The 115,343-nt window shown below is 61.7% G+C and carries 104 protein-coding genes and 1 pseudogene (1 of these 105 running past the window's edge); 31 read left to right on the top strand and 74 right to left on the bottom strand.

What is annotated here, in order from left to right:
• The 5 genes from CH281_RS00720 to CH281_RS00700 form a co-directional block, all read right to left on the bottom strand.
• Positions 1–5,565: the start of a non-ribosomal peptide synthetase gene (locus CH281_RS00720; RefSeq protein WP_254923896.1), read on the bottom strand. 6,048 nt of this gene lie to the left of the window's left edge; only the first 5,565 of its 11,613 coding nucleotides appear in the window; it begins with the start codon at positions 5,563–5,565; its stop codon lies beyond the left edge, outside the window.
• Between the two features lie 108 nt (positions 5,566–5,673).
• Positions 5,674–6,858 carry an NAD(P)/FAD-dependent oxidoreductase gene (locus tag CH281_RS00715; protein ID WP_015586168.1) on the bottom strand — a complete coding sequence of 395 codons (1,185 nt, stop codon included), beginning with the start codon at positions 6,856–6,858 and terminating at the stop codon, positions 5,674–5,676.
• Positions 6,859–7,204: 346 nt separating this feature from the next.
• Positions 7,205–7,867, bottom strand: a complete 663-nt coding sequence (locus CH281_RS00710) for an FMN-binding negative transcriptional regulator (RefSeq protein ID WP_202902192.1) — start codon at positions 7,865–7,867, stop codon at positions 7,205–7,207.
• Entirely contained in the window at positions 7,864–9,138 is a 1,275-nt protein-coding gene (locus CH281_RS00705; protein WP_015586166.1) for a lysine N(6)-hydroxylase/L-ornithine N(5)-oxygenase family protein, read from the bottom strand. Before CH281_RS00705 ends, CH281_RS00710 begins: the two co-directional genes overlap by 4 nt.
• 4 nt (positions 9,139–9,142) lie before the next feature.
• A complete protein-coding gene (locus tag CH281_RS00700) occupies positions 9,143–9,454 on the bottom strand; it encodes an MbtH family protein (RefSeq protein ID WP_015586165.1) in 312 nt (103 codons plus the stop codon).
• Between the two features lie 203 nt (positions 9,455–9,657).
• Between CH281_RS00700 and CH281_RS00695 the strand changes: the two genes are divergently transcribed.
• Positions 9,658–10,611: a UbiA family prenyltransferase gene (locus CH281_RS00695; RefSeq protein ID WP_080730065.1), complete on the top strand. Its 954-nt coding sequence runs from the start codon at positions 9,658–9,660 to the stop codon at positions 10,609–10,611.
• A gap of 12 nt (positions 10,612–10,623) precedes the next feature.
• On the opposite strand, the gene CH281_RS27180 is transcribed toward CH281_RS00695, so the two are convergent.
• The 20 genes from CH281_RS27180 to CH281_RS00595 form a co-directional block, all read right to left on the bottom strand.
• Complete coding sequence (locus CH281_RS27180; RefSeq protein WP_080730074.1) at positions 10,624–10,884, bottom strand: helix-turn-helix domain-containing protein; 261 nt, start codon at positions 10,882–10,884, stop codon at positions 10,624–10,626.
• Between the two features lie 611 nt (positions 10,885–11,495).
• Positions 11,496–12,062: a peptide deformylase gene (def, locus tag CH281_RS00685; protein ID WP_015586162.1), complete on the bottom strand. Its 567-nt coding sequence runs from the start codon at positions 12,060–12,062 to the stop codon at positions 11,496–11,498.
• 145 nt (positions 12,063–12,207) lie between these two features.
• Positions 12,208–12,375, bottom strand: coding sequence for a hypothetical protein (locus CH281_RS26695; protein WP_155289036.1), 168 nt, complete (start codon positions 12,373–12,375; stop codon positions 12,208–12,210).
• A 25-nt stretch (positions 12,376–12,400) separates the two neighbouring features.
• Complete coding sequence (locus CH281_RS00680; RefSeq protein ID WP_015586160.1) at positions 12,401–13,291, bottom strand: hypothetical protein; 891 nt, start codon at positions 13,289–13,291, stop codon at positions 12,401–12,403.
• A 168-nt stretch (positions 13,292–13,459) separates the two neighbouring features.
• The gene (locus CH281_RS00675; protein ID WP_015586159.1) at positions 13,460–13,768 is read right to left on the bottom strand and encodes a hypothetical protein; all 309 of its coding nucleotides are present in this window, start codon (positions 13,766–13,768) and stop codon (positions 13,460–13,462) included.
• A 36-nt stretch (positions 13,769–13,804) separates the two neighbouring features.
• The gene (locus CH281_RS00670; RefSeq protein WP_015586158.1) at positions 13,805–14,236 is read right to left on the bottom strand and encodes a hypothetical protein; all 432 of its coding nucleotides are present in this window, start codon (positions 14,234–14,236) and stop codon (positions 13,805–13,807) included.
• Positions 14,237–14,314: 78 nt separating this feature from the next.
• Positions 14,315–15,064, bottom strand: a complete 750-nt coding sequence (locus CH281_RS00665; RefSeq protein ID WP_015586157.1) for a hypothetical protein — start codon at positions 15,062–15,064, stop codon at positions 14,315–14,317.
• A 76-nt stretch (positions 15,065–15,140) separates the two neighbouring features.
• Positions 15,141–15,920 carry a hypothetical protein gene (locus CH281_RS00660; RefSeq protein ID WP_015586156.1) on the bottom strand — a complete coding sequence of 260 codons (780 nt, stop codon included), beginning with the start codon at positions 15,918–15,920 and terminating at the stop codon, positions 15,141–15,143.
• On the bottom strand, positions 15,910–16,590 hold the full coding sequence (locus CH281_RS00655; protein ID WP_052049379.1) for a hypothetical protein: 681 nt from the start codon (positions 16,588–16,590) through the stop codon (positions 15,910–15,912). Before CH281_RS00655 ends, CH281_RS00660 begins: the two co-directional genes overlap by 11 nt.
• Before the next feature lie 727 nt (positions 16,591–17,317).
• Positions 17,318–17,650, bottom strand: a complete 333-nt coding sequence (locus CH281_RS00645) for a hypothetical protein (protein WP_015586153.1) — start codon at positions 17,648–17,650, stop codon at positions 17,318–17,320.
• 40 nt (positions 17,651–17,690) lie between these two features.
• Positions 17,691–19,940: an FtsK/SpoIIIE domain-containing protein gene (locus CH281_RS00640; protein ID WP_052049378.1), complete on the bottom strand. Its 2,250-nt coding sequence runs from the start codon at positions 19,938–19,940 to the stop codon at positions 17,691–17,693.
• Positions 19,940–20,215, bottom strand: a complete 276-nt coding sequence (locus CH281_RS26515) for a hypothetical protein (RefSeq protein ID WP_141214633.1) — start codon at positions 20,213–20,215, stop codon at positions 19,940–19,942. The genes CH281_RS00640 and CH281_RS26515 overlap by 1 nt, the downstream gene beginning before the upstream one ends.
• A gap of 819 nt (positions 20,216–21,034) precedes the next feature.
• Positions 21,035–21,634 (bottom strand): hypothetical protein, encoded by a 600-nt coding sequence (locus CH281_RS27175; RefSeq protein ID WP_015586149.1) that lies wholly within the window; start codon positions 21,632–21,634, stop codon positions 21,035–21,037.
• Positions 21,634–23,100, bottom strand: coding sequence for a peptidoglycan DD-metalloendopeptidase family protein (locus CH281_RS00625; RefSeq protein WP_072692242.1), 1,467 nt, complete (start codon positions 23,098–23,100; stop codon positions 21,634–21,636). Before CH281_RS00625 ends, CH281_RS27175 begins: the two co-directional genes overlap by 1 nt.
• A 119-nt stretch (positions 23,101–23,219) precedes the next feature.
• Positions 23,220–25,394, bottom strand: a complete 2,175-nt coding sequence (locus tag CH281_RS00620; protein WP_052049377.1) for a hypothetical protein — start codon at positions 25,392–25,394, stop codon at positions 23,220–23,222.
• Entirely contained in the window at positions 25,388–27,913 is a 2,526-nt protein-coding gene (locus CH281_RS00615; protein WP_015586146.1) for an ATP-binding protein, read from the bottom strand. Before CH281_RS00615 ends, CH281_RS00620 begins: the two co-directional genes overlap by 7 nt.
• A complete protein-coding gene (locus tag CH281_RS00610) occupies positions 27,913–28,644 on the bottom strand; it encodes a hypothetical protein (protein ID WP_015586145.1) in 732 nt (243 codons plus the stop codon). The genes CH281_RS00615 and CH281_RS00610 overlap by 1 nt, the downstream gene beginning before the upstream one ends.
• Positions 28,645–28,705: 61 nt before the next feature.
• Positions 28,706–29,038: a hypothetical protein gene (locus CH281_RS00605; RefSeq protein ID WP_015586144.1), complete on the bottom strand. Its 333-nt coding sequence runs from the start codon at positions 29,036–29,038 to the stop codon at positions 28,706–28,708.
• A 33-nt stretch (positions 29,039–29,071) separates the two neighbouring features.
• Positions 29,072–30,181 (bottom strand): conjugal transfer protein, encoded by a 1,110-nt coding sequence (locus tag CH281_RS00600; protein WP_094631017.1) that lies wholly within the window; start codon positions 30,179–30,181, stop codon positions 29,072–29,074.
• The gene (locus tag CH281_RS00595) at positions 30,178–30,459 is read right to left on the bottom strand and encodes a hypothetical protein (RefSeq protein ID WP_015586142.1); all 282 of its coding nucleotides are present in this window, start codon (positions 30,457–30,459) and stop codon (positions 30,178–30,180) included. Before CH281_RS00595 ends, CH281_RS00600 begins: the two co-directional genes overlap by 4 nt.
• Before the next feature lie 334 nt (positions 30,460–30,793).
• Between CH281_RS00595 and CH281_RS00590 the strand changes: the two genes are divergently transcribed.
• Genes CH281_RS00590 through CH281_RS00580 form a run of 3 tightly spaced genes read left to right on the top strand, consistent with a single transcriptional unit; the run spans position 30,794 to position 33,716 of the window.
• Positions 30,794–31,639, top strand: a complete 846-nt coding sequence (locus CH281_RS00590; protein WP_015586141.1) for a hypothetical protein — start codon at positions 30,794–30,796, stop codon at positions 31,637–31,639.
• 46 nt (positions 31,640–31,685) lie between these two features.
• On the top strand, positions 31,686–33,116 hold the full coding sequence (locus tag CH281_RS00585) for a cutinase family protein (protein ID WP_015586140.1): 1,431 nt from the start codon (positions 31,686–31,688) through the stop codon (positions 33,114–33,116).
• 39 nt (positions 33,117–33,155) lie between these two features.
• Complete coding sequence (locus CH281_RS00580; RefSeq protein WP_015586139.1) at positions 33,156–33,716, top strand: hypothetical protein; 561 nt, start codon at positions 33,156–33,158, stop codon at positions 33,714–33,716.
• A gap of 48 nt (positions 33,717–33,764) precedes the next feature.
• On the opposite strand, the gene CH281_RS00575 is transcribed toward CH281_RS00580, so the two are convergent.
• The 20 genes from CH281_RS00575 to CH281_RS00480 form a co-directional block, all read right to left on the bottom strand.
• Positions 33,765–34,967 (bottom strand): phthiocerol/phthiodiolone dimycocerosyl transferase family protein, encoded by a 1,203-nt coding sequence (locus tag CH281_RS00575; RefSeq protein ID WP_032365006.1) that lies wholly within the window; start codon positions 34,965–34,967, stop codon positions 33,765–33,767.
• A gap of 129 nt (positions 34,968–35,096) precedes the next feature.
• Positions 35,097–36,401, bottom strand: coding sequence for an NtaA/DmoA family FMN-dependent monooxygenase (locus CH281_RS00570; protein ID WP_015586137.1), 1,305 nt, complete (start codon positions 36,399–36,401; stop codon positions 35,097–35,099).
• A gap of 106 nt (positions 36,402–36,507) precedes the next feature.
• Entirely contained in the window at positions 36,508–37,089 is a 582-nt protein-coding gene (locus CH281_RS00565) for a TIGR00730 family Rossman fold protein (RefSeq protein WP_202902193.1), read from the bottom strand.
• Positions 37,090–37,103: 14 nt separating this feature from the next.
• Positions 37,104–38,420, bottom strand: a complete 1,317-nt coding sequence (locus tag CH281_RS00560; protein WP_032365005.1) for an FAD-binding protein — start codon at positions 38,418–38,420, stop codon at positions 37,104–37,106.
• Positions 38,417–39,184: an adenylate dimethylallyltransferase Fas4 gene (gene fas4, locus CH281_RS00555; protein ID WP_015586134.1), complete on the bottom strand. Its 768-nt coding sequence runs from the start codon at positions 39,182–39,184 to the stop codon at positions 38,417–38,419. The genes CH281_RS00560 and fas4 overlap by 4 nt, the downstream gene beginning before the upstream one ends.
• 28 nt (positions 39,185–39,212) lie before the next feature.
• Entirely contained in the window at positions 39,213–40,151 is a 939-nt protein-coding gene (locus CH281_RS00550; RefSeq protein WP_015586133.1) for a transketolase family protein, read from the bottom strand.
• Between the two features lie 6 nt (positions 40,152–40,157).
• On the bottom strand, positions 40,158–41,072 hold the full coding sequence (locus tag CH281_RS00545) for a 4Fe-4S domain-containing protein (protein WP_080730063.1): 915 nt from the start codon (positions 41,070–41,072) through the stop codon (positions 40,158–40,160).
• 13 nt (positions 41,073–41,085) lie between these two features.
• Positions 41,086–42,285 carry a cytochrome P450 gene (locus CH281_RS00540; RefSeq protein ID WP_015586131.1) on the bottom strand — a complete coding sequence of 400 codons (1,200 nt, stop codon included), beginning with the start codon at positions 42,283–42,285 and terminating at the stop codon, positions 41,086–41,088.
• A 95-nt stretch (positions 42,286–42,380) separates the two neighbouring features.
• The gene (locus CH281_RS00535; protein WP_032365004.1) at positions 42,381–43,232 is read right to left on the bottom strand and encodes an SAM-dependent methyltransferase; all 852 of its coding nucleotides are present in this window, start codon (positions 43,230–43,232) and stop codon (positions 42,381–42,383) included.
• 39 nt (positions 43,233–43,271) lie between these two features.
• Positions 43,272–44,123, bottom strand: a complete 852-nt coding sequence (locus tag CH281_RS00530) for an SAM-dependent methyltransferase (protein WP_015586129.1) — start codon at positions 44,121–44,123, stop codon at positions 43,272–43,274.
• A gap of 610 nt (positions 44,124–44,733) precedes the next feature.
• Positions 44,734–45,042 carry a helix-turn-helix transcriptional regulator gene (locus CH281_RS27495; RefSeq protein ID WP_368665489.1) on the bottom strand — a complete coding sequence of 103 codons (309 nt, stop codon included), beginning with the start codon at positions 45,040–45,042 and terminating at the stop codon, positions 44,734–44,736.
• 874 nt (positions 45,043–45,916) lie between these two features.
• Positions 45,917–47,077 (bottom strand): bifunctional glutamate N-acetyltransferase/amino-acid acetyltransferase ArgJ, encoded by a 1,161-nt coding sequence (argJ, locus tag CH281_RS00520; protein ID WP_032365003.1) that lies wholly within the window; start codon positions 47,075–47,077, stop codon positions 45,917–45,919.
• Between the two features lie 32 nt (positions 47,078–47,109).
• Positions 47,110–48,576: a class I adenylate-forming enzyme family protein gene (locus CH281_RS00515; protein WP_032365002.1), complete on the bottom strand. Its 1,467-nt coding sequence runs from the start codon at positions 48,574–48,576 to the stop codon at positions 47,110–47,112.
• Positions 48,569–49,312 carry a TauD/TfdA family dioxygenase gene (locus tag CH281_RS00510; protein ID WP_015586125.1) on the bottom strand — a complete coding sequence of 248 codons (744 nt, stop codon included), beginning with the start codon at positions 49,310–49,312 and terminating at the stop codon, positions 48,569–48,571. Before CH281_RS00510 ends, CH281_RS00515 begins: the two co-directional genes overlap by 8 nt.
• Positions 49,309–50,469 carry an asparagine synthase C-terminal domain-containing protein gene (locus tag CH281_RS00505; protein WP_179274072.1) on the bottom strand — a complete coding sequence of 387 codons (1,161 nt, stop codon included), beginning with the start codon at positions 50,467–50,469 and terminating at the stop codon, positions 49,309–49,311. Before CH281_RS00505 ends, CH281_RS00510 begins: the two co-directional genes overlap by 4 nt.
• Positions 50,466–51,290, bottom strand: a complete 825-nt coding sequence (locus CH281_RS00500; RefSeq protein WP_052047791.1) for an enoyl-CoA hydratase/isomerase family protein — start codon at positions 51,288–51,290, stop codon at positions 50,466–50,468. Before CH281_RS00500 ends, CH281_RS00505 begins: the two co-directional genes overlap by 4 nt.
• On the bottom strand, positions 51,287–51,865 hold the full coding sequence (locus CH281_RS00495; protein WP_032364999.1) for a formyltransferase family protein: 579 nt from the start codon (positions 51,863–51,865) through the stop codon (positions 51,287–51,289). The genes CH281_RS00500 and CH281_RS00495 overlap by 4 nt, the downstream gene beginning before the upstream one ends.
• The gene (locus CH281_RS00490) at positions 51,862–53,049 is read right to left on the bottom strand and encodes an argininosuccinate synthase (protein WP_015586121.1); all 1,188 of its coding nucleotides are present in this window, start codon (positions 53,047–53,049) and stop codon (positions 51,862–51,864) included. Before CH281_RS00490 ends, CH281_RS00495 begins: the two co-directional genes overlap by 4 nt.
• Positions 53,046–54,563 (bottom strand): argininosuccinate lyase, encoded by a 1,518-nt coding sequence (gene argH / locus CH281_RS00485; RefSeq protein ID WP_052047792.1) that lies wholly within the window; start codon positions 54,561–54,563, stop codon positions 53,046–53,048. The genes CH281_RS00490 and argH overlap by 4 nt, the downstream gene beginning before the upstream one ends.
• 204 nt (positions 54,564–54,767) lie before the next feature.
• Complete coding sequence (locus CH281_RS00480; RefSeq protein WP_032364998.1) at positions 54,768–55,391, bottom strand: LysE family translocator; 624 nt, start codon at positions 55,389–55,391, stop codon at positions 54,768–54,770.
• 75 nt (positions 55,392–55,466) lie between these two features.
• On the opposite strand from CH281_RS00480, the gene CH281_RS00475 reads away from it, so the two are divergent.
• Positions 55,467–56,429: a LysR family transcriptional regulator ArgP gene (locus CH281_RS00475; protein WP_015586118.1), complete on the top strand. Its 963-nt coding sequence runs from the start codon at positions 55,467–55,469 to the stop codon at positions 56,427–56,429.
• A 322-nt stretch (positions 56,430–56,751) separates the two neighbouring features.
• Here the strand turns inward: CH281_RS00475 and CH281_RS00470 are convergent, their stop codons facing one another.
• Positions 56,752–57,390: a TetR/AcrR family transcriptional regulator gene (locus tag CH281_RS00470; RefSeq protein WP_015586117.1), complete on the bottom strand. Its 639-nt coding sequence runs from the start codon at positions 57,388–57,390 to the stop codon at positions 56,752–56,754.
• 98 nt (positions 57,391–57,488) lie between these two features.
• Here CH281_RS00470 and CH281_RS00465 point away from each other — a divergent pair, with 98 nt between their 5' ends.
• From CH281_RS00465 to CH281_RS00435, 7 genes are all read left to right on the top strand, one after another.
• Positions 57,489–59,690: an MMPL family transporter gene (locus tag CH281_RS00465; RefSeq protein WP_052069823.1), complete on the top strand. Its 2,202-nt coding sequence runs from the start codon at positions 57,489–57,491 to the stop codon at positions 59,688–59,690.
• A gap of 55 nt (positions 59,691–59,745) precedes the next feature.
• Positions 59,746–60,828, top strand: coding sequence for an alpha/beta hydrolase (locus tag CH281_RS00460; protein ID WP_015586115.1), 1,083 nt, complete (start codon positions 59,746–59,748; stop codon positions 60,826–60,828).
• A gap of 271 nt (positions 60,829–61,099) precedes the next feature.
• Positions 61,100–62,071, top strand: a complete 972-nt coding sequence (locus CH281_RS00455; protein WP_015586114.1) for a ScbA/BarX family gamma-butyrolactone biosynthesis protein — start codon at positions 61,100–61,102, stop codon at positions 62,069–62,071.
• Positions 62,072–62,073: 2 nt separating this feature from the next.
• Positions 62,074–62,775: an HAD family hydrolase gene (locus tag CH281_RS00450; RefSeq protein ID WP_052047793.1), complete on the top strand. Its 702-nt coding sequence runs from the start codon at positions 62,074–62,076 to the stop codon at positions 62,773–62,775.
• Entirely contained in the window at positions 62,772–64,415 is a 1,644-nt protein-coding gene (locus tag CH281_RS00445; protein ID WP_015586112.1) for an MFS transporter, read from the top strand. The genes CH281_RS00450 and CH281_RS00445 overlap by 4 nt, the downstream gene beginning before the upstream one ends.
• Positions 64,412–66,073: an FAD-dependent monooxygenase gene (locus CH281_RS00440; RefSeq protein ID WP_015586111.1), complete on the top strand. Its 1,662-nt coding sequence runs from the start codon at positions 64,412–64,414 to the stop codon at positions 66,071–66,073. Before CH281_RS00445 ends, CH281_RS00440 begins: the two co-directional genes overlap by 4 nt.
• Complete coding sequence (locus CH281_RS00435) at positions 66,070–67,068, top strand: aldo/keto reductase (protein WP_015586110.1); 999 nt, start codon at positions 66,070–66,072, stop codon at positions 67,066–67,068. The genes CH281_RS00440 and CH281_RS00435 overlap by 4 nt, the downstream gene beginning before the upstream one ends.
• Before the next feature lie 842 nt (positions 67,069–67,910).
• Here CH281_RS00435 and CH281_RS00425 read toward each other — a convergent pair.
• Entirely contained in the window at positions 67,911–68,378 is a 468-nt protein-coding gene (locus CH281_RS00425) for a hypothetical protein (RefSeq protein ID WP_139278538.1), read from the bottom strand.
• A gap of 101 nt (positions 68,379–68,479) precedes the next feature.
• Entirely contained in the window at positions 68,480–68,644 is a 165-nt protein-coding gene (locus CH281_RS26685) for a hypothetical protein (RefSeq protein WP_155289035.1), read from the bottom strand.
• Between the two features lie 307 nt (positions 68,645–68,951).
• On the opposite strand from CH281_RS26685, the gene CH281_RS27170 reads away from it, so the two are divergent.
• Together CH281_RS27170 and CH281_RS27165 are read left to right on the top strand one after the other, a co-directional pair.
• On the top strand, positions 68,952–69,575 hold the full coding sequence (locus CH281_RS27170) for a hypothetical protein (protein ID WP_230591901.1): 624 nt from the start codon (positions 68,952–68,954) through the stop codon (positions 69,573–69,575).
• 38 nt (positions 69,576–69,613) lie between these two features.
• Positions 69,614–69,979: a histone-like nucleoid-structuring protein Lsr2 gene (locus CH281_RS27165; RefSeq protein WP_015586104.1), complete on the top strand. Its 366-nt coding sequence runs from the start codon at positions 69,614–69,616 to the stop codon at positions 69,977–69,979.
• Between the two features lie 351 nt (positions 69,980–70,330).
• Here the strand turns inward: CH281_RS27165 and CH281_RS00415 are convergent, their stop codons facing one another.
• Entirely contained in the window at positions 70,331–70,960 is a 630-nt protein-coding gene (locus CH281_RS00415) for a TetR/AcrR family transcriptional regulator (protein WP_015586103.1), read from the bottom strand.
• 311 nt (positions 70,961–71,271) lie between these two features.
• Here CH281_RS00415 and CH281_RS00410 point away from each other — a divergent pair, with 311 nt between their 5' ends.
• The gene (locus tag CH281_RS00410; protein ID WP_015586102.1) at positions 71,272–71,793 is read left to right on the top strand and encodes a hypothetical protein; all 522 of its coding nucleotides are present in this window, start codon (positions 71,272–71,274) and stop codon (positions 71,791–71,793) included.
• A gap of 78 nt (positions 71,794–71,871) precedes the next feature.
• Here the strand turns inward: CH281_RS00410 and CH281_RS00405 are convergent, their stop codons facing one another.
• The 4 genes from CH281_RS00405 to CH281_RS00390 all read right to left on the bottom strand — a co-directional run bounded on the left by CH281_RS00405 (position 71,872) and on the right by CH281_RS00390 (position 75,151).
• Entirely contained in the window at positions 71,872–72,891 is a 1,020-nt protein-coding gene (locus CH281_RS00405) for an ATP-binding protein (protein WP_032364995.1), read from the bottom strand.
• A complete protein-coding gene (locus CH281_RS00400; RefSeq protein WP_015586100.1) occupies positions 72,888–73,958 on the bottom strand; it encodes an ATPase AAA in 1,071 nt (356 codons plus the stop codon). Before CH281_RS00400 ends, CH281_RS00405 begins: the two co-directional genes overlap by 4 nt.
• Positions 73,959–74,021: 63 nt before the next feature.
• A complete protein-coding gene (locus CH281_RS00395; protein ID WP_015586099.1) occupies positions 74,022–74,651 on the bottom strand; it encodes an RES family NAD+ phosphorylase in 630 nt (209 codons plus the stop codon).
• Positions 74,648–75,151, bottom strand: coding sequence for a hypothetical protein (locus CH281_RS00390; RefSeq protein WP_015586098.1), 504 nt, complete (start codon positions 75,149–75,151; stop codon positions 74,648–74,650). Before CH281_RS00390 ends, CH281_RS00395 begins: the two co-directional genes overlap by 4 nt.
• Positions 75,152–75,464: 313 nt before the next feature.
• On the opposite strand from CH281_RS00390, the gene CH281_RS00385 reads away from it, so the two are divergent.
• Positions 75,465–76,085, top strand: coding sequence for a hypothetical protein (locus CH281_RS00385; protein ID WP_032364994.1), 621 nt, complete (start codon positions 75,465–75,467; stop codon positions 76,083–76,085).
• A gap of 21 nt (positions 76,086–76,106) precedes the next feature.
• Here the strand turns inward: CH281_RS00385 and CH281_RS00380 are convergent, their stop codons facing one another.
• The 3 genes from CH281_RS00380 to CH281_RS00370 all read right to left on the bottom strand — a co-directional run bounded on the left by CH281_RS00380 (position 76,107) and on the right by CH281_RS00370 (position 77,389).
• Complete coding sequence (locus CH281_RS00380) at positions 76,107–76,355, bottom strand: type II toxin-antitoxin system RelE family toxin (RefSeq protein ID WP_371828030.1); 249 nt, start codon at positions 76,353–76,355, stop codon at positions 76,107–76,109.
• A 26-nt stretch (positions 76,356–76,381) separates the two neighbouring features.
• Entirely contained in the window at positions 76,382–76,669 is a 288-nt protein-coding gene (locus CH281_RS00375; RefSeq protein WP_230591632.1) for a type II toxin-antitoxin system Phd/YefM family antitoxin, read from the bottom strand.
• Between the two features lie 177 nt (positions 76,670–76,846).
• Positions 76,847–77,389 (bottom strand): hypothetical protein, encoded by a 543-nt coding sequence (locus tag CH281_RS00370; RefSeq protein ID WP_015586094.1) that lies wholly within the window; start codon positions 77,387–77,389, stop codon positions 76,847–76,849.
• A 64-nt stretch (positions 77,390–77,453) separates the two neighbouring features.
• Here CH281_RS00370 and CH281_RS00365 point away from each other — a divergent pair, with 64 nt between their 5' ends.
• A complete protein-coding gene (locus CH281_RS00365) occupies positions 77,454–77,753 on the top strand; it encodes a hypothetical protein (RefSeq protein ID WP_015586093.1) in 300 nt (99 codons plus the stop codon).
• A 34-nt stretch (positions 77,754–77,787) separates the two neighbouring features.
• On the opposite strand, the gene CH281_RS00360 is transcribed toward CH281_RS00365, so the two are convergent.
• Positions 77,788–79,416, bottom strand: a complete 1,629-nt coding sequence (locus CH281_RS00360) for a hypothetical protein (RefSeq protein WP_052049375.1) — start codon at positions 79,414–79,416, stop codon at positions 77,788–77,790.
• Between the two features lie 110 nt (positions 79,417–79,526).
• Here CH281_RS00360 and CH281_RS00355 point away from each other — a divergent pair.
• A pseudogene (locus CH281_RS00355) lies at positions 79,527–80,233 on the top strand (transposase); the annotation flags it as partial.
• A gap of 241 nt (positions 80,234–80,474) precedes the next feature.
• Positions 80,475–81,743 (top strand): thiamine pyridinylase, encoded by a 1,269-nt coding sequence (gene bcmE / locus CH281_RS00350; protein WP_032364993.1) that lies wholly within the window; start codon positions 80,475–80,477, stop codon positions 81,741–81,743.
• A 636-nt stretch (positions 81,744–82,379) separates the two neighbouring features.
• On the opposite strand, the gene CH281_RS00345 is transcribed toward bcmE, so the two are convergent.
• From CH281_RS00345 to CH281_RS00275, 15 genes are all read right to left on the bottom strand, one after another.
• Positions 82,380–82,568 carry a hypothetical protein gene (locus CH281_RS00345; RefSeq protein ID WP_015586087.1) on the bottom strand — a complete coding sequence of 63 codons (189 nt, stop codon included), beginning with the start codon at positions 82,566–82,568 and terminating at the stop codon, positions 82,380–82,382.
• 9 nt (positions 82,569–82,577) lie between these two features.
• On the bottom strand, positions 82,578–83,207 hold the full coding sequence (locus CH281_RS00340; RefSeq protein WP_139278539.1) for a hypothetical protein: 630 nt from the start codon (positions 83,205–83,207) through the stop codon (positions 82,578–82,580).
• A 46-nt stretch (positions 83,208–83,253) separates the two neighbouring features.
• Entirely contained in the window at positions 83,254–84,768 is a 1,515-nt protein-coding gene (locus CH281_RS00335; RefSeq protein ID WP_015586085.1) for a hypothetical protein, read from the bottom strand.
• Between the two features lie 1,060 nt (positions 84,769–85,828).
• Complete coding sequence (locus CH281_RS00330) at positions 85,829–86,452, bottom strand: hypothetical protein (RefSeq protein WP_015586083.1); 624 nt, start codon at positions 86,450–86,452, stop codon at positions 85,829–85,831.
• A 115-nt stretch (positions 86,453–86,567) separates the two neighbouring features.
• Entirely contained in the window at positions 86,568–90,230 is a 3,663-nt protein-coding gene (locus CH281_RS27465) for a LysM peptidoglycan-binding domain-containing protein (RefSeq protein WP_015586082.1), read from the bottom strand.
• A 124-nt stretch (positions 90,231–90,354) separates the two neighbouring features.
• Complete coding sequence (locus CH281_RS00320) at positions 90,355–90,822, bottom strand: pilus assembly protein TadG-related protein (protein ID WP_015586080.1); 468 nt, start codon at positions 90,820–90,822, stop codon at positions 90,355–90,357.
• Entirely contained in the window at positions 90,822–91,280 is a 459-nt protein-coding gene (locus CH281_RS00315) for a TadE family protein (RefSeq protein WP_015586079.1), read from the bottom strand. The genes CH281_RS00320 and CH281_RS00315 overlap by 1 nt, the downstream gene beginning before the upstream one ends.
• Complete coding sequence (locus CH281_RS00310) at positions 91,277–91,702, bottom strand: type II secretion system protein (protein WP_015586078.1); 426 nt, start codon at positions 91,700–91,702, stop codon at positions 91,277–91,279. Before CH281_RS00310 ends, CH281_RS00315 begins: the two co-directional genes overlap by 4 nt.
• A 38-nt stretch (positions 91,703–91,740) precedes the next feature.
• Entirely contained in the window at positions 91,741–91,971 is a 231-nt protein-coding gene (locus CH281_RS00305) for a hypothetical protein (RefSeq protein WP_015586077.1), read from the bottom strand.
• A 169-nt stretch (positions 91,972–92,140) separates the two neighbouring features.
• Entirely contained in the window at positions 92,141–93,064 is a 924-nt protein-coding gene (locus CH281_RS00300; protein ID WP_032364991.1) for a type II secretion system F family protein, read from the bottom strand.
• Positions 93,061–93,939, bottom strand: a complete 879-nt coding sequence (locus tag CH281_RS00295; RefSeq protein ID WP_052047795.1) for a type II secretion system F family protein — start codon at positions 93,937–93,939, stop codon at positions 93,061–93,063. The genes CH281_RS00300 and CH281_RS00295 overlap by 4 nt, the downstream gene beginning before the upstream one ends.
• Positions 93,939–95,567: a CpaF family protein gene (locus tag CH281_RS00290; protein WP_015586074.1), complete on the bottom strand. Its 1,629-nt coding sequence runs from the start codon at positions 95,565–95,567 to the stop codon at positions 93,939–93,941. Before CH281_RS00290 ends, CH281_RS00295 begins: the two co-directional genes overlap by 1 nt.
• Positions 95,568–95,599: 32 nt before the next feature.
• Complete coding sequence (locus CH281_RS00285) at positions 95,600–96,424, bottom strand: hypothetical protein (protein ID WP_015586073.1); 825 nt, start codon at positions 96,422–96,424, stop codon at positions 95,600–95,602.
• Between the two features lie 3 nt (positions 96,425–96,427).
• Positions 96,428–96,976 (bottom strand): SAF domain-containing protein, encoded by a 549-nt coding sequence (locus CH281_RS00280; protein ID WP_254924251.1) that lies wholly within the window; start codon positions 96,974–96,976, stop codon positions 96,428–96,430.
• Positions 96,977–97,144: 168 nt separating this feature from the next.
• Complete coding sequence (locus tag CH281_RS00275) at positions 97,145–97,705, bottom strand: hypothetical protein (RefSeq protein ID WP_139278540.1); 561 nt, start codon at positions 97,703–97,705, stop codon at positions 97,145–97,147.
• Between the two features lie 689 nt (positions 97,706–98,394).
• On the opposite strand from CH281_RS00275, the gene CH281_RS00270 reads away from it, so the two are divergent.
• The 10 genes from CH281_RS00270 (at position 98,395) to CH281_RS00230 (ending at position 110,961) form a co-directional block, all read left to right on the top strand.
• Positions 98,395–99,093, top strand: a complete 699-nt coding sequence (locus tag CH281_RS00270; protein ID WP_015586069.1) for a hypothetical protein — start codon at positions 98,395–98,397, stop codon at positions 99,091–99,093.
• Between the two features lie 877 nt (positions 99,094–99,970).
• Positions 99,971–100,885, top strand: a complete 915-nt coding sequence (locus tag CH281_RS00265; protein WP_015586067.1) for a ParA family protein — start codon at positions 99,971–99,973, stop codon at positions 100,883–100,885.
• The gene (locus tag CH281_RS00260) at positions 100,882–101,601 is read left to right on the top strand and encodes a hypothetical protein (RefSeq protein ID WP_032364990.1); all 720 of its coding nucleotides are present in this window, start codon (positions 100,882–100,884) and stop codon (positions 101,599–101,601) included. The genes CH281_RS00265 and CH281_RS00260 overlap by 4 nt, the downstream gene beginning before the upstream one ends.
• A gap of 460 nt (positions 101,602–102,061) precedes the next feature.
• The gene (locus CH281_RS26680; RefSeq protein ID WP_015586065.1) at positions 102,062–102,232 is read left to right on the top strand and encodes a hypothetical protein; all 171 of its coding nucleotides are present in this window, start codon (positions 102,062–102,064) and stop codon (positions 102,230–102,232) included.
• A 223-nt stretch (positions 102,233–102,455) separates the two neighbouring features.
• Positions 102,456–107,828 (top strand): telomere-binding protein, encoded by a 5,373-nt coding sequence (locus CH281_RS00255; protein WP_032364989.1) that lies wholly within the window; start codon positions 102,456–102,458, stop codon positions 107,826–107,828.
• Positions 107,829–107,831: 3 nt separating this feature from the next.
• Positions 107,832–108,482, top strand: coding sequence for a helix-turn-helix domain-containing protein (locus tag CH281_RS00250; RefSeq protein ID WP_015586063.1), 651 nt, complete (start codon positions 107,832–107,834; stop codon positions 108,480–108,482).
• A 103-nt stretch (positions 108,483–108,585) separates the two neighbouring features.
• A complete protein-coding gene (locus CH281_RS27145) occupies positions 108,586–108,711 on the top strand; it encodes a hypothetical protein (RefSeq protein ID WP_254924250.1) in 126 nt (41 codons plus the stop codon).
• A 6-nt stretch (positions 108,712–108,717) separates the two neighbouring features.
• Positions 108,718–109,356: a hypothetical protein gene (locus CH281_RS00240; RefSeq protein ID WP_015586061.1), complete on the top strand. Its 639-nt coding sequence runs from the start codon at positions 108,718–108,720 to the stop codon at positions 109,354–109,356.
• 265 nt (positions 109,357–109,621) lie between these two features.
• On the top strand, positions 109,622–110,341 hold the full coding sequence (locus CH281_RS00235) for a CPBP family intramembrane glutamic endopeptidase (protein WP_032394817.1): 720 nt from the start codon (positions 109,622–109,624) through the stop codon (positions 110,339–110,341).
• On the top strand, positions 110,341–110,961 hold the full coding sequence (locus tag CH281_RS00230; protein WP_015586059.1) for a DUF2637 domain-containing protein: 621 nt from the start codon (positions 110,341–110,343) through the stop codon (positions 110,959–110,961). The genes CH281_RS00235 and CH281_RS00230 overlap by 1 nt, the downstream gene beginning before the upstream one ends.
• A gap of 13 nt (positions 110,962–110,974) precedes the next feature.
• On the opposite strand, the gene CH281_RS00225 is transcribed toward CH281_RS00230, so the two are convergent.
• Together CH281_RS00225 and CH281_RS00220 are read right to left on the bottom strand one after the other, a co-directional pair.
• Positions 110,975–111,976 (bottom strand): hypothetical protein, encoded by a 1,002-nt coding sequence (locus tag CH281_RS00225; protein ID WP_072692241.1) that lies wholly within the window; start codon positions 111,974–111,976, stop codon positions 110,975–110,977.
• A 40-nt stretch (positions 111,977–112,016) separates the two neighbouring features.
• Entirely contained in the window at positions 112,017–112,544 is a 528-nt protein-coding gene (locus CH281_RS00220) for a hypothetical protein (protein ID WP_015586057.1), read from the bottom strand.
• Between the two features lie 287 nt (positions 112,545–112,831).
• On the opposite strand from CH281_RS00220, the gene CH281_RS00215 reads away from it, so the two are divergent.
• Positions 112,832–113,755: a DNA processing protein DprA gene (locus tag CH281_RS00215; protein WP_052047799.1), complete on the top strand. Its 924-nt coding sequence runs from the start codon at positions 112,832–112,834 to the stop codon at positions 113,753–113,755.
• 352 nt (positions 113,756–114,107) lie between these two features.
• On the top strand, positions 114,108–115,103 hold the full coding sequence (locus tag CH281_RS00210; protein WP_015586055.1) for a DUF4192 family protein: 996 nt from the start codon (positions 114,108–114,110) through the stop codon (positions 115,101–115,103).
• Positions 115,104–115,343 lie beyond the last annotated feature (240 nt).

Here is a 115,343-nt window from a genome sequence, read left to right as displayed (position 1 = left end):
AGTGCCGGAGCCAGCGGCACCGATCGGCACTGCCCCTGTAGGGACTAGCGGTTCGGTCATCGAAACGTAGACGGTGCACTCGGTCGGGCCATAAGCATTGATCACGGCTCGCTCAGGCGTCACCCATCGCTCGATTAGCTGGGCTGGGCACGTCTCTCCCCCGAGTAGAAGTAGCGCGATCGACGGTAGCCCCTCGGGAGACAGCCGTGCCAACGCCGACGGTGTCTGGGTCAGCACCGTTACTTCTTCGTTTACGAGCAGGTTATGGAAATCGGAAGGAGAGTAGGCAACCTCTTCGGGAACCACGACCAGCCGTCCCCCGTGCAGAAGCGCGCCGCACATCTCCCAGACCGCGAAGTCGAATGCGTATGAATGGAACAGCGTCCATACGTGGTGGTGGGGTTCCAGAGTGCCGGTGGTCGGGTCCTCGACATTGGCGAGGCGCGCGATGTGGGTAGCGATGAGGTCATTGACGCCGCGGTGGGTGACCGAGACGCCTTTGGGTGTGCCTGTCGTTCCTGAGGTGTAGATGATGTACGCGAGGAGGTCAGCATTCGGCACCGGCAACGTCGTCGTCGGCTGTTCAGCGACCTTGGGATCCTCGACATCTATCAGTGGGACCCCGGACTTACTGACGCGACCAGCGAGGCTCACCGTGGTCAAAATCGCGGCCGGCGCAGCGTCTTGTAGAACGAATGCCAGGCGCTCGTCAGGGGTGTTGATGTCGATCGGCAAGTAAGCAGAACCCAGCTTCAGCACCGAAAGTATGGCTATCACAGTGTGTTCCGAACGTGGCAGCAACAGTGCAACAACGTCCTCTACTCCCACCCCACGCCCAGCCAACAAATGAGCCAACTGCGTCGATGTGTCGTCCAACTCCTGATACGTCCACGACCGACCCTCGAACACCACCGCTATGACGTCCGGCCGCACCCTCACCTGCTCGGCGAACAACTCCGGAATCGACACGCCAGCAACGGACTCCGTCACAGCCGACCTGTTACCCAGTACGTCCAGCTGCGTCAGCTCATCCTCACCCAGGATGTCGAACGAAGCCAAAGGACGATCCGGGCCCGCCGCCATCGCAATCAATAGCTGCTGCCACCGAGCCGCCATGCGCTTTACGGTCTCGGCGTTGAAGATGTCGGTGCGGTACTCGACGATTCCGCTGATCCCATCGGGCTGACCGTCCGCAGTGAACCGCTCGCGCAGGCTGAATGCCAGGTCCATTCGAGCGGCTCCGATGTCGACTGACGCCGTCTCCACGTCGAGACCCGGCACCGAGATGTCGGGGACCGGGTCGTTCTGCCAGGCGAACAGGATTTGGATCAACGGATGGTGAGCCTGCGTACGGACCGGATTGAGGCGCTCGACAAGCGCATCGAACGGCACATCTTGGTTCGCGAACGCGTCCAGGCTCCGCTCCCGTACCTCCTCCAACAAATCACCGAAGTTCATCTCGGCTGAAACCCGCGTACGCAACACCAGCGTGTTGACGAAAAACCCGACCATGCCGTCAAACTCGGTTCGCCCCCGCCCCGCCGTCGGCACCCCGAACGCCACATCCGCGCTCCCGCTCAAACGCGCCAACAGCACCGAAAGCGCCGCCGACATCACCATGAACGTCGTCGCATTGCGTTCCCGCGCGATCCGCTGCGCCAATTCATGGAAATCCGCGGGCAGGTCGACGACGACTCGACCCCCATTCGTGTCGGTCTCCGCCGGGTACGACCGGTCCGTGGGAAGCTCCAACCTGCTGGGTAGATCTTTCAGGGCGTGTTCCCAGAATTTCAACTGCCCGGCGAGCACGCTTTGCGAATCCGCTTCGTCACCCAGCAGAGCGTGTTGCCAAAGCGTGTAGTCGGCGTACTGGACGGGAAGTGGCGACCAGGAAGGCGACTCGCCCGCAGCGCGGACTCCGTAGGCGCTCCATAGGTCACGCAGGAGCGGAGGAAGTGACCCCCCGTCGACTGCAATGTGGTGCATGACCACGACCAGACGATGGTCAGTGGCAGACACGACAAACAGCGCCGCGCGGAAAGGAAGGTCTTCGGCTAGGTCGAAAGCATGCTGACCCCGAACACGCGCTGCGTCGGATATTTGAAGTTCCGTCCAGGTGGTGGCGTCAATGATGTCCCAGTCGAAGTCAGTCTCAGCTGCAAGGACACGCTGCTCCGGCACACCAGCCACCGCTGGAAACACTGTCCGCAGACTCTCGTGCCGCTCCACAACATCAGCGATCGCCGCGCGCAGCGCACAGACATCCAAAGAACCGGTAATCTGAATCAGTAGCGGTATGTTGTACGTCGCCGACTGCCCTTCCATCTGGTGGATGAACCACAGCCGACGCTGAGCGAACGACAACGGCAATCGCTTGGGACGAGCTACTGGGACCCATGCCACGCCGCCACCCGGCGATCCACCCACCAACCGTGCGAACCCCGATACCGTTGAGGCTTCCCAGAGCGCCTTCACGCCGATCGATGAATCAAACGACTCCTGCACGGCCGCGATCACTCGCATCGCCGATAGCGAATTTCCGCCGAGGTCGAAGAACGAGTCGTCCACCCCTACCCGCGGTAGGTCCAGCACACGCGCAAAGATTTCAGCCAAAATTCCCTCAACCAAGGTCGACGGATTTCGGTAGGATCCGCCTGCGAACTCTGGATTCGGCAATGCCTGCTTGTCTAACTTGCCGTTGACCGTAAGCGGTAGGTCATCGACGATCATCACCACTGTGGGGACCATGTACTCCGGTAGGTGCGCGGCCACATCACCACGCACCACAGCACCATTTACTTTTGGACCGGTCTCCGCAGGTACGACGTAGCCGATCAGCTGCTTGCCCGAACTCGAAGACCTCACCACGACCGCGGCGCGCTCCACCCCCGCGACACGGGAAAGAGCAGCCTCGACCTCACCCGGTTCAACACGAAAACCACGGATCTTCACCTGGTCGTCCGAGCGGCCCACATACTCCAGCTCGCCCTCGCGGTTCCACCGCACTACGTCACCCGTCCGGTACATCCGCGAGCCCGGCGGGCCGAGCGGAGAAGCAACAAACCGCGACGCCGTCAGCCCCATGCGTTTCAAGTAGCCCAGGCCGACACCATGACCTGCCACATACAACTCTCCGACTACTCCTACCGGCACGCGGCGGAGACCGGTATTCAATACGAAGAAGGCAAGGTCAGCAAGCGGACCGCCCACGGGACTGACATGGCTGTCGAGGTCAGAAGAAACGATCCTCCGGAACGATGCGTGGACGGTGGTCTCTGTGGTGCCGTACATGTTGATCAGGTGCGGCCAGGAATCCAGCTGATCTAGCCAAGGTCGCAACTTCGACGGTTCGAGAGCTTCGCCTGCGAAGACAATCGCTTCTAGACCGCTCAGCCGAGACTCGCCCGGCCGGCGCATGTCGACTGCCTGCAGAGCATAAAATGCTGACGGTGTCTGACTCAGAACGGATACGTTCTGGTCTCGCAGTAGTTGATGAAAGTCGTTGGCGGACTGGGCAATTTCTCCAGGTACGACAACCAGTCGGCCACCGTGTAGCAGCGCGCCCCACATCTCCCATACCGACACATCGAACGCGTAGGAGTGGAAGAGTGACCACACCTGGTTTGAGGACGGCACGAACCCCGGAGCCGTCGAGCTGAACAATCGCGTGACGCTCGCCTGGGTAACGGCAACCCCTTTGGGGACACCGGTGGTACCGGAGGTGTAGATGATGTACGCGACTTGGCCGGCCTCTGGCGCAGGCAGAGCCGTAACCGGCTGCACGGCAATCGCGTCGTCGTCGACATCCACAACTTCGATACCAAAACAGTCTACCCGGCAAGTCAGTTCGGCAGTGGTCACGAGGGCAGCTGGAGCGGCATCGCCCAAGATGAACGCCACCCGCTCATCGGGGTGCTTGATGTCAATGGGTACATAGGTTGCGCCCAGTTTCAACACTGCCAGGATCGCGATTACTGTCTTGTTGGAACGCGGGAGCATGAGAGCAACAACTTCTCCTCCGCGTACCCCACGAACGGCTAGTAGATGTGCCAGTTGCGTGGAGGCCTCGTCAACTTCCCTGTAAGTCCATACCTGATCCTCGAAAACCATGGCGTGCGCTTCCGGCGCTCGATTCGCCTGTGCTGCAAACAGTTCGGCTATGGATATACTGGCGGCAGTCTGAGAGTGCGCAGAACGATTGCCCAGGCGGTCAAGATGAGTGTGTTCGTTTCTGTCTAGTACGTCGATCGAGATGACTGGCTGGTCGATCACGGCGATCATCTCGGCGATGATTCGCCCAAGCCTGACGATCATGGTCTCGACCGATGCAGCGTCGTAGACATCAGAGCGGTACTCGACCACTCCGTCGATTCCCTGCGGCTCGCCGAACTCGGAGTACCGCTCCCGGAGACTGAAGGTCAAGTCCATCCGGGCCTGTCGAGAAATGGTGGGTACCGCCTCTGCCAGCACCCCCGGCAAGTCCAACTCCGTGGAGATCTGGTTCTGCCATCCGAGCATGACCTGGACCAGTGGGTGATGCGATTGTGACCGAGCAGGTTTGACGAGATCCACCAGCGCGTCGAACGGGACATCCTGGTGGGCCAATGCGTCCAAAACCGCGTCCCGTACTTTTTGCAAGAGGCGACGGAACGTCGAACTGGCAGACACATCAACGCGGAGCACTACTGTGTTGGCGAAGAAACCGACCATCTCCGCAAGATCAGCGTCACGTCGGCCCGTAGTTGGAACACCGAAAGCGACATCGGAGGTGCCGCTTAGTTCGGACAACAGCACCGCCAGCGCCGTCGAAATCACCATGAAGCCGGTAGAACGATGCTCCCGGGCCAACTGTCGCACCTGCTCTTGCATCGACACGGGCCATTCGATGGGGATTCGATTGCCTCGATAGTCGGCCACGACCGGATAAGGGCGGTCGGTTGGGAGCTCAAGCCGCCCCTCGTATCCGGCTAGCGTGTTCTTCCAGTAAAGGAGGTGCCGGCTCAGCGCACTGTCGGGGTCGGACTCGTCGCCGAGCGACTCACGCTGACGGAGCGTGTAATCCCGATATCGCAATGGCAACGGCACCCAGGCAGGCACCTCTACGCCCACATGGGCCCTGTACGCCAGCCCGACGTCGCGTACGAGGGGCGTGAGGGACTGGCCGTCTGACGCGATGTGATGCATCAGGAGCACCAATACATGCTGATCGGCCGATAGTCTGAAGAGCTGCGCTCGGAACGGAATCTCAAAGCTGAGGTCGAATTTGTATCCCACTGCCTGTGCGACTGCATCGTTCAACGCGTCTGTCGACCACCCTGACGCTTCGACTACGTCCCAGCCGAAGTCTGCGTCGGCCGAGCCAAGAACACGCTGCTCCGGCACACCCTCATGGGAGGGGAAAACAGTCCGCAAACTTTCGTGTCGACTCACGACATCGCCGATTGCCCTGCCCAGCGAATGAACACTGAGCTCACCAGTCAGGCGTAAGACCAGAGGAATATTGTAAGTTGACGACAATCCCTCCAACTGGTGGATAAACCACAGCCTACGCTGCGCAAAAGACAACGGGATCAATGCTCAACCCTTTCAGCGCCCAGCAAAACACTTCCTTGCGAACCACTCGGGTGACCACCCTCAGCGTTAGATTCAGACCCGAAATATTTCATCAGCAAGCTACAACAAGTCGACGAGCTCGGCCGACATAAATTCGCGCATCCCGATGGCCCCCGAAACCAAACCGAAGTACCGAGATGTAAGTTCGGGCGAATTGGCAATGGCATGCAGCATGCGCAACCGGGACTTCGTCGGTTGAAGCTTCGCCAGGGCGAGAGTACTCATGTACGGCTCCTCTAGAACAGCTCCTGTCGACAGTGCAAAGTGCACCATCGCCTCATCTACTGCGACCGAGTTCCCGACATCCACCCCGGAAATAGAATCGGTGAGCAGGTCGGCTTGAATCAGCGCATTGGTGATGCCGCGGGCGCTGATCGAGTCAAGGTGGTGAGCCGCATCCCCCGTCAATGCCCAGCCCGGACCGTGCGATTTACGGAAATAGTTGCGTTGGTCCCCCGTACCCCACCACCGATCCACTCGGTCGAGTGCCATAATTTGTTCGTATAAATCCGGCGCTGTCGATTCGATCGCGGACAAGTACGCCCTCTGCGGGTCCCGCCGAACGACCGAGAATTCGCTCTGCGGCAGGTAAGCTGCCACAATTGTCAGGTCGTCATGTGTTGGAATACGGGCTATCCAGCGGCCGACTCGCTCATGGAATCCGAATCCTGTTCGCAAGCCTTGCCAGAAGGTGTAGTACACGCAGCTTGCTATGGGTGCCGATCGGAGGATCGGTGCCTGAACAAGTTCCGCGACCTTTGATCGCATACCGTCGGCCCCAATAACCAATCGAGCAGACACCGATGTGGTCGAATTTCCACTCCGGAGGCGAACTCCGGCGACGCGTTCGTCGTGCCAAATCAATTCTAGGACCGACGTCCGATCCGAGAACTCCGCGCCCGCTGACACGGCAGCTCGAATGAGTAGATCGTCGAGTATGTACCGCCGTGGTGCGTAAGCGGCATTAACACCGTCCTTCGCCGGGGTAGCAGCGATCAGACTCAGTCCATCCACATCGTGACTAATAGTGCCCAAAGGCGGACAACCGGAGGCCACAACATCATCGAGCATCCCCCACTGTGCGAGTCTCACGACCCCAGGGTGCTGGATATACAACGTGGACATGGTGTCCGCCGGAAAGGAGGCCCTATCGACCAGCAGAACACTTCGCCCCTGTCTGGCTAACAGCAGTGCCACCGAAGCGCCGGCACATCGCGCCCCAACAACAACAACGTCGTAATCCATTACCAACCTTCTGGCTTTCTCTGGCGATGACACCGACTTGGTCACGTTCGCCGGTCGGCTCTTTTGCCGGATTTTGGTCCGGAAGCAATCCCCCGGAATCCCAACTTCATTCCGAAGGTAGAACGATTGACCTGCTCGACGAGTCGGAATGGCGGCGGACAAGGTGCGTGAGAGCAGTAGCACAATTTATAAACTCCGCTTGCATCCGTAAACCGATGAACAGACCAGGCCGAAATGGCTGAGCCGGTGCGAAATTGAAGGTTTACAAATGGCGGGCACGGAATGCTCTTTTGGCGCAAAAGGCTCCCGGGCCGTGGGTTCCGTCGGTGCGTCCGACATGTCCCCATCAGAAGTTGTTGTAGTCACCATGGCTGTACTCCCGCATGAACGAAGCTAGTTCTTTGCCTCGCCCGGCGTGGTTCGCGCTGAAGTGGTCCGCCACCCGTCGCCTGGTCTCGAGGTTCTGCTCCTGGCTGAGCTTGAACATGCCATCCGCCGATTCCACCTCAAAACTGAATGCACCCACAGCCGGACCGATCCTTCGGTAGTGGTCCAGCGAACTGTCCATCTCCCACCCGCTGCCGAATTTCTGCTCGTACGTACTGACTGTCAATTGAACGACCTTGAGCGTCTCCTCGAAATCGGCAACAGGTTGCAGCTTTCCTCGGAGATGTACCGAGACGTAGTTCCAGGTCGGTGCTACAGAATCGCGTTGGTAGACACTTGGGGTGACATACCCATGAGGCCCGGTGAAAATAAGTTGGGCATCCGCACCGTCGACGAGCGAGTCCCAGTGGGGATTGGCCCGGTTCATGTGCCCAAACAGTGTCGATCCTTCTAAGTCCTCGCTCTCTGAAGGGGCGCAGGGAGCACAGATGACTGGCAAATGGGTGGCGTACGGGGCCTTGGGGCCGTTTGAGATCAGAGCCGCAAAAGGGTACTGCGCAACCACGCGGCGCAGCCATGTCCGATCACTTGCCTTGTAGATCCGGGGGACGTACATGGTCATCTCCTGAGAATGGATTGGGCGATTTCACCGGATCTGACTGCAGTGTTGGACAGGAGACCAGCAGAAAGTCCATGGCTGTGTTCGGTACTGGCACCGTGCACATAGATACCGGCGCGCACCGCATCCGACGTCGTCACTCGGTAGTCGCGTCCCACGCTGAGCCGTCCCTGCTCGTCGTGCTTACATTCGCGCATCAGGCCCTGGAGTAGCGGTGCCGGGTCACTTGGCCGGTAGCCGGTGGCGTAGACGATCACGTCTGCTTCGATGGTATGGGTCAGACCGGTGGCCGAGGATGTGACCTCGACCCGTACGCCGTCTGTGTCCTCGTCGACGGATGTGACGCGCGAGGTGTTGATCATCCGTAACCGCTGTTTGCCCAGGACCTTCTCCTGGTAGCTCTTGAGATACAGCGACTGTGAAATATCGAGATCGACCACTGAGTAATTGGTGTTGGCGTGGTATTCGAGGAGCCTCTGCTTCTCGTCGGTCGGAGCGGAGAAGAACCGGTCAACTCCCTCCGGATCGAAAATTCCATTCGCATACGGGCTGTCATCGGCGACGCTGTAGCCGTAGCGGGACAGGACGGTGTGCACATTGGCGCGAGGGAAAGTCCGATGAAGGTAGTCAGCAACTTCGGCGGCACTTTGGCCAGAGCCCACGACGACAAAATTTTGAGGGACGTATGTAACTGCGGCTGCTCTGCCCAGCAGTTGGGAGCTGTGCCAGATCCGCTCAGATCTGTTGACACCATCGGGAAGTCGAGGCGTCAAACCCATTCCGATCACGATGTTCCGCGCCCGCTGAACAACGTCATCTGGGCCGACTACATCGACGTACTCCACCACGCCATTCTCGACTACTGGTCGGATGTCTTTGATCTCGGACCCGTACGAGACGTTTGACTGAAATTGGCTAGCTGCCCACTCCAGGTAGTCATGAAACTCCACCCGCAGTGGGTAGAGAGTTTTGCTGTTGATGAACTCAGCAATTCTCTCTTTCTCTCGGAGGTAGGACACAAACGTATACCGACTCATCGGATTGCGCATGGTGGCAAGGTCTTTGAGAAAAGAGACCTGCATGGTCGCATCCTCCATGAGCATCCCACGGTGCCAGCCGAAACGAGGCTGGAGCTCGTAGAACTTCATGCTGAACTTTGCCGGCACCGGTCCGGGCTGGATGGACTCTTGAAGAGCTATCGCGAGAGCGAGGTTGGAGGGTCCAAAACCGACCCCAACAACGTCCGCGACGGACGAGCCTGACTGTGCTCCCATCGAGCTACGACCTAATTTCGTTGTGGTAGGCATCGGCTGGGATGCCCTCAACCGAATTGGTCGTTCCCGGCCGCATAGTTGGTCCGACATTAGTTGTCTGGCTGCGGTTTTCGGCCTGAGCAATGGCGAGTGACTTGGGGCGCAAATCGGTCCAGTGGGTGTCGACGTACTCCAGACAAGCAGTCCGCTTGGCCTCGCCGAACACTCTTGACCAACCGGCCGGGACGTCGATAAAGACCGGCCAGAGAGAGTGCTGCCCCTCCTCGTTGGTGAGAACGAAATAGCTGCCGTCTTCATCGTCGAACGGATTGCTCATGGTCCTCGCTTACTCGGAGAGTTGCAGTACGCCTGCTGTGCATTTCGGTACCAGTCGAGTCTGCCTAGCAGCGAATACGTTGGTCCCCTTTGTGGCACGAAGGGAGTAGGTAATACCTCAGAAAACTACAACTTTGGATGTAGTTTTAGCGAAGACAAGTCCGGGCAGAAACCTTCGTGCACTGCGACAGCTAGGCTCCGGCTGTGTCAGATGGGTGGTCGTATCGGTGTGAGTCGGTCAAGCACGGCACACAGGTAGGTCGTCCTGGGGGCGCGTCGAGTCCCGCAAGAAATGCATGGTTGTGCTTCGTGGAGGCCAGACCGCAGGTCCAAGGTGTCTATCTGCTTCGATTCGCGGTTGGAATTGCCGGCGTATCAGCGACTGCAGGGCCTGTCGGTGTCGGACAATTAGCGGCCGGCGCGTTGACCTGGTGGGCCGTCGTGATATCGACGTACTTGTTCAATGGTGTGACTGACGTCCTTGAGGATGTGGCAAACGCGTCGCAGCGACCGATTGCGCGGGGGGAACTGGCAGTCCGTACAGCCCGGTGGGTCAGCGTGGCTACGGCGATCACAGCCCTGCTGATGGCTGCAGTTGCGGGGCGCGAGATGTGGTGCTGGACCTTCGCCTTCCTGACGCTTGGGTGGGTGTACTCGGCACCGCCACTGGCTGCCAAGCGTTGGAGTTTGTCTTCTTCTGTAGTGATATTCGGCCTCGGCTGGGCAAGTTATGCTGCCGGAGCGGCCGCCGGCGGCGGAGGATTTGGGCGTACGGAACAAGTCTTCTGCGCATCGATGGCAACATGGATGGCGTTGGTGGGAGCGGTCGTGAAGGACCTATCCGATGCCCACGGGGACGCCATTGGTGGGAGGCGCACTCTGGCAGCGCAACGTGGACTCAGCTCTGCACGGCGGCTGGCCATATTCGGAACGACTGTCGTTGGAGTATGCGCACCGATCGCCTCACTGCTATGGGCACCGCTCGCACTGTTCGGAACATTGCCGTTGACTGCTGGAGCTCTCTGGGTGATGGCGCTATGCGCGCGGGCGAACGACTATGACCTGAAGGCACGGCGCTGCGGGTACCGCGCTTTCATGGCCACCCAGTACGCAGCAAACCTCGCGATGCTCGGCACCCTCCTGGTGCGCGCGGTATGAAATTGCGGGCCGCTAGATGCGGCTGCCGAATAGCCTGTGCAACGCGTCCATACGGGACGACGCCCCAAGTTTCAGATAGGCGTTGGACAGATGCCGCTTGACTGTGAGCTCTGAAATATTCAGAGTGCGAGCGATCTGCCGGTTGGTCATCGCGAACGCCACAGCCTCCAAGACTTCAAGCTCCCGGTTGGTCAAAGATGCGTCTGACGCGGCCTCAAGCACTCGAAGTTGCCTGTCCCTCAAATGGCCTCGGGTCTCCTCGTAGCTGAGCATGCCCGTGTGAAGGCGGCCACCGGCAGCAAGGCGAAAAGCGGCGTTGATGCGTCTCCAGACCCCAGGTCGGTGTGTCAAGGGTGCCTCTTTGGCGGCCAGCTCTATTGCAGGCTCAAGGGATGACCACAGAATCTCCACAGCTCGCACGGACTCCGAAGCCGGTATTGCCTGTAGGGCTCGATGCGAGCCGAGCAACCGGGTGTACTCGTCTGGAATCGCCGACCGAGTAGTCGAAGACGTGGGAAGGCCTAATGCATCTACGCACTCGTTGAGGATTGCCAGTGCTTGGCGGCGGCACTGTGACCACACCCCCGGATTGATCCCGAGGGGACTATTCTCGCGTAGCAAAGTGGTTCTGTACGCCGTCACTACCTCTGGAATCGCGGCCCGTAGCGACGCCGCAGCCATTGCGTAAGGCATATGTTCCCCGAACTCCTGTTCCCTAGCCCAGGATACAAGACCATATGGTCCGTTGCCGTGCAATAGCGAGCCATGGATGCGTTGAGGGTTCGACCTACTGTTTCGTGTAGATGAATGTCAGGCTTCGTGAAGGTCTTGACGTCACCGGGTGGGTAGGCGGAGCAGAGCGGTCACTGCTTCCGGAGCAGAATCTATCGTGTTGGCCAATCGTTGCTGTACTGCTCAGAGACCGTCTCGTGGTCACGATAGAGCTGTTTACGTTTGCGCTTCGAGAGGCGGTCGCCGAAAACGATACCGTTGATGTGATCGGTTTCGTGTTGGAAACAACGCCCGAGCGTGCCGCCTGCGTTGAGTTCGATCTGGTTACCGTACTGGTCCTGTCCTCGACAGATAGAGAACTCTGGCCGTGCGAGGTCGGTGTATGCGCCGGGGAGGGACAAGCATCCTTCACCGAAATCGATGAGGTGTCGATCGTTTCCTTCGGCGAGTTCGACTACCGGATTGCAGACGACACCAGTTCGCCGTGTCCCGGTCTCGTCACTGCAATCGTAGATGAACACCGCAAGGTCGATGCCTACCTGCTGAGCGGCGAGGCCGGCACCGTCCGCAGCAGTATTGGTCGCGAACATATCGGCAAGCAGACTTTGCAGATCAGGACCGAAGTCGGTCACCGGTCGAGCCGATGTGTGCAGGACAGGGTCGCCCCATCGGACGATTGGTCGAGCATTGCCGAGGCGCAGAAGTTCAGAGACAGGCATGACTCGTATGCTCCACCCTGGCTACGTTAGAAGCAACCGATGAGGTTTGTTTTGGGCGCGTATCACGTTTTGTGGCCGTCATCATGGTGCGGAGTGGCTCGACGAGAGCATCCGATCGCGCAGGGCCCATGACAAGTGACCGTCTCTATTCCGATTCTTCGCCGGTGTCGATGGCTCCGTCGATGGGTCCGGTCTGGGGGTCTTCGGCTTGGACGGCGCGAAAGTCGGCGCGCGGCATGATGTCTGGATGAAATTGCCATGGTGCGCGGCGTTCTCGTCGGTGTGGTGGCGGTGAGGCCTTTTCGGTGGGCATGTCTGTTTGTTCCTTTCGCTGATGGTCAGTCCGTGTCGATGTCTTCGAGTTGCACGACGAGCCTTTCCCTGACCCTCTGACCTGGTCGCTCGTAGGGGACGAAGTGCGAGTTGACGACTCGGTAGCGGGTGCCCCGTGGGAGGAGGTGGCTCGTGTCGTCGCCCTTGTCCGATGCTCCGAGGTACAGCCCTCGTGTTGTTTGGATCTCGAATACGGCGTCCGTCGGATGGCTGTGTGCGTCGAGTTCGTGGATCGAGTGGCGGGCGCCGGTGAAGCGGTCGAAAGCTATGACCGAGCCGGGTGAGAGGGTCTCGGGTAGCTCGGATGGATGGATGACGGCGTGGGGCAAGCTCACAACGGTGTAGACCAGGTGTCCACGTCCGGACTCACGCTCGTATCGCTGGATTGCGCGGTCGACTCTCTGGATGTGGCGGCGCTGGTCGTCGTCGAGCCGAACTGCATCACCGTTGACATCGGACAATGCGTCGTTGGTGCGTTTCCAATTTTCTGGATCTCCGATCAGTGTGCTCATCGCACGGTGCTGGGCTCGGGGAACGCTCTGCTCGACAGTCCTTTTGGTGGCTGATCGCGCATTGCGCTGGCGGGCGCTGAGGCTTCGACGGAGTTCGATCGCGGCCGGCAGCGAACGTCTTTTTCGTTCGTTCGTGATCGGCGCGGCGGTGTTGCGGGGGAAGGCGCGTTCGAGGTCGCGGCGCGCGCGTGTCAGACCGGGCAGTCCTTCGATGTCGGTATCGAGGCCGCGGGCATGCTCGCGATTCGCGGCTCGGTCGGCGAAGGATGCGTGCGGGAGCACCACCCCTTGCTTCTTCTCCAGCTCTCCGCTGGATCCTCGATCGGGGTCGAACGCGCCCCCGTCTGGGGTGACGCGGTTACGACTACGGCGCGCGGAGGACATCGGACCTCACCCGGAGGGGGTCTTGCGGTCCCGGATACAGAGTCGGTACTGCGGCCCCGCGGGGGGCGGCGGTACCGACTCGACCTGCAGCGCCGCCGAAGTATTCGACAGCGCTGCAGCAAGTGCACGCTCGGCGGACGCCTCCACCGAGCAGTGCGACAGCTTGGGTCATCGTCCCGGCCGGCCGGGCAGGTCGGTTCCGGTTCCTATCGTCCATGCGACATCGACGACGTCGGACAGGGTCCGGCTCAGGTGGCCACAACTCGTGCATACGCCGGGCAGCTTCTGTGAAATCAGATCGAAGAAGTGCTCGTCGCACGCGAGGTGGGCCATGAGCTGTCCGCCGGCGCAGCAATCTTTCATGGCCACCGCCCACCATGCGCCCCGCGGTCCCGCTCCCCCGTCCCTGGGTTCCAGCGCGCAGACGTCGCAGGCCAGCTCGATATGGGTGATCGCGTCGGTTCGGTCGGTGCTCATCGCACAGCCCCCTCTGGTTGTCGACGGGATGTCATGTCAGCTCGCCATGGCGTCGTGCTCGCCGTGCTCGTTGTGGTGATCACTCCGGTGTTCCTCCGACGCCGGTGCGGCATGGTTCTGCTGCCCACTGTCGTGCCCGTGGGGTTCGCCGCCGGTGGCGGCGGTTTCTGCCGGCGGGGTCTGCGTGGGTTCTTTCTTGCTGGTGGCCGGTTTTGCGACTCCCTTCAGTGATGGCCGGACGTAGCCGCCCTTCTTCAGTTGGGCGGTGGTGAAGCCTGCAGCTTTGGCGGCGTCGTAGGCCACGATGAATTCGGCGGTCGAGTCGACATGTTCGGCCTGCGCTTTGGCGACTGCTTCGGCCTTCTGCCGGCTGTTCTCGGCTGCTTCGACAAGGTTGCGCATTGCGGTGAACTGCGGGCCGAGGATCTCGCGGGTGGTTGCATCGGCCTGGTCGGCGGTCTTGGGCATGAGATTCCTTCTTTCATGTTGTGTGCGAGGGACTTTCATTTCCTCTTGGGGAGGAGATTTGTGTGGCCGATCGTGTGGTCAGTTCGCCGGTTCGGTCTCGCCCGCAGTTGTCACCGCGGTGTTGCCGAGACCGCAGAGTTGCGTGGCCGCGACAGCATCACCGCGGGTGATGGGCAAGGCGTATGTCTGCGCCACACGAAGATATTTCGCCGCAAATGCACATGCGAGGTCGTCGTTGCTCGGATGCCACTGAGAAAGCCCACGTTGGGCTCGATGTTCAACTGCCTGCGCGCTGGCGACGATGATGTTGGTCTGTACGTCGCTGACAAAGCGTTGCTGCTGTTCGGGTGCCCATGCAGCAGCACCCAACGCCCACGCCGCGTCCAGCGGGTAGACGTAATCGCTTGCTGCAGCATCTTTCTCAGATGCTGCATCGAATTCGACGGTGACACCGGTGTATGGATCATTCAACACGCCCTGTGCCACAACGCAATTGTCCGTTCCGGCAGCGAATGTGACGGCCTCGAGCTCCGCTGCCAATGCGATGTTCCTGGTGTCGCATCCGTGATCGCTGCCTGGCGGCCGCACGAGAAGTTCCGCCAAGCGCTGACCGTCGGGCCACCTGGCCGTGCTGTCGATATCGTCGACGACGGGCAGGGCGTCGAGAAGGCTCGCAACGGTGATGACGTCGTGGAAGACCTGGGGTGGTGGTGGCGCAGTGTCGGCCTCGTGGTGATCCGTCGTGATCACCACGGCAGCCGCGGCCGCCACAGCGACCATCACGGCTGCGGCAATGGCTGTCCATGCGGTCTGATGTGTCTTCGCCATGATGGCAATCACCTCTTCGGGAGCTGTCGAGTTCGGGGAGGGAAGAAAAAGCAGGACGCAACTGCGCGCAGGCGGATCAGGATGCGACGAGAGTGAGCGCGGTGCCGAGTGCGAGGTACGGGCCCAGCGCGATATGCGACCGTGCAGGCTCGGATCTGATCGCTCGAAGGACCCGCACGACTATCACTCCGACGAAAGCCGTCAGGATCGAGAACACCAGCGCCGCACCGAGGGATGTCCAGCCGACGTAGCCTAGGACCATCGCGAGCGAGACCACCAGTCGCGCATCGCCGATACCGATTCCGCCGCGCAGAAGCACTGCAAGCGCGAAGAACAATATGCCGGCGGCCAGGCCGGCCAGAAGGGCGCGACCGACCGCGCCCCAGGTGCCGTGAACGACACCGGTGAGCAAGATCATTGCTGCAGTTCCGCTGGCGGCCAGATACGCAAGAGCAGTCGGAATCCGTTGCACGCGTTGGTCGATCCACGCAATCCAGGGCACTACCAGAGCCAAGAACAGCATTGCCGCCGGCGGCGCACTCGTCGGAGTACTGACGAAAGCGGAGATGACGCCCCACACGACACCGGAGACGATGACGGGAATTTTCGTCCCCAGCGCCGCCTCGTCGACGGAGATCTCGACCCGTGCACACACCGCGATGACGGTGGTCCGCAGCGCGGCCGACAGAGCTACCCCGACGATCACTGCTATCGCGACAATCGAGACGCGGCCGACAGTCGCAGCAGTTGATGCCTGAGTGCTGGCCCAGGATGCCGACGACGCCTCGATCAAGGCCCATAGGACGCCTGCCGCCAGAGCGACCACGACACTTCTGACGTAGTCGCTACGCAACATCGGCTTCTCGTTCACCATCGGAGCGAGCGGCGTGCACGGCCATCCGGGCACGGTAGCGGACCTTCTTTTTCACCGCTGAGTCGAGATCGATTCCGAGTACGTCGGCCAGGTGCTCGGTTGACCACCGCCGACGGAGCGAAATTCCTACGATCTCGGCTTGCTCTGCAAGAGTGAGCGGCAGTCTCCATTCGCCGCACAGGCGACGGTAGACGGCCGCCTCGTCCACGCCGCGGATGCCTCGGGGCGAATGTGGACGTGCTCGGGGGTCGTCGATTTCGTCATCGTCCCAAGCAAGAGGCGTCGCCCATCCCTGCTCACGGGCTGCATTCCGGACCTGCTCGTCGGGGCCGGGTGTCATGGAGATCTGGTCGTAGACGTCGTTGATGACGGACCAGAGTTCACTGGGGACAACTTGATCCGATGGCAACGTCGAAAGCTTGGGCACCGACAGCCCGGTCAGTTCGGACAGCGCTTGCACCGAGTAGCCCATCGCGACGAGGGCCCGGATCCGTCGCTGAGCTCCGACACCTAAGGTCATCGCCCGTCCCCGGGTGGGGTGGAAGGTGACGTCGAGAATAGCTTTCGAGATGCTTGCGGTGGTCTCGAAGCATTTGTGGTTGGCGACTGTCTCCACATCACTGAGGCTGAGCTTCGTGAGATCGAGGATCATTTGGTCGGGCATACCGCCGAGCCGCAACGACAGCAGGTGGCGGCGGGCGGGTCCGGAGGGTACCGACGAGGCACTCCCGCGGCGGGATGTTCTGTTAGATCCCGCCGCGGGAGTGGAGCGACGTCGCGCACGCGCAGCGTCACTGCCGTCGCTCGTCGGGCCGAAGGAACCACCCCTCGACGTCGTCGAGCGACTCCATGAACCGGTATTCCGGTCAGGATTCATTGTATTGCTATCGGGCACTGCATCACACAGTGCGGGGGAAAGATTGTTTTGCGTACGCGAAACCACGTCGACGTCAGTCATGGTGCATCCCTTTTCAGTTGATGCGGTTGGTCAGACCGCACATCAGATGTTGGGGACACTACCTCGCGGGAGTGCATCGCGTCCAGACCGTCGGGTCGTTTTTCTTCGGTGATGAGAGTTCCTCGGTCGTACAGTCCGCCTGCCGCGACGCCGGTATAGCTATCTGCCTCGGCTCTTGTGCGGCATGCGACGAAGGCCGCGAGCGGGCAGGTCTCGCACGATTCGAGGAGATGCGCTGCAGCGACGGTTGCTTTCCGGCGCCGTTCGAGACGTGGGATCCGTGACTGCAGCAGCTCTGCGACCGCCGTTTCGCGGGCGGCCCAGTTGCTGTCTCGGACACACTGACCGAGCGGCATCGTGAACGATTCTCTGCTCGCGATCGCGCGTAGTTCTGCGCGGCGACCACTGGTGGCTTTCGTTCTCATCCCCGGTCTCCTCGGTGCAGTCGAGCCTGTCGGGCTGAGTAGGCCGAGCGGCCGGCGCTGATCGCGACGGCACCGAGGGCGACGACGACGGCGAGAGCGATGATCAGTCGTCGACCGTCGAGCCCGGCACCGTCCGATGCTGGGATCTGCACCATCGGGGATGCCTCGCTGGCGATCAGAATGGAGTGCTCGACCAGCCAGGCGATTGCCGTCGACCACCACAGGCCTGCGGATCCGAGAGCCATGGTGGCTGCGAGTGGGGCGATCCAGATCAGCGCCATCTGATCGTCGTCGGAGAGGGCTTTGCTGTTGTTGCCGTGTTGGGACATGTGGTTGTTCCTCTTCTGATCGTGTGTGTCGCAGAGTGATTCAGGTGGCGAGGGCAAGGGGGCGACGAACTTGAACAGTCGCGTCGAGAGGAATGTCGAGCACCCCCTCGTCGTCGCCGTCGCCACGCCAGGTCAGCCCGACCATGTCGTCACCCGACTCGTCTCCGTAGATGTCGGGTTCGTTGTCGACGACGACCCAGATCCCGGCGTCCTCGTCGAGGAGAACTAGGTCGCCGGCAACGAGGTCGACCGGAGCAGTGTCTTCGGATTCGCCGTAGCCCTCCCAGTCGTCGACGTCGGTACCGGCGTCGGGGACCACCTGCAGGTGCGGGCGGTCCTTGTGCATCGGAGAGCCCGGGACGCCGGACACGGCTTTTTCTTTCGGCGTCTGCGCGTCGGGCTTGGGCTGGCGAACGGTGGGGGTGTCGAGATTGAGCATTGCCATCGGCGACGATGCGCGACGAGCTGAATCACTGTCCGCGCGCGTCTTTCGCCTGGCGACGGGATCGAGATTGGGATGGTCCGACGCGCGCGCCCAGGGCGCGCCGGAGACGTGATGGAAACGGATCTCTTCGTCGCCGTCCACGGTGCCGCCGGGATCCGGGTCGAGGATCACCAACCGCTCGTGCCGCACTTCGAGAGGACGCAGGCGGTCCAGCACCGCTGCGTCGTCGGCCCCGGGCTCAGTCTTGCGGGGGTCGGGAGTGAAGTAGGTCTGAATTTCGACCGCTTGGTTGTGGTCGTTGACACTGGTCGCCCGCCCACGACATCCGCGCGGGATACCGACTCCAGTGGTTGCCGATTCCCACATCATCAACGCGCCCTGCGGACTCAGACGGCCCATCGATACGCGCTGGCGAAAGTTGTCTCGCATGTCGCCGCCGAAGTACTCGGCATCGGGTCGCTGCGTTCCCAGCACCATGTGGCACTTCGCTGTGCGGCCTTTTCGTCCGATCGACGCCACTTCCTGGAGGGTCTTCGGCTTGGTGGGATCACCCTTACCTTTGATGCTCGAGTACCAGTTGAGCAGGTTGCCTCGGAAGTCGGCGTACTCGTCGATGAACAGAACGACGGGCTCAAAGTCGGCCTCGGTAGCTTCTCCGTTGACGATCAGCGAGTACCGGGTTTCCATGAGATTCCAGAACCGATAGATGACCGCGACCTGGTGCTCCATGTGGCTGGCGACGATCTGTACATTCGGCCAGTCCTGGAAGCCCAAGAACTCGACCCCTTTTCCGTCGACGACCCATACCGGCCAACCGTGCGCGGTGAGCTGTGTCAGCAGGGTGTGTGCGGTGACGGTCTTTCCGGTTCCGGATGCACCGACGAGCATGAAGTGTGGGTCGATCGCCGGCCGCCACACCATGGGGTTGCCGTCCTCGTCCTCGCCGTACGAAATCGCGACCGAGTCGTAGTCGGAGTGCGCGAGGTCGCCGAGATCGGTCGTGGATTCCGCGTCGCCGAGGCCGGCCGGGTTGTAGAGCTTCTTCGGAAAGGTCGGGCGCACCTCGAAACGCACCCAGTCCGTTTCGAGGTTCCAGCGAGCACGCCACCGACCGGGCAGATTGACGCTCACTACTCGTTGTACTCGGGCCCGATAGCCCTCGGACTCGAGTCGATGTCCGACCTCATGGGTGGCTTCGACAGCTACAAGATCCCCGGTGCTCGGGTCCGTCTCGTGTCTGGTGATCTTTCCGGTCGGCCCTAGCAGCGCGAGAATCGTGCGCGTGGCTTTGACGAGTTCGGGCGAGACATGCGTCTCGGAGACGGACCGTGTGTCCGGGACGAGAACGAGACGGCGTTTGCGTGTGTTGTGCTTCTGGATCCGGTACCGGCCCCAGCTCTGCTGGGAGAGCAATTCGACGACGCGGGGCTCCCACTGTTCGTCGAGAAGGAGCGCGGCCGACTGGTAGCGGACGGTGATTCTGCCCGGACGGCCGGGCCACTGGCCGCTCCACCGAGTCGCCGTCAGGACATCACGGGTCGGCGGTGACGCGGTCAGCCGGCAGAGCTGCTCGATCGCACGATCGGTCTCTTCGGCTCGGATCGTGGCGCGATAGCCGTTGTAGCTGACGGCCGCGCCCGCGCCGACGCCGAGTGCTGCTCCACCCCATGCGATCGCTGTGTCGAGGTTCAGGATCGGGCCCAGTGCTGCCGACACGACTCCACCGGCAACGTAGAGCACACAGTTGCGGATCCACGGATTGTTCTGGGGGTCGAGCGAGGGTGCATCACGTAGCGACCGGTATCCGTCGAGGGGTGCCTGAGTCGGGTTGGGTAGCGCGCACATCATGCATCCCGGGTGATCGTGATCAGGATCCCGTCACCGGAAGTTGGGCGCATCGTTGCGGTCAAGGCCACGCTGCGTCGGCCGACTTCGTTGTTGAGATGGGTCGGGTTGTAGTCGAGGGTGAAACGGCACGCGGCGTGAGGCTGGCAGTGCGCAGCGCGGAGAGCCGCATCGACAAGTCTGATCAATCGTTCGTCTTCGGTGTCGACGAGCAGGTTGCTCGAATTCCACTCGACGACGAGCGACCAGACCTCGTCGGTGGTTGCGAGGGTCACGATCCGGTTGGTGGGATCGTCGAGCCTGAGGGTCTCGATCCGAGCGAAGTTCGGCAGCGCTCCTCGATCGATGACAGGACTCAGGGGGCCGGCCGTAGATCGACTGCTCCTCGAACGTGCCCTCGCTACGTGTAGTCGTGTCGGTGCGCTCATGGGGACTCCCTGTCTCGTCGTGCCTTCTCGAGAACAGGTAGATCCAGGTGCGTCGACTTCTGTGACAGCCGCGGTGAATCTTTTTCCGACAACCTTTCATCTCGCGCTGCAGCGCATGCGTTCATGGCCCCATCAGTGGCGCACCGATCGGTCACCAGTGCTCTATCGGTGAGGGTGCGATTGGGGACGGGCAAGTCGCGTTCCGTGTTGCGACTGACCGTCGCGGGAACAGCTATGTGCGCTCGACACCCCTTGACATGGGGGGTACGCTGCAAACGGCGATGCGAAGCGAGTAAGGCTTGCAGCGACCTTCCCACATCCGGGGCATATAACCACCAATTCGCGGCAGCATCGGCGCCTCATCAACTGCTCATCGGATGCGGTTCGATTCCTCTCTTACGCACCCTCGGGCAACGTCCATCCGCCAACCCCAGCGTCGGCGTGACTGCCACGAGATTCGGTATACGCAAGCCACCCCGACCGGCCTGGGGTGGGGCTCCTCCTCGCGGATCCGCGAGCTAAGGGCCGACGGAAGCCGGTTGTCACGTAGCGCGACAGGGCTATGAACGGCGGCACCGATCACGGGAAATAGTGCGTTCCATGTTGCCTGTACAGGGCGATCGGTTCAGTGGCCGGCGACCCTCTCCGGGTCATGTGCGGCGAGGGTCAGAAATCGAGAGTGTCCACACTCCACCCGGCTGCGGTCGGCACTGCCGATACCCACACGGTCGTGGTGGAGTCGACGGGGACCGTGGCATCCGAGGTGACGGCCGATTGCGTTATCTCCGCGACTCGATAGATGCGCTCGGCGGTATCTGCCGGGCATCCGGAGCAGCCGATCGAGACGGTTGCGGTGATTTCGGCGTCTTCTTTCTTCCACTGTTCCCACTGGGCACCGGGGCCTCGCTCGGTCGTTGCAGGGGTGGAGAGTTTTGCAGCGAGGTTGTCGGTGAACCATCGGCGGGCGCGTAGAAACGCGTCGGTCGAGCTCGTGTCGGTGCTGGGGTACCAGGTGAAGGCGGTCGTCAGTGCTTGACGGATTGCGGTCTCCGCGTCTGTGGCGGCGCTGCTGATCGGAGCGGGTACAGCGGTTGTCTCGGTTGGCTGTGTGTTGATTTCGGGTAGCGACGGCGCGGTTGGCGCGCTCGTTGTCTCCGGTGCCGATTCCGGCTCATCGGTGGCGGGTGAGCTGCAGGACCAGGCGATGGTCACCACGGCTACAACGACGAGGAGGACGGCTATAAGACGTCGGCCGGCAAGGGACATCAGATCCTCCGGGCTTTCATTCCAGCCATGAGTGGAGCTTGTTTGACGACGTCTCCGGTGGTGGGGGCGTGGATCATCTGACCGCCGCCGATGTAGATACCGACGTGCCCAGGGCCGTTCGCCTCGAATGATCCGAAGACGAGATCACCGGGCATCGCTTGATCGATCGGGATCTCCGAACCCACTCCCCATTGGGCCTCGGATGTGCGGGGCAGGGTGATGTGCTTGCCCGCGAAGTAGGCGAAACTGGTCAGTCCTGAGCAGTCGAATCCTCCTCGGGAGGGGCCGTTGATATCTCCGCCGCCCCAGACGTAGGGGGTTCCGAGGTACTGGCGTGCAGCCTCGACGACATTGTCTCCGTCAGCTCCGGTCGGCACGAACCGGCCTGTGGAACCTTCGGATGTGTACTGCGCTTGGCCGGCCAGAATCTTCGCCACATAGGGCTGTGTTTGTGTGGTGTAGTCACCGCCGGATGGCATTCCACCGGCTGCGAGCACCGCGGCGGGGCCCGCGTTGTAGGCGGCAATCGTCAGTGCAGTTGGGTCGCCCTTCACTTTTCTCGCGGCGATGGCTGCGGTGATATCTCCGTTGATGGCGCACATGAAGTGGGCTTGTGAGATCACTGCATCTCCGATGGAGTTCGGGTCGGCTCGCCCGTCTCCGTCGTAATCCTTGCCCCACGTTGCCCAGGTTCCCGGCATGAATTGTGCGGGCCCCAACGCTCCGGTGCTCGATACCGGAGCGGACGGGCCGTAGCGGAAACCGTTCTCGGCGGAGAGTTGGGATGCGATCAGGGGAGCACCCACGCCTGGGCACACGGCTCCTGCTTTGCGGATCCACGGCTCGAACTCCGGCGGCACGGATCCGGTTCGGAGATCTCCGCCGGCCGTGCCGAAGCCACAATCGACAGCGGTACCGGCGCCGGTCGGTGAATCAGCGCCGGACGATTGGGGGCTTCCCGCCTGACCGAGTTTGCTCATCGGGTCGATAGCGGTTCCGCCCTGTAAACGGCCGCCTTCCCAGTACTCGAAGTGCAGATGTGGTCCGGTGGAGCCGCCGGCGTTGCCGATGTCGGCGATGTGGTCGCCGACCTTGACCTGTTGTCCCTCCTTGACGAGGACGCCGTTGGGATACATGTGCCCGTACACGGTGGAGACCGGTTTTCCGTCGACGATCGAGTCGAGGACGATCCACATTCCGAAGCCTTGAGCGGGTCCGGCTTTGACCACAGTGCCGTCGAGGGCTGCGTAGATCGGGGTGCCGATCGGGCCCGCGAAGTCGACGCCTTGGTGCATCGTGCCCCACCGCTGCCCGAAGGGGGACGTCATCGTGGTCGTGCCATCGCGGGTCGGCTTGCCGATGGGACCGGACGGGGTCAACGGCGATGCATCATCACCACCGGTACCGGACGAGACCGTGGGGGCACAACCGCTGGAACCTGACGATGTGACGAGTACGACGACCATCAATGGAATGACGACGAGTACACCGAGAGCGGCGATACCGACCGCCAGGGCGAGTTTCCACCATCGACGTGGCGCTTTCGAGTTCGGCGACACCGCTGTCTCAGGCGGGGCCACCAAGGTCATCGCCGTGCGCCTGACGCAGCTCGATGGAGGATTTCCGTCGGATTCGTGGTGGCACCTGGTTGGACGGTCGGTCGGGCACGACGCGGAGCACTCGACGGCCGCGTGGACCGGTCGGGAAGCAGAAGCGGCGAGCCCTCATCGGTGGAGTACTCACGGAATCGTCCGCCTCCAGGGCCGGTCACCGTGGCGCGGCTGGCCCGAACTTCTCGGTTTCCTGGAGTCGACAGTGCGGGAGCGGTGGCCACCGGCCGCTTGATACCGGGTGCGTTCGTTGTCTTGTCGCCGTGAGAGCGGACCGCCGATCGGTCTCCGACGGGGCTGGAGACCGGAGTGTGGGAGTGACCGGAGCCGACGACCGACTGCGTCGGGGGAAGGTCGATGTTGATCGGTTTGCGAAGGCTGGGGTGGGTTTCGGAAGCATTGGTGGTGTCGGTGGCCGCCTGGGTAGCTTTGGCGTCGCTCCGTCGACCGACGACCTTCTTGACGCCCGCGGTTGCAATCTTCCCGGCCGAGTAGACCACGGCAGCAGTTCCAAGTGTGGCTGCGCTGCTGGCGGCTGCCGTCCCGTCGACGAGAGCTTTACTCGCCTTGGCGGTTCGGGCCGTTGCATGGCTGGCTGTCTTGGCCAGTCCCTTTCCACCTTGATAGGCCTGGCGGGCCACTTGTCCGGCGTAGGCAGCTTGGGCGAGGGGGCTGGTCGGTGTCTTGGTCGATATCGCGGTGGGCGCGGCTCCTGGTCTGCTTCCGAGCTTGCGTGCGAGGGCGTCGGAAGCTTTGCGTAGTCCTTTCACTGCGCGGCGGTAGAGAATGATGCCCGCGATCAGAACGATGTCGGTCAGGATGAATTTCATCATCAGCGGAGAGTCGCCGTCTCCTCTGAACAACTGTCCGATCACGATCATGTATCCGACGAGGAACACCACCGCGAAGATAACGATGACCATCGACATCAGCACCGCGGCGAGGGTTTTCCACAATGCTCCGCGGCCGGATCCGGGCAGAATTCCAACGACGGTCACCACAATTCCCTTGACGGCCGATGCGAGGGCGGTGAGTACCGCGAGGATGAGGGTGAACGCCAGAATTGTGGCGAATCCGAGCAGGATGACACCGGCCAGTAGCATCGCGACCCCGGACCCGACCTGTCCCGGTCCGGGGTGATCGGCGAAGTCCTTCATCTGTTTTGCGCCTTCGCCGCCGCAGCCTTTGATGTTGTCTTTGAGGGTGTCTCGTGTGTTGCCGTCTGCTTTTTCGTGGCCGGCGTCCCAGGCTTGAGTGCAACGTTCTCCGTCGGGCGAGCCGTCGATGACTCGGCCGAAGTTCAGCAGTTGGGTGGGTTGCCTGATGAACGTGTCGGCCATCTGTTCCGAGATCTGGTCGATGAGTTCGTCGGAACTCGACGTCGTGTCTCCCTTGTTGGCCAGGCCTGCCGCAAGCTGCACGCCGGCGTCGCGCGCCTGCATGATCAGGCCGTCTTGTCCTGCGACCCGTTCGACTGGATTGGACAGGATCCCCACTGCCGCAGCGGCGATCGCTGCTGCCATCAGGAGTTCGTACACTCCCGTCGTCCACCGTCCGCGAATGACCCACCACGCTCCGATGCCTGCAGCAGCGGTGAGAAGAAGGCCCGTGAGCTGGAACTGATCGGTGACCGTTTGCATGGCATCGCCGATCGAACGGAACGGCGCAGTCAACAATTCGAGCCACTCGAACCGCAAGGCGTAGGTGACGAACCAAATCGCGAAGCCGGTCACCCCGCGGTACACCTCGTACTCGAGCATGATGAAGGTGGAGAACACGGTGTACATCGGGTGCCCGACCGAGCCTTCGTCGATGGACATGAAGTAGTCCCAGACCAGAATTCCGTGAGAGTCACGGACTTCCATCCAGCTGAATGTGCTGTTGGTGGGCAGGGTTTCACCCGGGTCGGCATGAGCCGGTGACGCCAGGGCGATCGCCAGCAGACCGATCATGTGCCAGACAGCGACACCTGTGACGATCGCGCGGCGGATTCGAGATGCCACTACCCACTTGAAGACAGGGCCGAGGAAGCGAGCGAGAACACTGCACCACGACCGCGGGATCCACGACCACAGCACGAGCTCGAGAACCATCTTGACGCCGCCGCCAATCGAACCTGGCCGGCGCACAACTCGTTTCGACATCACCATGTCGCCAACTCCGCAGCGCGCTCGGTAGTCGATTCTTTCGGAGTCGTACTCGCCGCTTGGTATCTCGCTTCCGATGCCGGAAGTAAGACCTTGATGCGGCCGACGTTGCCGGCGGGATCGCGCATGTAGCCCTCTCCGCGGCGATGCGGTGCGACGTATCCGTCTTTGCCTTCGACGGGCGATGTGTTCTCCATCAGCTCTTTGAGCAGTCCGAGATCGTCTTCCCCGACGCCGAGCCACTTCAACGATTTTTGCGCTAGTCGTCGATCCGTCTGCCGGAACACGAGCCGGGTGGGGATGAGCCCTCGCAGCGTCTCGGAGCCGAAGTCTGCTTCGGGGTCGTGCGATCCGAGCATCACCGCGGCGTCGTGTTTGCGGCCGTCTCGAATGAAGTCGATGATGATCTCGACACCTTCGCTCGAGCGCGTCAGGTGATGGCATTCGTCGAGCAGGAAGACCGCGAGGGTGTTGGGGTCCGCGAAGCAAATGCCGCGGGCGATCTGCGCGATGAGGGTGTACATCATTCGCCCTACCCGCTTCTGGAGCGACATCTGCTTGAACAGATGCTCGTTCTCCACTTCTCGCTCCGAGGGCAATTCCAGTGTGTGAGTGCGGAAGACGATGGCTCCTGCGCGTGGATTGAACGGCTCTAGGTCCGGCCGAAACAGCGCTGCTGCATAGGATTTGGTCGCGTAGACCTTCAACTTTCCGGCAAGCTCGGCAGCTCCGTCGAGGGTGCAGTCCTTCTCGAGGTGCGAAACCAGGCCTGGGGTAGTGAAATTGCCGAAGCGAGCGCGGTATTCCGGCTCGAGCACTTGAGACAGCAGTACCCCCAAACGGTCGTCGGGCTGAAGTTGCAACAGCGGCAACAGAATAGACACCGCAACTTCCCCTCCTCGTGCGGGCGAGAACAGCCGAAGAGGGTCCATCGTGACGTCCGGTGCTGCGGTATCGACGACCACCGCGTCGGTGATCGCTTCGGCCCACAGTGCGTATTCGCCCAGAGGGGTCCGGTCGACCACGATGACTTGGCCGCCGCGGTCGACGACCTGGTTACCGGTTGTTTTCAAGTAGCCGGACTTGCCTGATCCCAAGTTGCCACACACTCCCACCGAACCCGAAACGTCACGTGACGCTTTCTTGGCGATGTCGTGGTGCACGACGCCAGTGCGGGCCGAGGAAATGTTGAGTGCGATCAGCGGGCCGTCTCCGTCGCCGAGATCGTTGCGGGTGACCGGTACGTACGCGGCGAAATGTTCGGATGTGGTGATCTGCGCGAACTCGTTGCAGATCGCCGGCGTCGGCACGCCGGGTGTCATTGCCCAGAACAGCTCCTCCTGGAATCCGATCGGTGACTGCAACCTGTAGGTCGAACCCTCGAACTCCTTCGCCAGCTCGCGCTGATATGCGATGGCCGTCTCTTCGTCCGCGGCGGCGACACAGAAGACGGTGGTGGATTGCACTTCCATCTCCATTGCGTCCGCCTCCAGAAGCGCGTTGTATTCCGCGAGGGCGACGGCAGCGTCGTCGAGGACGCTGCCGGTGCTCAATTCGTCTTCTCGCTGGGTGTATTGATCGTTCATCTGCACCAAGGCGCGGCGGTTCTTCTTCAGAACCTCCGATGCAGCGGAGTTCTTGAACCGAATTGCCCAGTCGACATCGACGCCGCCCAGGTTGTCCGCGAGGGTCAGGTACTCCGAGCCTGGAAACAGCGTGCCGCCCGAAGGAGTGGCGGCGAGCACCAGGAAGCACTGATAGCTGGCCGGCGGTGGCGTTACCTCCCACGGCTGGTCGACTTTGAGCACACGCGACAAGGTCGGCGCCTTGGCCCGCCAGCCCGATTCGGGGCGATCGCTTTGAGCCCCTTCGTCGAGCCGCGCGGCAGTGAAGGATCCTCGAGCAGTGCCTGCCGGATGATCTAGAGCGGTGGGCATGTCGGTATCGAGGCCGAGGCCGCGCTGCAGAGCATGTTGGTGCAGCCACACCATCTGGGAGGGGGTTGCGGGGGTCGCATCGTAGAAGGCAGGGATGGCCGCGGCGATCTGCGCGGCCTGAGCTGCGCGGCGTTCTCTCTCCTCGACGGGAATCGACGAGGGCGGCATCCCCAGCAGATCGGCCACCGAGGACCATGCGGCGGACGTTGCGGCCTTGACGGTGTCACCGAAGCCGTGGTTGGCCAGGGGGATGGACAGCCAGTAGATTCGCTGGCCGGGTCGGATCTCCTCCAGGCGGTCGATCGTGGCGTCGCATTCGTCTGCCCACGCGGGATGGAGATCGAGATCGACACCCCGTTCCATGCGCTCGACGATGGTCATTGGGTCCAGACTGACCGCGACACTGAGCAGGAGAGATTCGCCAGGAAGAGCGCGCAGCAACATCTTGTGCATCGCCCGCGCGGTCTGTCGGTCTTCGATCGGCCGGTACCCGTACGGGATTCCGGTCAGGACGTAGTCCGCCCAGACGACTCCGGAGCGGGTCCAGCGCAAGTTCGAGGTGACGAGCCGGTTCGGTTGTTGCATTACGCCTTCTCTCGGGTCGGGGTGGGGGCCGCTGCAGCCATGGCAAGCAGCTGCTGAACGCTGCTCGCCGGTGCCAGGTTGGCGACGCCGAACGCTTCGGCCAGGGCTGGACTCTGCGAGCGCTGGCGTTCGCCGTCCGATCGCGGCCGGGCTGGCGCTGGTGCGATCTTTCGCTCCGGCCGCGGTTGGGTCAGAGGTCTGAATGCTGGTGCGGCCGGCGCTGCGTTGTCGTCGAGCTCCACCGGTGCCGCGGCGTTCTCTACTCGATCGCTGGATGCTCTGATGACTGCTGGTTCACTGATAGCAGCGTCGTGGCTTGGCGGGGTGTCGAGGATGATCACCGACCCCAGTACCGCGTGAGGGCGTTTGATCCGGATCGGCTCGCCATTGATCCTCGACGGTGACATCGCCCCGGTAGCCGCGCGCCCGACACCCCGGACTACTGAGATCGGATTCCGTGCTCCCTGCGGCAGCCTCCCCAACGCCCACAGGGTGCCGCCGGTGACACCGAGGAAGATGACACCGTTGGTGATGACACTGCCCTGCGCCCACAGCGACTGGGTCAGCCACAGCAGTCCGCCTGCAATACCCGCGCCGACGAACTGGGTCAGGGTGTAGGGGCCACCGGGGATCTTTCGGCCGTCTGGCGCTTTGCCGATCAGCTGCGGAAAATTGCGCGCTTTGGTGAACATCTTGACCACGCTCCGCGAGGAGGCCTGCTGTTCGGTCATGGTCGGTCACACTCCTGCGGGGGTCGTTGAATCGAGGTGTTCGTGAGTTGGCCGAGCAGTGTCAGATGAACGCCGCGATCGGATCGGGCACCACGACGACCTCGCTGCTTTGTGGCGAGGCGGAGCCGGGAAGCTCGTCGCCGACACTGTCTTTGACGGCGGTGATGTTCCACATCACCCAGATCAGTGCCCCGCCGACCACGATCGCCACCAGTGTTTTGGCAATGGCGAAGTGACTTTTGAAAGCAATCGCGGCGATGAACCCGGCGACGCCGACGCCCACGAGAGTGCGGATGAGGCCCTGCACCTCCGCACCTTTGTTGTTGGCCCATTCGATGATTCCTTCGGCGACGACGGTCGACGACGGATCGGCCAGGATCGAGGTAATGGTCATTGTTCGTACCTTTCGGATAGGGGGAGCAGAGCGTCAGTTCGGTTGAACGGGCGCTGCGGGAACGGAGGAGGTAGTGCTGGCACCAGTCGAGGTCGGCACCGCAATGGTTGGGGTTGCTGCGCTGAGTCCGGTCGAGTTCGCGAGCAACGGCATCGGGTCGAGCGCGGATACTTCCCACCGGCCACCCCGGGCGATCGCTGTCAGCGGGTATTGCACGGTCGAGGTCTGCGCTCGGTCCGTGGCTGTGACGGTCGCGGTGGCGAGCACCCGTACCGTCGCACCATCTGCCGGGGATCCGGACGCACCCGCCGAGAAGTCGGTGTCCGAGACGAGGTCGTTGATCTGGACACTGGTGTACGGCGCGGGGGTGACGGCACGGATCGGTGTGCCGGGTGAGGTGTAGCGAGAAATTTCTCCGGCACCGGCAACCATTGCCGAGAGGAACTGGCTGATCGACTGGGTGAGCGAGTGATCGAGGCCGACTCGGAATCGGTAGCCGAGTGTGAGGTCACCGCCGGTTGCCGGGGCCGCCACAGCAGCAGGGACTGCTGCAGCCCGCGCGTCGTCTCCCACGAACACGACAGGGACCGAGAAGTATCGACGTTCCGGCTTCGTCGCCGGGTCTGCCCCGATCGGAACCACCGAGACCGACACAACGATCGCGTAGTTCTGGCCGGCCGCCTGTAGCGGTCCTCCTTGCGATGTCGATCCTGTGGGACCCTGATTTCGCGCCGGCGGGTCGATTGCTTTCACGCTCGCGATTCGAGGTTCGGACGCGGTATAGCTCGCCTGAGCCGGAAGCGACATGCCGTCGGTGCGGACGAAGCGCGCGAGGGCTTTCTCGTCTCCTCGCTTGGATTGCAACCACGTCAACACGAAGTCCTGCGCGAGGTCGGTCGCTGCTGCTTCGCGGGCTGTGTCGATGACCGTCTGAGGGTTTGCCTTGCTCTGGATCGGCGTCGTGGACCCGACGCCGGCCAAGACGAGAACCAGTGCCACCACTCCGGAGCCGATCGCCGCGAACAGACCCCACTTCATCGCCTTGGTCGCGACCGCTTGCTTGCCGGCCCACTGATGAAGCTCGGTGGCCGGCGCAGCTTCTGTCGGCTTGTTCGAGCCCTTCTTACGGAGATGGATCTTCATGAGATCTCCTCGTGCCGAGACGGCTCGACCGTGGCGGGTACGAAGCCCTCGTCGACCAATCGCAGAGCGCCTCGACCCCGGGTCGCCATCATCCGTTCGAGCGCTGCCCGCGCCTGCTCGGCCGGCTCACCGAGCACGACCTCGCGGACGCGGCTGGCGATCTCTGCGCTGAGCGGATTGTCGCCGAGTTGCGCCGCGAGGCCGCGGATCTCTTCGGACACCGAGTGCACGCGAGCGGTGTCCGAGAGCAATGCGGCCGACGGATCGTGGTCGTCCATCCGGGGTCCTCCTGTCGGTAGCCCGCCGTGTACGGGCTTCTGAGAACAGGTAGATCCCTTCGCGGGCGGGTCTGTGACAGAGGCGACCGGAAATTTCTCGAACTTTTTTTCACCGCCCCGCTGCGATTCGTCGGGCTGTTATCACCGTCGCCGTGTAACCGCAGGTCACAGCGGTCTATGTCGAACGCGGGGCGCTGCCGTTTTCTGGTTCCGCCGGACCCGGCGGGTATAACAGCTCCGCCTTTTCGAGTAAGAATCCGCAGCTCAGCGGATATAAGGCGCTGTTTGTGTCAGAGGCGATCGAACTTCAGTTGCCTCTATCAGGAGCGCCCCAGTGACCTCGCCGCAGCCTTCCTCGCATTCCTCCACCCCACTCGGATACAGCACATCGCTGTTTACGACGATCAACGCCGAGTGGACCAATCTCTGTGTCGACGCTCTCGCAGGCCGCGAAGTCCGCACGTGGGCCGATCGACACCCCGCATGGTCGTCCGCTCGCTCCGTGGCCGACATCGCTGAGCTTGCCGCTCAGGACAGTGACGCCACCCTGTCCCTTCTGCTCACCGAGCACAGTGCAGGCAGCGCCCTCGCCGGCACAGTTTTGGTCCGGTTGATGCTCCCCAAGCTGGTCCGAATCCATCGCTACGCGCGGCTGGACGGAACCGATCACAGCCGCGAAGAACGTGCCTCGCGTACCATCGCCGCGTTCTACGAGGTGATCGCTTCGCACCGTCCCGGCGGCACTGGGATTGCCGGGGCACTCTCGCTTCGGACGCTGGGTCTGATCACCAAGACCTGCGAATCTGCGGTGGAAACGCCGGCCGAACCCGACCAGCTCCACCGGGTTGCCGACGGATCCGATGACCGCACGACCAGCAATCCGGGGGAGGTATCGGCACGGGAATTGCATTCGGTTCTTGCATGGGCAGTGCAGTCCAAGACCATCACTGCCGACGAGCACTCACTTCTGATCCGTGCATATCTCGTCACCGAAGGTGCCGATCTCGCATCGCTCGCCGTCGAGGAGAACTGCTCACCGGCAGCCCTTCGACAGCGCTTGAGCCGCGCTGTCGCGCGAGTCCGCGACGGAGTAGCAGCACGCACCGGCAACACTCCCTCGCCGGGAAAGCGGACGTTCTTCTACACCCGATCACACCATGAGTCCGCCTTGGCGAGCTGAAGTCCACCTGCACCAACCCCGCTCTCACCTACAAAGGACGCACATCATGACCGCATCTCGTACACGCAAGAGGATCGTTGTCAGCGCAGTCGGGCTCGCCGTCGCTGCCAGCATCGTCGTCATTCCCTCCGCCATTGCCGATCCGCAAGCCGGTGCTCCGGCATGCCCGGACAACATCTTGGTGGCCATACCCGGCACCACGGAAACCAACGAGCAGGCCGATCCGAATGTGCCGGTCGGAATGCTCCGCAACGTCGTGGACCCACTCGACTCCGAGTTCTCATCCCAGGAACTGCAGACATACACAGTTCCCTACGTCGCGACGATCGTGAACGACAAGGCCCAGACCTACGGAACCAGTAAGAAGGAAGCGATCGATCGCGCATCGCAACACATCTCCGAGAAGGCAGCCGAATGCCCGAGCACCAAGTTCGGGCTGACCGGCTTCTCCCAAGGGGCCGACGCCGCGGGAGATCTAGCCAGCAAGATCGGAAACGGCGAGGGCCCGGTGAGCGCCGATCGCATCTTTGCCGTGGGCCTGATGGCCGACCCCGGCCAGAGCCCGACCGCCGGCGTTCAACTCGGAACCAAGACCACCGGCAACGGCTTCGTCGGTGCGCGACCCAAGGGATTCGGAGCTCTCAACAACGTCACCGCCAGCGTGTGCGATCCCGACGACACGTACTGCAACACCCCCGACGACGCCATCGCCACACAGTTCATCGGGCAACTCGGATCGAAGATCGACGCCACCGATCCCGCGTCTTCGGTCGCCGGAGTCGTCACCACGCTTCTCGGTCTCGACGGCCAACCCCTGACCGACACGCTCGGCAAACTGAACACCGCAGTGACCACAGGCAACATGCTCACCGTGCCGCAGCTCGCACTCGACCTCGCCGGCAACGTCTCAACACTGAGCGCAAAGGTCGCAGAAATGACCATCCCCGGGGCAGACATCGCCCCGATGGCCACCACCGTCTCGCAGCTCACCGATGCAATCCACCGCGGTGACATGTTCGCCGTTCCGGCACTGCTGGCGACCCTCACACCCCAAGTCATCAGCTTCGCGAGCCAATTCAGTTCGATGATCGGGACCGTGGTGTCCAAGCTGCCTATCAACGAGTACATCGCGATCGGCACCACCGCAGCGCGGATCTCCACCAACGCCGCGGCCCAGAACTATGTGGCTCTACCGGCCGATCTCGGCAAACTCGTGGGCCAGGTCAACAACGCGGTCCGCAAGACCCTCCGCGCACTCCCCCTCGACGAGTTCCCCCTTTTGAACCGGCTGGCCGATAATCTCACCCCAGGCCGCGTGCTCGACGAGGTGCTCAACTACGCCACCTCGCTCGCCACCGATTCGCACAACTCCTACGCGAACGAACCGATGGCCGACAACGGTCGAACCGGAGCGGACGAGCTCACCAACCTCTTCCGCACCCGCATCACCAACCCCACGGCACAGATTGCTTCGTAGCCGACCCACCTCCCTACTCGAACACAAGGAACCGTCACGATGCTGACAGAGCTGGACGACCCCGACACCGACATCGCTGTCCGCATCGACGTGCACGACGCTGGGGGTACCAAAACGTGGCACCCCCAGCGCGACGGTCATCTCCTCCTGAACGCCGATCCCGCGGCGTCGACGCACCTCGCACACACCCTCGCCGACACCCTCAGCGGCCACTCTCCGCACGTATGGATGATCACTGGCCCGTCCAGAACCCCCACGTTCTCGACCACCGCGGACACCGACCCGGACCCTGTCGACATCATGGATTCCGTTTGGCGATTCACAACCCAACGCAAAACTCTGATCGACAACGGTCAAGCCACAACCCACGACTTCACCCCCGCATACCTCGTCATCGACTCCCTCGAAGGCGTCGTAGACACCCTCCGCCTCACCTGCAACCGCAGTCTCCAACTCCTGTCCGTCCTCGCTCACCGCGGACACCGCGCCAACGTCTACCTCGCCACGATCACCGATCTCAACGCCCCACGCATCTCCGAAGCGTTGCGGAATTTCGCTGAGCCTCGTCTGCGAGACCGGGACTGTCTGAATAACGGTTGATCCGCTGACCTTGCGTGGCGCGGCCTCACGGAACCGGTGCCTGGTCAATCACGCCACGGAACGAAGGTGGGATTCGAGCGTTCTGATCCGTTCCCGGCCTCGGCCGATGTCGTAGCGGGAAGCTCCGTGCGGCAAAGCAAACTCGATGTTCAGTCGACCGCCATACCCATGGACGATGTAAACAGGAAAGGAAAACCCAGCTGGCGCGGGCCGGCAGTCCTCGAGTTTGAGTCCTGCGGGCGATCGCAATGGTGGAACCGTGCCTCCATTGGTGCAACGAACCTCGTTGGGTTCAGGCAACAGCACTGCCATCTTCGCGGCTGTCAGGGCTTCACTTTGGAGGTGGCCGGCGGCGAGATCGATGTGCAATTCCTCATTTAAACTGCGAGCCAGATCCACGATTTCTACGGACTCGGCCGTAGCCCGATAGACGGGGAAGCCGACAATATTTGTTCCCGCGGTGGAATCCACTGCAGGTGTGACGTGAGGCCTGAGGTCCACAATAAAATGGTAGGCGATGTCGGCGAGCCGAACACTTCTCAGATCTGACTCGGTCCGCATGATAGCGGCAGATACTAGGCCGTTTACCGTAACTCCATGGTGACGTCCGAAGTCGATGAGCCCGGTCGTGACTCGCCTGCTCAAACGACAACGCAGTTGGGTCATCGCACGATGTGGCTCGGTATAGCCAGCCGTCGGCGGCCTGTTTAATGCCGACTCTAATGGTTCGTCATTGCCGACATCGGGTGTGTCGATTCCTCTCTCGGAGAACAGCTTTTCCAGCGACTCGGGATAGCCATGAACAACCGCGTCAGGGGTCTTTCCTTCCACAATGTCGGTGTAGAAAGACCACAGATCGCTGAGCAAATCTACAGAATGGCGACCGTCGGCTATGCAGTGGTGGGTTAGTAAAGTCACACTCGCGCAGGCGGAATCGCCGACGACGTGTAGCCCGGAAAGGGCGCGGCCCGCACTGAGGTTCACCCCGCTCAGCGGCTGACCGGGATCCCCTGTGTGCACGCTGAGGCCGGGCAGCGGACCGGATGGTTTGACGATCATATGGTCTCCATCGATCGTCTCCACGTGCGCAGCCAACACAGGATACGAGCGTCGCAATGTCGCAAATGCCGCCGAGAGCCCCGATATGTTCAAATCGCCGCGAGCCCGCACCGAATACCCGATGAAAACTCCCAAGTCGACGTAGAGCGCCTCACTGGGAGCGAGCCCCCGAATAGAGTAATCCACAGTCACCACAAATTCCTGTCACTTAAATTGCTGTTCGATAGGGGACGTGCAGCTCGATGATCACGAGCCCGGCACCACCAGGAGCGTTTCTGATCATGGGATGGCCTCGGGAGATGGCGCGAACGAGCACCAAAACTAGAACTCACGAAGGTTGTCACGTAGATACACCGACGAATATCCCACCCGCGTTCGCCCAATTCGTTGTAAAGCTGGCACGAGGCCGTCGGTAATCTCAGCGATGAATCGGCGGGTGAGCGAGTTCGACCCGGTATAAATCAAGAATCCGTCACCGCCTACCTCGTCGACGATCTCCCCCATGCGCTCCGCTACGTGATCAGGCGTCCCCACCAGTTCGATAGACGGAGCGAGGTAATCAATGGTCAGCTCGCGCAGAGTTTTACCGCTACCGTGCTGCAGGAAGCTCTCCAGTGATGACTGCTCGCCATTGGTTGTCAAGTCTTGCGGAGGTACTTCGTCGAGCGGAAACTGAGAGAAGTCGATGTCGGTGACGAAAGACAGTTGCAAAAGAATGTTTTCGATGGCCCGGTCGCTGGTCATTCTCCGTTTATTCGCGGCCTGAGCCTCATCCATAGTGGCACCGAGTACTGGCATCGCGATGAAGAGAACCTTGATGTCGTCAGGGTCTCGACCGTGTGCCTGCGCCCGGTTACGGACATCGTCACGAAACTCCCGCATCGTCTCCACGGTGTTGACGTTGGCAACAATCGAGTCGGCGTACTTCGCGGCGAAGTCGCGGCCCTTGGGGGATCCGCCAGCTTGGACGAAAACTGGTTGCCCATTGGGTGGGTGCACCGTGTTGAGCGGACCCGCCGAACGGAAATGCTCCCCAGTGTGGTTCACTGCCCGAACAGTGCCGGGCGCAACATAAGTCCCTGACTCGCGGTCACGGACGATGTTGTCTCGATCCCAGGAATTCCATAGATCTCGGACAAGGTCGACGTACTCATGTGCTACCTCGTAGCGCTTGTCGTGCGGCAGCAGACGATCCATGCCGAAGTTGCGCGCGGCCTGATCTTGACCGGTGGTGACGATGTTCCATCCAAAGCGCCCACCAGCGATGTGGTCGACCGTAGAGACAGTGCGTGCCAGCATGTATGGGGGATAGAAGGCCGTCGACATCGTAGCGATTACGCCTATGCGGTCGGTCGCGGCCGCGATCACCGACGCCAACGGCACTGGGTCGTGTTTCGGCACCCACAGGGCGTGTTTCAGGTACGCATCGAAGGATCGCCCGTATGCATCGGGTACCGACACCGTGTCCTCGAACATCATGTAGTCGAATCCTGCGCGCTCTAGCGACTTCGCCATCTCGACATAGAATCGGCCATCCCATGGCTCTTCAGGCGGCGAGAAGTCGCCGGTGAAATCGTTAGCAAAGAAACCGACAAACCAGCCTAGGTGAAATTTTCGTACAGACATCGACGTGCCTCCAAATTTCGTATACGGACGAACTGGGTGGAACGTGAGCGATATAGAATGCACCGAGGACGGAGCAGATCTACCGGCCAGGCAGAAGTCCCACTAATTAGGGTGAGCGAATGGCCGCGATAGCCCCCTCGATGTCTTTGCAGACGATTACGCGAGACCGGGTTGCGGGGGTGATAAATCCTTCGACGGCAGCGTGCTCGATGTAGGAGAGCAAGGGGCGGTAATACTCGTTGTCGTTCAGCAGTACACAGGGTTTATTGTGAAGCCCCAGGTGTGACCACGTAAGGACCTCGAAGAACTCTTCTGCGGTTCCGACACCGCCGGGGAGGGCAATGAATGCGTCACCGAGTTCGGCCATGAGAGCTTTGCGTTGGTGCATGTCATGGACGACGTGTAGTTCTGTCAGTCCATGATGCGCAGCCTCGGGTATCGCAGTGAAGCTCTCAGGGATCACGCCAACGACGGTTCCGCCGGAGTCCAAGGCCGCGTTCGCGAGGGTGCCCATGAGGCCGACTCGGGCGCCACCATAAACGAGGCGCAGCTTCGATCTAGCAATCGCACGCCCCATCCCCTCTGCGAGCTGTCCATATTTGGTCCCGCGCCCTGGCATAGCTCCGCAGAAGACCGTGACGCTCTTGGGGGTCGGGCGGGCCTGTGCCGAGACCGTAGTCGCGGGCATTGGTCGAAGGTTCATCAGTCGAATGACATTCTGTATCCAGGGGCGAGGATCCTGTATGGGTCGAAGCGACGCTTAGCCCGTGCGATGGCCTGCCATCGCGAACCGAAGTGCGTACACCAATCTCCCGGTGACATGGGGACAGCATTGACTGCGTAGGCCACCCCGCCTACATCCCGAGCCTGTTCATAGAGCAGGCGGTTGCTGGCAATCATTCGGGCTTCGGCCCCTGGGGATGCTGTTCGAAGTACGGCCAACATGAAGAATGTGTCGCAGTGAGGAATCGGAATGAACGGTGCGGTGATCGGTGTTGTTGGAATCGGGTAAACCATGATCAGCCCGGAGTTTCCTAGGTCATCCGTCAATGAGGAGCTGGTAGTTTCGATGAACTGCTCGATCTTGTCTGCCGGGATCAGCAGGCTGGCCCATGGATGTGGATAGAACCACTCACCTGTGTGCCGAAGATCAAGCTCCTGATCCGCCATACGGTTGATAAAGTCACCATAATCTACGTCCGAGTTGTATTCGGCGCACGAATCGTATTGGAGCGATGACAACAGCGCATCGTCGTCTGGCCTTCGTGGTGGGGTGAAGTACTTGGCTAGGTCCAGTCGATAACGTAAGTGGCCGTCGGCATCGACACGAATTCGTCCTTGTACATGGTCGAATAGTCTGTTGGACATGGCGCGGAGTTGGTCGCCAAGGAATACGCCGAGGTTGGAATACTGCAATTTGTACTGTCGAACCGACTCGTGAGCAGCGGTCAGACGGATTGTCGCGTTGACGATTACGCCGAATTGACCGAGGCCGCCGCGCACGGCGTCGAAAAGTTCACTGTTCGATACGGCGGAGCATTCCCGAAAATCTCCCGATCCGGTAACTACAGCAAGAGAGTCCACGTTGTCGGTTTGCAAGCCAAAGCCGTGACTCGATCCCCCGAAGCCGCCGACCGAAAGCGTTCCGCCGACGGTGGTCCCGAGATAGTCGGTGAGTACCGGAGGGGTTTGCTGGCGGCTGAGCGTGGCAGCGACCACGTCGCTCCATCGCACACCCGCATCGATCGTGGCCTGCCCCGATCGAACGTCGTGGACGGTGTTGAACCTTTTCATGTCCAGCACGACTCCGCCATCTGCCTGGCATTGCCCGTAAGTCGAGTGTCCGGATCCGCGCACCGCGAGCGATAGGTTCCGCGCCGCGGTGTAGCGCAGGGCTTCCTGCACGTCGGCCACGGTCCGTGGCACGACAACGACGGACGGTTTCGCATGGATGCAGTTTCCGAAATCAGCCCCGGCGGATGTCAGGTGCACGTCGTCGGTGTGCCAGATCCCGCTCATCTGGCGGTCACACCTGGGGCACCGAAGGTTCTTAAAAATATTTCCTGCTGAAGGACGCCGTGCTCGACATACCGGCCACCCATTGATGCCGCCAGTTCGTCGAGCACCTCCGTGGTGAGGTCTCGGTTGGCCAACTCCTCTGGTGTTACGGAATGCGTGGCGCACCAGTCGAGTACACAGTCCAGACCCGCAACCGAGGCTATGAAGTTGTGCTGATCGCCTAGAACCCACGCTTCCGCCAGTTCGGTGAGTAAATTCCTGCCCGTTGAATCTCCCCGTAACATTTGTCGTGCCCTTGCGCACTGCTGGGCAAAGTAGTGTTGCCTATCAGGAATAGGCATAACATTCACGACAGCTGGGAACGGTAGGTTGGATATCGTTTGCGCGAATCGAAGAATGAGCGATATCGAACCGCCCTCCATTACCACCGCTTCGCCGCGATCAACGTACGAGGTCAGTACTTTTATCAGCCGGTCAAAGGCCTCGTCCGGATCGAAGTTGCCCTGATGTATGGTCCGGTTGTCGAGCCAAACGCGGTTGAGCCCTTCCACTTTCGCGTCGAACGCTCGACCACTGGTGACCAGGAGATCGGAGTAACACTGGATACGGTCGGCAACAACAATCGGAGCCGAGTGACTCAATGCCAACTTGCTCGCTTCGGCGCTCTTTCCAATTCCGGTGGCACCGACGATTGCGTATACGCCGGGTTCCCATCGCACCCGATCAAACCTTGCTTGCGTCTGTGCCATGGTTGATTCCTTCATCCCGATTCCTTTCTCTCGCGGGTCGTGCTCAGCCGAGGAAGGAATTGATCGAATTACTCAGGGAACGGGCGTCAAGTCCGTGAATGTGGTCGTGGTCGTCGGGGGTTCCGTAGTGGCGATCTTCCATCTCACGTCGAACGCCCAGGGAGAGCAGCCGATGGGGATGGCTGACGAGACTGGACGAGACTTGGTGCGCCGAGGTGCCTGCCAGATAGGGCTCGACCAACACGACGTTCGGACGGTTCACGGCTTGCACCGCGGCACACAGGCCCGTGGCGTCGAAGGGGCGAATCGTCGCCGCGTAGAGGATGGTTACGTCGAGCATGGAGGTTGCCGACAGCACCGCATCTAAACAGGGCCCGACTGCGAGGACGACTCCGCGGGTGCCGTACTTGATAGGTGTGAACGATGTCCCTCGGACCGCATGGGGGTAACGGTTGACCTGACTCGACAGCCGTAGGTAGACCCGTCCATCGCCTGGTAGCGATTCGAGGAGAAGATCGGCGGCCTCCTGTGGATGGCCTGGCACGTGAACTGTCCAGTTGGGCATCGAATCGATGACGGTGATATCGCCCGGGGTGAAATGGGAGAAGGCGAACTCCGACAAGTCGTAGGAGGCTCCCCAACTGACCAGGACTGCGCCGACATCTTGCTGGGCGAAGTTCAGCTTTATTTGTTCAAGAGGCCGCTCGACGAGAAAGGCGGCGACTGTGTGTACCACGGGTCGCATGCCACACATGGCGAGCCCGCCGGCTACCCCCATCATCAGCTGTTCCCTGATCCCTACGTTGATCACGCGGTTGGGATCTGCGATCGCGGCCGCTTTGAAGAGGTGGGCTCCGATGTCGGCCAGCACAACTACGGCGCGGGGGTCTGTTTCCAATGCACCAGACATGGTCGTTCCGAATGCGGTCCACATGTCAGTGTGGTTGAAGGACTTTGGTTCTTGCGTGTCTGCGGAATTCATGGCGATTCATCTCTGCTGAATGGACGAACGGGCCGATTGCCGAGTCACGGTGGCGACCACCGCGAGCGGTCTGTCGTTGTGATCTCGATTCAGTGCCGCAGCGATCTCCTCATGGTCAGCACCGTTGATGTTGATTGTGTCCCAACCCTCACCGTCGAACCGTTTATCGATTCCATGCGGCCAACCCATACTTGCCGTGCCGTTGTCCAGGACGATGACCGTCAGTTGGTTCAAGCGCGCGCGTCCTGCAAAAGCCATCGCCTCGTGGTTGCTGCCCTCATCGAACTCTCCATCGCCGATGAGCACGAAGACTCTCGGTGCGTGACGATTTTGTATACGGAGTCCCATCGCGACGCCCACTGCGAGCGGCAAGCCATGGCCGAGCGAGCCACCCGACATTTCTACACCCGAGATTTTGGTTCGATCCGGCGCGAAGCCGAGTGGTGAGTTCTTTGTCGCCCAGGTATCGAGGAGCTCTGGTCGGAGGAACCCTTTGGCCGCAAGTACCGCGTAGTAGGCCATCGGGCCGTGACCTTTGGACAGCAAGAAGCGGTCCCTGTCGTCGTCGTCGGGGCTCTCGGGGGATACGTTGAGGATTTCGTCGTAGAGTACCCACAGCACGTCCATCGTCGATGAGGATGAGAACGAGTGCCTTTCGTCTCCCCGCATACGGGAGATCAGAGCAGGCAGATCGTCATAGCTGAATTCGGTTGGCTCTTGTCGCATCGCATTCTCTTCGAAGCGGATAGCAGTAGCTGGGCAGGAACGTGCAGCCGCGCGTACCAGCGAATGGTTGTCTGGGGAAGGTTTGTCCACGAGCAATGTGACTGTGCCGTCGTTACTCTGCTCGAAGACCTCGGGCGCGACGAGCACGCACTGACCGGAGCCGAAACACCTCCGCTCGTTCACGACGACTTTCATGACCGCTCGCTTCTCACCACGTCAGCTGTAGTTCTTCGAGGCCGAGAACAATGCTGGCGGAGCGGAGCCGAACGTCGTGCGAGGGTGAGAGGGCTAGGTCGGGAAAGCGCCTCAGTACCGCCGGCACGGCCGTGCGCAGGGTCATCCGAGCGAGTGAATGCCCAAGACAGAAATGGACGCCATGCCCGAAGGCGAGGTGACCGGCTACTCCCCTGGTGATATCGAGGTCGTCGGGTCTGTCCGTCAGATTGCTGTCGCGATTAGCGGCCAATAGGGACGGGATGACGAAAGATCCTGCCGGAATGGTCACCCCGGCGATTTGCACCTCGGTTACTGCCATGCGCGGTGGCTGCGAATGGGCGACCGACAACCACCGCAATAATTCCTCAATTCCGGAATTGACGCAGTTCGGGTCCTCGATCATCATGGCGGCTTGTTCCGGGTGATGCAAAAGGGCCAGTACACTGAGGCCGATCATGCTTGCTGTGGTCTCGTGTCCACCGAGCATGATCAGACTGATGATGCTGATAAGTTCGTCGGTGCTGAGGTTGTCGCCAATCTTGCGCGCCAGAATTCCCAACAAGTCGTCACCGGGTTGTTCCTGCGCACGGGTAACCAGGGTGGCCATGTATCGACGGTCTTCTCGCTGGGCAACCGCTCGTTGTTCTGCAGATGCCGACAGATCCAGGAGGCGTGCTGTTCGATCTCGCAATTCGTCGCGATCGGCATAGGGCACTCCCAACAGCTCACACAGTACGAGCAAAGAGACTGGTAGCGCGTAACGGTCCATAAGGTCGGCGGGTTGCCCGGCTTGCTCGAGACCATCCAATGCACTGTCCACTATCTCTGCGATGCGCGGCTGCAGGCGACTGAGCCGGTGCACTGAGAACTCCGCAGCAAGGATATGACGCAAGCGGGTGTGGTCGGGGGGATCGAGTCCGATGAGGTTACCGGCGCGCATGGCGGCTAGTTCATCTTCAATCACATCGCCGCCGCTGGGTATTGCGAACATTGGCGTGTGGGCGTTGCTGAACCGGTTTGAGTCTGCGAAGATTCGCCGGACGTCTTCGTAACGGCAGACGAGAAAAGCCGGGGCCCCGTAGAGTTCTCCTACTGGGATAACACCGTCGCGGTCACGGACCTGGGCGAGCTCTTCGGTCGGGTTCAGGCCGTTGCGTCGCATTTCTAAAGGTAAATCAGCCGTTCCGGCCATACCGGAATCCCTTCGATTGTTTGTAGAAGGACGAAGTGGCGCGCCGATGCCGAGGATCGCTGGCGCGTGGATAACTCGGATATCTCAGGCCACCGCTACAGACGCTCGCACGCGATAACCAAGTAGTCGATGCTGCGTTCGCGGAAGCCCTGGAGGAATGGTTCCTCGACACCTGTGCGCAACGCTGCCTGGTTGCGCAGGTCCCAGTACGGGATGGCTTCGTCGGTGTATCGCTGAACGTGATACGGCACCAGACCATTTGCTGCCAGAGTTTGGAAATAAGTACTGCGGGTGTGCATAGCGCACTGATATTCTTCGTCGATCAACCGTGATGCCTCGGAACGCTCAGCAACTACGTCGTTGCGGCACCAGGTGACTGCGACATAGCGGCCGCCGGGGCGCAGCAACCGGGCGAACTCGGTGAACGCCTCCCCTAGGTCGACACACATCGTGGTTTCGTTGGAGACGATGTAATCGAAGGTGTTGTCCTCGAAGGGGGCCTGAACCATGTTTGCGAAGTGGAATTGCACACGGTCCGAGCTCCCGCGTTCACGGGCCAACTTCTCTGCGAACTCGACATGGTGAGCGCAGTAGTTCACCCCGTCTACCCGGCAGCCGAATCGATCAGCGATTGTGAAGGTCGTTCCGCCTCGCCCCGATCCCGCGTCCATGACACGAGAGCTCGGTGAGACCTCCCCTAATGCATCGACGATAAGGTTGATTTCCAGCGACTCCATCCGGTGAAGTTCGCGCAGGATCAGTGACTCCCGCAGCTCCGCAGGTGCAGCGAGTACAGAGTGATCGTAGTCACCGATTCCGTAGTGGTGGTGGTACAAGCCGTCTTCAGTGCCCAGCAGCAGGTTGATATCGTCGGATTTTTTGGCATCCCAGTAGCGGCGCTGCTGTACGTCATGCTGGCCGAGGACTGCCACGTCGAGGTTCGGCATTTCAGGCTCCTTCAAGTTTGTGGTTTCCGGGTGGATGTCTCAGATGCGTTCGGCCGCAATCACTAGGTAGTTCAGTGAACCGTCGCTGTAGCCGCTGAGGAACGCATCCTCAACGCCGGTGCGGAGTTTGCTGTTGTTGCGTAGCTCCCAGTACGGCATAGCTTCGTGTGTGTACTGAGCCACGCGGTACGGAATCAGGCCGTTTGCCGCGAAGGCCTTGAAGTAAGTGCTTCGGCGGTGCATTCGGCATACGTAATGTTCATCGATCTGCCTTGTCGCGTCCGAGCGTGGGTCGACTGCGTCGTTGCGGCACCAGGTGGTCATTACGTAGCGACCGCCCCGTCGCAGTAGGCGGGAGAACTCGGCCATTGCTTCGTACGCGTCGGCGTACATCGTCGTCTCGTTTGAGACCACGAAATCGAAAGTGTGATCAGGAAATGGTGCCTGCAGCATGTTCCCGAGGTGGAATTGAACGCGGCTATCCCAACCGCGTTTGCGTGCGATCTGCTCGGCGAACGCGACGTGATGTTCGCAAAAATTGACGCCGTCGATTCGGCTCTCCGTCGCTCCAGCGAGACGAAAAGATGTTCCCCCGCGACCTGACCCGGCATCCATGCCGCGAGAGTTGGGCGGCAAAGGACCGAGGGCGTCGAGGATCAGTCCGACTTGATCATTCTCCATTCGATGCAACTCTCGCAAAATCGCGTTCTCTCGCTCCTCACCTACGGAATCCAGAATAGAGCGGTCGAAATCGCCAATCGCGTAGTGATGGTGGTAAAGATCATCATCAGCGCCCAGTAGGAGATTGATGTCATCGGTTGTTTTAGCGTCCCAGTGAGCTTTCAACTCACGTTCATAGCTATCGCGCGCATATTGATCTGCCGAGATCATCACAGTCTCCTTCTTCGGTTCTCCCCATCATTTCTGTATCTCAAGTCGACATGTCGAATGAACCATTGCGACCTGCAAGGTCGGCGACTTGATGATGTCTTCGACGCTACTTATCGAAATTAATTGCGGAAATACCTCCACAGCTCTTCGTCGCGAAGCGACAAAACTTTGGCACCGTGCGACAAGTGGGGTCGAAGTCCCCTACGGGGTCCAGTGCAGGTAGGCACCCATCTGCGCCGGCCGTGAGGAGACCATGGAAGCCGCAACCGGCCAACGATCAAGTCCTCGGAGTCGGGCCCTCCAAAGTCGACAACGACTACAGCCACGTCTACCGCGAGAACCCGCAGATCAATCGTCTTATGCCGTGAAGGCGATGCCCCGATCGGCGCGAGTGCGCGCGGACGTGACGGAGTTGCGTGGTAGCTACCGTGGACGGATAGCCGGACCGTCACTACCTCGAGCAAGGTCAAGAATTTTGTCTTGATGAATCCGTCACCCGGTCGTGTACTTGTTGCCCAGCGAGTTCGATCACGTCGACGCGGCGCGCCGGTACGAGAACCTTCGTTCCGGTCTTGACCACTCGGAATTGATCGGTGGATGTGTTCTCGAATTAGCTGGGTTCCGCGTAAAACCTTCTGAATTCCGAAGGCGAGCAACCCTTCAACTCGCGAAATAGCCGAGAAAGTCTCGACTGGTCACTAAGCCCCCACCGCGCACTGATGTCGCCTATCGGTATCTGTTGTAAGCTTGGGTCGATCAAATCGGCAGCGCACCTTTCAATGCGCTCATATGCTATATAAGCGGACAGAGTTCGCTCCTCTCGCTCGAAAGCGCGATGCAGCTGACGAACCGATACATGTAGTTTGCGCGCGAGTAGGTCGGGATTGAGCGTGGGATCAGAAAGATTCTTCTCGATCATCAAGCGCGCCGTCGCTACGAGGCCGGATTGCTGGTCAGGCGGTGCGTGGCCATGGGGCGGGTGCATTCCTTCCCACGCCAGTAATCGAACGGCTGAGATGACATTATGAGCCGTGAACGTGTTCAGCATTCCAATTTCTCTCGAAGTAGAATGTAAAGTATCTGAGAGTATTTTCCCCGTACCTTCAGCGTTTGGCACAACGCGAAGACCTCGACCCGAGGCGGCGTCGAAGTCTTCTCTTGAGCCCACCCTCTGCCGTAACGTGACTACCGCTAAACAGCTGGCACGGGTTACAGTCATTGTATAACTGTAATCGCTATAGTATAGGCCAATGCCTCCACTCTTCAGCGATATTTGGACGCCGTTCTGCGACAGAATTACTTCGCCCGATAAGACGTATTGAATCCTCACGGAGAATCGTGGATCGGCTTCGAGATCAACCTGTCGACGAGTAATTTCTCCTGGTCCGCACCGAATCGACGCTAAGCTGTCCCCATCGACTATTCGCGCAGTGAGTCGTGTCATACACTGTCGTTCAGGCGCGTGACACGCGGTTCCGTACACGGTGTACAGCTCGTGACTACGCTCTTCGCTAGATGCGTGGTCGGAAGTTTTGATCAGAGTTGTGGCATTGCGGTCGTTATGGGCATTGTCTCGGAACCTTTTTGAAGGTTCTCTATCGGTTGCAGCCATTTTCGCCCCCCGGCGCGAATCGTGTTCGGTCTTTAATTTGCTCATGTCCAGAGTCCGGCAGAACCGGCAACATCAACGGCCACAGGCGACGTGCTGTAACGGCTTCGACAGGTCGAGGCGTCGAGGCCGGATGCCCACTCCACGTTACTGCGGCCTGTTGGTGAAGTGATTGGAGTGATCTCTATGTGGTGTAGTCCGCGTTTATTCGAATGTATTCATCGGTGAGGTCGCAACCGAACACTCTCCAGGTGTCGGTGCCGATTCCGAGGTCTACGTTGATCTCGACGGTGGCAGTTGCAAGGTGTTCACGAACCACCTCGACGGTGTCGTGCTGGTCGAGTGACGAGCTCGGATACACATCGATGTCCGCGAATGCGACTCGGATTCTGTCGGGTTCTATGTCCACCTCGTTGCTACATTTTCCGATAGCCATGAGAACTCGACCCCAGTTGGGGTCTTCACCGTGGATCATCGTCTTGACCAAGGGAGAGTTGATGATCGACTTCCCGACCACGCGCGCTTGGCGCTCGCTCGATGCACCCGAGACCGTAGTGACGATCAGCTTGGTCGCACCTTCGCCGTCGCTGGCAATCATTTTCACCAGATCCGTGCACACTTCCTCGAGAGCCTGCTCGAACTCGGTATCGGGTACCGGGCCGGCGGCACCATTGGCGAAGACCGCCGCTGTGTCGCTGGTGGAGGTGTCGGTGTCGATCGAGACCGAGTTGTAGGTGCGGTCGACAACGTCACGAAAGATTCGGTTGAGCGTGTCCTGGGGGACGTCGGCGTCGGTGAAGACAAACGACAGCATGGTCGCCATGTCCGGTTCTATCATCCCGACGCCCTTCGCGATTCCAACGATGGTGCTGGTGCCGACGGCTCGTTCGGAGACCTTGGCGCGGGTGTCGGTGGTCATGATCGCTCGGGCCACCGCGTGCGCGTCGAGTGGTGTTCCCTGGCCGAGCCCGTCGAGTCCGGCGCGGATGGTGTCCATCGGATATTGCACTCCGATGACTCCGGTGGAGGCCATTATCAGGGCATCGGGTTCGATTCCTACGGTTCGTGCGACGGATGCGCGTATCTCGCTGGCGTTGCGGAGCCCTTCCGCGCCGGTCGCGACGTTGGCGTTCTTCGCCAACACGAGGACCCCGCGCGGACTGGTCTGCTCGATCGAGGTCTTGCTCAAGGTGACGCAGGGGCCCGCGAACAGTGACTTCGTGAAAACGACCGACGAGGTGCACGGCCTGTCGGAGATGACCATGGAGAAGTCGTCTTTACCTTCGTCTGCCAGTCCTAAATGGGTTGTCCAGCAGTGAAACCCTTGTGGGGACGCGGCGCTCATGTCTGCCCTTTCTGATCCGTGTGATGTCGAACTCAGGACGCTCTGCACCATGCCAGCAATGCGCGCCGGTCGGGCTTGCCGACAGACGTTTTCGGCCAGTCGGACATCAGAGTGATCTTTCCGATGAGACCGCAGCTGTTCATCACTTCGGTGACGCGAAGGTGGATTCGTCCGAGGTCTGCCCCGGTGGGTGCCAGGCGGCACAGTACTGTCGTCGGTGTGTCTGCTCCTGTGGCCGTTGGGGCGAAGACGACGACCTCGTCGACCTCGTCGAGTGCGGTGATCTCGTCGACCAGGACGCCTGCCGAACAGAGTTGACCGTGGTTGTTTGTCCATACGTCATCGATGCGGCCCAGGACGTTGATGGCACCGTTGTCGTGGACCATCACCGCGTCCCCGCTTCGATACCAGCCGTCCGTGAATGCGCTCTGTGTACGGTCCGGGTGTCCCCAGTAGCCTTCGGCTCGGTGCGCTCGGCGGAATTCGGGCTCGCCCACTCGATAGGTATCTGCGTCGATTCCGTGGATGGGGCGCACTCGCATCTCCACCCCGGGTAGGGGCCGCAGTTCGGCCGCGCTCTGCAACTGTGGCCGCAGATCTGCGCACATGATGCCGCACTCGGTGGCCCCGTAGAGCCTGCGTAGGTGGACCCCGCACCGCTGGTGGATCAGTCGCGCAGTGGTCGGCGTCAGGAGAGCCCCGCCCGTCAGTGCGGTGGTCAGGTGTTCACCCATTCGCTCCGATGCCGCCGGTGACGCTGCGATCGCGTCGTAGTGCGAGGGAAGGGCGCTCATATAGGTACCGTTCCAGTCGCAAATCGCTCTCGCGTGGGCAGAGGCCGGGAGACCGGCGTCGAGGTGCACCGTGGGTGCTCCCGAGAGCAAGCCCGCGAGAACGTGAACGTCCATCCCGTGCGCGAAATCGAGGGGGTGGATGTTGATGATCACATCGTCGGCTGTCAGACCGAGCTGCTGGCACCAGTCGGTGCGGTCGGCGAACAGCGATTCCTCGGTCCAGTACACCCATTTCGGCTCACCACTCGATCCGGATGTTTCGAGGATTCTTCCTCGCACGGTGTCGTGCTCGGTCACGTCGCATTGACGCGTTGGGTTGCAGTATCGGAGCTTTCGGGTTGCTGCATCGAACACGGAGGCCAGTTCGGGCAGGTCGGGGTCGATGTCGTGGTCGGTAATGGCGTGCCAGCGGCGGCCCAGTGCGCTCAGTCGGTCCCATGCTGGATGCCGCGTCCGGCTCGCCAGGTGCACGCCGCCGGCGGCCATCGTTCCCAGTAGTGCTGCAACGAAGTCTGCGGCCCCGGGGTGATGATCGACGACGACCACGTCGCCTTCGTCGATCACCGGTGCCAGTGCATCACGCCATGCCATCGCCGCGGCCGACAGCTCCCCGAACGTCGTATGGCGTCGTCCCTGGTGAAGTGCGTCCTGATCCTGTTGGGGCATGCTGTTCAGTGCGGCGAGGAACCCTCGCGCGTCAGACATTGATCTGTCCTCGGAACAAGTGTCTGACGCTGCCCGGTTCGATCGTTGTCCGCCCGTGCAGAACCTGTTCGTTGTCGAGGACGAGAAGATCACCCGGGGCCCAGTCGTGCGAGTAGAAGCTGGTACTGCCCCGCAGGTAGGAGTCGAGCCGTGCGAAGACGGCCCGGCTGTCTTCTTCGGTCGAGCCCGCCAGACGGACCGACCATCCTGCGGGGGTGGTCCGTTCCTCGGTGAACGGGAGTGCCACGTTCAACCGCGTTGTCCCCGTTGCTGATCGCACTGCAGGTGGAATCGACAGCCAGCGGTGCGCGACGTCGGGAAAGTGGGATTGGTCGGTGACGTAGTACTCCCAATCCACGTCGGTCACCGTGCTCAGGTCCGGTGGGAGTGTTGCATCGAGTAGATCCGATTGCAGACAGAGTTCTGTGCGTCCGGATCCTGTGGGCTGATCGACTGCATTGCAATACAGCGCAATGTATTTGGGACAGGTCCCGACAAGTGTGCCGTCGGTGTGCAGAGGCAGGGCACTGCGCCCGGTGACGACGCGGTCCGGTAGCGGGCTTGCGTCGAGATCGAGCAGACCTGCGCTTCCGGTGCCGAACCGATGTGTGGCGAGAGTCCCGAGCCCCTGCACGAAGACCTCGAAGTCGCTTCTGCCGAAGTCGACGTCGCCGACCAGAGCGAATCCATCCCGGGTGGCCACTGCCGCGAGATCTCCGGGATCGGTGGCCGTCACCGCTGCTCACCGCCGACCGCAACATCGTGGTTTCCCAGAGGGACCTCATCGAGGGTCTGTGCCCGGATTTGGGCACAGACGGCAGCCAGTTGTTCTCCGAGCGCGCCGTCCAACCCTGCTGACAAACCCGCCCCTTGGTGGATTGCGACTTTTCTCCCGAACGCAGTCTCACGGGGCAGTTGGTAGGCCGCGAGCTCGCGGAGGTAGTACTTTTCGATGCCGTCGACGGTCTTCAGCTGAGCGGGGACACTCTGTTGAAGGTGCAGTAGAGCAGGACTCCAGTACGGGTGGTACATGCGCGGCCCTGGGGTGAATTGGCCGGTCACCATCATTCCTGATGCGCTGGCGTCGTCGATACGTTCGTTCAGATCGCCGGCGACTGCGCCCATACCGAAATCGCTTCCGGCGTTGAGCAGATCGCTGCCGAGTCCGGTCACGAGGTCGGCACCACATGCTCGCGCCAACTCGAAGGCCACTGTCACCAGCAGATGCACGGTGATGACTTCTGCATCATCGGATTGAGTGTGCTGCATGCGCGGGTAGATCGCCGCTGTCGATTCCTGTGCGGTGACGTCGATGACGTCGAGCGGCAGACCGACGTGGCGCGCTGTTCGAGAGGCACCGTCGATTTCGTCACCCCAGGGTGTGCGGAGGGTCAGTGCACGGACGTCGGCACCGGCCCTCCACAAGTAGGAGGCGAGGAGTCCGGAGTCGACACCACCGGAGAGCAGTAAGCGAATGGGACGACCCGACGATGCGATTTCCGTTGCTGCAGTGCGTAATCCATGGTCGAGCCACCCCATGGCCTGTTCGAGCGAACACCCTGGGACACCGCCCGACGGCGACGATCGGGGGACAGCGCGGTGCACCGACAACTCTCCGTCGGCGGAGCAGACCAGAGTCGTCCCGGGGCGAAGTGCCGTGGTGGTTCCTGCGCGGTGACCGACACTCGCGGCGGTCGCCGCGAATTGCGCTCCCACCGCCCATGTCCGTGCATCATCGGTGCGGGAGAGAAAGACTCGGCATTCGCCGTGCAGCGGCGTCGTGATCATGACTGTTCCGTCGTTGCGGTTCAGAACGGGGCCGGTATGTCCGCCAACACGGCGGATGCGGCCGCTGTGCGAAAAGACGACCCACCCATGATCGGTTGGGGTCATGGGTTGTCTCCGACAATTGTGCGCATCTTCTGTTGGGCCGCATCGCCTGCAGCGAACCCCGCTCGGTGGCCGGCTATTGCTGCAATACGGGCTCGTTCCATGTCGAGCAGCAGATCGTGGTTGACGAACGCCTTGGTGCGGGCAAACGGCACCGATTGGTACTCGGCCAGTGCCTGTGCTCGGGTGCATCCTGCAGCGAGCGGGTCACTATGGGCTGCAACGAGTTCATCGAGGAGGCCGTCGGAGAGTGCGGTGGTACCGAGCCATCGATCGCACCCGATGATCATTCGATTCGCCACGGCAGGCCCTACTCGGCGTTGCAGGAGCGGAGCTCCGAGTATGCAGGAGATACCCAACTTGAGCTCGGGCATACGGAGGTCCGACGTCGACGTTCCGATGCGCCAGTCGGCGCACAGTGCCAACTGAAGACCGATGCCGATGCAGTATTTGTCGATGACTGCCACGGTCGGTTTCGAGATCGACAGAACTGCTCGATACATGTCCACGCAGGCGTCGATCCATCGGTTGACCTCGGAGCCTCCCGTGAAGTCCTTGACTTCGTTGAAGTCACCGCCGACACCGAAGGATCGACCGTCTCCCCCGTACAGAACCAGCCCCTCGACATCCGGGGTGTCCCCTAGCTGCCAGACCAACTCGGTGATGCCGCGCATCTTGTCTGTGGAGAACGTGTTGTGTCCTTCACCGTCGAATTCGATGATCGCCAAGGGGCCGTTGCGAACTGCAGTACCGCCATGGGCTTCGGGCGACCTGGGCCGATCGTGGGGCTCGTGGGTGGCGGAGGGTGAGTGCAGTGTTCTCACGCTTCGACCAGCTCCCCACGCTTTCGGCGGTCTGCGTCGAGGGCGCGGCGTGTGTAGAGACGTTGTCCCCATTGTTCGCTGTGATCGGCGCTGATAGCGGTGCCGTTGCATATTGTGGTGACGATTCGATGGAATTGAGCCAGTGCGGCGGCGGCGGTGCGTTCGCTCAAGCTCGTCTCGGATTCGCCTGGGACGATGTCGAATCGGTCGACTGCGATGATCGGACCGCCATCTACCTTCGGGGTGATGATGTGGCAGGTGGCCCCGAATTGCGTCTGGTTGTCGTCGATCGCGTAGCGATATCCGCCGATCCCTCGGTAGTTCGGGGTCGCCGGGTGGAAGTTCACGGCCAGTTCCCGCACTCGATCGAGTGTGGCCTCGGACAGGATGAAGTCCGATTTGAAGGACAGAAGCAGGTCGCACCCGTGCCACTGATCGAACGATCGAGTTACTGGATCGCCGTAGTCCCAGGCAAACCAGTCGACGTCGGCGAATCTGCGGCGGAGAAAGTCGTGGGCGAGTTCGCCCCACCGTGATCCGTCGGAGATGAGCAGAACAGAGCGGGTGTCTTTCATCGAGTGACAACTCCTTCGGTGAGTGGGAGAGCCCAGCAGTACGCGAATCCGGCACCTGCTTCGTGTAGAAAGGTGTCTGCCTCTTCGTAATCGGCCAGAGCCGAGCTGTATCGGCCGTATTTCGGGGACGTCCGGCCGATGCATCGAGCGGAGCCCTTGTACAGCTCGACGGTCACTGTGCCCGTCACGCGGTGAGCCAGACGGGCGCAGTAAGCATCGAGTGCTGCACGCAGATCGGTGAACCAGTAGCCGTAGTAGACCAACTCTGCGTACTGGTCGGCGATGGACCGCTTGTGGTGGAGCGTCTCTCGGTCCAGTACGAGTGCTTCGAGATCGGTTCGTGCAGCGAGAAGAACTGTTGCAGCGGGTGCTTCGTAGATTCCGCGGCTCTTGAATCCGACGATGCGGCTCTCGAGAATTTCGGTACGCCCGATACCGTTCGCGGCCGCTGTGTCCCCGAGTTCGCTGACCAGGTCGATCAGGTCGAGCTTGCGGCCGTCGAGAGCGACGGGGATGCCTGCTTCGAACTCGATCGTGATCGTTGTTGGACGATCCGGTGCCTGCACCGGCGCGGTCGTGATCTGCCATGCATCGGGCGGTGGAGCGTGGTCGATGAGGTCGAGATCCCCGCACTCGATGCTGGTGCCCCAGATATTGGTGTCGATGCTGTACGGCGTCGTCTTGCTGACACCCACATCGATACCGTGACGATCGGCGTAGGCAATTTCGCTACCGCGGGAGGTCATTTCCCAATCGATGACAGGTGCGAGGATGTCGAGCTCGGGAGCCAACGCCCGCACGGAGGTGTAGAACCGGACCTGATCGTTTCCCTTGCCCGTGGCACCGTGAGCGACTGCGGATGCACCGCGTTCGCGAGCGATGCTGACCAGCCGCTCGGCGATCAACGGTCGAGACAACGGTGCAGCCAGAAGATATTTTCCCTCGTATGCAGCGCCGGCGGCGAGAGCCGGGATTGCATAGTCGTGGAGGAACAGGTCTCGGACGTCTTCGACGATAACTTCCGACGCGCCGGCCGCGGTTGCGCGCTTCGAGACGGCCTCGAGGTCCTCGATTTGGCCGAGGTTCGCGCAGTACGCGATGACCTCGGTCTGATAGCGCTCTTTGAGCCAGTGCACGGCAACGGATGTGTCCAATCCGCCGGAATATGCCAGGACGATGCTCATACCCCGACCTCCATCGCGAGTTCGGGCACGCTCACGCCGCCGACGACGGATCGCGCTGCTCGTAGGCATTCCGCCTTCGCCTCCCAGAGGCGGGTTCTGGCTTGCCGGATTTCGGCGAGTCTGTCGGTCACGTCGGCCAGGCCTTGCTCCTGCTGTTCGGAGACCCGCGTCGGTCCGGTGGATCCGGCAGAGATGTAGCTGCGCAGTGTGTGGAGCGGATCGCATATCTGCTTCATGTCGACCTCACTGATGTCGATGTCGTGTTCCTCGCGGAGGAAAGTGGTGGTGAACGCGACGTTGCGCAGGGTGTGACCGGCTGCGAGGGCGGCGTTGACGAGGTCACCGGTGATGCGGTGGGCTGTGCGGAAAGGAACGTCGAACCGAGAGACCAAGATGTTGGCGATCTCTGTCGCGGTCGAGAAGTTGTCCCAGCACAGGGCTCTGCCGCGAGCACCGTCGAACGCGGTGTGCAGGTTCTGGCGTCGGCACAGGCGAATGGTGTCGAGGTACGTATCGAGGGCGCCCCAGTAAACCGGTTTGTCCTCCTGCAGGTCGCAGCTGTACCCGAGACCGACCGACTTCTCCATCACCAGCAGTTGCACCAGCGCACCCACCGCGCGACCGGACTTCCCTCGCGCCAGTTCTGCAACCACCGGATTCTTCTTCTGCGGCATGATCGAGCTACCGGTCGCGAACGAATCGTGCACTTCGGCGAGAGCGTATTCGTTCGAGCTCCAGGTGACGATCTCTTCCTGCATGCGAGATAGATTCACAGCACCGCTGGCAGCTGCGCCCGCTACTTCGACTGTCCAGTCCCTCGTCGACGTCGCATCGAGCGCATTGACCATCGGTGCATCGAACCCGAGAAGCCGGGAGGTGTAATCGCGGTCCAGGGCGAATGTAGTTCCGGCGAGCGCACACGCGCCGAGCGGATTGATGTTGATGCGCTTCCAGGCATCCATCAGTCGGGAGGCATCACGCAGCAAGGCCTGTGCGTGCGCAGCCTTCCAAAATGCTACCGAAATCGGTTGCGCTGCCTGCGAATGCGTGTAGCCGGGTAGAACTGCTTCTCGTTCCGACTCGGGGCACCCGAGCAGATCCTGCACGAACATGAGCAGTTCTTCGCTGGCATCGAGCAGCCACTCGCGGGTGACCATGCGTGCGTCGGTCTGCACCTGATCGTTTCGGGACCGTGCGGTGTGCATGCGGCCGCCGACGGGTCCGATCCGTTCGATGAGCATGAATTCGGTGTTGAGGTGCACATCTTCTTGTCGGACGTCGAGCTGCAATCCACCGTCGGCTCGGCTGCTCTCCATGTCGAGCAGCCCAGCGAGAAGCGCTTTGGTGTCGGGTTCGGTGTTGATTCCCGCGCGACCGAGCATCAGAACATGAGCGATGTTCTGCCACAGGTCGTGTTCGAGCATTCTGCTGTCTACCGATGCTGTCTCTGTGTAGCGAAGTACATCGTCGGTGATATCGGTGGAGAATCTTCCACCCCAGAGCTTTTCGCTCATTGATCGGTACCCCTCTGTGTGCGTGATGGTTCGGTTTCGGTACAGGAAAGTTCGGGTTAGGGCACGGCAAAGCCAAGACCTGGCGGGATTGGACGGCCCGGGGCGCGGACCCGGGCCAAGGCGTCGTTACACAATCAAGTCAGGTCGGGCTCGGGTCGAGTAGTTGAAAGAGCGAAGGGAGAAGGGCTCGGACGGCGGGGGTGTTTACTCGAAGGCCAGCCGGACGCCGAATCCCACCAGAACAACACCCAGTCCACGCTCGAGCCACGCCCCCAAGCGGCCCTTCTCCAAGAACCGGCGAGCGGACGAGGCAAGAAGTGCGTACGAGGACAGACATATCAGCGCCACCACGAACTCGATCGACATGAGCAGCATGGACCAAACGAAAACGTTCCCGTCGCGCGGAATGAACTGCGGCAGCACCGCCAGGTAGAACGCACCCATTTTCGGATTCAACAGGTCCGCGACGAAACCGGTCATGAACGCTCGCGACCACTTCGGCTGGTGCGCGTTGTAAGTCGCGGCATCGACGTCGGTGAAGCTGCCCTTGCGCTGCCAGATACTCTGAATTCCTAGAAACACCAGGTAGGCGGCACCTGCGATACGTACCGCGTCGAATGCCCCGGGGACGCTGGTGAGCAAGGACGCCAACCCCACGGCCGCAGCGATGCCCCAGGCCATCGACCCCGTCGCCGCACCCAAAGCTACGGCGATGCCGTGACGCACACCGCCGGTAAGCGAGTGCTTGACCGCCAACATGACGTCAGGACCTGGGATTATTCCGAAGACGATAGCGACGGGGAGATAGGCCAGAACGGGGTTGTTCACGGCAAGAACGGTACGACCGCTCCAGCATCGATGCACGTTTCCTAAGTATCGCTGATCTAGGTTTAGTATTTGTGGATGTACAACCACGATCAGCTCGCCACACTTGCCGCGATCTGCGATTCAGGGTCGTTCGAGGGAGCTGCAACGGCGTTGCACATCTCGTCTTCTGCAGTCAGCCAACGCATTACCGCGCTCGAACGAGCGTCGGGGGCCGCGCTGCTACAGCGAACCAGGCCGGTACTACCCACCAGAAACGGGCAAGCCCTGCTCCGACTCGCGCGGCAGATCGAAGTCCTCACCGTCGACGCCGACGCTGAGCTACGCGGCGGCTCAACGACAACGAATACTGCTGCACCGCTGCGCTTTTCACTTGCTATCAATGCCGATTCGGTCTCGACGTGGTTCCAACCGGTGATGAAAGCGATAGCCGTCGACCGACGGATACTGCTGGACCTCCACATCGAAGATCAGGACCATACAGACGCTCTACTGCGTCAAGGCGCGGTCATGGCCGCCGTGACGACCTCACGCACCGCAGCACCTGGCTGTACGGTCGAACCGCTCGGAGCCATGGTCTATTGGCCCGCGTGCGCACCCTCACTCATTCGCGACGCCGACTCCGACGGTTGCGATCCCAGCCGCCTCCCGATGCTGCGATTCGACAAAAAGGACGACCTGCAACACGCCTATCTACGCAAGATCAAGGCGCACCGTGAGCCCCCGATCCACTACCTCCCATCGAACCGCGAATTCCTGACTGCAGCTCGACTCGGACTCGGGTGGGGCGTGCTACCGGAAGGACAAATCGCACGCGACCTCGCCGACGGGACACTCGTTCACCTCGACCCCGACCACAACGTCACCATTCCCCTGTATTGGCAACGATGGCACCTGCCATCCGAAACCCTCGACAGAATCACAGGCTGGGTACGCGATGCTGCACATAACGCATTGATCGACACACCCAAAGAACGAAAAACAGCGAACCGTCCCCCAGGTCATGCGGTGACCGGCGCGGCAACACCGGAACCTGCGTGAGTCCGGCGGTCATCGGTCCAGCTGTGACGGCTAATTGCACACCCTGATTGGACCAAAGTTGCGGCGATGCACGCCGGTCGCATGGTCCGCCGCCGGGTGCGCGCCTAAGGTCGCCGATCGCTGACCGAGCATACGACGCGGGGCGTTGAGCCTCGACCGAATGCTCCACCACGCATCGAAGTATCGATCGGCGCGGATCCCATAGTGTACGAAAAGCAGTGATTGCTGGCAGCACAACTGAAAAACGTCAAAACAGCTACTGCTGCAGCTTTTTTCAGACTGGGAGTACGCACGGCCTGCGGCGGCGCGGGTCTCTGTTCCGTCAGGGTGAGGCGAGTGCCTCGGACAGGTAACGAATCAGTGCCGCCTTGAGCTCGGTCACGAGCTGGTCCTTCTTGTTAGTTTTTTCTGCGGCGATGACGGGCATCATTCCGCGGGTGATCTGCAAGGCCACCAGCGCGTGGAGGTCGATGCGTTCGCTGGACAGGGTCGGTGCGAGTGCGGCCAAGGTCTGGGCGACCCTCTGGGAGAGTTCGCTCTGCAATGGTACGACTGCGGTATACAGGGCAGGCTGGGTATCTGCTCGCGAGAACAGTTGCAGGAAAGCCGGATTGGCCGCATTGAAGGCGACCATATTGTCGACGGCCCGGTCGATGAACTGCGGTAGAGATTCCACGAAGCCGTCCGGTCGCGGATCGACCGCGGCCGATTGGGCGTCGGTCAACTCCACGACGTAGCGTTCCGCCAATGCTGCGGCGATGTCTTCCTTGTTTCTGAAGAACTGGTACAGCGAACCCGGTGACATGCCCGATTTGCTGGCGATAGCGTTCGTGGTCGCTGCGTCGAACCCGACTTCTCCGAACAACTCCTCCGCACCGTCGAGGATCGCAGCGATGCGCTTGAGTCCGCGATCCTGACGCTTGGGTGCAGGAGAGGTAGTTGGCGTCGAGGTATTCGGCATGTGAACTCCAGGCTTTCCGGTAGACAAGACGAGCTTTCGCTCGTATTCTCGCAAATCACGAGCAATCGCTCGTATCCACGGTAGCAGGGGGACCCGCGATGCCCACCCGATTCGCCACAACTCGACCCGGCCTCACCCTCGTAGTGGCCGGCGTCCTCTTCCTCGTGCTCGCAGCAGTCGCTGCCGGTGCGATGAATGCACTGTCCCTGAACAGGTTCGAGGCGACCAACGCCCCGTCTGCGGCAGCCGAGGCGCTGCTCAACGACACCTTTCAGACCGGCACACCCAACATCACCATCCTCGTCACCGCGAAGACCGGCGACGTCGACAGCTCGGCCGTCGCCGCGGACGGGTTACGTCTGACCGAGTTCGTCGACACCTTCCCCGGCATCGACGACACATGGTCCTACTGGACCGAAGAGGTTCCGACCCTCGCCGCCGGGGACGGCAGCTCGGCGCTGATCCAGGCGTGGGCACCGGGCGACGCCACCGAAATCCGGCAACAGGTCCTTCCCGCTCTCGACGAGGCACTCAGCCGGTCGGCTACCTCGAACATCGACATCGCTCTCGGCGGCAGCGACGAGGTGTTCCGCTCCGTCGCAGAACAATCCAGGACCGACTTTCTCCGAGCAGAGCTGATCATCGCCCCGCTGGTGATCGCACTGTTGTGGGCCGTCCTACGGCGGCTCCGTCTCGCCGCAGTGGTCTTCGCAACCGGACTGTTCTCCGTCGTCGGCACCCTGGCCATCATGCGCGTGGTGGCAGCCTTCACCGAAGTATCGACCTTCGCGGCGAACATCGCGCTGGTGATGGGCATTGCACTCGGCGTCGATTACGGACTGTTCCTGATCTACCGCTTCCGAGAGGAAGCCCGCCGCACCGCTGACCTGACGTTGGCCGTGCAGCGAGCAGCGCAGGCAGCCGGACGCACCATCATGTTCTCCGGCGCCACCGTCGCCGCGTCACTGGCCGTTCTGCTGGTCTTCCCGTTCCCGTTCCTGGCCTCGTTCGCCTACGCCGGGATAGCCGTCGTCGCCACCGCCGTGCTCGCCGCTACGGTCGTACTCCCGGCCGCATTGGTGCTGCTCGGGCACCGCGCCTTACGGCGCAAGGAACCGGACACCGACGGAAGTACCGTGTGGCGGCGGATCACCGTGGCCACGACCGGCCGACCTGCAGTGTTCGCGATCGCCGGTGTGGTGATCTTGATACTGCTCGGAGCGCCGGTACTAGGCGTTCGGTTCGGCGCACCGGACGATCGCATCCTGCCGCAGTCGGTTCCGGTCCGCGCCCTGTACGACACCATCCGCGACGACTACGCCAGCGAGGATGCAGACGCAATTCTGCTCGTCGCACCGACCATCGCACCGGACGGCCTCGCTCGGTACGCCTCCGATCTCGCAGCACTGCCCCAGGTGCTACGAGTGGACAGCGCACTGGGCACCGTCGAACCCGACAGGGCGCTCACTGCTCCACCGAACGGCGCCGTCCGTTTCACTCCCGACACCGCAGGCAGCTACCTCTCGGTGGTACCGACTCGCGAATCACTGGACGACAGAGCCGGATTCGTCTCCGCGGTACGGTCGGTGGAGCCTCCCGGCCAGGTACTCGTCGGCGGCTCACCCGCGATGCTCGACGACTACACCGACGGCGTCACCGCCCGGCTCCCGCTCGTGGCCGTGCTCATTGCACTGATCACCTTCGCCATTCTGTTCGTGATGACCGGATCGATCATCGCCCCCATCAAAGCCACCATTCTGAATCTGCTGTCACTGACGGTCATGTTCGGTGTCCTGGTGTGGGGTTTTCAGAACGGCAATCTTGCTGGGCTGCTGGGTTTCACCCCTACCGGTGCCATCGAGCCGAGCATCCCCATCCTGATGTTCTGCATCGCCTACGGCCTGTCGATGGACTACGAAGTCTTCCTGCTCTCGCGCATCAAAGAAGAATTCGACCGTACCGGAGACAATCGCCAATCCATCATCGATGGCATCTCACGCTCCGCACCCGTCGTCACCGCAGCAGCTCTCATCCTGGCCGCATCCTTCGCCACCTACGCCACTTCCGGGGTGACCTTCCTTCAGCAACTCGGAATCGGCATGGCACTGGCGGTCCTGATCGACGCCACCGTCATCCGAGCGATCCTCGTCCCCTCCATCATGGCCCTGACCGGCCGCTGGAACTGGTGGGCACCGCGCCCACTGGCACGCCTGCACCAGCTCATCGGCATCACCGATGCTCCACGCGTCGATACACCTGGTACCGAAGTCGACCCTGGAAGACCCAAAACCCCTGTATGAGCACTGCACTCGCACGCTCCCAGCCACCACATCCCCGCCCCGATCGGAGTACCCCATGCTCGACAGCCGCCATCACCCCCTCTCACGGCTCCTCGCCGCGATTGCGATAACCGTCGCGTCGACCGCCATCTTTCTCGGTGGAACGGCCATCGCCTCCGCGCAGCCGACCCGATCGGACGTGATCGACGTACCGGTGTCCTTCACAGTCCGCAACACCAACGACACAGCCGTCCCGTGCACCGCCGACGGCGGAACCTACACCATCCGTGGCCATCTCACCGCTCCCGCAGAGGGTTTCGGCAACGCCATCACCCTCTACGAACACGGCATCGCAGCCGGCGAATGGTACTGGCGTCTTCCAGTCGAGGGATACCACCACACCTACGAAATGGCCGCTCGCGGACAGACCTCACTGACGATCGACAGACTCGGATACGACACGAGCGACGCTCCGGCAGGCGGGGCCATGTGCGTGGGGTCCCAAGCAACGATGGCCCATCAGATCGTCCAAGCGCTGCGTACCGGCACCTATCAATGGGATGCATCCGGAACGGCCCCCACCTTCGGGCACATCACCCTCGCCGGCCAGTCGAACGGCGGGCAGATCGTCCAGATCGAGGCCTACACCTTCGACGACGTCGACGCTCTCGTCGTCATGGACTGGGCCGATCGCGGACTGACACCCGAGGCCTACGTCAGATTCTTCGCCGCCACACCACGCTGCCTCACCGGAGGCTCGGCATCGGAAAACAATCCCGCCGCCAAGGGCTACACCTTTTACGACCAAGGAACCACTGAATTCGTGACAGGAAACTATGCCGATACCGAACAACAAGTAATCGATACAGCAGCGCCCTATCAGAACCAACACCCGTGCGGCGACATGCTTTCACAAGGCCCCGGAATTCTTCTCGACCTGGCCAAAATGTCGAGCATAGACATTCCAGTTCTCGGCCTCTACGGACAGGACGACGCACGCGTGCAATTCGGTGACGAACATATTGCATCGTTCACCGGAACATCGGACAGAAAGGCGATCACGATTCCTCACGCAGGCCATTACATGGGCCACGCACGGAACGCCGCCATCGTCTTCGACTCGCTCGACCAGTGGCTCGACGCCCGACAACCCCACTGACCGCATCAGATCGGCATCAAATAGCTGAACGCACTATTGCGAGCCTGTGCACTTAACCGTGTGCACAGGCTCACAATAGTGCTCGAATTACTGGCGGTATATCTGCGCTCGAACTGAAATTATATTGTTACGGGAATCACTTTCCGAACATTTGGAATTAACGTGAAAAGAATTGACTTATCGAAAACGTGGCGCTGTACTTGAAACCACGTACCGATCGGTGCGTTTCGCACAAAGCAGAAAATCTGCGACCACCTTCCTGGGGGAAGAAATGACTGTCACCACACCACCGTTCGATATCGCCAGTGAACTGACATTCGATCGCACTGTGCCGCGAAGCCTCGTCCACCGCGCAGCTGTCAGCGAGGTCTTCCTCACCGACGCTGCTGCGACGGGCGAGAACCGATTCGTCGTCGCCGCGCAGCTACCGCGAGGGCATGCCCTCTACAGCGACCGACTCGACGACCGGTACGACCCCATGATCCTCGTGGAGGCATGCAGGCAGGCCTCGATCCTGATCAGTCACCAGTTCTACGGAGTACCCAAGGACTGGGCGTTCGTCTTCCGCAAGGCCTCGGTGTCGGTGACCGACCTCGCTGCCCTCCAGGTCGGGGAAACACCGGGCCGGTTGGTCATCCGAGTCGAATTCGAGAAGCGGTTCCACGTCGAGGGGTACCTGACCGGGGCAGTCGGTAGGTACCAGACCGTTCTCGACGGCGTGCCTGTCGGCGAATTCGTCGGATCCCTGAGCTTCATGCCCAAGCAGATGTTCGCCGAGATGCGCGCGGCCGGGCGGGCAGCGAAGAACACCCCCGATCAGCCGTATACCTCTGCCGCCGTTCCGCTTCCGCCTGCACGCGTTGCCCGGCGGGACTCGAAGAACGTCGTCATCGCCTCCACCGGCACCGAACACCCCGACACGACGTACGAGGTCGTCGTCGACAACAACCACCCGTCGCTCTCCGATCACAAGGTCGACCACGTCTCGGGGATGCTCTTGACCGAAGCGTGCAGGCAGGCATCGGTGTGCGCCGTCCTCGACACCCACTCACTGCCGGAATCGTCGGTCGGTTCCCCGGTGCGCTACGACATCCAGTTCCTCGACTTCGCCGAACACGAGCTTCCTGTCTACTGCCGCTTGATCGACACCGCACCCACCGAGTCCGGGACTGGGATCGTCGCATCTTTCGAACTCGTCCAGGGTGACGTCGTCATCGTCCGCTCGCAGGTCGAGGTGGGATGACGATGTCCGACAACAGTATCGACACCGGTCCCCTCGTTCTCGTCGTCGACTACGGCGGCGTCCTGACCAACCCCATCGCCGACACCATCGCGGCGTTCACCGAGTACATGTCCGTGCAACCGGAGGACCTGATGGGTGCCCTGTTCACCGCGCACGATGACCCGGACGAAACGATCATGGCCCCGCTCGAACGCGGCGAAATCACCGAAGCGGCCTTCCTCGACCGAGTCGGATCGGCACTGGAAACCATGACCGGACGCGCTATCGACCTGTCACAGTTCCGGCCGGCATGGTTCTCCGGCCGGGTCCCCAACTCGGAACTTCTCGACTACTTGCACACGCTGAAATCCGAAGGACGAACTCTGGGACTGTTGACCAACAACGTCCGAGAATGGGAACCCGAGTGGCGAGGAATCGTCCCCACAGGCCTGTTCAGCGTCGAGGTCGTCTCCGCGAACGAAGGTGTCCGCAAACCCGAACCCGAAATCTACCGCCGGACGACCGAACGACTCGGCGTCCCTGCCGCTCGATGCCTGTTCGTCGACGACGACCTACGCAATTGCCAAGCCGCCCGAGCGCACGGAATGCAGATACATCACTTCACCGACACCGCGGGAGCCATCGAGGCAATCGACGCCTGGTTCGGACGCCAGCAGCCGGCCGCGCAACCCACCGCGGACGCGCTCCTCGAGGAGTCCGCATGAGCACCCCCGAACCGCTGCAGTCGGCCCCCGAACGCTGGTGGACGCTGACAGCGGTCTGCCTCGGAACATTCATGCTCTTCTTGGACCTCACCGTCGTCAACGTCGCACTGCCCGCGATACAACGAGACCTCTCGGCCAGCTTCGAGCAGTTGCAATGGGTGATCGACGCCTACGCCCTGGCACTGGCCGCGTTTCTGCTCACCGCCGGCTCGATCGCGGACAGACTGGGCCGCACCCGGATCTTCGCCGTCGGCGCGCTGGCCTTCACCCTCGCGTCCGTGGCTTGCGGTCTCGCTGGGTCAGCAACTCTGCTCAACGCAGCACGTGGAGTTCAAGGCCTCGGCGCGGCCATCATGTACGCCGTCGGCCCAGCGATGATCGCAGCGACGTTCCACGGCCGCCAACGAGGAACCGCCTTCGGCATCTTCGGGGCCACCTCGGGCATCGCCATCGCTGCGGGACCGTTGATCGGAGGCATCCTCACCGAAGTGGACTGGCGATGGGTGTTCTACCTCAATATCCCTGTGGGACTGATCATTCTGGCCGTCGTCGCTCTGAAAGTCCGGGACCACCAGACATCGACCGCGCGCCGCGGTCTCGACCCCCTCGGTCTGGCACTGTTCTCCGCAGGTCTGTTCGCGTTGATCTTTGCAATCATCCGGGCACCCGTCGTGGGATGGACCGACCCACGTACCGCGGTAGCGTTGGCGGTCGGTGTGCTCGCCCTCCTCGGCTTCGCTGTGGTCGAGCGCCGCGTCCGCAATCCCATGCTCGACATGGTCCTGTTCGGAAACCGTTCCTTCAACGGCCTGTCCGCGGCAACGTTTGCGATCAACTTCGCCGTCACGGCCACCATCTTGTTCTCGGTGCTGTGGATGCAAGGCGTGCTGGGCTACTCGGCTATCGAGACCGGATTGAGGTTCCTGCCGCTTACCGGCGTCCTGCTGATATCCGGTGCCGTGGGCGGAATACTGAGCGCCCGGATCTCGACATCGATTCTGATCGGAATCTCGCTGTTGTGCACAGGAATCGGGTTTCTGTTGTTTCGATTCGCGGACGTCGGTGACAGCTGGACGGCGTTGTTACCGGGGTTTGTGATCGCGGGACTCGGTATGGGACTACACAATCCACCCCGTGCGAGCGCGGCAGTGGCTCTCGTTCGGGCCGAAGACTCAGGGATGGGAGCTGGGATCAACGAGACATTCCAGCAGGTCGGTGCGGCATTGGGCGTGGCGGTACTCGGAGCTTTGGCTCATCGCACCATCGAATCCGAACTCGACACCGCGTACGGATCCGCCCTGACTCCGGCCCAGCTCGACGCCACCGTCGACGCCGTGGCCTCCGGGGCCGTCGCGGCGCTGCAAGAGACCGGGCAGGACGTTGGGGTGGCAGCAGAAATCGCGTTCATCTCGGCGCTGCATCAGGTCACGACGATCGCGGGAATCGTCACCCTCATCGGTGCGATCGCGGCATTCACCCTCATCAGACGCAAGGACTTCCTCGTCGACCCCGCGGCAGCAGACCCGCACGCAGCGGCCTCTCCCCTACCCCGCGACGCGCCGTCCACCGGATACGAGGACGTGATCTCGGCCGAACAATCCAGCCTCGCCCCGCCTCGCCCGTCAGGAGTCCGGACATGACCGAGCACACCGTCCTCATCGTCGGCGCGGGCCCCACAGGTCTGACGCTTGCTTGCGAGCTCGCCCGCAGGAACGTCGACCACATGATTATCGACGGCAAGTCGGGGCCCTCGACCGAACCGAAAGCCCTCGTACTCTGGAGTGCCGCCCAGGAGAGCCTGCGCATCCTCGGTGTCGATCCCGCGGTATTCGATGCCGGCGTCACTCTCGACCGAGCGTCGTACTGGTCGAAAGGGTCACAGATCGGCCACGTCGACTTCACCGGCCTCGACCAGCCCGGCCTGCACAAACCCCTGTCCCTTCCGCAGCCCCTCGTCGAGGCAGCTCTCCTCGAGCTCTACCAGGCGCTGGGAGGTACGGTCCGCTGGCGGCACAAGTTCCTCGGTGCCCTCGATCCGGACCCTGCCGGGCCCAGCGACGGGGCGAGGGCGTCATTGGTCGGTCCGAGCGGAATCCGCTTCACCACAACAGCAGAGTGGATCGTGGGCACCGACGGTGCACACAGCACCGTGCGGAAAACAGCGGCCATCGACTTCGACGGCGACAGCTACGACGACGCTTTTCTGCTGGTGGACGGCACCCTAGAAACCGATGGGTCGGTCGGGGAGGCTCAGTACCATCTCCACCCGGACGGGGTGACGGTCGTCGTCCCGCTCCCAGGTGGTGGACACCGGGTATTTCTCGGACACCGTCAGTCCGCTTCCCCTGCGCTCATACCGCCGACTCAGATCACCGATCGCGCCAACATCATGCTCGGCCAACGCGGCCTCGGCCGCTTCCGGGTCAGTAATGTGCTTTGGCAGAGCGACTTTCGAGTACACCGGAGACTGTCCTCGCGCTACGTGTCGGGCCGATTCATCCTTGCCGGCGACGCTGCACATATTCACAGTCCTGCGGGAGGTCAAGGTATGAACACCGGAATACAGGACGCGGCGAATCTCGCGTGGAAACTTGCAGCAGTAGCGGTCGACGGAGCCGATGCAGCACTACTCGAAACATATGAACTCGAACGACGACCCGTCGCAGAATCGGTCGCCGCGATGACCGATCTTCAGACGAAACTGTGGACAACTCGTGCTGCCGTTTCGCGGTGGATCCGCGACCGAATCCTCGGAATCCTCTCGGCGACAGGGCTCCTCACCCGGCGTGTCGTTCCTCAACTGGCGCAGATCGATACGGCCTACGGCCCGTCAGTGGCCCGCGGGGGCGGGCGCGGTCGAACCATCTCGCCGGGCAAGTTCCTGCCCCCGCATCCCGTCCAGTTCGACGGAGAGGTCGACAAGTTGCTGCCCGACCTCCTCGATGACCGACGAGTCCTGGCGCTGGCCACCATCACCAGTATCGACGAACTCCGGGCCTTACATGCCATCCTCGACTCGTGGGGGTCGCGGCTGCACGTCGTGGTCGTGGTCCACTCCCCCACCACACTTCTGAGCGCAACTCCCACCGTGATCGACACCCACGAGATCGTTTCGAGCGAGCTCGGACAGGGCGGTGTCGCTGTCGTGCGTCCCGACCGCATAGTGGGCATGACCGGCTCGCTGCAGAACCCTGCAGCCATACGGACCTACCTCACCGCAGTGGCCGGACCCGCGGACACACAGGCAGTCGAACGCGGTCGACCCGAAACGAGCGCCTCCAAGGAGACAGCATCATGACCGACTTCCCACACGTGAACCTCGGAACAGGCCTCGAAGTATCCGCACTCGGATTCGGCGGCATGGCATTGACCTCGATGTACGGCGAATCCGACCCCGACCAAGCACTGAAGACCCTGCATCACGCCGTCAACCTCGGCATCGACTTCATCGACACCGCAGATGTGTACGGCCTCGGGACCAACGAGGAACTGATCGGCAGACTCCTCGCCGACCGTCGCGACGAGGTCACCGTCGCCACCAAATTCGGTATCGATACCTCCGTAACCGAACCCGGCCGCAGAAGCCGCGGAGACAGGGCTTACGTCCGCCAGTGCATCGACAACAGCCTGCGTCGCCTCGACGTGGACGTCGTCGACCTCTACTACCTTCACCGGGTCGACCCACACATCCCGATCGACGACACCATCGGAGCGATGGCCGAGCTCATCGCCGACGGAAAAGTCCGGCACATCGGAGTATCGGAAGTAACCGCCCCCGAACTAGAACGAGCGCACCGGACCCATCCGCTCGCCGCGGTCCAGTCCGAATGGAGCTTGTTCAGCCGCGACGTCGAGAACGCCATCGTCCCGACCGCAGCTCGACTCGGCATCGGATTCGTTCCCTACTCCCCACTGGGACGCGGAATGCTCACCGGAAAAGTGAAACAGGAACAGCTCGGCGACAACGACTTTCGGCGGTATCTACCCCGCTTTCAACTCGACGCATTCGAAACGAACACCGACGCCCTCGCCCCATTGACAGACATCGCGTCACAGCACGGATCCACGCCCGCCCAGATCGCATTGGCGTGGCTACGGGTGAAAGGTACACAGTTCGCGCTGCCCGTCGTTCCGATACCCGGCACTCGGAATGCGGATCGGGTCACCGAAAACGCGGGCTCGGTGCACATCGAACTCACCGCGGACCAGCTCGCCGTCCTCGACACCCTCGCCGACGCCGTCACCGGAACCCGAGCACCCGACATGAGTTGGGTATCAGCCGGCCGCGAATGACACGGGCACAACTGCACGGCACAGCCGCATTCCCGCCCCGTCGATCAGATCGACGGGCGGGAATTGTGCCGCCGGGAACCGGAGCGTCACTGCGCCGAAATGCCCGAATTGCGATGACTCCAACTACGGCCACGACGAAAGCGCCAGTGGCCCAGGGGATCCACGCGGGGTTGGCTCCCAACACGCTTCCCGTGGTCAACAGAAGAGTGACCCACACGGTTGCGGCGACGATATTCAACACCGCGAACCTCGAGAACGACAACGAGGAACCCGCAGCGAGACGTGGCCCCAAGGTCCTCGCGCCTCCGACGAAATGCGTGGTCACTGTCCCGACGCGCGCATCCCCCGAAAACAACTGACGTGCCCGAGCAAGCACCCTGTTGATCAGGCGCGCAAAGCGGCCTGCGCCGGCGATATCAGCGCGACACGATCCACGCCTGATGGACCGAAAGGCCAGCTGAGCCCCTGCTGTCGACGAAGCGATCAGGACGATCGCCGTCACGACGGGATCAAGTTCGCCCAGCCCCACGAGAGCACCGACCGCCAGAACCGTGCCAGTACCCGGGAGGAGAAACCCGACGAGCAAGCCGGATTCCACCAAGAGGATTGCGGCAGCCACGAGCAGAACCATCGGAGCACACCAGGAAGCGATTGAGGCTATGACATCGATGAACAGATCCATCAGATCCCCACGTCCAACGGTGACGGCCGCTGCCATCAAATACGAGTATTAACTCGTAGAATACCATTCGTCTGGATTCGCCGCCTGCGATAGCGTGACTACCGAGACAGAACTGCGGGGCTCAGGTGTGGCCCAGCGCAATAAGCGGCTGCTTCAACACCTACTCGCCTCTGAGCGTTGCCGACACCGATTCCCGTCCGCTTCTGCGGTCGAACGCCGCGAAGCAATCGGCGACAGCGTGCGCCCGATCCAGCGCCGAAGGAAATTCCGCGAGCTGCACATTCCACAATTCGCAGCACACCTCCAGCCGCGGAATGTTGGTTGCGGGGATCCCATGGGCACCGGCGGTCAACGCCGCGATATCTGCGGGCAGGTGGTGCCAACGCGACCGGACACCATGCCGGTGAAAGACCTTGCTCAAAAATGCCGCATGGATCTCCGGATCTGCGCCGCCGAGCGTGTTTCCAGCCAACACATCACTGAGCGCCGCGAGCTCCGTTCCAATGGTCAACGCGTCATGCTGCGCCTTTTCCACCAGCCGTCGACGGTGGTATCCGCTGAGCTGCAGGAATGTTGAATCCGCCCGTTCGAGCTGTGCCGATGTCAAAGGCAGCGCGAGATCCCACACCCTCCCGGATGCACCGTCGATCGCGGCGAGCTCGAAGGCCTCGTGAGCCTCGAACGACGGCCCCGTGGTGTGGACGTCAACAACGACGAGCTGCCGGCCCCTCATCCCCGCAACTCCCCCTGCCACACCGAATCGATACACGGCACACCCACGCCGGCAGTATCGACGTCGAATTCGGTCATCACCGCGGCGAACCTGTCCACGACGTGTCCTACGGCGTCCCCGCTTCCGTCGACGTTCACATCTCCACCGCTCTTGTCTCGCATGATCATTCACCCCCACCGATAGGCCAAGGCCCCTGTTGGCTGTCTCTGTCGATGCACACTAGCGTCAGGACCGGACACCACGAACAGCTCGAATTCTCATCCGCAGGCCAACGGGTCTGCCGTTCAAACGGTTGTCAGCCCTAACTACCAGTGACATCGCCCCCCAACACGAGGACCATCAGAAGCGGCCTGGCCGCAACGACCAGCTCAGCGGGTTCGCGGTTGCACCTCAGGTATCTCCACCCGTCGATTTGAGTCAAGGACGACGAGTTACAGCGGGGGCATGTGCCTGCTGCGACGAACACTCGTGGAGGTTCAGATGGGCGAAATAAAATGCCGACCGTTAATCCTGATCAGGGGGTTCGGCGGCGTCGATGTCGCTGATGATCAGCGTAGTGCGTATCAGGGATACAACGACGGCACGGTCTACCCCACCAAGCGTGGTGACAACTACATCTACGAGGGCTTCCTGCTCCGCGCACTGAAAGCGAAGAGGTACCGCTACACAGACGCGACCAACGTTGTGGGCTACTACGCGCAGAATGTCGAAGGACCCGCCGACACGGGCGAATACGACCCCTCTGATGTAGGCGGCAGCGTTGTCATCGATCCGCGCACGGCCGCGCGCGTTCTCAACGAGGCCACTTCCGGGACGATATGGGTGTACCGATTTTACGACCTCTCGCCGCGGACCCTGGCCCGATACGCGGAAGGGCTGGTCCGCCTCATTTCCCTGATCGAACGGTCGTCAGAACAGCACAACCAGACATTCGACGGCGTCGACGTCATCGCCCGACTAGTAACTTGGGCTTCATCGCCGACCACGAATGGAGCGCTGCCCATAATCGCACTCTCTCGATCCTGCATCCGAACCACGCGCGCCGCACCCACAGTTGTCACGACCACGCAGACCCGTTATACGCTCACTTAGCTGTCTTCCATACATTTTTGCGAGAGGGTTTCTTCACTGTGGCCAAGCTAGAAACGATTCAATTGGTCGACGACATCGACGGATCGGTCATCGACGACTCCGGTGAAACGATCGAGTTCGCGGTCCAGGGCGTCGAGTACGTGATCGACTTGAAAGCAAAGAACGCCAGCGAGTTTCACAGAAAGCTCGACTACTACATCAAGCACGCCGCGCGGGTTGGCGGACGCAAACGTAAACCCTTCCCCGCAACCGCGTCGACGCCTTCGACAGCCGGGACACCGGCCAAGCGTGACCCGGCGCAGACTCGCGCAATTCGGCAGTGGGCGGCGGACAACGGTCACGAGATCGGCGATCGAGGCCGCATCCCCACCGACATCGAAGAGGCGTACAACGCCGCACACTGACAGCCCAGGAAACTCACCTGGCACGTCATCGAACGCCGGATCACCGACGCGCTCCGAACGATGTTGGTCACCGGCTCGACTACCCGAAAGGGCGATTCGGATGTGCGCACGATCGGCTCTGCGATCAGCGGGTGCAGCGGCGATACCCAGTCTGCTGCCGACTGACGTAACAGGCCCAAGGCAAAGACCGCGTCCGGTGTCCGGGCGACCACCCCTGAAGGGCTCACACACATCTCTCGTACGCCGACACCGGTGCCCCACGACAACGTGAGCTGGCCCGGCTCGTCGCCCACTACCGGCCGCGGGTAACCGGCGGAGATCAAGGCTTCCCGGAGTCCCCGCCACCGCTGTTCATACCGCCACTGCACCGGCAGCCGCGATCACGGGCCCCGTCAACCGCAGGACGGTGTCGAGATCGCCGCCGTCACCGAAGCCCCCCGGCCCGGCGGTGGTCGTCACGCCGCACACGATGGCCATGACAGCATCGGCAGTGTCCACCGATATCGTCGGCAGCCTGCCGTTGCTGGTCAGAAGGGCCAGGACCGCGGCCCTGAGAGGGTGGTAGGTCGCGGCCCGTGCGACGTCCTCGTAGTGGAGGTCGGTCCACAACACCGCTGCTGCCCTCAGAGACCAATACCGTTTCGCATGAGTGAAGTAGCCGCCGAGCAAGTCCTGAACATCGGCCACAGTGTCTCCTGTAGACGGGCGATGCGCCCGGAGGAACTCGCATTGTCGAGCAGCCTGGTCGACCACTGCATGAACAACAGCGTCCTTCGATGGGAAGTGGAAGTACATGCCCCCTTTGGTCACCCCTGCAGCCTGTATCAGGTCGTTGACCGTGACGCCGCTTCCCCCACATGCGATGGTTCGAGCCGCACCGGTAATCAACGCGTCACGGGTCCGTTGCGCACGTTTCTGCGGAGGACGCGCGCGATGCTCGGCATTCTCCCGCTCCGAAACCTTCTGATCGGCAACCGTCATGTCACACTCTCTCCGGTCCATCGCCACATAGGACTGCCTTCTACTCCGATTCGCACGCGCGGATCCGACCATCTGTCGGCGACCGAAGCACTACCGTCCCTAGGCGAGGAATTTCGCCATTCCAAAGTCGATCGGCTCCAACAGTCCACGATTATGCCTGCGGAGGTGGACACTTCGAGCACCGGCAAATATTCGGGAGTCGGAACATCTGCTGCCGCGTGAGGCGCAATAGGTACGGAAAAATCTCTCCTTTTTCACCACTCACGTTGCGTCAACCGACCCCAAGTTCTGGATCCGAATACTGTTACGAAATGGATATCAGTGGTGTGGCCTCGATTATCGGAGCTCTCGGTATCGGATCCTTTGCGGGCCAGTACCTGATCGGCAGTCAGCAACGCCGTCAACTGCGTAGCGAGGTTCTCCGGCACTTGGCGAGCACCGAACGCACCCGATGGGCAGGGTCGTCGTCCACTGATCCGTCGTTTCAGCACTTCAAGGACAGTGTCCGCGAGCTTGAGACGGCCGCGATCATTGCACGGGTTCCGCGACGGCCACTGCGTTTGTACATCCAACTGGCCACTGTGGCGCGCCTGACGAGCGACGACGACGTAAAGCAGAAAGACGGTCAGGAAGAAGCCGGGGGAATCAACACTGCGCTGGGGCGATGTGTGCGCTTGTCAGCAGCGCAGCTCAGTCGACTGATGTGGTCGCCGTGGCTCGCCAGAGCAGGCATGAAGCGACGGGTAAACGCGATCGAACGAGAAGCTCAAGGCCTCGACGCTGAGGTCCTCGATGCGGTGGACAGGGCCAAGCAGTTTCACACCTACTACTGAAGCTGCAAAGGGGTTGGTAAACCCGAATTGCAGTTCAGGCGATGCATTTTGCGAACTACCTACGCCGGTAGTCGTGTCCTAGCCTGCAGCGATCGCAGCGACGACGTGAGCTGCGGCGATGGTCTCACTTACTGCAGAACACGCTCGTACCAACGCATCCTGCAATACGACCAGCTCCCGGCGGACACTGCGACCGGCCCCGTAGTGGTCGAAGAGATGCTGGAGGGCGTCAGCGTCGATGACGTCGACCGCGCCGAGATTCGGATTTCCCGCGGCCTGGCGGGCCCGCCTACCGATGATCGACCCCAGCGCGGCTGAATTAGCTAAGGCGGGCAGGGTGATTCGCGTGTTCAGGTATTCGCGAGCCTGTTTGTAGTGGGGGCTGTCGATGTAGTCGTTATGGACGGCGACGACACATGCTGCCGGAAGTCGCTCGGCGATCATCCTCAGAGTCAAGCCGAAGAACATTGCGATCCGCGGCTCCGGATCGACGCCGATACCTGGACGACGTATCCACTGGTCCGTGTCATCGAGCACGAGCGTCGGAATCAAGCCACTGCGCGAAATCAGTTCCAGGACCCTGATGGCCTGATCCACGACATCCTCACCTTGCGATGGTTCGTTCACCACGCTGCCGAGCTCGATCGCGAGATTGCCGGCCAACCATGGGAGACCAACCGAGAATTTGACCGGTCGATGTGGGGAACCTCCACGCATTTCCCGAGCAATCTTCTGGACTGCCCGGTTCTCGTCGAGCTGTTTGGCGATGGTGTTGACCAACAGACGCGGGAATTCAGCCGGATCGGAGACGAGGGAGTCGGTCTGAAATCCCATCCTGATCCTCAGTGCTGCAACGTTTTCGGAGTGAAGAGCGTCCATCACGTACTCGGTGATCGAGGACTTACCCGAGCCACTGGCACCGATCAGAGCCACACGCTCACGCCGCCGAACAGCGTCCATGAAGCGCTGCTCGTAGTCACCACTCACGGGGCCAGTGAGGACGTCGAACGGCACATGGACCTGCCACATACGATCCGGATCCGGCGACGGGTCGAAGGCCTTCGAGTCCCGCAATTGACGCAGTAGGGCGTCACTCATTTCTGGTCCTCCGGATCAGCGTGTTCGGTCCGCAGCCATTCCGCCGGCGGAGTCAACTCGTACACCCGCCGCGGCCGCCCGGGACCTGACGAGACTTCGCTGCTCCGGACCAGCCCCTTCTCGTAAAGTTGCTTGAAGACTTGTACAGCACGAGGACGCGTCCACCCCAACGCGGCCAGCAAGTCTTCATCCGATGCGCTGACCGGGCCCCGCACCTTCATTTCGGCCGCCAGCATCGACGCTGGGCGACCCAAAGCCCAGAGCGCATTGTCTCTATCGGCGAGGGCCAGGTAGTTGTCCTCGTACGACCCGGGGTCCTGCAGGAATCCCCGCAGAGCACTTACCAGATCTCGGGGGTTTCGCCCTACCGCATCAGCGAGGGTGCTGGCTTGCGGTTCCATGTCGATTCCCGCGCGGCGAGTGATCAACTTGATGCTTTCCGTTCTCGAGAGCGGGGGTACGTCGACGATCTTCTCGAAGAATGCATCTGCAGGCGGAGTCAGGAGACCTTGACGGTCACTTTCACGCACCGACACCGCCCACAGGTATCCCGTCGCCCACACCTCATCGCGGTACCGCCCGAACAGTGCGTGCCCGGCCGATGCGGTGACGTCGTCGACGATGATCACCGGATACAGCCGCGTCCCAAGCGGAGCAGTGCCGTCGTCGCTTTCTGCTGCCCACCTCCGAAGCGTGGCGTCGATGAACTGCAGGCGAAAGTCACTCAATCGCCGCAGCAAGACGTCGGGCCCGTCACTGTCGACTGCCGGTTCGCCGGTGACCTGTTCTACGACGCGGGCGAGCACGTCACGGCCGTCCGAGATCCCCTCGACCCGAACGAAGCTCATCGGGAAGTCGCCTTCGCGGCGGGCACCGGTGAACGGCTCTCGGCTGTCGAGCTGCAGCTGTCTAAGCAGCGACGTTCGGCCTGTGCCGCGGTCCCCCGTCACCAGAACGTTGAGCTCAGCGTTCAATCCGTCCCATATCGCGGCGAGTTCGTCTCGCCGGCCGACGAACAGTTCGGCGTCGACGGAATTGTCGAGCAGAGGACGTGCGCTGATCTTCATGAGACTTACAGTACTTACTGTAAGTTTCGTTAGCAATACCTTGCGGGCGGTTGACCACGATCGCTACAACAGATCTGGTACGTCCAAGATCGCGACACCAGTTTCTTCACGCCACCGCTCCAGCAGGTCCGCTCGCTCAGACAGGGTGACCGTGGCCTGGACGGTATGACGATGCTCCTCGCCTGCCACCCCCGCTTGCCCGAACAGTGCAATGCACCGCCGGGCATGTTCGAGGTCGTGGCGGGCCCAGTACCGCAGACCCTCGAACCCGGCCTCCCGTAACGCGGCCGCCCACCGCTGCGTCAGCGGATAGTCGGCGGTAGTAAAGATTTCTGCCGTGACTCCGAGCGCGACACCGGTGTTCGCAGTCAGATCAGCGAGCCTGATATCAGCATCCAACGTGATCGTCGACGCTGCACGCGCATCGACCTCGTATCTCGGCACGACCTGTTGGCCACCGAAAATCTCCAGGAGAGTGACCACTTCGTCTTCGGCCAGGTAGCAAGTCCCATCAGGGGCTTCGAGGTCGAACCTGCCGCCGCCATTCGATGAGTACCACCACGGTCCCAGACTGGCCTGATGCGATCGAAACAGCTCGGCCCCAGCCGGGTAGACGCACGACGGAAATCGCTCCGCCAATTCACCGACGGGCTTGGGCTCGAACAGATGAACGACGGCGCGTTCAGCGCTCACGCCGCAAGCCGACTGACCGCAGCCCGGGCAGCGCGAGCAGCCGTAGGAACGTCCCCGTCGAGAAGTGCTTGCCGAGGTGTACGGCCGTCGAGCTCTGGCTGTTCGGTAGTCAGCCACGCGACCGCCAACCATCCACGCGGGTCCTGCCCCGCCCACACACGCAGCACCTCTTGGATGCCGAGAATCGGCTTCGCCGGTTGGGCATCGGTGAAGCCTGCGGCGGCGTAGCCGTATTTGCCGTTGCTGCCGGTCAACCGAAGAACGCGGTTCTCTTTCACAGCCTTGCTCAAGGCAGCACGCGTCCAACCCGCAACGTCGAGGGCCTGACTGGGGGTCAAGATTTCCCCTACGTGCTCACTCCACGCGCGACGCGCCTTGAGGCCGTTGACGATGCCGCCGAGGCCCGCTATTGCATACGCCAGATCACGCTCGTCCGGCGCGCCACTGGCCTCGACCAGCCGGTGCGCCATGACCTCGAAATCCTTCTCGACAGTGGACATACCCTGATCATCCCCGGCTGTTCGCGTCATGTCAACCATGTCAACCTGAATACAGGGATGTGATCGTTAGCGTGCGGGAAGTGTCGTACCTGGCCGGTACGGTCGGGACGCGAAACTCCTGCGACGGGGCAGAGAGTCGAGGTGGGTTGGGAGCGTCTAAATGTCACCGGTGAGCAAGAAACGCAAGGGTGCAGGCAAGGGGTCAGGGCGATCGCGTAGCGGTCCGGGAGCCGCTGCATTGCCAGAATGGGCGCAGCGGGCCGGGTACGTCACACCACCGGTAGCGGGGATCCGTCCCCCTGCGAATCCTGGCGTGACTGCACCGGCAGAAGTGCAGATCATCGACCGGCATTGCCAGATTTGGCAGGCCTACACCGAGGGCGGTTTTTCCGGCACCTGCATTGCTGCGGTGCGTTGCCTGATTCCGGCATTGCGTGACTACGGGATCGAGGCTGAGCCGTTGGTCGTGTACGGGCAGGTGGCGTGGTCGGACGAGCAGTGGGTGGAGCTGGGAAGCCGCACACCGAAATGGGAGTCGGACACATGGTGGACAGGACACCTAGTGTTGTGGATTCCGGCAATGGGCCGGATTGTCGATCCGACCGTCTACCAAGCAAACCGGCGCGGAATGCCGACAACGATCACTCGGGCTCTGGTCTTCTCGATCGGTTCACTAGATCTGATGGAGACAGCGGGAGTGAACAAGGATGGTGCCCTGGTGCAGTACGAACGAGTCATCGGCGCGGACATGAGTTGGTTCGATCGCGATCACGCCGATCGCGAGGCGATCGAAGATGCCCTCCGAATTCTGCGAAGCGCAGTATCCGACTCACTCGGCAGCAAGGCGGACCGAAAATCTGGTTGGATGGAGACCGCGACCCACCCACCATTGGTGGAAGCCTTACGCCTACGAGGCTTGATCTCCGCAACATAATCCGGTAGCTACGCAATCTTCTCAGCGGTAGGCATCTGACCGGTGTGAGATCGCGGTGACCTGCACGATGCGCTGCCCGGCGTCGATCAGATAGAGAACCCGGTAGGTGCCTCTGCGGGCGCTGTAGGCGGGCGAAAGCGGCGGGGCCAGGGGCTTCCCGACCCGCTGCGGATTCTCCAGCAATGCTCCGGTGATGAACTCGTACACCGCAGCGGCGACCTTCTCGGGAAGAGTGTGACTGATAGCGCGAGACGCTGATCGAGCAATCACAAGCCGATACGGCGCTTCAGGCTCACTCACGCGCGGGTAGACCGGCCAGCGACCCGCATGACCTCGGCCAACTCCTTCGCATCGAGACTGTCACCCTCAGGCAGCTCCGCCACGCCCCGAAGATGAGATGTCAGCAGTTCCTGATCCGATAGCACTGCAATGGTCTCCTGCAGCGCATCGAAATCGTCGGCAGCGAGCAACACAGCAGCCCGGTGCCCATTACGGGTGATCTCATACCGGGCGTGGGTTTGTTCTGCATCGTCCACAATCTTGGACAGACGCGCACGCGCATCCGCGACCGGCAAAGTAGTCATGTACATAATTAGAGCGCAAATAGTGCGAGGGTGCAATTGCCGTTCGACGCGACACAGCACTAACTGGTGACCAAAACCCGAAGTTCGCCCATCCGACTTCAGTGCGCGCGGTCAGCGGCGTGGGAATTTCACCACCGCTCTCGGACTCGCTGCAGCCGCCCGAACATGCCGTAGGTCCTAAGATGCATCGTCGAACGGCCCGAATGCCGCTTCGTCCCAATGCCGTTCGAGCGCCGCGTTCCATTCGTCGATATCCGACGCGGAGAACAGATGCATGTTGTGTTCGGTGAGCAAGAACCCGGTGTCGCGCCATGCTTGGAAGTAGGCGGGGTTCTCCCCTGCTTCGCGGGCCTTGTCGATCAGGGAGTCCACGTCCGCCAACAAGTTCTCCTCACTGATCTCCTGCGGCGTGTCAGCAGCTGGGTCGAAGAACAATGGATCGTTCGGCCCGAGATCTCGGCCGAACTTGTCCCGAAACGCCTGTCGCTGCTCTTCGAGAGAGTCGTTGAGCTCCGCACCACCCACCATGTCCTTGCTCCACGACAGAGTGCGCCCACCGTCGGCGTTGGTGCGCCGTTGCACGAACGAGGGATCACCGCTGCGCTCGAGCACCAGCGCAGCGTGCTGCTCACGTGAGACCCCTTGCTGTGCAAGTCGCTTTCGACGTTGCTGGACCTTGCGGGCGCGTTTGTCGCCGGCGGAGGTACGTTTCGATGTCATACCTCCACCGTCTCAGAGATTCTCCAGAACATCCGGTATTCGGCCGATTGCTAACCTTCACGCTATGAGCGCAATCAATCCGAGGGTGGCGTTCGCTGTACCGATGTTTCTCGAAGCGCTGGCCTTGATCGAGTTGGGCCAGCCTCAGCCCGCTGAAGTCCTGGAACATCCGAAGATGATGGCTACCACGATGCTTACTCTGCTCAGTCATGGCGACGACGCGATCTTGGATCTGGGAGATCTTGCGCTCGCGTCGCTTGCCAGGGCTGCGATCGCGCTCTGCGATGCTCCGACTGAATCGGGTGCTGTGGCGACCTACCAACACGCGTTAGACGCGTGGGGTGAGATCAATGCGAACCCATGATCAGAGCGAGACTGGAACAAAATGACCGGCACCATCACACTTGCGGGGGCGTCCTTCGGAACAGCTCGGACAAGCCCTGCAGAGCCATCGTAACCCGATCTACGATTGTCTCGAATTGTTTGTCCGGCTGAAGAGAATTCAGTCCTGCGGCCGACAGCGCAGTCGTAAATTTCGTGCCCTTCATGTGGGCCGAGCCTGCCGATCGGATTCCCTGAAGCTGGCGTAGGGGTCCGACGAGACCATTCGGGTCGGCACCCAAGTTCTCGACGAGTAGCTGTAGGCAGGCAAGCGAAGGACTATTCGTGTCCGCGCCCGAGGACTCTCGAAGAGTCTTGACATCGAGTGCATCCACGATCCCTTTCGACAGAACCATGACACCGTTGTCGCTTTGGCCTTCGGTTGGATTGGTACACAATGCCAAGGCATCGAACGCACGGAGGTCAGCCGGGCCGAGTTGCTTGTACAACGACTCACCGAAGTAGCCAGTGAACGCCTCGATGAGTTCTGCCTTAGCTCGTCTCAGCCGAGCAGGGTCAGGGCGTTCGTCCTCTACCCACTGGCCCGCTAGGTCCCGCACGCTACGTGTGATGGTTATTCCACCGTTCGGCGGGACGTTGTGTGTGAGCCAGTGCTCTCGCTCGGTCTCGGGTAGCCGGATGAGGTGTCCCAGCCACACCTGGACGAGGTTGGCACCGTTGATGTCGACATCGATGGCCCACCGACCGTGGCACGAGACATCGGTCCGCAGCACCGTGTAGCGGTCTGGGTTGTCGCGGTATCGGGTCAGAACATCCGTGTCGAAGAAGACTGGGGTGAGGTAGTTCGCTTCATCGCGCTCGCAACTCAAACGAACCTCGTCGCCGGTCGAGGGGTCGATGTCAACGATGAACGATTGAAACCGCTCAGGCCTTTGCAGATCGTCGGGGTGCTCGCCAGCGGACGCGAACGGCAAAACTGCCTGTTTCCCAACCAACTGCGCTACGAAACCAGGCCCCCGATACGCGTCCCACGCCGTGTAGGCGAACGCTGCGTCTTTGGTGCGAATCTCAAGGTCGATCCGAGCTTCATGCACGCTGTCGTCAGCCCGAGAATGGGCGTGCTGGATCACCAGGCTCATGCTCCGGGCCGCGAGATACTTTCGGAGGTGCCGTGCATTGACTCGAACCTCGTATTCACCAGGATTCGGTCTGACGATCTCGACGACCTCCTCATCGCGGCCCGCGTGATTAGTTCGATACATTGTCTCGTTCGATCGCGTGATCAGGCCCAACCACCATACGAACGACGGCGTGAATTCGATAACGGGTTCTGTGGTTGCCGATGGCACCCAGGACACGTTGACGAACAGATGAAGGTCGTAGCCATCAGGGTTGGAGGTCAAGCCGTCGCGGAAGGCCGGGAGGCGATCAGAGCTGTAACTGGGCTCGCCGAGGTCGTTGATGGACCAATCGGTAGTGGCGAGGAATTTGCGCTGGTCCGATGTCGCCACCAGAAGAGGTTGAAGCGAGCTGTACTTGATTCCGCTCCCTCGATTCCGTAGAACCGAGATCCACTCGGTCGGCTCCGCCTGGATCTCCGAGAGGTAGCTCCTCAGCTGGAGAATCGTGGGCAAAGCCTCATAGCGCTCAAGTGAGCCGGAATTCGGCAGTGGATCGGTCAGCACCCCCTTGATCGTACGGAGGGCAGGCGACCGGGCTGAGAGTCGACTTAGAATGGGCCACCCGTGCTCGCCCGGATGACTAGGGCTGAGCTGCGACATCCAGTCTCGCCAGCGGGAAAATCATGGTCCGCGGCGACTCCGCCTACGGCAACAGCCGCGTCGTACGCGCCTGCATCAAGTTCTCGTTCGTACTGATCAAGAACCGAATCGTCCAACGAGCGATCGCCTCCATCCCTGACACCGCGTGGACGCCCGTGCGCTACCCGGGAGCGGTCCGCGACCCCGACACCGACGGCTGGATCTCCGACGCCGAGGTCGCCGAAACATCGTTCACCGCTTTCTCTTCCACCGCGTATCCTGTTTCTGCACGGTTGATCGTGCGGCGGGTCAAAGACGCCCGCTACCGCGATGCATTGTTTCCGGTGTGGCGGTATCACCCGTTTTTTACCAACAGCACCCTGCCGACGACGACCGCAGATGTCGTCCACCGTGCACACGCGGTCATCGAGACTGTGTTCTCGGATCTGATCGACGGACCGCTCGCGCACATGCCGTCAGGATCGTTTGGCGCGAGCTCTGCCTGGGTGCAGTGCGCAGCGATCGCCCACAACCTGCTGCGCGCCGCCGGAACCGTCTCCGGCGGGCGTCACGCGAAAGCTCGCGGAATAACGCTACGGCGCAAATCGTCAACATTGCCGCGCGTTTCGTGCGGCCACAACGCACACCCACACTGCACCTGCCGCGACACTGGCCGTGGCTCGATGCGTGGCTTCAATTATGGCGCAACATCATTGGCATCAGCCCACCCACACCCGCCTGATCCTCACCCGACCCGCCGACTCGGCCCGAGCAACGACAATCGTGGAAATGCTGGGTAGACCAGCGGACGAAACACGCCCAACCAGTCCCGACCCCACAATTCGGTCATCGACCACAGTGGGTCACCTCAGTCCGTGGATCGAGGGTAAGTAAATGTGATCCTTGCCACTTTCGGAAAATCATGCGACTGTATGAGGCAATCGCCGTTCCCCTGCAGACAGTGTGATGACGGGAAGTGTGCAGTGACCAGTACCGAGTTCGGACGCAGTTTGAACAAGGATTCCGGCCCCACCAACCAGCCACCTCCAGCCAGCGACGCATCCACGTTGAACGTCGCCTTGTACCCGTACACGCCCGAACCGAAATGGTTCGAGTCCACCATCAGAGCCGCGTGGCACAGCGTCCAACCGGATGTCGCTCTCAATTTCGTCTACACCTACGACTGTTACAAAGGCGATCCGCCGTCCACTGTGGACGTTTTTGCCTACGACTGCATCTTCGCTGATCACATGCGTCAGTTCTGTGTCGAGTTCGATATCGACGGCACCGCAGACTTTTACCCGTGGTCTCTCGCATCGCTGAAAACGGAATCCTCGGAGTATCAAGGAATACCGTATTTAGGGTGCATGCAAATTTTGATTCGCCGTCTCACTGACGCAGCACTGGGTGCGCCGGGGATGACTGTCGAAGAATTACACAAAATCCTCGGCGACGGGGATCCGAAAGCAGTCTGGCCCGCGCAGGGTCAAGGCATGCTGTTGGATTTTACTGGGGGAACGACCGTCGCGTGCATGTACGAGCAGGCCGTCATGGAGGAGTCGGGCCAGTTTCCGCTCACTCCCGCCCTTCCCCCCTGTCCAGGACTCGATCAGCAAGGCCTCGCCGACATGCAGGTGCTGCGAAACATCGCCGGGTACGCCCAGGCGACATATCCCGACTCGGGCTACGACCGAATCACGAAATGGAACCAGCGGATCGGTCGAGCCTTCGTAGGCTTGACCGAAATCTTCCACTTCATCGACAACGTCGACGCCTCGACCTATTCAGTCATGCCGCTGAGCTCCGAACCTATCGAAAAAGTGGGGATACCGCTTTATACCGACGCACTTTCCGTCAATGTGGCCATCGCCCAGGAAAAGCGAGCAACGGCTATCCAGCTCGTGAAGTTGATTGCATCGACCAACGTGATGCTCGAGTGCATGTCCCCAACAGGAAAGAAACCGCAATACCTGGTGCCCACCCGGCAATCGCTGATGAATCAGCTCCTGGCCCGGCAACCCAATTCGGCGGTGTACAACATCATGCGCAACATCATTTCCAACGACATGGCCCATCCATTTCGACTTGGGGCCGATTCCCGTACCTGGCTCGACTCGACCAAAGGCTGCATCAAAACTGAAATCCTCGGGCCACCCCCCGCTGGCGTTGCGGAGCATGTCGGCGAAGACAGCGCCGTGTTCAACGACCCCGCGTACGCTTCCACACCTGCAGGGCTACTTCGCCGCCCGTGACAGGAGTCCGTCGCAAAGTCGTAAGCAATGGCTGGTTGTGCCACGTTTGGTCCTCGCCGTTCGGACACGCGGCAATGGAGTATCGCTATGAGATCCATACATGCGGTCCGGTTGCCCACACCACCGCTGTCTGAGTGTCGCGGGGTTTGCGTCGAAATTCGTCGAACACCGTGCAAGCTTTTGGCTAAGGGATTACCCTGCCGAGTTTCACCCGATGCTCGACTACTACATCGAGCACTCGACGCGGGTCGGTGGCCGCATCGTAAGCCCTCCCCCGCTGCTGCATCGATCACCACAGCTGCCCAGGTAACGGCCAAGCGTGATCGGGAGCAGACACAGTCGACGCTGCAGATCGGCGACCTGGACGAACACGTTTGGCACCGTCTGCTAGCCCAATTTTGGATCATCTACGACACAGCGCAAAGGCGTGCGCGCGAAATTAGTGCTCGCGGCGGACAGCGGACCGCACATTTTGAGGTGCAGCCCCCGCAGTGATGCTGCGGATAGCTCTCTCGTTGGGTGCTGCCCGAACAATGGTGCGATCACCCGCAGCCGATGTCGGGACCACCACCACAGGGCGCGCGCTGGCACGTGGAGCCGACGACCCCGCCGGCGGATTCTGATCTTTCGAGGCCGTCACGCCGACGCCCCCTGCTGCTTCTCTATCTGGCGTCGCACTTCGTCGATCGTGCGGGAACTGCCCTCGTAGTTGCCCACCAGCCGAGGATTGGGACGCAAGGCCACCTTGCGACGCCGCGACGCCGTCGCCGGGCTCGCCGAGCCCACCGGTCGATCAGGTTTCTGCTGCTCGTTCACCGTAGCCATGATGTCCTCCTACATCCGAATGATAGCCGTCACGAGCAACACCAGCACAGATCCAGCCAACAGACCCGTCGTGATCCGCAACCGCATCAGCTTGCTCCGAAGCCGCATCTCTGTCACCTGATAAATCGACACCAGTGTCGACGCGATCTCGAACCGGCCCGTCGTCTCATCGACTGTCGAATACTCCTCCAACACCACTTCCGGATTGAGCCCCGACGCGGTATTGGGTGCAATCACGAATGCCGCCATGATTGCCGCCGCACCGGCCAGGGCAGCACCCGCAACCTCCCACACACCGATCCCCGCGGGATTGCGCAACACGATCCCCACCAGAATGCCCGCGAATCCCAGCAGCACACCCCCGCGCTGATCGATGCTCGTCACTCGGCGTTCCTGAGAATCCAGCGTCCGTTCGATGCTCGCGTGCACCATCTCGATTGCCGCCGGATTCAGCTCGACACTCACCGGGTTGAGCTCGGACGCCATCTCTTCGCCAGCAGCGGAGTCCGGTGAAGCATTTTCGCGCCCACCCCGGTCGTTCGATTCCACTGCTAGCGCCCCCTTTTCGACATCAATTTCGGCTGCGCCGAACCTCGTCGGCCACACCGCACCCATCAGCCGGCGCACCATGACACTCACCGCAATATTGTCTCAGCACACCACCGGCAACGTGTGTGAACACCTCTCACTGCGTCCTGCGTCTTCGAGCGGATCGACGGAGCAGACGACGTCTCAGGTCATCAGGATCGGACATGATGTACATCAAGTACAGCAGCGGCAGGTACATCAGTGTCGCCGGCAGCCGGCCGTTGTGTTGCGCGAAAAGTCGGTCACGGACGGGATCAGGTTTGTCGAACCCGTGTGTAGTGTTCCTGCGCAAACGCATGAACTGACTCACTGCGTCATCGAGTGACAGGGATTTGTCCGCTCCACCGGGCAGCTTCAGAATTACCTTCTCCGACCTACGGTAATTCTTGATGAAGAACCCGTCCCCCACTTCGGTCAACGCTTCCACACCAAAAGCCGCGTACGGAAGCAGGACGGACTGAACATCAGCAGGCATACGTTCTCGAACTTGCTGCAGCGCTTTCGCCGCAACCGAGGGCTTGCACAGTGCCGTGAGATCCCATGAAAGCCAGGTCGCCTCGATCAGGTCCATTGCTGACCACATCAGAACTCCGGCTGCGTAGTCGTCGTGCAGCGATAGCAGCGTCGAGGTAACTCGTTGCAGAAGATCCGCAAATTCCATCAACCGGTTCTGCTGCGCATAGGGGAGGTAGTCACCGTCAGCATCTGCGAACAGGCATGGGTTCAGGAGATGCCCGAGAACAGAGTTCATCTGAGCAACCCACCAAGCGACGGCCGCACCCCACGCCTCCGGTGCCGGCGGCTCCTGCCGCTGGGGAAGGCGACCCACTGGTGATCGGGGAAGTACCTGATGCGCTTCGTACGGAACAGGAGACCTCCCGACAATATCTGTGCCGAGAGTGAAAATCACCGCACCCGACACCCTGTTCGCTTGAAACGCCCATACCCATGGAGACCGTGCGGCCAACAACGGACCGAGATGGCTCGCGGGAATCAAGACACTGCTCAGGATCGACGATCCCGACGCGAAAATGGTCTCATCGACGTCGATCGGCCCGCGTCGTATGTCGTCGAGAAGTTCGGGGTCCTGATTCAGACGTAACACGAAACCAGGAAACCTGATCCGACGGTGCGTGGCGTTGCCATAGCGAACAACGTGGACAGCATGCCGGTCGAACGGATGCTCGTCATCGTCGTCCGAAGTTCCGGCCAACTCCCTACTCGCGTCCTGTACTGCCGCGGACAAGGCTCGATCGCTGGCGGTGATGACAGGTAGCTGGAGTCCGTACAGGAACGATCCCACCGCACCCGCGCTCATCTGTCTGATCGCGCGAAGGCGCTCCTCAACGACTCGCCCATGGTCCAGCCTGGAGACGTAAGGGTCTTGCGGGAGGTCGACGAGCTCGTCATCGACGTCCGCTTCCGAACCCGACAGGGTGCGAACGGTCATAAAATCGACACAGTCCATGCTGGCAGCCGGCTCGGTTAACGCCCACACATCGGGCGCGGACGTGTGGGCGACCTCGAACCCCAACTCTTCCAGGTAGGCCTGCACTTGCCCCCCAGCCAATTCCGGTGGCATCGTGACGTTGACAGTCAACCGTTCAGGCATTCCACCAGCCTACAAACCGGTAAGCCTGGAGTGACTCAATTTCGCACCCGAGGAGCGGGGGCGCACGGCTCTAATTTGTGACCAGGACCTGCAGTTCACCAATCCGAACTTCAGTACGCGAAGTCAGCGGCGTGGGTATGACTCCACCGACCGTCCCGTTGGGTGTCGTCGCTGTCCACGTGACGAGCCAATTCGATGTCGCGGAGACCTTGAATGTCCCACCGGGCTCGGTAGTGGACGTCTTGTGATAAACGATATTGCCGCACGTCGGACTTGGAAGCCCTTGTGCAACATCGGTATACGGCGTGAAGGGCAGTAACGCACCTGGGCACACCGACGGCACGGATCCGTCCCCCCAATTGACGACCACGGACGTATTGACCCCTGTAGCAGAAACTATGACACCCGGTCCTGCTGCAGTTCTGGTCACGGGGCCGACTGTCGATTCCCGTGGGTCAGCGACCCAGAACCAGCCGGGTAGACCAACCAGGCCGACAGCACCTGTGTTTGCGGGGTTCGGGGTGATGCCTATTCCGGGCGGATCCAACTGCATTGCCGTAACCGCTTGGCCGACAACGGTCATAACGTCGACCACCGGAGGCGTAGCCGGCACCCCAACGTCCGGAATTTGAACACACGGACCGGCCGCTTCGCAGGACCATGTTGTGCCGTCATCATTAACGACGTTCACTGCCATCGGGGCACCACTATCAGCATTTCGAACAAGCGTCATATTGGCGGCGTCAGTCGACGGAACGAACTCGAGCGGCGGTCCGGACGGCGCGGCGCTCCCACCACCTCCCCCGCCCACAGCAGCTGGCGCGGATCCAGTCGTTCCACCCCCTGACGGCACACTCGTGTACGTACCTTCGACCACAACTGTCGAACCACCCAAGCCTCCGCCGAAGGCACCGCCAGTTCCGGTGCCGATCCCCGGCTGCGCAAATACTGGGTTCGCGTTGAACACTCCAACTAGAAGCACTGATGCGATAACCCCAAGCGGCTTACGCATGACCCACCGCCCTTATGGATTCCAGTTGCCTACTTGCCAAACCGTCGATCATGGTGCGTCGCATGGGGTACCCGAAGAAGTCACTGCATCGGAAACAATGCGCCAGCCTGATGAATCTGGCCACGCCACGTTCTCCAGAGTCGGCTTGCCCAGCTCCCGCCGGACTCGGTCAGGAGGGAGCACACTCGTGCCGTCCGGACGGATCTGGTCATAGTTCGAGCTGTCGATGCAGACTCGCAATGTTGCCGACGCTTCTTCCTTAATTGGGTTCCCGTCAGCATCCTTTGGTGCCTGCAGTTCCGTCACGAATGCATCTGCGACAGTCGCAGCACCCGTGGAGACAATTCCTTGAGATCGGCGCAGGTTCACGTTTGCCTTCAACTGATCGAGGATCTTTCCACTCGCAACAGAGTCCAGCATGTTGATGTCTACAGCAGGATCGCTCTCGACCTTCGCGAGAACGGCGAAGAACTCATTCACCTTTGCTGTTGCCTGCTCGGTCGCCTGTTGTTCCGGGGACTTTTCGACGCCCTCTGGTCCCGTGAGGACCGGCTGCGTGGTGGTCGTTACGGGGGTCGCCTCAATGTCACCGCTCCCGCATGCGACGCTGATGCTTGCAGCGGCTGCTACTGCGAGGATTGCCGCGCCTGTGCGACGTCGTGTGCTGATCATCGTGGACCCCCTACGTTGTTCTGTGCGTTGTACTGCGATAACGATAATGGTGCGGCTGTTTGGACCGTAACGTGCTTACCGGACACTTCAGACACCTCGATTGACGCGACTGCTATCAACTGGCTATTGCTCCGATCCGGTAGAGGGCGTTGCCGCCATTGTGGAATTGCGCGAGGGCGCGCAAGAGTTCGTCGGTTTCGGGTTCTGGGTCGACATCGATGTCGGCGAGGTTCGCGAGCAGTTGGTCGATCAGCTCCTGGGTCTTGCTGATCTCGTCGCTCCCGTGGGTAGCGATGATCGCCAGTCTCCAGAGACCTTCTCGGAACGGTTCGACGGTGACGCCGCGGTTTGCGGTGGTGAGCGCGGCGGAAAGATCTCCGGTCTTTATTTGTCTGGTGGCGAGCTCTTCGAGGGCATCCGCGAGGGTCGAGATCATGTGCTGCTGTAGGTTTCGTGCCCACCCGTAACGGTCTGACCGTGTCCCGGCGAATGGTTGATCGTTTACCAGTTCTGCAGCCGTCCGCAATTCCGCATCGGTGGCGGCGGCCGGAGTGGTGTCGATCAGTTGTTGCCAGTAGTCCCAGTCCGATCGGACATCGGGGTGCAGTCGGTAGCCGGTGCGGCCGGTGCGGTCGCCGTGCTTCGGAAATGCCTGCTCACCGTTCTCTGTCTCTCCCAACCAATTTCGCAGTCTCGAGAGGTAGTTCTGGCGTCGTGTCGCCTTCTTTTTCGGCTGATCCTCCAGAGGGAGTTTGTCGAAATTGTCTGCAGGCCAGATCTTTTTGTCGATGGAGTCGTGTTTGATTCCCGGGTGGATGGAGAGAAGAGCGGCGATCTCGGTTAGGAGTACTTCACGGCCGTCCTTGGGTGGCTCCCCGGTCGGGGTGGTGACTGCTGGTTTCCCGAGAAGATGGAGCCAGAGATGTCCCGGGGCCGGTACGTCACCAGCGACAGGAGCGATGGGTGGGGCCTGGTCGTCGTACCTGATCGCTTCTGGGGATGTCCACTGCGCGGCGTCCGGGCTGTAGGTCGGAACGTTTGTGACGTCGGGGGCGGTCTCCGATGCGGTAGTTCCGTTCAGCAGCAGCTGGTCGGTGGGGTCGATCGTGGTGACGGAGTCGAGGAAGGTCTCAGCGCTTTCGGCGTCGGTGAGGTGTGCGTCGATTTCGGCTGCAGCCCAGGGGTCGTGCATGGACGACTCTGTGGGGATAGCTGGCTGTGTGGCGGTCGCGAGGTAGGCGGTAATGCCTTCATATTGGTCCGGCTCGAGAAATGCTGGCTGGAATGCGAAGCCGCCGTCGGTGTCTCGTTTGACAAGGCTTGCGGTGTTGCGGTCGACGATGTCGAGTGTCCACGCGGCCTGGGTGTTCTCGCTGGCGGTGCTGGCGGTGCTGGCGGCAGCGAACGCCACGCGCGGTGTGGCGGCCAGGATCTGATCGAGTGATTGCTGTTGGTCGGCCGTCAACTGACTCGCGATGAGAACTACTTCGGGGGCGGTCATTTCGCTTGTGTCGTAGATCGAACGGGCCGCTGCAATGCTGTCGATGTGTTGTTCGACGAGGGTGTCTTGGTCACGTTCGGCTTGTCGGGCGAGTCTGGCCAGCACTTCGCCTGGTTGGTCGGTGTGCTCGATTCGACCGTTGCCGAACAGTTCGGGGAGCTCCTGTCCGAAACCGATCAGCGTCAGGTGCAGATTGTCGGCGAGCGGGGATTCGACGAGTTCGAGGGCCAGGGCCTGGAGAGTGCCGCGGGCGTGCTCTGGTGAAGCTGAGACGCCGAGGTAGCCGAGTTCTTCCAGGTTGAGAAGAACTTGGGTTCGGTCGTCTGTGGAACCGAGTGTCACGAGCGTGGGGTACGGGCTGATTGTGGTGGGTGCTGGGGCGATCCGGACGTCGGCGGGGAGGGTCCAGGTGCCGGTCTCTGATCTGAGCCACTGGTCCGGCAGTACGGAGTCATCAAGGATTACTAGCTCCACCGCATCGGGACCGATGAATGCGCCGAGTAATGCCGGCAGTGCGTTGCCCTGTGTCCGAGCGTGTTCGGCGATAGTCCTCAGTGCTTCGTCGAGCCGCGTGAGGACGTTGTTGTCCGCTGCAGAATGAATCTGTTCTTCCACAACTGCTGCAGCGCCCCAGGTTTGAGGGAGGGTCTCGCCTCTGCGGCGATCGTGCTGTTGACGGTGCCGGCGCAGCCCGAAGGCCCCAGCCAGTCCGATGGCCGCTAGGGCTGAGATACCGAGCCACAATGTGCTGTTCTGATCCTCGGAGACATCGCTTGGCTGCGCAGTGGCGGCGATATATACCGGGTCTGTCGTCGATGTATTCAGTGGGATCTGGGTGGCTGGCTGAGTCGGGGCGGGAGCTGCAGCAGGACTGGGTGACGACGTCTGCGCTGGAGCAGGCATTTGAGCGGGTGCCGGCCCGGGTGCCACAACATCTGCGCCCGCGGACTCAGCAGCAGGTTCGGAAGCTGCCACCGGGGCGGGAGCCTCTGCTGGCTCAGGGGCGGCCACCGGAGCAGGCGCTGGCTCAGGAACCGCCGACGGGGCGGGGGCCTCTGCCTGCTCAGGGGCTGCTGGAGCAGGCGCTGGCTCAGGAGCCGCCGCTGTCGGAGCAGGTAGCTGTGACGAAGCGCTGTTGAGTTCGATGCCGAAAATCTTCGCAGCGGCGGCGGCAGCGGCCTGCGCTTCTGCCTGAGCCTGTTCGTCACCGCCCGGAACCATCTCCGCTTGTTCCGGAACGTCGGTGCCACCCAGGAGAGGTGCAGCGGAGGACAGTTCAGGCGCTGCTGCGGGGGCCGGTTCAGGAGCGGCAGCCGGAGCCGGTTCGGGAGCGGCAGCGACCGGGGCCGGTTCAGGAGCGACGGTCGGTTCGGGCACAGCAGCAGGTACAGGAGCGGCAGCAACCGGGGCCGGGTCGGGGGAAGCAACCGGACCCGGTTCGGGCGTGACGGTCTCGGCGGTTTGATCGTTGACGGTGAGCTGCTGGCCGACGTGGATGATTGTCGACGGTGCAGTTCCGTCGGCGTTGATGATTTCTTTGTAGCGGTGTCCGTCACCCAGATGTTGCTCGGCGATGCTCCAGAGACTGTCGCCTTCTCGAACTGTGTAGGCCCCGTCGACGGTTGTGGGTGCGGCGGCGGGGAGCTGAAGTTTCCATCCTGGTTGCAGCCATCCGTCGACGGTCAGGACGTCGGCGTTGAGTTGCTTGATCTCGGTGTATCGAAAGCCATCGCCAAGGTGGCGTTCTGCGAGTTTCCATAGGCTGTCGCCCTGCTGCACCGTGATGGTTTCCCCGTTGATGGGGCGGGCGGGGGCTTCTGCTGGATGCGGTTGGCTTTGTTGCGTTACTTGGATCGGTGCCGAGTGGGCAGGGGCGTCGAAGAGCGGTAGTGCTGTGGCGGTGAGGGGTTGGGCTGTGGCGGTGCCCGCTGTTACCAGCATGAGCGCTCCGCCTATGAGAACGGAGGCGCTTCGCTGCTGGAAGCCGAGGCCTCGGAGTTGAGGTGCTTTGATGCCGCGTAGTGCTGCGACGAGTTCGATGACGGTGCTGAAGGTGAAGGTGGCCCAGGCGAGCCAGCCGATCCAGGTCACGAATCCGAGGAAGAGTGATCCGTCGTCTTGGGTGGTCAGAGCTGTTTTGATCTGGTCGAGATCGGGCAGCGTCGTCGGTATTGGGTTGCCGCGGAATGTCCACAGTGCGAGCGGAATTCCGACGACGAGGACGAGTAGGACGATCAGGTAGAGCAAACCAGTCAAGCGCCGTCGGATGGTGGTCATGCGGGTGTCCTTTCCGATGGCTGCAGGGTGGCCGGGGTCGTGCAGCGTTGCGCCGCGAGCTGTCGAATCACGTCCTCCGTCTTCTCGTGGAGTTCTGCGACTCGTCTGCTCTGCGGTCGATTGGTCATGGTGTGCCGGGGATTCCGAGGTTGGTGCGGTTCAGGTTGACGGTGGCTGTTCCGATGATCTGCTGTGGCCCGACGCCGATCAAACCGAGGACACGGGGTTGGTAGGTCGTTGTGGTGGTGATCAGCAGTGTTGTCGGTCCGGTCTGCACGACGACGCCGGGGATTCCTGCTGCGGCAAGGTATTTGGTGGCTTTGGCTTGGGCTGTCAGCGGGTTGACGACGACGTTGGTACCGCGGACTGCGAGTGGTTCGATGATGGCTTGTCCTGCCCCGCGGGCTGCTTCTTCAGCGACTTGCTCGGCGCGCTGCTTGGCGTAAACTTTGCCGCCGCCGTCGACGACGAGACCCATCATGATCAGCAACGCCATGGCTGTGATGACGCTCCACATGGCGATGGTTCCGGCGTCGTTGTGCGCGTCTCGCCGTGTGCAGGCGGCCACCGCCCGGCGTAGTGCTTCGGTCATCAGGCGCGCTCCCGGTAGGTGTCGACGGGTGAAGTCGCGGTTGCTGTGATGGTCCGTGAGCCCATGACTTGCGGGAATCCGAGTGCGTCGAGGGAGATGACGCACGTGACGGTGGCCGAGACGGAAGCCGTGACGCCGGGGCGAGTTCTGAATCCGCCGAGGTCGGTGTTGACGTTGAGAGCGGAACAGGTGAGCCCTCGTGCTGCCAGGTCGTTTCGCGCGGCTGCTTGCGCATCGGGGGCTGCGGAGAACGCCGTTCGCGCGATGGAGGCGGTACGCGCGGCCTCGTTCGCGGCGTGGACTACTTTCTGGTGCGCTTGCGCGAGAACGCCGAAGGTGACGATCAGTGCGATCAGGAACAGTGTGGCGGGGGCGACGATGACAGTCTGCAGGGCCGATCCTCGGTCGTCGGCTCTGGCTGCGGCTGCCAGCTGGCGCAGTTTGTTCGCGGTGTTCATCTGGTTCCTGGGGCAGTGACTCGTTCAACGGGAAGCGTCTCGCTGACATTGATGTCGAGGGAGAAGAAGGGGATGAGGCGGATGGGTTGTCCGGTGATCTGGACAGTTGCTTCTCGCAAGCCTCGGTTGACGACAATGACGGGTGCTCGAAGGGTCGTCGGGCCGGCGGTGGATGCGAAGGCGTAGCCCGCCGCTGTTCCGGCCGCAGCGCTGCCGAATTGCGATCGCGCTTGTCGTAGAGCTTCTTCACCGGTCGAAATCGCTACGGTCCGTGCGTGAGCGTAGAGAGCTGCCTGGATTGCGATGAGGAAGAGCAGTAGGACGACGCCGAATACCACGACTGTTTCGAGGGCTGCGCCGCGGTCGTCTCGACGTATGCGGGTGAGCCATTCGCGTAGTGGTACATGTGTGTCGGTGAGCAACGCTGGTCCTCCCCTGTCTCGTTGGGCGAGTGGTGGGGTTACTGGATTCGGTTGAGGTAGCGCTGTGCAACCACGGTGATTCCGGCGACGATAGCGATGGCGAGGATGACGAGGCCGGCGGTGATGACGACGGTCTCCATGCTGTAGCCCTTGTCGCTTTTGCGTCCGCCGGCGCGCTCGGTCATCCGGGTATAGGAGAACAGTGCCAATGCGAACAGTGTTGCGGTGGTTGCTGCGATCCGGTTTGCGATTGTGCGCGATGCTGCCATGTGACGTTTCCCTTCGATATGTAAAAGCCCTGGTTATGACGGTTCTGGATGCCGGTCAGACTATCGCCAAGACCGGACACTTCGAGCAGGTGAAGTGCACGGATCGGTGTTTGCACAGCTCAAACTTGGTAGTTGATCGTTGAATGACAACGCATTCGGGTTGTTCGGTCTAGACGCCGCCCATGATGTTCACTCCGGCCGGCACGATCAGCATGATCATGAACAGCACGGCCAAGGTGCCGAGAGGTGCGTCCATCTTCTTCGTTTTGGCTCCTGCTTCGCCTTGTTCTTTCGAGAGCAGGGCACTGCGGAGCGCTCCGGCCCGCGCGGCAAGAGTGTCGGCCACGCTCGCTCCCTGGTCGCCGGTATAGGTCATGATGTCCGCGAGATCTCCCAACTCCGGCAGCGCCAGTTCGGCTGCAAGATTGGACAGAGCAGCCCATGGTGCCTGTCCGGCGAGGGACGCTTTCTGAAGCTCGGCATCCAGACGTAGAAACACCCAGCTATCGCCCACTGCGGCAGCGCGTTCGAGACTTTGGAATGCAGCGACGCCGCCACTTCGGTTCAACGAAACGAAGTCGATGAACGCCGCCAATGCTCGGGTGAATTCGAGTCGGGCACTAGCGGCGCGAGTCTTGACGTCGGCGTCGGGCGCGAAGAATCCCACCAGCGCCAGGACGAGGGAACCGGCTACGGGAAAAGTCAGGGGCACTGCCATGCCGAACAGCGCCAGGAGTGCGATCGAAATCGGCGCGATGATCAGACCTATTGCAGCGGAAAGGATTTTGTCTCCGATGAACTTTTGTGGAGTTTCTCGGAGGATCGCCAGGTCCGCGGTCGGGATCCTGAACCACGCCTGCGATCGCAGCCGCGGGTAGAAGCGGGCACCGACCTTGTAGGACAGGGCATCCGAACCGGTGAGGTCGTCACCGCCGCGGGTGTCGACGGTGTACGGGTCCGGGGCTGCACCGGACAGTCGTTCCATGGCATCGCCGAGTGCTGGGTCGGCCGGCAGTATGCGGAGAACGAGGAGGATCAAGCCGAGAGCGGCGAGAGCGGCAAGGGCGATCGCCCAGAGCTCGAAGTTGTTCATACTGCGCTCCTCTCACGTGCGGTGTTTGCTGCGTCGCGGTCCTTGGTGCCGATGAACCTGGGGTATTTCACTGGCAAGGTGTATCGCTTCATCCACCCGAGCACCAGGCCGAAACCGATGAATTCGAGGAACAGAACGGGCTGGAGGAGGGGCTGTTTGTACGGGTCCATGTAGTTGGTGAACAGGAACAACCCAACGATGACAACGACGGTGATGACGGTGACCCCGCGAGCGGTCGTGCGGGGCCCTTGCCGTTCCGCTTCGGCCGTTCTGCGGTTGCGCACGTTCTCTGCCACCGATTCTGAAAGTCGCTTCAAGGCTGCGGTGAGTCCGGAGCCGCGCAGGCGAGCTGCCTGCCGCAGTGCACCGACCACGTAGTCGCCGGTGGAATCGTCGAGATCGTCTGCGAACCGAAGCAACGCTTCGTCGATCGACACATTGCCACGCAGGCGCGTGATGAGGCTCGTAATTTCCGGACGCAATGCTTGAGGCATTCCCCTGTGCGTTGCGATGATGGCCTGTTCGAGGCCGGATCCTGCTGCGAGCACTCCAGTCAGGTTGCGCACCCATTCTTCGAGGGCATTGAGGCGTTCGATGTCGTCGGCGGCGGCTGACGATCCGAGTAGGTAGGGGACGCCTACTGCTGCGATCGGAATGATGGGGAAGAGTACGAACCATCCACTGAGGAGCCATGCAGCAAGGCCGACGGCAGTTCCGATGGCGAGGAGTAATTTTGTCCGCCGGGCAATCCGCGCACGTGAGGTGCGGTGGCGTGTCGGCGCAGTCGGGTCGCGGCGATCGCGAATTCCGTTGGCAAAAAACCACATCCCGGCGGCAAAGACAAGGACGATACCGACGGCCGTGAACGTGTACATCAGAGCCCACCACCTGTGATCGTGTTGATGGGGATTTGGTTCGGACTGAAACCGCCTGCGTAGAGCTTGCGGAGCAAAGCTGGGGGCAAAGTTCCGTATTCGCCGGTCCCGCCCGGCTTTCCTTCGTAAATTTTGGTTACTGCGGGCATGGCGTTTTCGCCGGCCTCGATATGGATGACCTCGCTGACGAATCGGACCTGACGCCTCTCGCCGGTGTCGGTAAATTCGTAGTCCGTCTGCAGCTGAATGATCAGATTGATGTGGTGTGCCACTTGGCGGTAGGCGTACTCGACCGGCACTCCTGCTTCGAGGGCGCAGGTGACGAGGCGGTCGATCGCGCCGGCGGCATGCTCGGCGTGCGTGGTACTCAGGGAGCCTTTGGCCATCTGCATTGCTTTGAACATGTCGATGATCTCGCCGCCGGCTACCTCTCCGACGATGACACGGTCGAGCTGCATTCGCACGAACTGGTAAAGGATGTCGGACAGCGTCGTCGCGCCGCGTAGCGCTCCGGTCAGCTCGTTTCGTTCGCCGCCGCCGGTGATTGCCTCGGCTGCAACAACATACGGTCTGCGACCGTCGAGTTTGTCGAGGAACAGTTCGTACTCTGTCTCTGCTGTGCCGATCCGTGTTTGCAGGGGAAGGCAGTTGGCGAGCGCACGAAGGTTGGTTGTTTTACCTGATCCCATGGGCCCGGAGATCACGATGGAGGCACCACCGATGACTGCGGCGCTGAGGATCTCGGACAACAGTTGGGGCATAACACCCATTTCGACCATCTTGTCGATGGTCACATCCTTGTGGCGGTGCATGCGGATGGCGATACTGGGATGGCGGACCGAGTAGCCCATCGCGGACAAGCGGATGTCGCCGGGCAGATTGAGGCGGAGGTTGGGGTTGACCTGCGAGAACGGTCGTCCACCACCGGGTGCGCGCTGCGCGAGGTTGGTGAGCCAGTCGTAGAGCTCTTCGTCGCTGTCCGCGATCGGCGGTCGTGCCTGCAGACTCCCGTCGGGGTACATCACAATGACGCTGTCGCCGTTGATGAGGATGTTCTCGACGTTCGGGTCGTCGACGAGCGGCTGAAGTGGGCCGAGTCCGAACAGCGTGTCGAAGACCGCTTTGACCAGCGTCTGTTCCTCTTGGACGCTCAGCTGTTCGTGACCGGTGTCGATCGCGGACTGCACTTCTTTGCTGACGAGATCTATGACGATCTGCCTGCCCGACTCACGCTCCTCGTCCGGGGTCATGGCAGTGACGCCCAGCTCAGGGTTGAGGGCCTGATCTGCTCGTTGGGTCTTACGGAGAGAGAGGATTTCGGATGCTTCTTTGGTCAGTTGCTTGACCAATTGGTGGTTGGTCCTCGCGACGTCCGACCGCTCAGCTGGAAATGGTGATGGCGATGTGAACGGGACCGTCTCGAGTCGCTCGGGTTCCGGGTGGGAGTGGCGACCGTCCTTGCCGGCTGCGGCGAGCAGACCTGCAGATGAGGAGCCGTATTGCCCGCTCCTGTAACGAGTTATCTCGTTGTCGCCATCGTCGAGGATGATCGGATCGGCGGCAAACATCGGTAGGTCGGGTAGGGCTGGTCGCTCGTCGTAGTCGAAGTCGGGGGCGTTGTTGGTCATGCGGGTGTTCTCCCTTTGGCCTTGTCGGCTCGTTACGCGGGCTGTGAGCTGTATGGCGAGTTGGCGATCCATACGGGCTGGTGCGTTTCGTGGAAGCGCTCGATCTTTTGCCAGGTTCCGTCGATTGCGCGTAGATAGCTTGATCGACGTCGCCGCCAATTACTGAGCGAGGCACCTTCGGAAAAAACTTGCGCGTGTACCGGTGATTCGGGAAGGACTGCGATGACGTCGAGGCCGGTCGCCGCGGCGGTCTCGGCTGCGCTGTAGGGCTCGGTACCCCTGACAATGAGGCCGATGCTGGCCGGCGACTTCGTATTCTCCAGATGCTGCTGTAGTGGGCCCAAGCCAGCACGAACCGCTGCCACTGCGGTCCTGGTCGGTCTGAGCATTATGGCGATAACGTCACTGTGACGGATCAGGTCTTGATGTCCGGACCGTAGATTGAGGCGACCGGCGTCGACGAGCAGGTCACCGCCGCCCTGTTTCGACAACAACGCCAGATGTGCCCCCAACGGGCCCCACGTCGACTTCATCGATTCCGTTTGAGCTGCATTGACCAGGCCGGGGACGAACCATCCTTGCGCCTTGGTCGGCTCCTCTGGATCGAACGGCCCGATTCTAACTATTTGGTGCTGGAAGGCTGGGCCTATTCGGCCGTGCCTGTTCGGCTCGACCAGTTGGATGATCGATCGGTCGTGCCGGCGGCGCGCGTGAAAGTACCCGGCCAGCGTCGGGGACGATCCGATCGGATCGGCCTCGATGTACAGCAGCTTGCGGGAGTCTGCGGTGAGAGCGATGCCCAGGCCGGTCGTCGAGACGCCTGGCGAGCCGGAGATCGAGGTCAGGGTGACGAGCATGGCTCAGCGCTCCCGGGAGTCGAGGACGATGGCGACGCGGTTGGTGGCGGCTCGGGCGGCGATCCAGCTGGCCTCGTCTTTCTTGACCAGAACGTCCACTGTCGTCTGTCCGGTCTCGGGGATGTCCTTCACGGCAACGACCTGTGCGTTCGCGGTGACCGGACCCTGCACCGGGGAATCGTCTTGATCTCGGGGAGTGTCGACGATCCGGACGTTGTCGCCTGCGAGCAGTGGCTCTGCGGGAAGTTTGCTGATTGCGACGGTGATGCCGACCAAAGTGTTGTCCCCGCTGGGGATTACGGCGTTGGTGAACGACGATGGGTTCAGTGCCGATCCGCTCAGGAGCGGAACTGCTGCGCTCTGGCCCACGACCGATGCTTTGTCTGTGGCAGGAACGGTCGCGATGGTCGCATCGCTGTTGACCTCTGCGGTTTTGAGGTCGTCGGTGGTGATCGTCTCCCCCTGTGGCACGTCGCGGGCGAGCACCAGAATTGTCGTGGTGGCGCGCATGGCGTTCACCAAAAAGACCGCTCCTACGATTGCGACGGTCATCAAGGCGACTCCCGCGATCCAGTACGACCGTCGACGGCGCACTTTGGTGGTGGATACGACTTCGGTGAAGTCATGGCCCGGCTTAGGAGATGCCTCTCTTGCGCTGCGCGGCTCCCCCACTGTGGCGGTCGATGTCTTTTCTTTGAGATTGCCGAACATGGGCATAGCTCAGTCACTTTCCGTTTGTGTCGTGGCGTCGAGGCCGAGATGTGCTTTGAGGGCAGTTCCGATGAGGTGGCTGCGGGAACGGGCCTTGAACTGGTCTTTCAGTTGATCGATGATCACCCAGTCATCGGCGTACAACCCGACCGTGACTCCCTTCTTCTCCGCCTTACCCTCAGACGGCTTCCCACCTACTCCCCTGGCGCGGAACAGACCTCCGCCGACCTTGCCTCCCGGAAACAGAAGGCTTTCGAGATCGCTGTGGACATCCTCGATAGCAGTGATGACCACCTCGCCGTGGGTTCTCCCTGTCCGTTTGCTCTCCTTCGCCAGACCGTGTGCAACCCCGACAGCAAGATGAACCGTCGACGGCACAATCGTGTCGTCGTGCCCCAATTCAGCTGCACCAGAGGATGTCTCCTCCTCGTTTGAACTCAACTGCACCACCTCCGCTGACATAGCACTTATCGATCCGGCCGGCGGCGGTGGCATGAAGGCTGCCCCGAGCGACTGTCGCGCAGGCGGAGATGTCGGCACGTTCGCACTCTCAGCGCTGTCGGTCCTCACTCACGATCCTTCCGATGTCCCCGTGTACCTGAGTCGCAGGCTTGAGTGCGACGTACGAGATATACCGGGTCTCCCGGACACCGCGAACAGCGTCGATCCGAACCGAACCCTGCAAAACGAACCCCGTGTTCGTCCCGCAAGAGGACCCCATCCCCTCCCCACCAGGACAAAGGCTATCTCCACCTCAACAACAGTGGTGATCAACACGCGGTACATAACATTTCAGTAACAAGGTAGTCGATCGCGCACTCGTTCAGTTCCGAAGCAAACGCGGCGCGGCACCGACCCCTGACGGTCCGTGCCGCAAGCAATGTCCTCTGCAACTTCTACGGGCCGTTGACTGACTCTCAACCGAACTGCACTCGGCGCTGCCTCTTGACTCCAAGACAAGTTGGATTATGATCACTGCCACGTGATCACAACACGATTTTGTTATCGTTTGACACTCATGTCGGACTGATGTGGTTCTCGTGACTCAGTGCTATTTGATTTGATGGCTTTCATGTGTGTCCACAATCTGCCGCCAATGTTTCTTCAACGCAGCGTCGTTCACCGACGATCTTGAACCGATCGCCATGCAGAGCTCACCAGGAAAACCACCACATCTACCTCTTCGGCCGTGGGCACAGTCATAGAACTGATGCCAGAGGGGTGGTGACACACCACCATTTACCTGCAACCATTGAACGATGAGCTTCTCCGACACCGCCACCGCGCCAGGCAGCGGCGTCGCAGCCCGAACGCTCGACGACCTACGATGGCACCGCGAGTTCCATCGTCAGTCCCAGTTTCGCTGGTGGGACACCGAGGCCGCGCTCGTTGCCACCGAATTCACTCGTGGACAGGACCAGTTCCACACAGTGCACGACCTGGCACAACTGGAGCGATGTCGGCTAGCGCTCGCCGACTACACCACGACCTGCCAGCGAGCCCTGGGCCGCGCCCTCAAACAGTCACAACACGTTCTCGACACGCAGAGCTGGACTTTCGCGACTGATGCGCTCCTGCTGTTGCCGTGGACATGCGAGCAGAGCAGCTACCTTGCGACCTGGGCCGACCCGCACGATCCGACAGCTCTGAGCAACCCTCAAGTCCGGCGCATTCAACGTTCCTGTGAGCGCATGATGTTCGGAAATCCCCTCATTCTTAGTTGGGAATTGAGCCACCTGTGGAGCCTCTACCGAGCCGCCGAGACACTGCTCGAAGACACCCTTGTAGATCTCACCGTTGAACTCTCAGAATCAGTCCCTGACGCCACCCTGCTGTGGGCCACCCAAATGGCGTCGAAGATCGGTCTGGAACAACGGATAGCCGAACAGCGAACGACCCGCGGAGAGCCTGGCGATCCCCGCCGCCGACTGCGTCAGAGCTATTCGGATCTACGCTGATTGGAACGCGAACAGTCCCCCGTTGACCTGGCGTCTTATGTGAAATTCGTGCCAGGCTCGCGTCGAACTACGTAGCAATCCTCGCACTCCCCTACCGATACCTCTCCCCTCAACACTTCGCTTGAGCCTTCGCGAAGCCAGCAGAGCCTGCGGATTGGGAGTCGCGGCCATGATCGCAGCTCGAATCGCACGCTGATTCGCACATATCGACGCTTTGTTGATCCGACATAACTACCCACTCTCGATCCCGTTCATCATCCCAGTGCTCTGCTCCCCTACCTCCGTTACCGTCTACCGGGCAATCATCCCAACACAATGGGCGTAGCACTTCGTAGTACTCCTCGCACAGTAAAGCGTTGGTTTCATCGCGTACTAAACCGCGTGTTTGAGGGCGTACAAATACGCTTGTTACACCGTTGGTTAATACGCGTAATACTACGCATGCAATACCGGGTATAACTCCGCACGTCAACACGCGGGTTAATTACCGTTTTGGTCAGCACATCAATGCCCGTGTTTCTTCACGTGTTAACAAGGGTGTTGATATGCGACTTAACGTGCGTATTGGTACGCTGTTACTAGGGCGCAGCACTACATGTTTTATTGCGCGTGTTTTGCCGCGTAAGAGTGCGAGCATTGATACGCATGGTGTTACACGACTTAGACCGTGTTGACTGACGTGCGTGACTGGGCGTACTCTCGCGCACACAACCACGCACGACAACCTGCGCATCCGCCCGCACAAGAGCGTGCGGGACAAGTCGAGCCGCTCGCACGTACCGATTCGGCACCGTGAACGCCTCCCGGTCACGCTTCTCCACGGCAGCGCTCGAATAGATGCACGCGGATCCAGGACTCTGGAAGGAAGGTTCTATCGATGGCAATATCAAATTCCCTCGCAGTCACCCAAGGTAAAGGGGGAGTGGGCAAGACGACGGTTGTTGCCAACCTCGCAGGCCTGTTCGCCGCTGCCGGCTACCGTGTTCTCGTCGGGGAGTTCGACCCTCAGGGCAACCTGGCCCGCGATTTCGGTTACGAAAAGCAGTCCGGTGAAGAACTTCTGATGTCGTTGATGTCAGGCGGACAACCCCCGATCATCAAAGACGTCCGACCCGGTCTAGACGTCATTCCCGCTGGTCCTGCGCTCGTCGACGTTGCTGGCATGATGCTCTCCAGGCTCAGCCGCGGGGGCGAATCGCTGGGGCAGATCCTCCACAAAGTCCTTGCCCCGATCGTTCCCGACTACGACATTGTTCTCTTCGATACCCCGCCAGGCGACGTGATCATCGGTGATGCGGTGCTGTACTGCACGTCGTCCGTTCTCATCCCTACTCGCGCCGACGATGGCAGCCTCGACGGCCTCGACCGCGTCGCCGAGCGCTTCGCGCGTGCCCGGGAGCACAATCCGCAACTGAGATTGGCTGGCATGCTTCTGTTTGCGGTCGGCAGTAGGTCACAACGGCTCCAGGACCAGGTGAGGGAAAGTATTACGCAAGCCATTCCTGACACCATTGCCCCCATCTTCGGCACGACAATCCGCTACATGGAGAGCGCCGCTGCCGACGCGCGGCGGCATGGGCTCCTAGCTCACGAACTCGAAGGCGCTACTGCTAGCGCAAAGAAGGCTCGGTTGAAAGCGCTGAGGGACAAGGTGAAACCACCCAGCCTTCTGCTCTCTCGGGATGCAACCGGGTTGGCGGATGACTACGAGGCCCTAGCAGCTGAGGTCTTGCAACGCTTGGCCGAGCTTGCTGCCGAAGCCGATCACGCAGAAGAGGTAGCACCCGCATGAGCACCACTGATCGCAAGAAGCGACCCAGCCTGGCGGACCAATTCGACAAGCCCGCTCCCCGTGGATCTGGCCTCGCCAACATTTTCCCTCGCAATGGAACGGGTTCCCTCGCCAGGCCTGCCGCAGTGGAACCACGCTCGACCGACGTGGCTGCCGAAAGAGCCGTCGACGAGCCGCACGTACAGGCTCCGGACGTGACATCTGCACCGGATGCTCCTGTAGCACCTGCACCAGAGCCTCCGACCGAGGTTGCTACATCTGCCTCGCCCTCCGGGGGCAGCACTGCCGCAACCGAGGACGTAGCCACCACACCCGAAACCGGGGCCGACACCGCTACAGCGGAGCCGTTGGCTGCGATTGTCGGTGATGAAGATGTGCGCCCGATCGCGGTCTACGTTCCCGCGACGGTCAAAGAGGCCTGGAAGACGCGATCTCAGCGGGAGAAGAAGTCCTACGGCGAGATCGTCGAGGATGCCTTCGCCGCGCACACCCCGGAAACCTTGGTTCGCCTCTTCGCCCCTCGCGCCGTCGAATCGCCACGCGGTGGCATGCCGCGTCTGGCCCGCCCGAAGGTCGCGAGCGGGGGAGTGGAGGTGCGTCCACATCTGTGGGTAGCCCAGACCCGATGGATAGACGAGCAGGTAGAAGCAAGTCCGCTCATCCCCTCACGAAGCGCGCTGATTGCTGCGGTCGTTGAGGACTATCTGATCTCTTGATCCGCCGGGCCAGAGCGTCTTGCTCCTGGCTCCCCACCGTGCTCCCCACCATGCTCCCCACTCCGGTGGGGAGCGTTTTTTTGCCTTTGAGCTGCCCTTATCTCCATGCTCCCCATGCTCCCCACATAAAAGAGCCAAGGTCACGCGTATATCGATGAAGGGGCTTGCGCAGCGGGTCGGTTCGACGAGCTGGGGTGTTCGTCGTGTCCGGTGCCGCAGAGACAATGTCGAGAGATTTCGCCACTTCTGTCACAGAGGTAGATCGAGACGGATCTACCTGTCATGTGTGGTGCGAGGGCGGGTACGGACGAGGTGCGGAGGAACATGTGAACGTGGCACGACAGGCAGGCGACACACCGGATGTCGCGGCCTCCCTGTTTCTGTTACCGAATCCGTTTAATGTGATCGCATGGCTGGAAGCAAACCTGGGAGAGAGTCGAAGGGCCCTCGCATACCCGCAATGGTGCGCACGCCCGACACGCAGTATGCGCATTACAAAAACGAGGCCGACGCCCTTGGCCTCGACCTCAGCGACTACTACGTCTATGTCATGGCGCTGCACCATGATCTACCCATGCCGCATTACATCCAAGATCGAATCGATCCCGCACAGTACAAGCTGGGCGCGTGATGACCTACCCCTAGACAGTGAAAAACCCCCCTCGTGCTTGGCGGCGAGAAGGGGGGTCTTCCGGATTCACAAGTGAGCGAATCGCTCCGCTCCAACCACCCACCGGGAACAACCACGAACACGACAGGAGGTGTATTGACATCATAGCTCAGTACCCCTGCCTCGCCGTGATTTGCGCTCCGAACCCAGCGCGCGTCGTACATCTACGTGTCGGCGGTGAGTCGTGACGTCACCGACTCCCAACCGCGGCCACATGTGGTCGATGGACAACATCCGTCCACGCCTCGAGCAGCTCGGCGGCTTCAAAGCCACATCGAGTACCCAGTTTCAGGCGAGATGCCCCGTTCACGACGACCGTCACGCTTCGCTGTCTGTCACCTGGACTCCGGGCCACCACGGTTCTGGAATGGTGCTGCTGCGGTGCCATGGCTGCTCAGCGACGGCCGCAGAAATCGCCGAGCGTCTCGATATCGGTGTGTCCGATCTGTTCGACGAACCCTTGCCGAGTCGGGATCCGAGCGCACCGCGTGTCGGTAGATCCCCGCAGCAACGGGCAGCGGGCAAACGACGTGGGCGTCTGGGGCGTCTGCCTGCTCGGATTGCCGGTCCGATGCCGGAGCCCGAGGTCGAGCACTCTTGGTCGGAAGTTGCGCGCTATCCCTACACCGATGCCGACAGCGTATTGGTGCAGGAGGTCATCCGCGAGGAGTGCACCTCGTGCGGCGTCAAACACAAACGATTCCGGCAGTTGTTCGTCGGTCCGAATCGCACGTACGTCAAACGTAAGCCTGCGGTGTTCACTCCGGTCCTGTTCGCGATGCCGCAGCTGCAAGCGGCGCTGTCGGCCGGCCAGCCGGTGTGGCTGCTCGAGGGCGAAAAGGATGTCGAGACCGCGATGCGTCTCGGTCTGTGCGCGACCACGAATGCCCAGGGTGGCCTGAACTTTCCGCCACAGCTCGCCGAGGTGTTCGCCGGTGCCGCAGTGCGCGTTGTGCTCGATCGTGACGCCGCAGGATACGAGCGCGGCATCGAACTGGCGTCGCTGCTCGGCGCAGTTGATGCCGAGGTACAACTGCTGCTACCCGGCACAACAGATGACAAATCAGACTTCACAGATCACGTCGAGGCCCAGCTGTGGGATCCGGACGATATGTGGAACGGGTTGATTCCCGTCCATGTCGGTGAGGTTGCGGCACATGCTGCGCTGGCCAAGCTGCGCGGCAAGGCCGCCGAGGTCGAAAAGGCGGCTCAGGAAGCGGCTGCGCGTGCCGAGCGCGGGCGAGTATCAGGTCACCAGGATGAGTGCGCAGACGAGATCCGCCTCGCTGGGCGCTGGGCCGTCGAGGCGGAGCGCCTGTTCGAGCCGTTGAGCGAAGCCGTCGATGCGGTGCGTAGTTTCGCTGCCGCTGAGGGCACGAAGTGGTCGCAAGAAGCGGTCGATGCCGCTACCGCTGTGTGGCGTACTGCCCGCACGGCTGCCCGTGCCGCACACGATATTTCGCGCACTCCGATTCCACCGCTGCTGCACGACGAGGACGAGCACGACGCGGTGCCGCCGGCGACCGGATCCAGCCACATCGACGCCGGTGAATCGACACATCCGCTCCCTGACGGACCCCGACTGCACCTGGTCGGGGCGGCCACCCGCGGCGCTCAGATATCTGCACCGACGTATCGGGTCGTAGAGGGAAGCCTCGTCGAAATCGTCACCAACCGAGATGGCGAGCAGACCGCCAAAATGGTGCTCAGCATCGATGCTCGGATCGTGGAGATGGAATACCTCGAATCGCAGGACGACGGCCTCGACGTCGACGCACCGACCCTGCTCGGACGCGAAGATATCGTCGGGCAGCGGGAAGCCAATCCGCCGTCGCCCGAACAGCTTTCCGCTGTCGTCATCGGGTACACCCATCCCGATACGGGCGAGTTCATGCGTATGCGGGTGGACGCACAGGACTATCGGGACTGCACCTGGGCGGATTCTCTTCCCGGGCCGCCGACGTACGACTCCAAACCCTCTGGAATCGCCAAACTTCGCGACGCCCTGAAAGTGGCGGGTGGAGTGACGATTGCCCGGACGGTTCGATTCCGTTCCACCGGTTGGCGTAAGGACCGAAACGACGAGTGGTTCTACGTGCACGCGGGTGGCGCTATCAGTGCTGCCGGTGCCCGTGTTGCGCCGGTTCTGCTCAGTGGACCGCTCTCGCGTTACGACCTGCCGTGCCCGATCGCCGATGCACCTCGATTGCGTGATGCCTTCATGGTCGATTCGGGATCGATGCTGACGCGTCTGCCGGTGCGAATCGCTGCTCCGTTGCTCGGGCACGTCTTTCGCGCGGCCTTGGGACCCAACCCCTGGGTTCTTTCGCTCATTGGTTCGCCCGGTTCGTACAAGACCTCGATCGCGTCGATCGCGATGCATCACTTCGGTGAGCTGTGGGATCGTCGGCGGCCGGCATCGTCGATGTCAGGTAACGGTGACACTCTCAATGCGCTTCGCATCAAACTGAATTCGTCGAAAGATGCGCTGTACTGGGCCGATGATGTCGCTCCCACACGAGACTGGGGGGCTGCACAGAAAGCGCTCGAAGAGTTCGCGCGCATGGTCCACAACGGCGAACAACGGAGCCGTTCCAGTCGCGACGGGTTGAGCATCCTCGACGGCACCGCCCCCCGATCGTCCGCGATGGTGACCTCCGAGGTCATGCCTCGACCAGGGTCCGGCGCTCAGCGCATGTTGGTGGTGCCGTTGCAGTCCGACGAGATCGAACTCGACGAGCTGATTCGACTCGACAGTGAGCAGTCTCGACATGGACGCGCCCTGCTGATGGCCTCGTTCCTGCAGTGGTTGTGCCCCCGCCTCGAGGAACTGCGGGAAAAGGTCTTCAACGAGGGCGCGCACTACGCCGAGGGCTTACGTGAGCAGGGTGAGACCGTGCGCCAGGCCGAAGCGGTCGGTGCAGTGTGGGCAGGGTGGCAGGCGTTCACCGCTTTTCTGCTCGATGTCGGCGCGCTCGATGCCGATGAGGTCGAGCAAGTTCTCGACGTCGTCGACGGCGGATTGCACGACGCGGTCGTCGCTGCGGCCGATCCCGATCTGCCTTCACGTACCGGGGCGCGGGTGCGCGAGCTCCTTGCGCACGCACTGCGTACCGGGTTGGCCTACGTCGACGACGTTCGTACCGGTGAAGCACCCGACCGCCCGCTCGCCGGCCGGTTGGGGTGGCGACGGACGTTGGTCTCGGACTATCAGGACGTCAAGAAGTACCGCGAAGACGCACGCGGGATCCGGTTGGGGTACGTGCTCACCGACCCCGGACCACGCGACGGTGAAGCGCAGCTGTTGATCGAATCGACTGCCCTCGAACAGGTTCTGAAAGCCGCGGCATCGACGATGTCCGATGCTCCACAGATCGATCGAGGCACGGCGCTGCGGGCCCTCTACGACGAGGGAGTTCTGATCGCCGAGGAACGCGCAGGCAAGACACCCCGTTACACCGTCCAACGCACCATCCATTGTGAGGAACGGCGGCAGCGGATGACCGCTCTCCGTCTGTGGGCGATCCTCGGCGACGGCCCCGACGACGGTCAGATCGGCATCTTCGACGCTGATGGCGGACCCGACGATGCACCGGACGGTACGACACCGAGCGACGTTCCGGGTTCGACCTCCGCAGTGGCCGACCTCGCGACGTTGTTCTCGGTATCGAACAGCGACACCTCATCGACGACGGGCAGCTCTCGTGCCAACGACGCGGAAGCTACGTCTGACAACTCCGAACAGGAGGACATTCCAGTGGGAAGCTACCCCGATGCCGAGGGCCATATCGCTGTGGCAGAACATATTTCGCCGAGCGTCCCGTGCGTGAAGTGCGGAGTGGGCTCGGGCCTTCGCTTCGATGGCCACGTTCTGCACGCGCAGTGCTGGTTCGGAAGCACAGCTGCCTCCCGCGCTGCACTGGTTGCCGATACCGCAGCCGCAGCGAAGCCGCCTGCACCCGCCTCCACTGGCCCGCGGCCGTCGAACGAACCTGCTCGTCGAGCTGCTTCCGAGGCCGCCGAGTCGAGTGCTCCTACGGTTGCGCAACCCAGTGCGCCGCTCGAGACCACGCAGCCTCGGCGTTCAGCTCCCGCGAAGACCGCGGCCAACCCGTTCGCTGCCCCTGCCGCCGTCCTGGACGTCGATGGCATTTGGATGCCCGACGGAAGTCGAATCAATTTGCCACAGAACATCTCTCACGTCGGTCATGTCGCCGCGCTGGTGCAGGAGCTGCGTCTGGGCACTCAGACTTCGTCGTGGCAGAGCGAACCGGGACAGATCTGGGTGACCGCGGCGATGACCGAGAAGTTCGGGGTGGATCTGAGCACGCTGAGCGACGATCCGTCGCAGCGACGCAAAGACGTCGGCGAGGCCACTGCCGGCACAGCGTTCGTCACAGATGCAATCGCCGACGGTTGGACCCTGGGCAAGCCCGGTGACCGGCTCGGTGCGTGGACCCGTGTGTGGCGCACCCAGGGCGAGCACCGCGGTGTGTGGGTCGTCCTGGCTGCCGGCATGAACGCCGATCCACGCGATATCCCTATTCTCGGAGACCGACCGTCCCCGAGCAAACTCGCGCGTCGATTGTCGCTGTTCGCCAGCGCGTTGAAGATGCCGTGGGTGATCACCCCGCAGTCCACAGGTTTCGACCTGATGATCTCGACTCGATTCAAGGACCGCGAGCGGATGTTCGGGGCACAGACTCCCGTCGGCCCGGCCACCATCAGCTCCCTCGAGGACGATTACGCATGGTCCCGCAAACCGACCAGCGACGAGACATCGATGATCTACGTCCACGCGTACGACCGAGGAGGCTCGCATGCTGCGGGAATCGCCGGTTTGGAGATGCCGATCGGATCGGCCACTCATCATCCAGACGGGCGAGCGTTCGACAAGAAGCTGCCGGGCTATTGGCGGGTAGAGGTTCCCGAGGCAGGGGACTGGCGCATCCCACATCCATTGATGCCTCTCGGCGGCCGGCCGGGCCTGCTGTGGGTGACCACACCGAGTCTGCAGGTCGCCGGAGAACTCGGCTACGAGCTCGAACCTGTCGAGGCCTACGTGTGGAACGAACATGGCCGAGTACTCGATCCGTGGTACGAGCGAATCCGGGACGCACGAACAGCTTTGGACGTCGACGACGTCGACGCTCAGTTGGCCAGAGATCTGCTCAAGGGCGTCTACACGCGCACGATCGGCCAGATGGGGTCCTCGGTTCATATGACCGGACGAGCAGGTTTCTCGCCTGAGCGACGCCATCACATCATCGCCAAAGCGCGGGCGAACATCACTCGTCGCATCGTCAAGATCGGCACCGTCTCCGACCGGTGGCCGGTGGCCATCACGAACGACACGGTTCTCTACACCAGCAACGATCCGGATCCGATCGCGTCCTGGCCTGGGGAGGACAAGCAGCTCGGTCGAGGGTTCGGCCAATACAAGTGGGAGGGCTCCGCTCGACTCGGCGATCATCTCGAGTTCCTCGTCGGTGGCCGCTACAAGGGCAAGGAAGCGCTGACGATGAACTGGGATGCCACGACAGGCAAGGGGGAATAGCCAATGGCCGGGCGCAAGCATGCTGGCTTCAAAGAGAACCTGGAAGCAGACGAACGCCGACGCAGCTCACTGTTCCAGGGCTTGACGGGCAGGCGTGGTGCCGATGTCTCCGGCAAGGCCGGCACCACCCCTGACATGCGTGGGATGCTCCTCGCCGCGTACGGCCCGGGCACTCGGGGCGGGGTGAACACTGCCGCAGCTGCGCGCGATCTCGGAGTCTCACGTCGTACGGTGGAACGCTGGGTTGCCGCCGAGGGACGCCAGCGAATCTCGAAGCCGAAGGCCGAGACTCTGAGCAAGCTCACCACCAAGTCGCGGCAGGCAGCGACGACGCAACAGGGCCGGCGCGCCGCCATCAAAGCTGTCCGAGAGAGCAAACAGGGCAAGTCGATCGCCAAATACGGTGCGCGCGTACAGATCAAGGGCCGACAAGGCGTCGCCGGTGGGGGAGGGTTCTACATTCGCAATCGTTCCATCCAGATCCCCCCGGATCAGAGTGGTATGTCGCCATCCGATGTCGAGTCGATGTGGTCGGCGTACGAACGCGGCGGCGACAAAGCGCTCTCGAAGTGGCTCAGCGGCTACGCCAGCGATCGGTACGTCGACGGATGGACCTTCGAGAGCATCGACAACATCTCCATCGACCCGGTCTGACCATAAGAGTCTGCGAGTTCAGGTGTTCGGAGTGTCCGGTGCAACCGCTACGGTATCGGTGGAATCGCGCACGGCAGCGCTCTGCAGGAGGGATCAGAAAGACATGTTCGAGACCAAGTCTCAGCAGTGGAAGACCCGCGTCGTTTCTGCGTTGGCGGGTCTGATCCTCGTCAGCATGGCTGTGCAGGCCAAAATGGGATACGGCGTCTTTCTCGGACCACTCCATTAGAGCGACATGAACCCGAAGCGGCCGCGGTGGACCAAACGACAGCTCGAGGTCGCATTCACCGCGTGCTACGGCCCCTTGGTCAACGGTGGTGTCGATATCGACTATGTCGCAGCGGCATTCGGGGTGACTCGCCGTACCGTTCAGCGTTGGCTGCAGGGCTCACCTCGCGCTCGAGCGGCCATTCCCGTCCGCCGGTTGCAGCAACTTCAATTTCCCCTTCCTGAAATCCGACGTGTCGAACAGCAGACCCTCGACAATGCACGAACTGTCTTGACCGGGCTCGATCTTCCCCGTGGCCGCGGTGTCCGCAAGGAATGGCGAGAGCGACGATGGCTGGACCCCCATGTCGTGGCGATCCTCCGTCCCCACGGCTCTCCGGACCTGCGGCAGGTAGCGATCGCCAGAGGCGCACCACGCCCCGTCGCGGCACTACATAAGCGGGGCCCGCTCGATGACTTCGTCACCGTTCCCACCCGTTTCCACGCCGACGCCCTCGTCGGTGAACTGCTCGACCGCGTCGGCCCATGGCGGCTCTATCCGGACGACCGTGTCGTCGAGCTCGGCCGAACCCGCGTGTGGGCCGCATGGGCACCACCGATCGACCTACCCGCTATTGCCCGCGGTGCGGGCCTACTCGACAACTGATCAGCCTCGACCGCCGTACCCACGCTCAGTACTCGTATCCGCACCCATGACTGTCCTGTGTCGCCGCGACGAGAGAATGTCAAAGAAAGAGTGAATCGCGATGAATCGCAACAACAACTGGAACTCAAGCCTGTATATCGCTGCTGTTCCGCTCGGGCTTGCTGCCGCCTACCTAGTCGTGTGTTGGCCTTTCGAGGCATTAGTCTCGGTTCAGAGGCATCTCGGTACCGGATCCGAGGTAGTCACCGAGTCGACCCCGCCGACGATGCCCGGCGCTCAAATTGGCTTCCTAATTCTCTTCTTCGCCGCAGTTGCCGGTCTCGCTCTCGTCGCGGCGGTGCGCCGGTTCATCGAACCGAACGAGACCGAACCGAACAGCTTCCCTGGGACGTGGCGAGCGCGGACGCTGATGAGTGCAGGATTGTTCCCCATCGGCCTGTGCATGGCCTCGTTGCTGTCCCCCGAGGATGCCGAAAACCTTTCGCGCACCAGTGACTACGGCAACCCGGCACAATGGTGGAACAGTGCGCACCTTCTCGTCGCCGGCTTGGCCGAGGAACCGTTCTTCAGTGCGCTTCCGGTCTTGTTGCTCTTCGGGGTCGTCGGACTGGTCTGGCGCGTCCAGCCGTGGATGCTCGGCATCGTCATCGCGAGCTCAGCTCTGTTTCGAGCCTCCATCCATCTGTACCAGGGAACAGGGCAAGCGTTGTCGGCGTTCGTATGGGGCGCTGTGGCCGTCTACGTCTACTATCGACTCCGCAGTCTCACGGGACTCGTTCTGGCCCATACAGCTTGGAATGCATTCGTCATTGCGAACAATGGTGACTACACCGCGGCTCAGATAGTGATCGGCGGGTGTATCGCATTCACCGCCCTGTGGTCGATTTACCGACTGTCGAACACACCCACCCTCAAGCACGCCGATCTAGCACGCCCGACGGCAGCGGCCGGCCACTTTTCGATCACCACCAGCGAAGGACATTGATGAGGAATCTGACAACCATCAAACGTTGCGCGGTGATCGGCAATGCGGTGATCGGTATCAGCGCCTTCACAAAGAGCGGAATATCGTTGTGGCAGCTCGCTACTGCCAGCGGATACCCGGCAACACTGGGATGGGTTCTGCCACTGGTGCTCGACGGAATGGTAATCCTCGCAACACTCATGCTCGTCGTCGACGCCTCACACCGCTGGTTCGCGTGGGCCTTGCTGATTCTCGGGTCGATCGCATCGACGGCCGGCAACATCGTGCACGTCTCGATGGTGGACTACAGCTCGACCTTCACCGTGGCCGCGCTGGCCGCTGCTGCGCCGCCGCTGGTGCTGCTGGTCACCACGCACCTGATGATCCAGCTGGTCCGACTCGAAGCATCAGCTGTAGACGACAGCACCGACCAGCGTCACTCGGCCCCGAACAGCTCCACAGAGGCCGAAACAGCCGTTCTGTGTGTCCACGTCCTGAAACTGGCCAGCGAAGGCCACGAGCACGCTGCAGTGGCCACCAAGACCGGGCTACCCATTGAGGTCGTCGACGCAGTCATCGCAGCCGCCGAGGACGAACTCCAGATCGGCTCTGAGGAGGATCGATACCTCGCCCCGGCATGAGTTCCCCGTCGGTCTACTTCATTCGCGAGCTCAGTTCGTCGAAGAATGCTGCGAGCATCGACGGCGCGTCGGGGCTCTCGAACTCTTTGCCCCCGAACCGATAGACCTCGTATCCCGCTAGCCGGAGACGTCGGTCTTCGGTGACCATCTCGGCGTACAGCTGCGTGCTGGCGCGGCCGTCTTCGTTGGCGTAGTGCTGACGACCGTCGACCTCGATGACGACGCGTTTTCTTGCACTGAAGAGCAGCAAGAAGTCCATGCGTTGGCGTTCGAGGGGACTGCTGCCCTTGCGTTGATACTTGGTGTACGGGTCGTAGTGGAGGTAGACCTGCGGGATCAGAGCGGGAATACCGAAGCCGTGCTCTCCGTATCGACGTGAGTAGACGTCCAAGACCATCCGCTCGGGTTCGTTCTTACCGAGGCTCTCTCGCAGCCGTTTGTACAGTGACCGCCCGACATCGCGATCGTCCGTGTCTGCCATTGCTTGGTGCTCACGCCACCACTGAATCAGCTCCTGAAAGGACAGGCCGGCCTCGGTTATCGGTCTGTCGTAGACCAGGCAGAACTCAGCATTCTTGGTGATCAGGATGTCGTTGCTGACCGCGTCGCGGAGCACCATCTCCGGTTTGGGACCATTGGCCGCGAAAATGAGGTTCTTTGCGGGAGAATCGACACCGCTGGAGCCCTTTTCGTACTCTGCGATCAGCACCGCGAGCCCGTGGTCCGCGACGTCGCATTCTGCAAGCACGCGACGCGCCAGTGCGACGAGCTGGGGGATCTCGAATCCTACGAGGTAACCATCGATCAGCGACCGCTTGGTGTCGGCCTCAACCGGGGTACCTGTACCTGCCCACGTCAGGTCGAGTTCGTCGGGTAGGACCACTTCGAGGGCGGCTCGCGAGAACCCATAGATCAAGGTGTCCTCGATCGCCGACCTGAGCGTTCTGGTCGACACGATCACCCGTCGCGGCGGCTCCTCCGAGAGGCCGGCCGCAAGTGAATCCCAGAAGCTCATCGGTCAGAGGCTCCGCGGGCGGCCATGTTGAGCGGAGCGCTTACCGGCGTCGATGGCCTGGATCCAAACGAACTTCGGCGAGAATCGCCCAGAGCTTGGCGTCGTCGCCGTCGTCTCGGTGATCGGCGATGGCCTGCACGAGGGTGTTGATGACCTCACGAGAGCGTGGATTGAATCCGGCAGCTCGCGCACCAGCCCAGGCCAGGGGGTCGTCGACCACCTTGTCGAGCCTGTCGAGGGCGTGGATACACAGGTCGTGGAACTTGCCGGCACGTTTGTATTGGGCGTCGTCGAGTTCGCCGGTATCGAGCGCTGCTGCTGCTTGCTCGACGTAGACATCGATGATCGCGTTTGCGCGATCGTTGAGCTGCGGATCGAAAGTGAGGGTGTTCCAGAATGCACGCCAATTGGCTGTATCGCCGGCGGTGTTCGAGCGCGGCAGGAGGTTGTCACGAATGATCGCAGCCAGTTCCGGGTCCGTCAGTTCGCTGATCGCTCGGGCGTCGGCGGAATTCGAGGGGAGCGGGGCCGGCGTCTTGCTTCGACGCCATGGCTCGGGCTCGGTCATGTGTGCAGCTTCCCTCTCGAACGTCGCGGTTGGTGCGTTTTTCGTCGGCGGCCCGTGAGATCTGCTCCGGTATTTGTATCACTCGAACAGGACACTTCGGTCTGCTCTTTTGGCCGCTTCGTGAACTTACCGCCCGGCGCACCCGCTGTCCCCGGCACCGGGTGCGCCGGGGACATTTTCGCTTGTCAGGTGCTGTTTTTGTCGGTGTGTCGGGGTAGGTTCGAGTTGTTCTGTTGATCGGGCGGACTGACCATCTGCCCTTGTGTTAGCCCTGGGAGGGTTTCGTCGTGAGCGGTGTGTCGAGCGAGAACGCGGTGTCGGGTAGCGAGATGGTGTGGCGTGAGCGTGTTGCGTGGGCGTATCTCGCTCACGTGGCGCGGGGGCAGGGCTCGTTGGTGCATCTGGCGGTGTCCTTATCGGGCGTGGAGGCTGCAGCCGAGGCTGTGCGGCATCGGGAGGTGTCGGAGGACTTGTTGCGTGCGACGGCTCGCTCGTGGGACTACTCAGGTGCCGAGGCAGACCTCGAGACGGCGGCAACGCTGGGAGCACGATTGGTCACTCCTGCGGACGCTGAGTGGCCGCAGCGGCTGCGGATGGCCGGATGGCTGGAGGGATCGACTCCGGTCGCTCTGTGGGTTCGTGGACAGGGCGCGCTGCCCGGTGCTGATGTGTCGGCGGTGGCGCTCACCGGCACCCGGGCTGCGACCGCTTACGGCGAGCATGTCGCGTCGGAATTTGCCGGGGATCTGGCGATGCGTGGGGTGGCGGTCCTGTCGGGCAGCGGGTTCGGGATCGAGGGAGCGGTGTTGCGGGCAGCGTTGGGGGTCGGTGCAGGACCGGTAGCGGTAATGCCGTGCGGCTTGGATCGGGCGTATCCGTCCGGTCACGCTCGGTTGCTCGAGCGCGTCGCGGAACAGGGTGTGGTGGTGAGCGAGTACTCGTTCGGTGCAGAGCCTCGACGAGAACGATTCAACGGGAGTGGCGCGCTGCTGGCGGCTCTCTCCGATGCGGTAGTGGTGCCCGAGGCCGGGTCACGCGGACGTGCACTGTCTGTGGCCAGGGAAGTGCACAGGCTCGGGCGGGCGGTGTACGCGGTACCAGGGCCGGTCACCTCCGCAGCGTCGAACGGATGCCATACGTTGATCATCGACGGTGTGGCGCGTCTTGCAATGTCGGCTGCTGGCGTGTGTGCTGATCCGAACGTCTCCTGATCGGCTCGACACCGATCCGAAAGTGTGGTCGGGTATGGACGTGAGCCCTAGATGGGCCTCGGAAGCCGACTCCGCTCCCGAGGAGTTAGAGCGAGAGCCTTTGTCGCTCTGATCCTTTCGCTTCTCCCTAGACGTTCGACAACAGGCTCGCCCAGCGAAACACATGGGCGGGCCTGTTGTCTTTCCCCACCGAGCCCCGGCGCACTCGGTGCGGTCCCCGGCACCGAGTGCGCCGGGGACCAAATGTGTTGCGCGTGAGCCGTTCTTGTCGGTGGTCTCGGCTAGATTGTGGGTGTTCTGTTGATCGGGCGGACTGACCATCTGCCCCTGTGCCCTGAAAGGGGTTTGTCCGATGTCCTCTGTTTTTCGTATCTCCTCACCCGCTGATGCTGTTGCCGTGGCCGTGATGCTGGTCCGCTACGTTCCCGAGAACGAAATGGTGGTGTTCACCCCAAACTCGACAGGCGGGGCCGTCATGGCCTGCCCGCTGGGGGAGGAAGCGCCGATCGGTGGTGCCCCGTTGCTGGTGCCCAGCGGTCACCCCGTGCGTGATCTATCCGGACCGCGCGTGGTGGTCGTGTTCGGCAGTGACACACACGCCGATGCGGCATCGATGGCCGTTCTCCACGAGTTCTCGGGCGATGACGTTGCTGTGTTCCAGTTCCACGAGGGACGTGCGCGCCGCTACTTGATGAACGGGGTACTGGCGGGACCGCACGAGGTCGGCGAGGCGGTCGACCTGACGGCTCACCCCTACGTGGTCGGAGCGTTGCTCGAGGGGCAGGTACGTCTGGCCTCTCGCGCCCAAATCCGCGCGGGCTTCGTTGCCGAACAGTTCGGTGCCGAACGCGCCGCGAGTGTGGTGGACATGATGCGGGCTGCACGCGGGGCGTTCCCGGCAGTAGGGCCGATCTCGGCCGCAGAGACCATCCACCGCGAGGTACTCGCCGGGTATCTCGATTCAGGCAACCGCGGAATCGAGATATCGGATTACCACGCTGCGATGCTCGCAGCCGCCGCCTCTGACGTGCGCGTGCGCGATGTGCTGTTCGTTCACTTCACCGAAGCCAACGCCGCAGTCCTCGGCGAACTGTGGCGGCAGGTTGGCGCGGTGTTGCCCGCCAGCGAGGCAGGCCCCGCCTTCGTCCTCGCTTCGCTGAGTTACTGGATCGGACGGGAGGCGGTGCCGGCGCGGGAGGCAATGAACGTTGCCCGTGGGCTCGCCCCCGATCATTCCTTGGGGCAGCTGCTCGAACGCGCATACAACGCGGGAATCAACCCGGCGCTGTGGGAGCAGATTCGGCCCGCTGCGCTCGATGCAGAATCCGAGCGATCCCGTAACGAATGACTTGAATGCGATTGATCCGAAACCGGTTTCGCTGAATACACCATGCATCGGCGAGCCGGTTTCGGTTCGACCGCCCTCGAAAAATTCTCGATTGCAAATTGCAAATTGAGCGCGATCGAATAACAGATGCAACCGCGAAGGCGCGCAGCGCTTCGACCGAGTCCGCGAGTTCTTCGGAACGGCTTGCCGTTTCGCCTGCAGCGGCGGGCGCGCAGCGCCCAGCCCCAGCCCCGCGCCACG

Origin of the sequence: Rhodococcus sp. 06-221-2 (assembly GCF_002258365.1) — a bacterium.
Taxonomy (GTDB): Bacteria; Actinomycetota; Actinomycetes; order Mycobacteriales; family Mycobacteriaceae; genus Rhodococcoides; species Rhodococcoides fascians.
This window is presented reverse-complemented; position numbering and strand designations above follow the sequence as displayed.

Excerpts from the sequence above, each read along its gene's own strand:
- CH281_RS00225 (WP_072692241.1), bottom strand. The coding sequence starts at position 111,976 with ATGAGCTTCTGGGATTCACTTGCGGCCGGCCTCTCGGAGGAGCCGCCG.
- CH281_RS00365 (WP_015586093.1), top strand. The coding sequence starts at position 77,454 with ATGAGCGCAATCAATCCGAGGGTGGCGTTCGCTGTACCGATGTTTCTC.
- CH281_RS00645 (WP_015586153.1), bottom strand. The coding sequence starts at position 17,650 with ATGTCCCAACACGGCAACAACAGCAAAGCCCTCTCCGACGACGATCAG.
- CH281_RS00640 (WP_052049378.1), bottom strand. The coding sequence starts at position 19,940 with ATGTGCGCGCTACCCAACCCGACTCAGGCACCCCTCGACGGATACCGG.
- CH281_RS00655 (WP_052049379.1), bottom strand. The coding sequence starts at position 16,590 with ATGATCCTCGATCTCACGAAGCTCAGCCTCAGTGATGTGGAGACAGTC.
- CH281_RS00405 (WP_032364995.1), bottom strand. The coding sequence starts at position 72,891 with ATGAGTGACGCCCTACTGCGTCAATTGCGGGACTCGAAGGCCTTCGAC.
- CH281_RS00445 (WP_015586112.1), top strand. The coding sequence starts at position 62,772 with ATGAGCACCCCCGAACCGCTGCAGTCGGCCCCCGAACGCTGGTGGACG.
- CH281_RS27180 (WP_080730074.1), bottom strand. The coding sequence starts at position 10,884 with ATGCTCAGCTACGAGGAGACCCGAGGCCATTTGAGGGACAGGCAACTT.
- CH281_RS00620 (WP_052049377.1), bottom strand. The coding sequence starts at position 25,394 with ATGGTGATGTCGAAACGAGTTGTGCGCCGGCCAGGTTCGATTGGCGGC.
- CH281_RS00675 (WP_015586159.1), bottom strand. The coding sequence starts at position 13,768 with ATGAGCACCGACCGAACCGACGCGATCACCCATATCGAGCTGGCCTGC.
- CH281_RS00400 (WP_015586100.1), bottom strand. The coding sequence starts at position 73,958 with ATGAAGATCAGCGCACGTCCTCTGCTCGACAATTCCGTCGACGCCGAA.
- CH281_RS00315 (WP_015586079.1), bottom strand. The coding sequence starts at position 91,280 with ATGAACACCGCGAACAAACTGCGCCAGCTGGCAGCCGCAGCCAGAGCC.
- CH281_RS00235 (WP_032394817.1), top strand. The coding sequence starts at position 109,622 with ATGCCCGGCGCTCAAATTGGCTTCCTAATTCTCTTCTTCGCCGCAGTT.
- CH281_RS00580 (WP_015586139.1), top strand. The coding sequence starts at position 33,156 with ATGCTGACAGAGCTGGACGACCCCGACACCGACATCGCTGTCCGCATC.
- CH281_RS00705 (WP_015586166.1), bottom strand. The coding sequence starts at position 9,138 with ATGGGAGCACAGTCAGGCTCGTCCGTCGCGGACGTTGTTGGGGTCGGT.
- CH281_RS27145 (WP_254924250.1), top strand. The coding sequence starts at position 108,586 with ATGTTCGAGACCAAGTCTCAGCAGTGGAAGACCCGCGTCGTTTCTGCG.
- CH281_RS00330 (WP_015586083.1), bottom strand. The coding sequence starts at position 86,452 with ATGATCAGCACACGACGTCGCACAGGCGCGGCAATCCTCGCAGTAGCA.
- CH281_RS27175 (WP_015586149.1), bottom strand. The coding sequence starts at position 21,634 with ATGTCCCTTGCCGGCCGACGTCTTATAGCCGTCCTCCTCGTCGTTGTA.
- CH281_RS00565 (WP_202902193.1), bottom strand. The coding sequence starts at position 37,089 with ATGCCCGCGACTACGGTCTCGGCACAGGCCCGCCCGACCCCCAAGAGC.
- CH281_RS26685 (WP_155289035.1), bottom strand. The coding sequence starts at position 68,644 with ATGCGAGACAAGAGCGGTGGAGATGTGAACGTCGACGGAAGCGGGGAC.
- CH281_RS00320 (WP_015586080.1), bottom strand. The coding sequence starts at position 90,822 with ATGACCGAAGCACTACGCCGGGCGGTGGCCGCCTGCACACGGCGAGAC.
- CH281_RS00440 (WP_015586111.1), top strand. The coding sequence starts at position 64,412 with ATGACCGAGCACACCGTCCTCATCGTCGGCGCGGGCCCCACAGGTCTG.
- CH281_RS00710 (WP_202902192.1), bottom strand. The coding sequence starts at position 7,867 with ATGACCATGTACGTCCCCCGGATCTACAAGGCAAGTGATCGGACATGG.
- CH281_RS00455 (WP_015586114.1), top strand. The coding sequence starts at position 61,100 with ATGACTGTCACCACACCACCGTTCGATATCGCCAGTGAACTGACATTC.
- CH281_RS00625 (WP_072692242.1), bottom strand. The coding sequence starts at position 23,100 with ATGGTCGTCGTACTCGTCACATCGTCAGGTTCCAGCGGTTGTGCCCCC.
- CH281_RS00670 (WP_015586158.1), bottom strand. The coding sequence starts at position 14,236 with ATGCCCAAGACCGCCGACCAGGCCGATGCAACCACCCGCGAGATCCTC.
- CH281_RS26695 (WP_155289036.1), bottom strand. The coding sequence starts at position 12,375 with ATGCCCACCGAAAAGGCCTCACCGCCACCACACCGACGAGAACGCCGC.
- CH281_RS00370 (WP_015586094.1), bottom strand. The coding sequence starts at position 77,389 with ATGACATCGAAACGTACCTCCGCCGGCGACAAACGCGCCCGCAAGGTC.
- CH281_RS00335 (WP_015586085.1), bottom strand. The coding sequence starts at position 84,768 with ATGCCTGAACGGTTGACTGTCAACGTCACGATGCCACCGGAATTGGCT.
- CH281_RS00240 (WP_015586061.1), top strand. The coding sequence starts at position 108,718 with ATGAACCCGAAGCGGCCGCGGTGGACCAAACGACAGCTCGAGGTCGCA.
- CH281_RS27495 (WP_368665489.1), bottom strand. The coding sequence starts at position 45,042 with ATGATCGAGAAGAATCTTTCTGATCCCACGCTCAATCCCGACCTACTC.
- CH281_RS00615 (WP_015586146.1), bottom strand. The coding sequence starts at position 27,913 with ATGCAACAACCGAACCGGCTCGTCACCTCGAACTTGCGCTGGACCCGC.
- CH281_RS00570 (WP_015586137.1), bottom strand. The coding sequence starts at position 36,401 with ATGTCTGTACGAAAATTTCACCTAGGCTGGTTTGTCGGTTTCTTTGCT.
- CH281_RS00415 (WP_015586103.1), bottom strand. The coding sequence starts at position 70,960 with ATGACGGTTGCCGATCAGAAGGTTTCGGAGCGGGAGAATGCCGAGCAT.
- CH281_RS00465 (WP_052069823.1), top strand. The coding sequence starts at position 57,489 with ATGCCCACCCGATTCGCCACAACTCGACCCGGCCTCACCCTCGTAGTG.
- CH281_RS27465 (WP_015586082.1), bottom strand. The coding sequence starts at position 90,230 with ATGACCACCATCCGACGGCGCTTGACTGGTTTGCTCTACCTGATCGTC.
- CH281_RS00250 (WP_015586063.1), top strand. The coding sequence starts at position 107,832 with ATGGCCGGGCGCAAGCATGCTGGCTTCAAAGAGAACCTGGAAGCAGAC.
- argJ (WP_032365003.1), bottom strand. The coding sequence starts at position 47,077 with ATGAGCGCCGCGTCCCCACAAGGGTTTCACTGCTGGACAACCCATTTA.
- CH281_RS00540 (WP_015586131.1), bottom strand. The coding sequence starts at position 42,285 with ATGGCCGGAACGGCTGATTTACCTTTAGAAATGCGACGCAACGGCCTG.
- CH281_RS00470 (WP_015586117.1), bottom strand. The coding sequence starts at position 57,390 with ATGCCGAATACCTCGACGCCAACTACCTCTCCTGCACCCAAGCGTCAG.
- CH281_RS00585 (WP_015586140.1), top strand. The coding sequence starts at position 31,686 with ATGACCGCATCTCGTACACGCAAGAGGATCGTTGTCAGCGCAGTCGGG.
- CH281_RS00535 (WP_032365004.1), bottom strand. The coding sequence starts at position 43,232 with ATGCCGAACCTCGACGTGGCAGTCCTCGGCCAGCATGACGTACAGCAG.
- CH281_RS00610 (WP_015586145.1), bottom strand. The coding sequence starts at position 28,644 with ATGACCGAACAGCAGGCCTCCTCGCGGAGCGTGGTCAAGATGTTCACC.
- CH281_RS00715 (WP_015586168.1), bottom strand. The coding sequence starts at position 6,858 with ATGGATTACGACGTTGTTGTTGTTGGGGCGCGATGTGCCGGCGCTTCG.
- CH281_RS00595 (WP_015586142.1), bottom strand. The coding sequence starts at position 30,459 with ATGGACGACCACGATCCGTCGGCCGCATTGCTCTCGGACACCGCTCGC.
- CH281_RS00220 (WP_015586057.1), bottom strand. The coding sequence starts at position 112,544 with ATGACCGAGCCCGAGCCATGGCGTCGAAGCAAGACGCCGGCCCCGCTC.
- CH281_RS00280 (WP_254924251.1), bottom strand. The coding sequence starts at position 96,976 with ATGACCGTCGCAATCGTAGGAGCGGTCTTTTTGGTGAACGCCATGCGC.
- CH281_RS00560 (WP_032365005.1), bottom strand. The coding sequence starts at position 38,420 with ATGAGCGGGATCTGGCACACCGACGACGTGCACCTGACATCCGCCGGG.
- CH281_RS00605 (WP_015586144.1), bottom strand. The coding sequence starts at position 29,038 with ATGACCATTACCTCGATCCTGGCCGATCCGTCGTCGACCGTCGTCGCC.
- CH281_RS00305 (WP_015586077.1), bottom strand. The coding sequence starts at position 91,971 with ATGGCAGCATCGCGCACAATCGCAAACCGGATCGCAGCAACCACCGCA.
- CH281_RS00435 (WP_015586110.1), top strand. The coding sequence starts at position 66,070 with ATGACCGACTTCCCACACGTGAACCTCGGAACAGGCCTCGAAGTATCC.
- CH281_RS00545 (WP_080730063.1), bottom strand. The coding sequence starts at position 41,072 with ATGAAAGTCGTCGTGAACGAGCGGAGGTGTTTCGGCTCCGGTCAGTGC.
- CH281_RS00265 (WP_015586067.1), top strand. The coding sequence starts at position 99,971 with ATGGCAATATCAAATTCCCTCGCAGTCACCCAAGGTAAAGGGGGAGTG.
- CH281_RS00505 (WP_179274072.1), bottom strand. The coding sequence starts at position 50,469 with ATGACCCCAACCGATCATGGGTGGGTCGTCTTTTCGCACAGCGGCCGC.
- CH281_RS00515 (WP_032365002.1), bottom strand. The coding sequence starts at position 48,576 with ATGTCTGACGCGCGAGGGTTCCTCGCCGCACTGAACAGCATGCCCCAA.
- CH281_RS26680 (WP_015586065.1), top strand. The coding sequence starts at position 102,062 with ATGGTGCGCACGCCCGACACGCAGTATGCGCATTACAAAAACGAGGCC.
- CH281_RS00490 (WP_015586121.1), bottom strand. The coding sequence starts at position 53,049 with ATGAGCATCGTCCTGGCATATTCCGGCGGATTGGACACATCCGTTGCC.
- CH281_RS00450 (WP_052047793.1), top strand. The coding sequence starts at position 62,074 with ATGTCCGACAACAGTATCGACACCGGTCCCCTCGTTCTCGTCGTCGAC.
- CH281_RS00495 (WP_032364999.1), bottom strand. The coding sequence starts at position 51,865 with ATGAAAGACACCCGCTCTGTTCTGCTCATCTCCGACGGATCACGGTGG.
- CH281_RS00210 (WP_015586055.1), top strand. The coding sequence starts at position 114,108 with ATGTCCTCTGTTTTTCGTATCTCCTCACCCGCTGATGCTGTTGCCGTG.
- CH281_RS00700 (WP_015586165.1), bottom strand. The coding sequence starts at position 9,454 with ATGAGCAATCCGTTCGACGATGAAGACGGCAGCTATTTCGTTCTCACC.
- CH281_RS00290 (WP_015586074.1), bottom strand. The coding sequence starts at position 95,567 with ATGACCAACAACGCCCCCGACTTCGACTACGACGAGCGACCAGCCCTA.
- CH281_RS00285 (WP_015586073.1), bottom strand. The coding sequence starts at position 96,424 with ATGCTCGTCACCCTGACCTCGATCTCCGGCTCGCCAGGCGTCTCGACG.
- CH281_RS00390 (WP_015586098.1), bottom strand. The coding sequence starts at position 75,151 with ATGTCCACTGTCGAGAAGGATTTCGAGGTCATGGCGCACCGGCTGGTC.
- CH281_RS00550 (WP_015586133.1), bottom strand. The coding sequence starts at position 40,151 with ATGAATTCCGCAGACACGCAAGAACCAAAGTCCTTCAACCACACTGAC.
- CH281_RS00460 (WP_015586115.1), top strand. The coding sequence starts at position 59,746 with ATGCTCGACAGCCGCCATCACCCCCTCTCACGGCTCCTCGCCGCGATT.
- fas4 (WP_015586134.1), bottom strand. The coding sequence starts at position 39,184 with ATGAAGGAATCAACCATGGCACAGACGCAAGCAAGGTTTGATCGGGTG.
- def (WP_015586162.1), bottom strand. The coding sequence starts at position 12,062 with ATGCCTGTCTCTGAACTTCTGCGCCTCGGCAATGCTCGACCAATCGTC.
- CH281_RS00270 (WP_015586069.1), top strand. The coding sequence starts at position 98,395 with ATGAGCTTCTCCGACACCGCCACCGCGCCAGGCAGCGGCGTCGCAGCC.
- CH281_RS00260 (WP_032364990.1), top strand. The coding sequence starts at position 100,882 with ATGAGCACCACTGATCGCAAGAAGCGACCCAGCCTGGCGGACCAATTC.
- CH281_RS00410 (WP_015586102.1), top strand. The coding sequence starts at position 71,272 with ATGGATATCAGTGGTGTGGCCTCGATTATCGGAGCTCTCGGTATCGGA.
- CH281_RS00345 (WP_015586087.1), bottom strand. The coding sequence starts at position 82,568 with ATGGCTACGGTGAACGAGCAGCAGAAACCTGATCGACCGGTGGGCTCG.
- CH281_RS00475 (WP_015586118.1), top strand. The coding sequence starts at position 55,467 with ATGTACAACCACGATCAGCTCGCCACACTTGCCGCGATCTGCGATTCA.
- CH281_RS00660 (WP_015586156.1), bottom strand. The coding sequence starts at position 15,920 with ATGTTGCGTAGCGACTACGTCAGAAGTGTCGTGGTCGCTCTGGCGGCA.
- CH281_RS00295 (WP_052047795.1), bottom strand. The coding sequence starts at position 93,939 with ATGTACACGTTCACGGCCGTCGGTATCGTCCTTGTCTTTGCCGCCGGG.
- CH281_RS00680 (WP_015586160.1), bottom strand. The coding sequence starts at position 13,291 with ATGTCCTCCGCGCGCCGTAGTCGTAACCGCGTCACCCCAGACGGGGGC.
- CH281_RS00300 (WP_032364991.1), bottom strand. The coding sequence starts at position 93,064 with ATGAACAACTTCGAGCTCTGGGCGATCGCCCTTGCCGCTCTCGCCGCT.
- CH281_RS00600 (WP_094631017.1), bottom strand. The coding sequence starts at position 30,181 with ATGAAGATCCATCTCCGTAAGAAGGGCTCGAACAAGCCGACAGAAGCT.
- CH281_RS00375 (WP_230591632.1), bottom strand. The coding sequence starts at position 76,669 with ATGACTACTTTGCCGGTCGCGGATGCGCGTGCGCGTCTGTCCAAGATT.
- CH281_RS00665 (WP_015586157.1), bottom strand. The coding sequence starts at position 15,064 with ATGGCGAAGACACATCAGACCGCATGGACAGCCATTGCCGCAGCCGTG.
- CH281_RS00230 (WP_015586059.1), top strand. The coding sequence starts at position 110,341 with ATGAGGAATCTGACAACCATCAAACGTTGCGCGGTGATCGGCAATGCG.
- argH (WP_052047792.1), bottom strand. The coding sequence starts at position 54,563 with ATGAGCGAAAAGCTCTGGGGTGGAAGATTCTCCACCGATATCACCGAC.
- CH281_RS00530 (WP_015586129.1), bottom strand. The coding sequence starts at position 44,123 with ATGATCTCGGCAGATCAATATGCGCGCGATAGCTATGAACGTGAGTTG.